General features: G+C 58.4%; 114 protein-coding genes, 1 tRNA gene and 1 pseudogene (1 of these 116 running past the window's edge). 79 read left to right on the forward strand and 37 right to left on the reverse strand.

From position 1 onward, the window contains the following. The 5 genes in view from ACR0J2_RS10245 to rnc are tightly spaced (at most 57 nt apart) and all read left to right on the forward strand, a layout consistent with a single transcriptional unit that may run on beyond the window. Window positions 1-326, forward strand: the 3' portion of a protein-coding gene (locus ACR0J2_RS10245; protein WP_480812506.1) for a LysE family translocator. The gene continues 298 nt to the left of window position 1, outside the view; the window shows 326 of its 624 coding nt (coding positions 299-624); the start codon falls outside the window, past its left edge; the stop codon is at window positions 324-326. After that, window positions 326-796 carry a hypothetical protein gene (locus tag ACR0J2_RS10250; protein WP_170805961.1) on the forward strand — a complete coding sequence of 157 codons (471 nt, stop codon included), beginning with the start codon at window positions 326-328 and terminating at the stop codon, window positions 794-796. The genes ACR0J2_RS10245 and ACR0J2_RS10250 overlap by 1 nt, the downstream gene beginning before the upstream one ends. Window positions 797-800: 4 nt before the next feature. Continuing rightward, on the forward strand, window positions 801-1,220 hold the full coding sequence (gene acpS / locus ACR0J2_RS10255) for a holo-ACP synthase (RefSeq protein WP_170805962.1): 420 nt from the start codon (window positions 801-803) through the stop codon (window positions 1,218-1,220). Window positions 1,221-1,277: 57 nt separating this feature from the next. Then, window positions 1,278-2,117 carry a signal peptidase I gene (lepB, locus tag ACR0J2_RS10260; RefSeq protein WP_170681526.1) on the forward strand — a complete coding sequence of 280 codons (840 nt, stop codon included), beginning with the start codon at window positions 1,278-1,280 and terminating at the stop codon, window positions 2,115-2,117. Continuing rightward, window positions 2,114-2,794: a ribonuclease III gene (gene rnc / locus ACR0J2_RS10265; RefSeq protein WP_480812507.1), complete on the forward strand. Its 681-nt coding sequence runs from the start codon at window positions 2,114-2,116 to the stop codon at window positions 2,792-2,794. Before lepB ends, rnc begins: the two co-directional genes overlap by 4 nt. Before the next feature lie 114 nt (window positions 2,795-2,908). On the opposite strand, the gene ACR0J2_RS10270 is transcribed toward rnc, so the two are convergent. Next, window positions 2,909-4,285 carry a multicopper oxidase family protein gene (locus tag ACR0J2_RS10270; protein WP_480812508.1) on the reverse strand — a complete coding sequence of 459 codons (1,377 nt, stop codon included), beginning with the start codon at window positions 4,283-4,285 and terminating at the stop codon, window positions 2,909-2,911. 158 nt (window positions 4,286-4,443) lie between these two features. Between ACR0J2_RS10270 and era the strand changes: the two genes are divergently transcribed. The 3 genes from era (at window position 4,444) to ACR0J2_RS10285 (ending at window position 6,115) form a co-directional block, all read left to right on the forward strand. Next, entirely contained in the window at window positions 4,444-5,352 is a 909-nt protein-coding gene (gene era / locus ACR0J2_RS10275) for a GTPase Era (protein ID WP_170825208.1), read from the forward strand. Further along, entirely contained in the window at window positions 5,349-5,678 is a 330-nt protein-coding gene (locus tag ACR0J2_RS10280; RefSeq protein ID WP_480812509.1) for a DUF1491 family protein, read from the forward strand. The genes era and ACR0J2_RS10280 overlap by 4 nt, the downstream gene beginning before the upstream one ends. A 113-nt stretch (window positions 5,679-5,791) precedes the next feature. Continuing rightward, window positions 5,792-6,115: a SemiSWEET transporter gene (locus tag ACR0J2_RS10285; RefSeq protein WP_170611911.1), complete on the forward strand. Its 324-nt coding sequence runs from the start codon at window positions 5,792-5,794 to the stop codon at window positions 6,113-6,115. Between the two features lie 28 nt (window positions 6,116-6,143). On the opposite strand, the gene ACR0J2_RS10290 is transcribed toward ACR0J2_RS10285, so the two are convergent. After that, window positions 6,144-6,449, reverse strand: coding sequence for a hypothetical protein (locus ACR0J2_RS10290; RefSeq protein WP_170825207.1), 306 nt, complete (start codon window positions 6,447-6,449; stop codon window positions 6,144-6,146). 126 nt (window positions 6,450-6,575) lie between these two features. Between ACR0J2_RS10290 and recO the strand changes: the two genes are divergently transcribed. Then, a complete protein-coding gene (gene recO / locus ACR0J2_RS10295; RefSeq protein WP_170681791.1) occupies window positions 6,576-7,301 on the forward strand; it encodes a DNA repair protein RecO in 726 nt (241 codons plus the stop codon). On the opposite strand, the gene ACR0J2_RS10300 is transcribed toward recO, so the two are convergent. The 3 genes from ACR0J2_RS10300 to ACR0J2_RS10310 form a co-directional block, all read right to left on the reverse strand. Beyond that, a complete protein-coding gene (locus tag ACR0J2_RS10300; RefSeq protein ID WP_480812510.1) occupies window positions 7,285-7,677 on the reverse strand; it encodes an META domain-containing protein in 393 nt (130 codons plus the stop codon). The genes recO and ACR0J2_RS10300 overlap by 17 nt on opposite strands. 50 nt (window positions 7,678-7,727) lie before the next feature. Next, window positions 7,728-8,282 carry a hypothetical protein gene (locus ACR0J2_RS10305; protein ID WP_480812511.1) on the reverse strand — a complete coding sequence of 185 codons (555 nt, stop codon included), beginning with the start codon at window positions 8,280-8,282 and terminating at the stop codon, window positions 7,728-7,730. Between the two features lie 254 nt (window positions 8,283-8,536). Further along, on the reverse strand, window positions 8,537-10,228 hold the full coding sequence (locus tag ACR0J2_RS10310; RefSeq protein WP_480812512.1) for an acyl-CoA dehydrogenase family protein: 1,692 nt from the start codon (window positions 10,226-10,228) through the stop codon (window positions 8,537-8,539). A gap of 144 nt (window positions 10,229-10,372) precedes the next feature. Between ACR0J2_RS10310 and ACR0J2_RS10315 the strand changes: the two genes are divergently transcribed. Continuing rightward, the gene (locus ACR0J2_RS10315) at window positions 10,373-11,137 is read left to right on the forward strand and encodes a sulfite exporter TauE/SafE family protein (RefSeq protein WP_170805971.1); all 765 of its coding nucleotides are present in this window, start codon (window positions 10,373-10,375) and stop codon (window positions 11,135-11,137) included. Between the two features lie 4 nt (window positions 11,138-11,141). Here ACR0J2_RS10315 and ACR0J2_RS10320 read toward each other — a convergent pair whose 3' ends face one another. The 3 genes from ACR0J2_RS10320 to ACR0J2_RS10330 all read right to left on the reverse strand — a co-directional run bounded on the left by ACR0J2_RS10320 (window position 11,142) and on the right by ACR0J2_RS10330 (window position 13,979). After that, on the reverse strand, window positions 11,142-11,684 hold the full coding sequence (locus tag ACR0J2_RS10320) for a hypothetical protein (RefSeq protein WP_480812513.1): 543 nt from the start codon (window positions 11,682-11,684) through the stop codon (window positions 11,142-11,144). Between the two features lie 33 nt (window positions 11,685-11,717). Next, window positions 11,718-12,008, reverse strand: a complete 291-nt coding sequence (locus ACR0J2_RS10325; protein WP_170681515.1) for a hypothetical protein — start codon at window positions 12,006-12,008, stop codon at window positions 11,718-11,720. Window positions 12,009-12,380: 372 nt separating this feature from the next. After that, the gene (locus tag ACR0J2_RS10330; protein ID WP_480812514.1) at window positions 12,381-13,979 is read right to left on the reverse strand and encodes a phosphoenolpyruvate carboxykinase; all 1,599 of its coding nucleotides are present in this window, start codon (window positions 13,977-13,979) and stop codon (window positions 12,381-12,383) included. A 49-nt stretch (window positions 13,980-14,028) separates the two neighbouring features. On the opposite strand from ACR0J2_RS10330, the gene ACR0J2_RS10335 reads away from it, so the two are divergent. The 8 genes from ACR0J2_RS10335 to ACR0J2_RS10370 are packed head-to-tail and all read left to right on the forward strand — an operon-like array spanning window position 14,029 to window position 19,751. After that, complete coding sequence (locus tag ACR0J2_RS10335; RefSeq protein ID WP_321251006.1) at window positions 14,029-14,304, forward strand: hypothetical protein; 276 nt, start codon at window positions 14,029-14,031, stop codon at window positions 14,302-14,304. 21 nt (window positions 14,305-14,325) lie between these two features. Beyond that, window positions 14,326-15,030: a response regulator gene (locus ACR0J2_RS10340; RefSeq protein WP_170611892.1), complete on the forward strand. Its 705-nt coding sequence runs from the start codon at window positions 14,326-14,328 to the stop codon at window positions 15,028-15,030. A 33-nt stretch (window positions 15,031-15,063) separates the two neighbouring features. Beyond that, window positions 15,064-16,782, forward strand: a complete 1,719-nt coding sequence (locus ACR0J2_RS10345) for a sensor histidine kinase (RefSeq protein WP_170611889.1) — start codon at window positions 15,064-15,066, stop codon at window positions 16,780-16,782. 4 nt (window positions 16,783-16,786) lie between these two features. After that, window positions 16,787-17,257 carry an HPr kinase/phosphorylase gene (locus ACR0J2_RS10350; RefSeq protein ID WP_480812515.1) on the forward strand — a complete coding sequence of 157 codons (471 nt, stop codon included), beginning with the start codon at window positions 16,787-16,789 and terminating at the stop codon, window positions 17,255-17,257. After that, a complete protein-coding gene (gene rapZ, locus ACR0J2_RS10355) occupies window positions 17,242-18,135 on the forward strand; it encodes an RNase adapter RapZ (protein WP_170805975.1) in 894 nt (297 codons plus the stop codon). Before ACR0J2_RS10350 ends, rapZ begins: the two co-directional genes overlap by 16 nt. Next, window positions 18,132-18,524: a PTS sugar transporter subunit IIA gene (locus ACR0J2_RS10360; protein ID WP_170611883.1), complete on the forward strand. Its 393-nt coding sequence runs from the start codon at window positions 18,132-18,134 to the stop codon at window positions 18,522-18,524. Before rapZ ends, ACR0J2_RS10360 begins: the two co-directional genes overlap by 4 nt. 17 nt (window positions 18,525-18,541) lie before the next feature. After that, window positions 18,542-18,811, forward strand: a complete 270-nt coding sequence (locus ACR0J2_RS10365; RefSeq protein WP_170611881.1) for an HPr family phosphocarrier protein — start codon at window positions 18,542-18,544, stop codon at window positions 18,809-18,811. 40 nt (window positions 18,812-18,851) lie between these two features. Beyond that, window positions 18,852-19,751, forward strand: coding sequence for a lysophospholipid acyltransferase family protein (locus tag ACR0J2_RS10370; protein ID WP_170681505.1), 900 nt, complete (start codon window positions 18,852-18,854; stop codon window positions 19,749-19,751). Between the two features lie 79 nt (window positions 19,752-19,830). Here the strand turns inward: ACR0J2_RS10370 and ACR0J2_RS10375 are convergent, their stop codons facing one another. Next, on the reverse strand, window positions 19,831-20,706 hold the full coding sequence (locus ACR0J2_RS10375) for a 3-hydroxybutyryl-CoA dehydrogenase (RefSeq protein WP_170611878.1): 876 nt from the start codon (window positions 20,704-20,706) through the stop codon (window positions 19,831-19,833). A 162-nt stretch (window positions 20,707-20,868) separates the two neighbouring features. Between ACR0J2_RS10375 and ACR0J2_RS10380 the strand changes: the two genes are divergently transcribed. Then, window positions 20,869-21,681, forward strand: a complete 813-nt coding sequence (locus ACR0J2_RS10380) for a DUF6473 family protein (RefSeq protein ID WP_480812516.1) — start codon at window positions 20,869-20,871, stop codon at window positions 21,679-21,681. Between the two features lie 59 nt (window positions 21,682-21,740). Here ACR0J2_RS10380 and ACR0J2_RS10385 read toward each other — a convergent pair whose 3' ends face one another. From ACR0J2_RS10385 to ACR0J2_RS10410, 6 genes are all read right to left on the reverse strand, one after another. Next, complete coding sequence (locus ACR0J2_RS10385) at window positions 21,741-22,670, reverse strand: electron transfer flavoprotein subunit alpha/FixB family protein (protein ID WP_170611876.1); 930 nt, start codon at window positions 22,668-22,670, stop codon at window positions 21,741-21,743. Then, entirely contained in the window at window positions 22,670-23,428 is a 759-nt protein-coding gene (locus tag ACR0J2_RS10390) for an electron transfer flavoprotein subunit beta/FixA family protein (protein WP_170611874.1), read from the reverse strand. The genes ACR0J2_RS10385 and ACR0J2_RS10390 overlap by 1 nt, the downstream gene beginning before the upstream one ends. 286 nt (window positions 23,429-23,714) lie before the next feature. Next, window positions 23,715-24,287: a cob(I)yrinic acid a,c-diamide adenosyltransferase gene (locus tag ACR0J2_RS10395; protein WP_480812517.1), complete on the reverse strand. Its 573-nt coding sequence runs from the start codon at window positions 24,285-24,287 to the stop codon at window positions 23,715-23,717. Further along, window positions 24,288-24,491 carry a twin transmembrane helix small protein gene (locus ACR0J2_RS10400; RefSeq protein ID WP_170611869.1) on the reverse strand — a complete coding sequence of 68 codons (204 nt, stop codon included), beginning with the start codon at window positions 24,489-24,491 and terminating at the stop codon, window positions 24,288-24,290. 75 nt (window positions 24,492-24,566) lie between these two features. After that, window positions 24,567-25,394 (reverse strand): SDR family NAD(P)-dependent oxidoreductase, encoded by an 828-nt coding sequence (locus tag ACR0J2_RS10405; protein ID WP_170611867.1) that lies wholly within the window; start codon window positions 25,392-25,394, stop codon window positions 24,567-24,569. Window positions 25,395-25,463: 69 nt separating this feature from the next. Further along, a complete protein-coding gene (locus ACR0J2_RS10410) occupies window positions 25,464-26,093 on the reverse strand; it encodes an SH3 domain-containing protein (RefSeq protein WP_480812518.1) in 630 nt (209 codons plus the stop codon). A gap of 198 nt (window positions 26,094-26,291) precedes the next feature. Between ACR0J2_RS10410 and ACR0J2_RS10415 the strand changes: the two genes are divergently transcribed. From ACR0J2_RS10415 to rpmD, 14 genes are all read left to right on the forward strand, one after another. After that, complete coding sequence (locus tag ACR0J2_RS10415) at window positions 26,292-28,640, forward strand: DNA topoisomerase IV subunit A (protein ID WP_480812519.1); 2,349 nt, start codon at window positions 26,292-26,294, stop codon at window positions 28,638-28,640. Between the two features lie 98 nt (window positions 28,641-28,738). Beyond that, window positions 28,739-29,329 (forward strand): hypothetical protein, encoded by a 591-nt coding sequence (locus tag ACR0J2_RS10420; RefSeq protein ID WP_170681495.1) that lies wholly within the window; start codon window positions 28,739-28,741, stop codon window positions 29,327-29,329. 116 nt (window positions 29,330-29,445) lie between these two features. Then, complete coding sequence (tuf, locus tag ACR0J2_RS10425; RefSeq protein ID WP_170805981.1) at window positions 29,446-30,621, forward strand: elongation factor Tu; 1,176 nt, start codon at window positions 29,446-29,448, stop codon at window positions 30,619-30,621. A 307-nt stretch (window positions 30,622-30,928) separates the two neighbouring features. Beyond that, complete coding sequence (gene rpmC / locus ACR0J2_RS10430; RefSeq protein ID WP_037311745.1) at window positions 30,929-31,135, forward strand: 50S ribosomal protein L29; 207 nt, start codon at window positions 30,929-30,931, stop codon at window positions 31,133-31,135. A 4-nt stretch (window positions 31,136-31,139) separates the two neighbouring features. Beyond that, entirely contained in the window at window positions 31,140-31,370 is a 231-nt protein-coding gene (gene rpsQ, locus ACR0J2_RS10435; RefSeq protein WP_170613768.1) for a 30S ribosomal protein S17, read from the forward strand. Between the two features lie 76 nt (window positions 31,371-31,446). Next, the gene (gene rplN / locus ACR0J2_RS10440) at window positions 31,447-31,815 is read left to right on the forward strand and encodes a 50S ribosomal protein L14 (RefSeq protein ID WP_005621870.1); all 369 of its coding nucleotides are present in this window, start codon (window positions 31,447-31,449) and stop codon (window positions 31,813-31,815) included. A 2-nt stretch (window positions 31,816-31,817) separates the two neighbouring features. Beyond that, window positions 31,818-32,129: a 50S ribosomal protein L24 gene (rplX, locus tag ACR0J2_RS10445; protein ID WP_039523375.1), complete on the forward strand. Its 312-nt coding sequence runs from the start codon at window positions 31,818-31,820 to the stop codon at window positions 32,127-32,129. Next, window positions 32,122-32,682, forward strand: coding sequence for a 50S ribosomal protein L5 (gene rplE, locus ACR0J2_RS10450; protein WP_170613766.1), 561 nt, complete (start codon window positions 32,122-32,124; stop codon window positions 32,680-32,682). The genes rplX and rplE overlap by 8 nt, the downstream gene beginning before the upstream one ends. A 19-nt stretch (window positions 32,683-32,701) precedes the next feature. Next, window positions 32,702-33,007 carry a 30S ribosomal protein S14 gene (gene rpsN, locus ACR0J2_RS10455; protein WP_068340744.1) on the forward strand — a complete coding sequence of 102 codons (306 nt, stop codon included), beginning with the start codon at window positions 32,702-32,704 and terminating at the stop codon, window positions 33,005-33,007. A 13-nt stretch (window positions 33,008-33,020) separates the two neighbouring features. Then, on the forward strand, window positions 33,021-33,413 hold the full coding sequence (gene rpsH / locus ACR0J2_RS10460; RefSeq protein ID WP_155148687.1) for a 30S ribosomal protein S8: 393 nt from the start codon (window positions 33,021-33,023) through the stop codon (window positions 33,411-33,413). An 11-nt stretch (window positions 33,414-33,424) separates the two neighbouring features. Further along, window positions 33,425-33,958 carry a 50S ribosomal protein L6 gene (gene rplF, locus ACR0J2_RS10465; RefSeq protein WP_170467582.1) on the forward strand — a complete coding sequence of 178 codons (534 nt, stop codon included), beginning with the start codon at window positions 33,425-33,427 and terminating at the stop codon, window positions 33,956-33,958. A gap of 11 nt (window positions 33,959-33,969) precedes the next feature. Next, window positions 33,970-34,329, forward strand: coding sequence for a 50S ribosomal protein L18 (rplR, locus tag ACR0J2_RS10470; protein WP_010437103.1), 360 nt, complete (start codon window positions 33,970-33,972; stop codon window positions 34,327-34,329). 116 nt (window positions 34,330-34,445) lie between these two features. Then, window positions 34,446-35,015 carry a 30S ribosomal protein S5 gene (rpsE, locus tag ACR0J2_RS10475; RefSeq protein ID WP_155148691.1) on the forward strand — a complete coding sequence of 190 codons (570 nt, stop codon included), beginning with the start codon at window positions 34,446-34,448 and terminating at the stop codon, window positions 35,013-35,015. Between the two features lie 12 nt (window positions 35,016-35,027). After that, on the forward strand, window positions 35,028-35,216 hold the full coding sequence (gene rpmD, locus ACR0J2_RS10480; RefSeq protein WP_170613764.1) for a 50S ribosomal protein L30: 189 nt from the start codon (window positions 35,028-35,030) through the stop codon (window positions 35,214-35,216). A 108-nt stretch (window positions 35,217-35,324) separates the two neighbouring features. Here rpmD and ACR0J2_RS10485 read toward each other — a convergent pair whose 3' ends face one another. Beyond that, a complete protein-coding gene (locus tag ACR0J2_RS10485; protein ID WP_480812520.1) occupies window positions 35,325-35,981 on the reverse strand; it encodes a class I SAM-dependent methyltransferase in 657 nt (218 codons plus the stop codon). 252 nt (window positions 35,982-36,233) lie between these two features. On the opposite strand from ACR0J2_RS10485, the gene ACR0J2_RS10490 reads away from it, so the two are divergent. The 9 genes from ACR0J2_RS10490 (at window position 36,234) to rplQ (ending at window position 42,918) form a co-directional block, all read left to right on the forward strand. After that, window positions 36,234-36,449, forward strand: a complete 216-nt coding sequence (locus tag ACR0J2_RS10490) for a DUF1127 domain-containing protein (protein WP_170613762.1) — start codon at window positions 36,234-36,236, stop codon at window positions 36,447-36,449. A 161-nt stretch (window positions 36,450-36,610) separates the two neighbouring features. Further along, window positions 36,611-37,474, forward strand: coding sequence for a hypothetical protein (locus tag ACR0J2_RS10495; protein ID WP_480812521.1), 864 nt, complete (start codon window positions 36,611-36,613; stop codon window positions 37,472-37,474). A 146-nt stretch (window positions 37,475-37,620) separates the two neighbouring features. After that, complete coding sequence (rplO, locus tag ACR0J2_RS10500; protein ID WP_170613758.1) at window positions 37,621-38,094, forward strand: 50S ribosomal protein L15; 474 nt, start codon at window positions 37,621-37,623, stop codon at window positions 38,092-38,094. 109 nt (window positions 38,095-38,203) lie between these two features. Next, a complete protein-coding gene (gene secY / locus ACR0J2_RS10505) occupies window positions 38,204-39,568 on the forward strand; it encodes a preprotein translocase subunit SecY (RefSeq protein ID WP_170613756.1) in 1,365 nt (454 codons plus the stop codon). Further along, complete coding sequence (locus ACR0J2_RS10510) at window positions 39,565-40,209, forward strand: adenylate kinase (RefSeq protein ID WP_480812522.1); 645 nt, start codon at window positions 39,565-39,567, stop codon at window positions 40,207-40,209. The genes secY and ACR0J2_RS10510 overlap by 4 nt, the downstream gene beginning before the upstream one ends. Before the next feature lie 201 nt (window positions 40,210-40,410). Beyond that, a complete protein-coding gene (rpsM, locus tag ACR0J2_RS10515; protein WP_170613752.1) occupies window positions 40,411-40,779 on the forward strand; it encodes a 30S ribosomal protein S13 in 369 nt (122 codons plus the stop codon). A gap of 15 nt (window positions 40,780-40,794) precedes the next feature. Further along, window positions 40,795-41,184: a 30S ribosomal protein S11 gene (rpsK, locus tag ACR0J2_RS10520; protein WP_008757289.1), complete on the forward strand. Its 390-nt coding sequence runs from the start codon at window positions 40,795-40,797 to the stop codon at window positions 41,182-41,184. A 114-nt stretch (window positions 41,185-41,298) separates the two neighbouring features. Then, window positions 41,299-42,315, forward strand: coding sequence for a DNA-directed RNA polymerase subunit alpha (locus ACR0J2_RS10525; protein WP_170678545.1), 1,017 nt, complete (start codon window positions 41,299-41,301; stop codon window positions 42,313-42,315). A 180-nt stretch (window positions 42,316-42,495) separates the two neighbouring features. Next, window positions 42,496-42,918 (forward strand): 50S ribosomal protein L17, encoded by a 423-nt coding sequence (rplQ, locus tag ACR0J2_RS10530; RefSeq protein WP_170613748.1) that lies wholly within the window; start codon window positions 42,496-42,498, stop codon window positions 42,916-42,918. A 68-nt stretch (window positions 42,919-42,986) separates the two neighbouring features. On the opposite strand, the gene ACR0J2_RS10535 is transcribed toward rplQ, so the two are convergent. Beyond that, window positions 42,987-43,118: a TAXI family TRAP transporter solute-binding subunit gene (locus ACR0J2_RS10535; RefSeq protein ID WP_480812523.1), complete on the reverse strand. Its 132-nt coding sequence runs from the start codon at window positions 43,116-43,118 to the stop codon at window positions 42,987-42,989. A 379-nt stretch (window positions 43,119-43,497) separates the two neighbouring features. Between ACR0J2_RS10535 and ACR0J2_RS10540 the strand changes: the two genes are divergently transcribed. The 9 genes from ACR0J2_RS10540 (at window position 43,498) to ACR0J2_RS10580 (ending at window position 53,514) form a co-directional block, all read left to right on the forward strand. Further along, window positions 43,498-44,883: a trypsin-like peptidase domain-containing protein gene (locus ACR0J2_RS10540; protein ID WP_480812524.1), complete on the forward strand. Its 1,386-nt coding sequence runs from the start codon at window positions 43,498-43,500 to the stop codon at window positions 44,881-44,883. A 3-nt stretch (window positions 44,884-44,886) separates the two neighbouring features. Next, window positions 44,887-46,200, forward strand: a complete 1,314-nt coding sequence (locus ACR0J2_RS10545) for a replication-associated recombination protein A (RefSeq protein WP_480812525.1) — start codon at window positions 44,887-44,889, stop codon at window positions 46,198-46,200. A gap of 109 nt (window positions 46,201-46,309) precedes the next feature. Then, a complete protein-coding gene (locus ACR0J2_RS10550; RefSeq protein ID WP_170805987.1) occupies window positions 46,310-47,353 on the forward strand; it encodes an RluA family pseudouridine synthase in 1,044 nt (347 codons plus the stop codon). Then, window positions 47,350-48,021 (forward strand): HAD-IA family hydrolase, encoded by a 672-nt coding sequence (locus tag ACR0J2_RS10555; protein ID WP_480812526.1) that lies wholly within the window; start codon window positions 47,350-47,352, stop codon window positions 48,019-48,021. Before ACR0J2_RS10550 ends, ACR0J2_RS10555 begins: the two co-directional genes overlap by 4 nt. Before the next feature lie 4 nt (window positions 48,022-48,025). Beyond that, on the forward strand, window positions 48,026-48,733 hold the full coding sequence (locus ACR0J2_RS10560; protein WP_480812527.1) for an ATP12 family chaperone protein: 708 nt from the start codon (window positions 48,026-48,028) through the stop codon (window positions 48,731-48,733). Window positions 48,734-48,939: 206 nt separating this feature from the next. Then, window positions 48,940-49,956 (forward strand): amino acid ABC transporter substrate-binding protein, encoded by a 1,017-nt coding sequence (locus ACR0J2_RS10565; RefSeq protein ID WP_170613734.1) that lies wholly within the window; start codon window positions 48,940-48,942, stop codon window positions 49,954-49,956. Window positions 49,957-50,084: 128 nt separating this feature from the next. Next, a complete protein-coding gene (locus ACR0J2_RS10570) occupies window positions 50,085-51,353 on the forward strand; it encodes an amino acid ABC transporter permease (RefSeq protein ID WP_170613732.1) in 1,269 nt (422 codons plus the stop codon). A gap of 1 nt (window position 51,354) precedes the next feature. Then, window positions 51,355-52,710, forward strand: coding sequence for an amino acid ABC transporter permease (locus ACR0J2_RS10575; RefSeq protein WP_480812528.1), 1,356 nt, complete (start codon window positions 51,355-51,357; stop codon window positions 52,708-52,710). 12 nt (window positions 52,711-52,722) lie between these two features. Next, window positions 52,723-53,514 (forward strand): amino acid ABC transporter ATP-binding protein, encoded by a 792-nt coding sequence (locus ACR0J2_RS10580; RefSeq protein WP_170613728.1) that lies wholly within the window; start codon window positions 52,723-52,725, stop codon window positions 53,512-53,514. 46 nt (window positions 53,515-53,560) lie between these two features. On the opposite strand, the gene ACR0J2_RS10585 is transcribed toward ACR0J2_RS10580, so the two are convergent. The 13 genes and pseudogenes from ACR0J2_RS10585 to rpmH form a co-directional block, all read right to left on the reverse strand. Further along, window positions 53,561-54,058 carry a SixA phosphatase family protein gene (locus ACR0J2_RS10585; RefSeq protein ID WP_480812529.1) on the reverse strand — a complete coding sequence of 166 codons (498 nt, stop codon included), beginning with the start codon at window positions 54,056-54,058 and terminating at the stop codon, window positions 53,561-53,563. After that, entirely contained in the window at window positions 54,055-54,738 is a 684-nt protein-coding gene (locus tag ACR0J2_RS10590) for a ferredoxin (protein WP_480812530.1), read from the reverse strand. The genes ACR0J2_RS10585 and ACR0J2_RS10590 overlap by 4 nt, the downstream gene beginning before the upstream one ends. Next, entirely contained in the window at window positions 54,705-55,499 is a 795-nt protein-coding gene (locus ACR0J2_RS10595) for a sterol desaturase family protein (protein WP_480812531.1), read from the reverse strand. Before ACR0J2_RS10595 ends, ACR0J2_RS10590 begins: the two co-directional genes overlap by 34 nt. Before the next feature lie 57 nt (window positions 55,500-55,556). After that, a complete protein-coding gene (gene argB / locus ACR0J2_RS10600) occupies window positions 55,557-56,420 on the reverse strand; it encodes an acetylglutamate kinase (protein ID WP_170613723.1) in 864 nt (287 codons plus the stop codon). A 60-nt stretch (window positions 56,421-56,480) separates the two neighbouring features. Beyond that, window positions 56,481-57,134, reverse strand: a complete 654-nt coding sequence (gene yihA / locus ACR0J2_RS10605; RefSeq protein WP_480812532.1) for a ribosome biogenesis GTP-binding protein YihA/YsxC — start codon at window positions 57,132-57,134, stop codon at window positions 56,481-56,483. Then, the gene (locus tag ACR0J2_RS10610) at window positions 57,131-57,868 is read right to left on the reverse strand and encodes an MOSC domain-containing protein (protein ID WP_170613719.1); all 738 of its coding nucleotides are present in this window, start codon (window positions 57,866-57,868) and stop codon (window positions 57,131-57,133) included. The genes yihA and ACR0J2_RS10610 overlap by 4 nt, the downstream gene beginning before the upstream one ends. Further along, window positions 57,865-59,694, reverse strand: a complete 1,830-nt coding sequence (gene yidC, locus ACR0J2_RS10615) for a membrane protein insertase YidC (RefSeq protein ID WP_480812533.1) — start codon at window positions 59,692-59,694, stop codon at window positions 57,865-57,867. Before yidC ends, ACR0J2_RS10610 begins: the two co-directional genes overlap by 4 nt. A 126-nt stretch (window positions 59,695-59,820) precedes the next feature. Beyond that, window positions 59,821-61,362, reverse strand: coding sequence for an EAL domain-containing protein (locus ACR0J2_RS10620; protein WP_480812534.1), 1,542 nt, complete (start codon window positions 61,360-61,362; stop codon window positions 59,821-59,823). Window positions 61,363-61,432: 70 nt separating this feature from the next. Beyond that, window positions 61,433-62,326: a tRNA 2-thiocytidine(32) synthetase TtcA gene (gene ttcA, locus ACR0J2_RS10625; RefSeq protein WP_170613714.1), complete on the reverse strand. Its 894-nt coding sequence runs from the start codon at window positions 62,324-62,326 to the stop codon at window positions 61,433-61,435. 44 nt (window positions 62,327-62,370) lie between these two features. Further along, window positions 62,371-63,987 (reverse strand): acyl-CoA dehydrogenase family protein, encoded by a 1,617-nt coding sequence (locus ACR0J2_RS10630; protein ID WP_480812535.1) that lies wholly within the window; start codon window positions 63,985-63,987, stop codon window positions 62,371-62,373. Window positions 63,988-64,057: 70 nt separating this feature from the next. After that, window positions 64,058-64,303, reverse strand: a complete 246-nt coding sequence (gene yidD, locus ACR0J2_RS10635) for a membrane protein insertion efficiency factor YidD (RefSeq protein ID WP_480812536.1) — start codon at window positions 64,301-64,303, stop codon at window positions 64,058-64,060. Continuing rightward, a pseudogene (gene rnpA, locus ACR0J2_RS10640) lies at window positions 64,300-64,726 on the reverse strand (ribonuclease P protein component). The gene yidD and the pseudogene rnpA overlap by 4 nt, the downstream one beginning before the upstream one ends. 26 nt (window positions 64,727-64,752) lie before the next feature. Continuing rightward, window positions 64,753-64,887, reverse strand: coding sequence for a 50S ribosomal protein L34 (gene rpmH / locus ACR0J2_RS10645; protein WP_005980833.1), 135 nt, complete (start codon window positions 64,885-64,887; stop codon window positions 64,753-64,755). Window positions 64,888-65,156: 269 nt separating this feature from the next. Between rpmH and ACR0J2_RS10650 the strand changes: the two genes are divergently transcribed. The 9 genes from ACR0J2_RS10650 (at window position 65,157) to ACR0J2_RS10690 (ending at window position 74,732) form a co-directional block, all read left to right on the forward strand. Continuing rightward, window positions 65,157-65,915 carry a TVP38/TMEM64 family protein gene (locus ACR0J2_RS10650; protein WP_321251097.1) on the forward strand — a complete coding sequence of 253 codons (759 nt, stop codon included), beginning with the start codon at window positions 65,157-65,159 and terminating at the stop codon, window positions 65,913-65,915. A 3-nt stretch (window positions 65,916-65,918) separates the two neighbouring features. After that, window positions 65,919-67,337 carry a dihydrolipoyl dehydrogenase family protein gene (locus tag ACR0J2_RS10655; RefSeq protein WP_480812537.1) on the forward strand — a complete coding sequence of 473 codons (1,419 nt, stop codon included), beginning with the start codon at window positions 65,919-65,921 and terminating at the stop codon, window positions 67,335-67,337. 15 nt (window positions 67,338-67,352) lie between these two features. Next, on the forward strand, window positions 67,353-68,738 hold the full coding sequence (locus ACR0J2_RS10660; RefSeq protein WP_170613802.1) for an ATP-binding protein: 1,386 nt from the start codon (window positions 67,353-67,355) through the stop codon (window positions 68,736-68,738). A gap of 64 nt (window positions 68,739-68,802) precedes the next feature. After that, window positions 68,803-68,879: transfer RNA gene (locus ACR0J2_RS10665), tRNA-Arg, on the forward strand. A 384-nt stretch (window positions 68,880-69,263) separates the two neighbouring features. Then, window positions 69,264-69,746 (forward strand): phage integrase central domain-containing protein, encoded by a 483-nt coding sequence (locus ACR0J2_RS10670; RefSeq protein WP_480812538.1) that lies wholly within the window; start codon window positions 69,264-69,266, stop codon window positions 69,744-69,746. Between the two features lie 301 nt (window positions 69,747-70,047). Continuing rightward, window positions 70,048-70,998: an ABC transporter substrate-binding protein gene (locus ACR0J2_RS10675; protein WP_170613702.1), complete on the forward strand. Its 951-nt coding sequence runs from the start codon at window positions 70,048-70,050 to the stop codon at window positions 70,996-70,998. A gap of 79 nt (window positions 70,999-71,077) precedes the next feature. Then, window positions 71,078-72,115, forward strand: a complete 1,038-nt coding sequence (locus ACR0J2_RS10680; protein ID WP_170678494.1) for a quaternary amine ABC transporter ATP-binding protein — start codon at window positions 71,078-71,080, stop codon at window positions 72,113-72,115. Further along, the gene (locus tag ACR0J2_RS10685) at window positions 72,108-73,697 is read left to right on the forward strand and encodes an ABC transporter permease (RefSeq protein WP_480812539.1); all 1,590 of its coding nucleotides are present in this window, start codon (window positions 72,108-72,110) and stop codon (window positions 73,695-73,697) included. The genes ACR0J2_RS10680 and ACR0J2_RS10685 overlap by 8 nt, the downstream gene beginning before the upstream one ends. Before the next feature lie 54 nt (window positions 73,698-73,751). Then, complete coding sequence (locus ACR0J2_RS10690; protein ID WP_480812540.1) at window positions 73,752-74,732, forward strand: arginase family protein; 981 nt, start codon at window positions 73,752-73,754, stop codon at window positions 74,730-74,732. On the opposite strand, the gene ACR0J2_RS10695 is transcribed toward ACR0J2_RS10690, so the two are convergent. Continuing rightward, window positions 74,729-75,700 carry an agmatinase gene (locus ACR0J2_RS10695; protein WP_480812541.1) on the reverse strand — a complete coding sequence of 324 codons (972 nt, stop codon included), beginning with the start codon at window positions 75,698-75,700 and terminating at the stop codon, window positions 74,729-74,731. The two genes, ACR0J2_RS10690 and ACR0J2_RS10695, sit on opposite strands and share 4 nt — an antisense overlap. A 73-nt stretch (window positions 75,701-75,773) precedes the next feature. Then, the gene (locus tag ACR0J2_RS10700; protein WP_480812542.1) at window positions 75,774-77,294 is read right to left on the reverse strand and encodes a trimethylamine methyltransferase family protein; all 1,521 of its coding nucleotides are present in this window, start codon (window positions 77,292-77,294) and stop codon (window positions 75,774-75,776) included. 183 nt (window positions 77,295-77,477) lie between these two features. Between ACR0J2_RS10700 and ACR0J2_RS10705 the strand changes: the two genes are divergently transcribed. Together ACR0J2_RS10705 and ACR0J2_RS10710 are read left to right on the forward strand one after the other, a co-directional pair. Next, window positions 77,478-79,913 (forward strand): GcvT family protein, encoded by a 2,436-nt coding sequence (locus ACR0J2_RS10705; protein ID WP_480812543.1) that lies wholly within the window; start codon window positions 77,478-77,480, stop codon window positions 79,911-79,913. A gap of 89 nt (window positions 79,914-80,002) precedes the next feature. Next, window positions 80,003-80,974, forward strand: coding sequence for a LysR family transcriptional regulator (locus tag ACR0J2_RS10710; RefSeq protein ID WP_480527743.1), 972 nt, complete (start codon window positions 80,003-80,005; stop codon window positions 80,972-80,974). An 839-nt stretch (window positions 80,975-81,813) separates the two neighbouring features. Here ACR0J2_RS10710 and ACR0J2_RS10715 read toward each other — a convergent pair. Beyond that, window positions 81,814-83,139, reverse strand: a complete 1,326-nt coding sequence (locus ACR0J2_RS10715; protein ID WP_480812544.1) for a GH1 family beta-glucosidase — start codon at window positions 83,137-83,139, stop codon at window positions 81,814-81,816. Between the two features lie 2 nt (window positions 83,140-83,141). Beyond that, complete coding sequence (locus tag ACR0J2_RS10720) at window positions 83,142-84,173, reverse strand: LacI family DNA-binding transcriptional regulator (protein ID WP_480812545.1); 1,032 nt, start codon at window positions 84,171-84,173, stop codon at window positions 83,142-83,144. A gap of 209 nt (window positions 84,174-84,382) precedes the next feature. On the opposite strand from ACR0J2_RS10720, the gene ACR0J2_RS10725 reads away from it, so the two are divergent. Genes ACR0J2_RS10725 through ACR0J2_RS10745 form a run of 5 tightly spaced genes read left to right on the forward strand, consistent with a single transcriptional unit; the run spans window position 84,383 to window position 90,707 of the window. Further along, window positions 84,383-85,741, forward strand: a complete 1,359-nt coding sequence (locus ACR0J2_RS10725) for an ABC transporter substrate-binding protein (RefSeq protein ID WP_480812546.1) — start codon at window positions 84,383-84,385, stop codon at window positions 85,739-85,741. 55 nt (window positions 85,742-85,796) lie between these two features. Continuing rightward, the gene (locus ACR0J2_RS10730) at window positions 85,797-86,804 is read left to right on the forward strand and encodes a carbohydrate ABC transporter permease (RefSeq protein ID WP_170613680.1); all 1,008 of its coding nucleotides are present in this window, start codon (window positions 85,797-85,799) and stop codon (window positions 86,802-86,804) included. Between the two features lie 3 nt (window positions 86,805-86,807). Continuing rightward, complete coding sequence (locus ACR0J2_RS10735; protein WP_480812547.1) at window positions 86,808-87,956, forward strand: carbohydrate ABC transporter permease; 1,149 nt, start codon at window positions 86,808-86,810, stop codon at window positions 87,954-87,956. A 9-nt stretch (window positions 87,957-87,965) separates the two neighbouring features. Next, window positions 87,966-89,621 carry an alpha-amylase family glycosyl hydrolase gene (locus ACR0J2_RS10740; RefSeq protein WP_480812548.1) on the forward strand — a complete coding sequence of 552 codons (1,656 nt, stop codon included), beginning with the start codon at window positions 87,966-87,968 and terminating at the stop codon, window positions 89,619-89,621. A 3-nt stretch (window positions 89,622-89,624) separates the two neighbouring features. After that, window positions 89,625-90,707, forward strand: a complete 1,083-nt coding sequence (locus ACR0J2_RS10745; protein ID WP_480812549.1) for an ABC transporter ATP-binding protein — start codon at window positions 89,625-89,627, stop codon at window positions 90,705-90,707. 119 nt (window positions 90,708-90,826) lie between these two features. Here the strand turns inward: ACR0J2_RS10745 and ACR0J2_RS10750 are convergent, their stop codons facing one another. Beyond that, window positions 90,827-91,420, reverse strand: a complete 594-nt coding sequence (locus ACR0J2_RS10750) for a TetR/AcrR family transcriptional regulator (RefSeq protein ID WP_480812550.1) — start codon at window positions 91,418-91,420, stop codon at window positions 90,827-90,829. A gap of 71 nt (window positions 91,421-91,491) precedes the next feature. Here ACR0J2_RS10750 and ACR0J2_RS10755 point away from each other — a divergent pair, with 71 nt between their 5' ends. After that, a complete protein-coding gene (locus tag ACR0J2_RS10755; protein WP_321251132.1) occupies window positions 91,492-91,965 on the forward strand; it encodes a cupin domain-containing protein in 474 nt (157 codons plus the stop codon). 280 nt (window positions 91,966-92,245) lie between these two features. Here the strand turns inward: ACR0J2_RS10755 and ACR0J2_RS10760 are convergent, their stop codons facing one another. Beyond that, window positions 92,246-92,887, reverse strand: a complete 642-nt coding sequence (locus ACR0J2_RS10760) for a TetR family transcriptional regulator C-terminal domain-containing protein (protein ID WP_170613667.1) — start codon at window positions 92,885-92,887, stop codon at window positions 92,246-92,248. Window positions 92,888-93,077: 190 nt separating this feature from the next. Between ACR0J2_RS10760 and ACR0J2_RS10765 the strand changes: the two genes are divergently transcribed. From ACR0J2_RS10765 to ACR0J2_RS10795, 7 genes are all read left to right on the forward strand, one after another. Beyond that, the gene (locus ACR0J2_RS10765; RefSeq protein ID WP_480812551.1) at window positions 93,078-93,941 is read left to right on the forward strand and encodes an ABC transporter permease; all 864 of its coding nucleotides are present in this window, start codon (window positions 93,078-93,080) and stop codon (window positions 93,939-93,941) included. Further along, entirely contained in the window at window positions 93,938-94,732 is a 795-nt protein-coding gene (locus ACR0J2_RS10770) for an ABC transporter permease (protein WP_480812552.1), read from the forward strand. The genes ACR0J2_RS10765 and ACR0J2_RS10770 overlap by 4 nt, the downstream gene beginning before the upstream one ends. Window positions 94,733-94,751: 19 nt before the next feature. Beyond that, a complete protein-coding gene (locus tag ACR0J2_RS10775; RefSeq protein ID WP_480812553.1) occupies window positions 94,752-95,867 on the forward strand; it encodes an ABC transporter ATP-binding protein in 1,116 nt (371 codons plus the stop codon). Beyond that, entirely contained in the window at window positions 95,864-96,919 is a 1,056-nt protein-coding gene (locus ACR0J2_RS10780; protein ID WP_480812554.1) for an extracellular solute-binding protein, read from the forward strand. Before ACR0J2_RS10775 ends, ACR0J2_RS10780 begins: the two co-directional genes overlap by 4 nt. Before the next feature lie 91 nt (window positions 96,920-97,010). Then, entirely contained in the window at window positions 97,011-99,077 is a 2,067-nt protein-coding gene (locus tag ACR0J2_RS10785) for an oxidoreductase (RefSeq protein ID WP_480812555.1), read from the forward strand. A gap of 8 nt (window positions 99,078-99,085) precedes the next feature. Then, complete coding sequence (locus ACR0J2_RS10790; RefSeq protein ID WP_480812556.1) at window positions 99,086-100,285, forward strand: aromatic ring-hydroxylating oxygenase subunit alpha; 1,200 nt, start codon at window positions 99,086-99,088, stop codon at window positions 100,283-100,285. Between the two features lie 25 nt (window positions 100,286-100,310). Beyond that, entirely contained in the window at window positions 100,311-101,879 is a 1,569-nt protein-coding gene (locus ACR0J2_RS10795; protein WP_480812557.1) for a trimethylamine methyltransferase family protein, read from the forward strand. A 213-nt stretch (window positions 101,880-102,092) separates the two neighbouring features. Here ACR0J2_RS10795 and ACR0J2_RS10800 read toward each other — a convergent pair whose 3' ends face one another. Next, window positions 102,093-103,166, reverse strand: a complete 1,074-nt coding sequence (locus tag ACR0J2_RS10800; RefSeq protein ID WP_480812558.1) for a BCCT family transporter — start codon at window positions 103,164-103,166, stop codon at window positions 102,093-102,095. Between the two features lie 95 nt (window positions 103,167-103,261). Here ACR0J2_RS10800 and ACR0J2_RS10805 point away from each other — a divergent pair, with 95 nt between their 5' ends. From ACR0J2_RS10805 to ACR0J2_RS10820, 4 genes are all read left to right on the forward strand, one after another. Further along, window positions 103,262-104,197 carry an adenylate/guanylate cyclase domain-containing protein gene (locus ACR0J2_RS10805; protein WP_480812559.1) on the forward strand — a complete coding sequence of 312 codons (936 nt, stop codon included), beginning with the start codon at window positions 103,262-103,264 and terminating at the stop codon, window positions 104,195-104,197. Between the two features lie 113 nt (window positions 104,198-104,310). Then, the gene (locus tag ACR0J2_RS10810) at window positions 104,311-104,775 is read left to right on the forward strand and encodes a hypothetical protein (protein ID WP_170619178.1); all 465 of its coding nucleotides are present in this window, start codon (window positions 104,311-104,313) and stop codon (window positions 104,773-104,775) included. 15 nt (window positions 104,776-104,790) lie between these two features. Then, entirely contained in the window at window positions 104,791-109,209 is a 4,419-nt protein-coding gene (locus ACR0J2_RS10815; RefSeq protein WP_480812560.1) for a WD40 repeat domain-containing serine/threonine protein kinase, read from the forward strand. Window positions 109,210-109,286: 77 nt separating this feature from the next. Further along, entirely contained in the window at window positions 109,287-110,933 is a 1,647-nt protein-coding gene (locus ACR0J2_RS10820) for a hypothetical protein (RefSeq protein WP_480812561.1), read from the forward strand. The last annotated feature ends 26 nt before the right edge of the window (window positions 110,934-110,959 follow it).

Consider the following 110,959-nt stretch of genomic DNA (forward strand, 5'->3'; position numbering starts at 1 on the left):
TCGCGCTGGGCAACCCGATCCGCGGCTCGCTGCAAGCAATATTCGCCAAAGGTGCCGCCATCCACCTGACCAACCCCAAGGCGATCCTCAGCTGGGGCTCGATCTACGCCATCGTCGCGCCCAACGACGCCAGCCTTGCCATGCTGCTGGGCTATTTCGGCATGCTTTACGCAGGCTCACTGCTGATCTTCATCGGCTACGCCTTCCTGTTCTCGTCCGAGCGCATGGTCCGCGCCTACCGCCGCGCCCGCCGCTGGTTCGATCTGGCCTTTGCCGGGTTCTTTGGCGTGGCGAGCTACAAGATTTTGACGGTAAGGGTGTCGTGATGAACCTATGGGCACCCGAGCAGAAAATCTTGTTGTTTAATCGAGTTGGATACATAGCGTTGTTCATACTTTTTCTTATGACGTATGTGAATGCAGGTGTTGGTACAGAAAAACTGGGTCTGGATGGTGTGTATTTCTTTCCGCTCGATGTCTTGGTACTCCCGGTTGTTATGGCGTCGTTGATCCAAACACATCCATGGTCCAAACGACTTACTGCAGCGACCCCAAACGCTACCTTATGGTACAACGCCACCTACATGGTTGGACTTTCGGTATCGGTTTTGTGGGCGGCGCAACTCTCAGCATTGGTTTACGGATTCAGGTATTGGCACAGAATTGATATCTGGGATTTTATCCTGAGAAACGTCATTCTTCTGTTCTGGGCACTGGTCGCCATAGCCATTTGTCGCGCTGTGTTAGGGCAAGCTATACAGGCAAAGAAAACTCTCTTCGGCGACAAAAGAAATTGAGAAAATGATCCTCGGCATCGGCACGGACCTCGCAAACATAGACCGCATCCAGGGCACACTCGACCGGTTCGGCGACCGGTTCCGCAACCGTGTCTTCACCGACACCGAACAGCGCAAGGCCGAACGTCGCGCCGATACTGCGGGCACCTATGCCAAGCGCTGGGCCGCAAAAGAGGCGTGTTCCAAGGCGCTGGGCACCGGTCTGCGCATGGGCATTGCGTGGAAAGACATGGCCGTGACCAATCTGCGCACCGGCCAGCCCATTATGCACGTCACCGGCTGGGCCGCTGAACGGCTGAAGGAAATAACGCCCGAAGGTTATGAGGCCATCATCCACGTCACCCTGACGGACGACCACCCCTGGGCGCAGGCCTTTGTTGTGATCGAGGCGCGCCCCGTTCAAGATCGCCCCGCACAGCCTTGACTTGCCCCCGGCCGACCCGCATGTAGCAACCCAATAAGCCAAGGACCGGAGAGCAGTATGGCCGAGGAAGCCAAATCAGGTAACGCCGTCTGGGAGACGATCAAAACCATCGTCTATGCCCTGCTGATCGCGGGCATTTTCCGTACCCTGTTCTTTCAGCCCTTCTGGATCCCGTCCGGCTCGATGAAGCCCACCTTGCTGATCGGCGACTTCCTGTTCGTGAACAAGATGGCCTACGGCTACTCCTACGCGTCCTGCCCCAGCGTGATCATCCCCAGCGTCGGTCTGAACATCGATGCCGAGGATATCTGCGGCTGGATGCAGGGGGATGACAATACACGCATCTGGGGAGGCGAGCCCGATCGCGGCGATGTCATCGTCTTCCGCCACCCCGTCACCGGGCGCGATTTCATCAAACGGCTGATCGGCCTGCCCGGCGACCGCATTCAGGTCCGCGACGGTGTAATCATCCTGAACGGCACACCCGTGCAGCAAACACCCGACGGCGTGTTCACCGAAATTGCCGAACCGCAAGGCCCGCAGGGTCTGCGCCCGCGCTGCGAAAACGGCCCTGTCGGCATTGGTGGCGCCTGTGAAAAAAGCCGCCTGATCGAAACTCTGCCGAACGGTGCTTCCTACGAGGTGCTGAACATCCGCAATCAGGGGTCCGACAACACCGGCATCTACACCGTGCCCGAAGGCCACTATTTCTTCATGGGCGACAACCGCGACAATTCCAGCGACAGCCGCGTGCCACAGTCCGCAGGCGGCGTCGGCTATGTTCCTTATGAAAACCTGATCGGCCGCGCCGACCGTATTATGTTCTCGTCCGCGGGCCGTTCGATGCTGTTCTTCTGGACCTGGCGGGGCGACCGCTTCTTCAAGGCGGTCAATTGAAGCTTTCAGCCGAAATAAAAGCCTTCCAGCGGCGTTTGGGGTACGAATTCAAAAGCCCCGAACTGCTGCTGCGCGCGCTGACCCACGGATCGGTGTCCTCGACGACCCGGCCCGACAATCAACGGCTCGAGTTTCTGGGCGACCGGGTCCTGGGCCTGGTGATGGCCACCGCCTTGCTTGAGGCGGACAAGAATGCCTCCGAAGGCCAACTGGCCCCGCGATTCAACGCACTTGTTCGCAAAGAGGCCTGCGCCGACGTGGCCCGCCAGATTGATCTGGGCGCGGTCCTGAAACTGGGCCGGTCCGAGATGCTGTCCGGCGGGCGCCGCAAACAGGCCTTGCTGGGGGACGCGATGGAGGCGGTGATCGCCGCCGTCTACCGCGATGCGGGGTTTGAGGCTGCCCGCGATGTCATCCTCGCGCTCTGGGGCGATCGTATTCACAAGGTCGAGGCGGACGCCCGCGACGCGAAAACCGCGCTGCAGGAATGGGCGCAGGCCCGCGGTCAAAAGCCGCCCGCTTACGTCGAAGTCAAGCGCAGCGGTCCGGATCACGCCCCGGTCTTCACCATTGCGGCCCGTCTGCAGGACGGAACCGAGGCGCAGGCCACCGCCGGATCGAAACGGCAGGCGGAACAGGCGGCAGCCAAGGCGCTGCTGGAAAATCTCGCGAAATAGCCCGACAGGGATCATTCTTCATCTGGCCGAAAGTATCCCGGGGGTGAGCCCGGATGACATCCGGGCGAGGGGGCTGGCCCCCTACCGGCTGGATTAGCGCGGCCGATCCGACGCTTAGACCACCCGGATATACGCGGTCAGCCCGGTTTTCTGATGCTCGATTACATGGCAATGAAACGCCCAGTCGCCGGGATTGTCCGCGACAAGCGCGATCTCGGCCACCTCGTCCTTCAGCAACAGCATCGTGTCCGTCATCAGAGGCGGCAGTTGGCGCAGGTTCGATTTCAGCGGCACAAAGGCCAGCCCATGCAGGTGGATCGGATGCAGATTGGGCGATTCATTGCGCAGCCGAAGTACGTAGGTTTTGCCCATGTCCAATGTGGCCAGCGGGCCGACACCCTGAGCCGCATCGCCGGGCCACGGGGTTCTGTTGACCGACCAGAAGTTGTAACCCAGCGAACCGCAGAACCCGTTATTGGGCGCGCCGCCCTCGGGTGTCCAGCCAAAGACGAATTCGTGCACCTCGGCCCGCACCAGATCCGGCCTGGCGACCGGGTTGATGGGCAGGGGGCGCAGGTCCCGCAAGTCCCGCGAAAGCGCGGCTCCGACAGACCGCAGTCGCGCCATGGCAACCGGTGCACTTCCCGGCAGTTTCGCCATCAGATCGACGGTTCGCCCTTCATCGGCAGGCATCGCAACGGCAAAGTCGACCCGTTGGCCGGGACCGACCAGCAAGGGGTCTGCCACGCTTGGCATCGGCAGCGCGATTTCGACCGGATGACCATCCCAGGCGATAATCCGCGCCTCGGCCCCGGCCAGATGCAGTTTGTAGATGCGGGTCGTATCCGAATTGAGAACCCGCAGCCGCACCAGGCTGCCCGCCGGATGATCATAGGCCGGCCCCGTCAGCCAGTTCGCCGTCTGAACATTTCCGAACGTACCCGCCCGCGCGGCCCCGCGCGCGGTAAAGGCAGGCAGAAACTGCCCGTCCTCGCCCAAGCGGAAATCCCGGAGGTTGACCACTTGCTCACTATCAAAGCCGGGGTCTTCGGTCTCGGCGATGACCATCACCCCGGTCAGCCCATGGGCCATCTGCTCCATCGTCATGCAATGCGGGTGATACCAATAGGTTCCGGCATCCGGTGGCGTGAATTCATAGGTAAAGACCTCATCCGTTCCGATCGGCATCTGGGTCAGATAAGGCACCCCGTCCATCTGGTTGGCAATCCGCATCCCGTGCCAGTGCATGGCGGTGTAATCGGGCAGAGTGTTGCGCACCGGCAGGCGCATCACCTCACCCTGCGTGCCATACAGAACCGGCGGCGGTGCGTCGGGTGACAGGCTGACCATGCCCGTGGTAACCTGATCCTTAAGCGCAAAGCTGGCCGGTTGAATGACCAGTTCCTGCGTACCTGCTGCCAGTCCCAATCCACCCAGACTCAATGCGCCTGCGGCAGCCCCACTGCCCAAAAGAAACTCACGGCGTTTCATATGTGCCTCATTTTCGGATTTGATCGCCTGGCTGGGTTCGGCTGAGCGCACGCTATTCGTGCCATCCCGGACGCATGGCGGCAATGCGACAAATCCCTCTGGCCCGCATGGCCAATCTGCTATAGGGATGCGCAGTTGCAAACAGGATCGCATTGAACATGACCACACGCGCCGGATTTATCGCCCTGATCGGAGAGCCCAACGCAGGCAAATCCACCCTGCTGAACCGCATGGTCGGGGCGAAGGTTTCCATCGTGACACACAAGGTGCAGACCACCCGTGCCCGAATTCGCGGCGTGGCGATGGAAGGCGACGCGCAACTGGTCTTTGTCGACACGCCGGGCCTGTTCAAGCCCCGCCGCCGCCTGGACCGCGCCATGGTCGCCGCCGCTTGGGGCGGGGCGGCGGATGCCGATGGCGTCGTGCTGATGGTCGAGGCCCATCGCGGCATCACCGAAGGGGTCGAGCGTATCCTCGAAGGTCTCGAGGAGATCGGTCAGGGCCGCATCGTTGCGCTGGCAATCAACAAGATCGACAAGGTGCCGTCCGAGAAACTTCTGACCCTGACAAGCGATCTGAACGCACGCTATCCGTTTGCCGAAACCTTCATGATTTCGGCGGAAAAGGGCCATGGCGTCGATGACCTGCGCAAATGGCTGGCTTCGGAATTGCCCGAAGGCCCGTGGCTTTACCCCGAGGACCAGATCGCCGATCTGCCCCTGCGCATGATCGCCGCCGAGATGACGCGCGAGAAACTGACCCTGCGCCTGCATCAGGAACTGCCGTACCAGCTGACCGTCGAGACCGAGAACTGGGAAGAACGCAAGGACGGTTCCGCCAAAATCGATCAGGTCATCTATGTCATGCGCGATGGCCACAAGGGCATCGTGCTGGGCAAGCGCGGCGAGACGATCAAGGCCGTCAGCCAGGCCGCGCGGGCAGAGTTGGAAGAGTTCCTCGACCGCAAAATCCACCTGTTCCTGCAGGTCAAAGTCCGACCCAACTGGCTGGAAGAATCCGAACGCTATTCGGAAATGGGTCTGGATTTCAAAGACGGCAACGCATGACCCGACTGACGGCGGAATTCTGGGTCCATGCCTATCTGGCGCGGCTTCGCTTTCAGGAAATTCCTGCCTACGTCGTGGCCCATGGCGACGACACGGCAGGCGCGGTGCTGATCAAGCTGAACACGCTTGACGGGCAGGCCACGGCCTTCCAGCGCAGCTTTGATCTGATGAGCGGCGAACGCAAATGGGTCGAACTGTCCGGCGGCCCCGAGCCGGACGTGGACGCCGCCATCCAGCGCCAACGCAGCTTTGACCCCGATCTCTGGGTGATCGAGGTCGAGGACCGGCAGGGCCGGCATTTGTTGGGGGAAGAGGGGTTGGAATGATCCCTGCTTCGAAGGGTCTTTGACGCACGGATCAAAGCGTCTATTTTGAACCTGCTCCTGGCCAGAACGGACTGGCCTATCCGTGGAACAACACAAGACGATGAGGTGTTTGCGTGGCTGAAACACTCGCTGAGAAACTGGAAAAATCCGAGCTTGGCCACTGGATGCAGCGGTTCGAGGGCTTCATGGTTTTCGTCGGGGTCTTTGGCCCGTTCGCCACCCTTCCGCAATTGATCAAGCTCTACTTTACTCACTCCCAGCACGCCACCGGTCAGTCGCTGCTTTCGTGGTCGCTCTATGCCGGTCTGTCGTTTCTGTGGTTCGCCTACGGGCTGGTGGTCGGCAAACTGCCGATTTACGTGGGCAACGGAATCTCGATGGTGCTGAATCTGCTCATGGTCATCGGCATCCTGATCCACGCGGGCGTGACGTTCTGACCCCGCATTCTGTGGAACCACTCTGGCCCTACCACCCGCCGCTTTTCTGCGTGATATCGTGCCCGGTGGCGTTGAGCGTATCACCGGCAAACATTTTCACCTTGGGCGCAAACGCCTGAAAATATGGCTGCGATTGCACATGGGCCAATGTCTCGGCACTGTCCCAGCGTCCCCAGTGAAACCGGGACACACCATCATCGGCCACCGCGACCTGATAGGTGAACTTCCCCGCAGCCTCGGGGTCGGCGTCGATCGCCGCGATGAACGTGTTTATGGCTTCCAGCCATTCAGTCTCGTCGCCATCGTAGCGATATGTGATTGTAATTCCGCGCATCGGATCGCATCCTTATTTAACTCTAGTGTTAATTAGAGAGTGATATCGCCTGCACGTCAAGCTTTCTTAGTTGCGGTCCTGACCCGCCACAGGTCAAATGGGCACAGCAAACGGCACGGGGCCCATTTGGACTGGCGCGATCACGGCATACTTCTGACCTCTCGCCGCCACGGCGAAACGGCGGCGATTATCGAGGTCTTTACCCAGACCCATGGACGTCATGCCGGTGTCGTACGTGGCGGGGCCAGCCGCAAGATTGCGCCGATCCTGCAGCCCGGCGCGCAGCTGGATGTGCTGTGGCGGGCGCGGCTTGAAGAACATATCGGAACCTTTCAGGTCGAACCCCTGCGATCGCGCGCGGCGGCGGCCTTTTCCGGACGTCTGGCGCTGGCCGGGCTGAACACGGTGTTGTCGCTTCTGTCCTTCTGCCTGCCCGAGCGGGAACCGCATCCGGGCATCTACAAGCAGACCGAACAACTGATGGATCTGCTGGGGCAGGATGACATCTGGCCACTGGCCTATCTGCGCTGGGAGCTGGCCCTGCTGGAAGAACTGGGTTTTGGCCTCGACCTGTCGGCCTGTGCGGCGACCGGCGCAACCGAAGGGTTGATCTATGTCTCGCCTAAATCGGGCCGGGCCGTCAGTGCCGCTGGCGCCGGAGAATGGGCCGACCGGTTGTTGCCGCTGCCCCCCTGCCTGCGAGGCGAAGGGCAGGCACCGGATGCCGAGATCGTCGAAGGGCTGAAAACAACGGGCTATTTTCTGGAACACCGCGTGGCGCCTGCACTGGGCCACCACCCTTTGCCAGCGGCCCGGGCGCGGTTTCTGGATCAGCTCACTCGACGGCTTTGAATACCATCTCGTGCCCGTCCTCATTGCGCAGGATCAGCACATCACCCGACACCTCGGACTGGGTCATCGCCAGCAGGGCCGCGAAAAAAAACCCTTCGGCCTCAAGCCCCGCACAGGCCGCGCGGGTTGCGTTCAGGTCCGTGACCTCGAACCACGGATAAGGCGCGTTCAAGGTGCCGCTGTAGCTGTTGCAAGGTGCGTTGCCTTCGATCCTGCCCTCTTCGGGGAACCGCAGCAGGGCGCTGGCTTCAAATGACTGCCCGTCGATTTCCTGCAAGGTCCATGTGCGGTCCGCCGCGCCATAGGCGGCCACGGATTCGTCCTTGTTGCATTGCAGCAACGCCAGCAGGGGCAGAGTCAGGATCAGGCGTGTCATGACGGTGTCTTATCCTTTTGCGCATGTTGGCGAAACCTGTGTGGTCCAGATCAATAAGGTATCTCGCCGCTCAGCAATTCAGCGCGCACCTCGCTTCGGGGCCGCCAGTTATACTTGGTATCCTCGCGCACCGGTGCCCAGTGCAAGGCGCCGCTGTTGCGCCACGGGTCGAGGATAATGCCGTCATACAACGACGCCCCAGTGGCGCTGATCGACGCCGAATGGTGGATGATCCGGAACGCCGTCGGCGGAGATGTGGCCCAGTTCAGGTCCAGCGTGCGGAAATCTTCCTGCCGCAGCCGCTGCGTCATGGCCTCGGCCCAGTCATTGCACAACCCATATTCGCGAAAGCCGTTGATGACCTTGGCGTTGTGGATGATGGCCGGATCCTCGACCTGCCATTCCCGCGCCAGACGCTGCGAATAGGTGTAAGCGATTGTGGCGGCCCTTTGCGCCTCGGCCGGGTCAACGTCGGGCCCGAGGTCTCCGATCGCTTGCGCCAGCGCGTCGATGTCGCTTTGGCCCGCTGTCGGCTGCGTGGTCGCGCAGCCGCTCAGGGCGATCGCGGTCAGGGTCACCCAAAGTGCAAAAAATATTCTGGTCATTCTTTGTTTACCAACTGCCCGTGTGGTTCCGTCTGTTGCACGGGATGCTCTACCCCAGTTTCGCGCGGAATCAGAGGGGGAAATTCTCATGCCCCTATTCAGTAGCAAATCCTGGTCCGCACCCGGCCAATGCCAGTTTGCGCATGTGAAATACGAACAGCCGGAAGGTCCAGGCGCGTACAAATCCGGCAGAACAAGAAAAGACCCGGCGCAAGACCGGGTCCAGTTGGGGAAACAGAGATGCCGAAAACCGGTCAGCCGAGCAGACGTCGCGCGATAACCTGAGCCTGAATTTCGGCAGCTCCTTCGAAAATGTTCAGAATGCGCGCATCGCACAGCACACGGCTGATCTTGTATTCCAGCGCAAAGCCGTTGCCGCCATGAATTTGCAGCCCGTTATCCGCTGCCGCCCATGCGACACGCGCGCCCAGCAGCTTGGCCATTCCGGCCTCAAGATCGCAGCGCTGGCCATGGTCTTTTTCCCAGGCGCTGAAGTAGGTCAGCTGCCGCGCGATCATGATCTCGACCGCCATCATGGCCAGCTTGCCCGACACACGCGGGAAGTTGATCAGAGATTTGCCAAACTGTTTGCGGTCCTGCGCGTATTGCATTGCAATATCCAGCGCGCTTTGGGCGACACCAATGGCGCGCGCAGCGGTTTGGATGCGTGCGCTTTCGAAGGTTTCCATCAGCTGTTTAAAGCCTTTGCCTTCTTCGCCGCCCAACAGGTTCTCACCTTTGACTTTGAACCCGTCAAAACCAAGTTCGTATTCTTTCATACCGCGATAGCCCAGCACCTCGATCTCACCGCCGGTCATGCCGGGGGTGGGGAAGGGGTTTTCATCCGTACCGGGCGTCTTTTCCGCCAGGAACATGGACAATCCGCGGTGATCGGTGGTGTCGGGATTGGTGCGCGCCAGCAGGGTCATCACATGGGTGCGCGCCGCATGCGTGATCCAGGTTTTGTTGCCGGTGATCTTGTAATCACCGTTCTCGTCCTTAACCGCACGGGTGCGCAGGCTGCCAAGGTCCGAGCCGGTGTTGGGTTCGGTGAACACGGCAGTCGGCAGGATCTCGGCGCTGGCGATCTTGGGCAACCATTGCGCCTTTTGCTCATCCGTGCCGCCCGCAATAATCAGTTCAGCCGCGATCTCGGACCGGGTCCCCAGTGAACCAACGCCGATATAGCCGCGTGACAGTTCCTCGGACACCACGCACATCGAGGCTTTGGATAGACCGAACCCACCGAATTCTTCGGGAATGGTCAGGCCAAATACGCCCATTTCCGCCAGTTCTTCAATGATCTCGATCGGGATCAGTTCATCCTTGAGGTGCCAGTCATGCGCGTTCGGTTCGACCTTTTCCTGCGCATAGCGGCGGAACTGGTCGCGGATCATTTCAAGCTCTTCGTCCAGACCCGAGGCGCCGAACATGGTGGCGCCAGACTGATCCTGCATCAGCGCGACCAGACGGCTGCGAGCGGCCTGTGAATTGGCCTGTGCCATCAGGGTTTGAACTTCGGAACACTGGAACCCGGACAACGCGTCCCAGCCCAGCCCCAGATCCTGCAGGCGCACAACCTCGCCCTGGTTCATCGGAATGCCGCCCGCGACCTGATGCAAGTATTCGCCAAAGGCGATCTGGTGTAGCAGCTGTTCGATTTCACCTAACTTGCCGTCGGCCTCCAGCGTTTCGGCCCAACGCTGCATCTGTTGCAGGGATTGATTATAGGTGGCCAGCCACGCAAGGCCGTGCGCGGCGGTCTGGTTGGCTTCGATCAGTGCGCCCGAAATCTTACCATCAGCGCTGACCATACCGCGGACGGATTCCCGCGCCCGTTCAAAAACCGTCTCGACCGCCGGAACGGCAGCTCGGGTCAGGGTCAGCAGATCGGGCAAAATCGCAGGTGTCGTCATCTGGGTCATATCCTGTCCGTCATGGGCCATGAATCACGTCCTTCTCTGGGTCGTCTGGTCATATCATGCTGCACGTGCAGCGCAACAAAAATACGAAATTTGCAGGTAAAAAGTTCAAAAATTACCCGATGAGTTTTGCAGTGCAGAGAAATCTGGGAATGGTATCAACGAGGCATGACATGGTTTTCAATACTCTCGACACAGGATCTGGCGCTGGCCGTTTCGATTGCCTTTCTTGCCGGTTGCATCAAGGGAATGGTCGGATTTGCCATGCCCATGGTTCTGGTTTCGGGGCTGAGCATCTTCCTGCCGCCCGAATGGGCCGTGGCCGGGCTGATCCTGCCAACTTTGGTCACAAACGGAGTTCAGGCGTTGCGCGAAGGTGTCCCCGCAGCGGTGTCGTCCATCCGACGGTTCCGTGTGTTTCTGATCGTGGGGCTGCTGTTTTTGTTGGCGGGTGCACAACTGGTCAGCCTGGTTCCGCCGCGAACGTTGTTGCTGATGATCGGCGCACCGGTGACCTTCTTTGCGCTGATTCAGGTCTTGGGATCAAAGCTGACATTGTCGAAACCCTCAGCCTGGATTGAGGCGGCGATGGGTTCGGTTGCCGGTTTCGTGGGCGGCATGTCAGGCATCTGGGGGCCGCCGACCGTGATGTACCTGACGGCCCTCAACACGCCGAAGGCAGATCAGATGCGGGTTCAGGGCGTCGTTTACGGGCTGGGTGCGGTGGCGCTGGTTTTTGCCCATCTGGGATCAGGCATCCTGCGCATGGAAACGGCCGCATTTTCCGGTTTTCTGATCGCACCGGCGGTCATTGGGTTGTGGGCAGGGCTGAAGCTCCAGGCACGGATTGATCAGGCTCGGTTCCGCAAGGTGACGTTGATCGTGTTGCTGATCGGCGGTCTGAATCTGCTTCGCCGGGGGCTGACGGGTTGAAGGGTCAGGCCCGGCTGTCCGCGCAGCGGAACGAGAAGTAGAGGATCAGCATCAGGAAAAACAAGCCGGAGATATCGCCAATCAAGAAGGCGATGTATTCCGCCGTGGCGCTGCCAAAGGCCATGTTGGTCAGGATCGACACCAGAAACGACGTGACAATCCCCACACCCATGACACAGGCCCAGCATGGCCGTTTGCCAGGCCGGGGAAACAGGTCCCAGCCAAGCCCTTTACACAGATAAAACACCGCAGGCGCGGTCGCGACGGCAATGACCATCGCCATCAGGCGGCTGGGCAGGAACACGTCCCATCCGCCGACATAAGCGAAGACGATGAAAACACCCGGCAGCAGTGCAAAAATGGCGCGCCATCCCAACAGCCAGGCGGCCAGAACCCGTACGCCATGCGGCAGAAACAACAGGCTGGCCCGGCTGGGGTATTCAGGAAAAAACACGTTCTGAAGGGGCATCAGAACCTCAAACGTGAGGAACGATACCACCACATAGGCCAAAGAGGCGTAGAAGGTTTCGGTAGCCCATTTTCGCACGACGATCAGCCGTCGTCACGAAACGCGGCGGCTTCATCTGGGTGCATGAACGATATACCGCCCCCGGTTGGCGCTGCCGCTTTGTGACAGATACCCTTTCTGGACCAGCGATTTCAGCGCGCGGAAGAATGTCGGGCGCGAAACGCTTTTGACAAGGGTGTGTTCGATCAAACCAAAAGTGCGCACTTCCTCGTCGGATTTGGACAGTTCCTCGGCGGCATAGTAGATATCGCGCTCAACCGGAGAGAGCTTCTCGAGGCCCAGCGTTTGTTCCATGCTCTGCATGAGTTTGCGCAATTCAGTGAGTTTCGAAATTTCCGTCATGATTTTCCGTTTTCCCCTTAGTCAGGTTTCAGTCACCCGTGGCGATGAGAAACATGCAGTGTGGTGCTGTATTTGGCATGTCTCATATTGACACTCATCCCTCTGGGACTAAACTGGTTTCCTGATTAGGCTGCTCAATTTCCAAGGTGAGTGAGTTCTTGAGAGCTGCCCAAAAGTTCTTTCAGTTGCGGCCCGGTGCGTTTCGTGCCGGGCATTTTTTTGACCTTAATGAAATCGTGGGTAGCGCAAATTGCCGCATCAGGCAATGCAATTGCCAACACATATGGGTGAATACATCTATATGGCGAGCAGTGCCGCGCCTTTCACCCGGGCCCTGATGAAATCAGGGGCGCTGCGGCCCCTGAAATTGCCTTATCCGATCGCGACGGCTTTGATGTCTTCGTCGATAAAGGGCAGATACTGTTCAAAGTTTTCGGCAAACATCTGCACCAGTTTTTCAGCCTGTCTGTCGAAGGCCGCCTGATCGTCCCATGTGCGGCGCGGGTCCAGCAGGACTTCGGGCACACCGGGAACCGAGACCGGAACGTCAAAGCCAAAGCTGGCATCCTTACGGAATTCCGCATCCGCCAGCGACCCTTCCAGCGCCGCAGTCAGCAGCGCGCGGGTTGCCTTGATGGGCATCCGGCTGCCAACGCCGTAAGCGCCGCCGGTCCAGCCGGTGTTCACCAGCCAGCAGGTCGCGCCGTGCTGGGCAATCTTGTCCCGCAGCAGGTTGCCGTAGGCCTCGGGGCGACGCGGCATGAAAGGTGCGCCAAAACAGGTCGAGAATGTGGGCTGAGGCTCGGTAATGCCACGCTCGGTACCGGCGACTTTCGACGTGAAGCCTGACAGGAAGTGATACATCGCCTGCGCCGGTGTCAGCCGCGCAATCGGGGGCAGAACACCAAATGCGTCGCAGGTCAGCATGATGATATTCTTTGGATGGCCGCCCAACGCCGATTTCGATGCGTTCGAGATATACTCCAGCGGATAAGCGCAACGCATGTTCGCTGTGAGGGAATCGTCGTCGAAATCCAGTTTTTTGGTCTCGGGATCGAAGACCATGTTCTCGATCACCGTGCCGAATTTCGTGGTGGTGGCGTAAATCTCGGGTTCTGCTTCGGCATTCAGGTTGATGGTCTTGGCATAGCAGCCACCTTCGAAATTGAAAGTGCCGCGGTCGGACCAACCGTGTTCATCATCGCCGATCAGCACGCGGGACGGGTCGGCGGACAAGGTGGTCTTGCCGGTGCCGGACAGGCCGAAGAACACGGCGGTATCAACCGGGTTGCCCACAGCATGGTTGGCCGAGCAGTGCATCGGCATCACGCCCTTTTCGGGCAACATGTAGTTCAGCAGGGTAAAGACCGACTTTTTGTTCTCACCTGCATATTCTGTGCCGCCGATCAGGATCAGCTTGCGGTCGAAGTTCAGCGCAATCACGGTCTCGCTGCGGCAGCCGTGCTTTTTCGGGTCCGCGCTGAAACTGGGGCAGTTGATGACGGTGAAATCCGCGGTGAACTCGTCCAGGTCGGCGCGGTCCGGCCGGCGCAGCAGGTGGCGGATAAACAGGTTGTGCCAGGCCAGTTCGGTGACCATGCGCACGTTGATCGAATAGGCCGGATCGGCCCCACCGACCAGGTCCTGCACGAAATAGTCGCGACCCTTCATGTGGGCCAGCATATCTTCATACAGCGCGTCAAAGCCCTGGGGGGTCATTGCGGCGTTGTTTTCCCACCAGATGGTGTCGGCGACGCTGTCGGTCTTGACGACATGCTTGTCTTTCGGAGACCGGCCTGTAAATTTGCCAGTCGTAACCAGAAACGCGCCGCCATTGCCCAGCGTGCCCTCGCCGCGCTTCAGCGCCTCTTCGATCAGCGCCGGTTCCATGAAGTTGTAATAGACATTGCCCAGACCCTCGATGCCCTGATCCTCGAGGCGGAATTGCGGGTTAACCCGTCCAGATGTCATGTGTGTCTTCTCCTGTGGCGGCGCGAAGGCTGTTTGGCCTTATGCGCTCTTGGGGCAGTATGCCGGGAAAAACCGGCGGATGGGCGGGTCTTATCACGGTCATTTAGGGCATGAACAGGACGGTTTGGCGCAGTTAGCGCAACCAAGTACAAGTTTAGCGCCACCAAGAATTTTCCGCCAAAAATCTGGGCGGCAATTTGCGGGCAGCAAGGCAAATTTGCCGCAAGCTTGCCCCAAGAAAGGCACGATTCGCAGTTACGGATTGATTCGGCGTCCTAAAAACGCCAACAATGCCTTACAAATAAGCCAATTATTGAAAGAGTGAGCAGGAATAGGGATGAACCCGATGTCAAAGATTGCACTGGTGGATGACGACAGGAACATTCTGACGTCGGTATCCATGACGCTCGAAGCCGAGGGTTTTGAGGTCGAAACATATAATGACGGGCAAGCTGCCCTGGATGCATTCAACAAGAAATTGCCGGACATGGCGGTGCTGGACATCAAGATGCCCCGCATGGACGGCATGGACCTGTTGCAAAGGCTGCGCCAGAAAACTCAGATGCCGGTGATCTTCCTGACATCCAAGGATGACGAGATCGACGAGGTTCTGGGCCTTCGCATGGGCGCGGATGACTATGTCAAAAAGCCTTTTTCACAGCGTCTTCTGGTCGAACGTATCCGCGCGTTGCTGCGCCGGCAGGAAGCGACCGAGGGCGATGTGTCCGCTGCCGCCTCTGGCGACGCCAAGGTCATGGAGCGTGGCGAGCTTCGGATGGATCCGCTGCGCCACGCCGTAAGCTGGAAGGGCACCGATGTTTCGCTGACAGTGACCGAGTTCCTGTTGTTGCAGGCGCTGGCGCAGAGACCGGGGTTCGTCAAAAGCCGCGATCAGTTGATGGATGTGGCCTATGACGATCAGGTTTATGTCGACGACCGCACCATCGACAGCCACATCAAGCGGCTGCGCAAGAAAATGCGCGCGGCAGATCCTGAGTTTTCGGCCATCGAAACCCTGTACGGCATCGGGTACAGATACAACGAAGAATAAGAATAGCCTTCTGATAAGGGGTAGCCGGGTCTCGTGCGCGATACCGAACAAGCTAATGCGCTGCGCGACGGAGATGTCGTTCTGGGGGATGACTGGGTCATCCCGCATGATCCCGAGTCCCATGAACTCAGGGCAACGCGGTCGCGACGCAATCTGTTTTCTCTGCGCGGCTCTCCTCTGGCGCGCAAGATCATCACGTTCAACCTGATCGCCCTGGTCATTCTTGTGACCGGGTTGCTGTATCTGGACGATTCACGCAAGGAGCGGGTCCAGCAGACGGCGCGCAACCTGGTGGGTGATGCCCAGCTGGTCAGCAACGTGTTCGAAACCCAGCTGCGTCAGGCGGATTCCGACGGCCCCCGGGACGCTGCTGATCTGGATGTCAGGGACACGCTGTCCGGACTTACACTGCCCGATGGCGGCGAGGTCTTCATTTATGATGCCCAAGGCACCCTGATTGGCTGGACCCGAGGCGCTTCGCTGCCGGCGCAAATGCCTCTCGGGTTGGAGTCAGGGGCCGATGCGCCAACCGGCAGTACAGTTATCAGTGACGGCCTCAATGCCGTCTGGATGGGTCTGACGACAGTATTCACGAAACCGCAGGAAACCGATCCACCGACGCTTGCACAACGCGTACAGGAAATCATCCCGCAGGCATTGCTGGGCAATGTTCAAATGCAGGCGGTTCAGGATGATGCAGGGGAAACCGCAATCGTGGCGGCTGCGCCCATTCTGTTTGACGGAAGCCCGGTCGGTGCCGTTGCCATGGCCGGTCCGGCCGGTGAGATTGATGCGCTTGCCCGGCAGGAGCAGGAGCGCATTCTGCAGATGTTCGTGGTGGCCCTGCTGGTGTCCGTCGGCCTGAGCCTTGTTCTTGCATCAACCATCGCCAACCCGCTTGCGGATCTGGCGGCGGCTGCCGAGATGGGCAGGGACAGGGGGGCTGGTGTCAATCCGGGCCGCATTCGAATTCCCGACCTCAGCGCCCGCCCCGATGAAATCGGGCAGCTCAGCGGAGCGCTGCGAGGGATGGTGACCGCGCTTTACAACCGGATCGATGCGAACGAGCAGTTTGCGGCGGACGTGGCGCATGAAATCAAGAACCCGCTTGCAAGTCTGCAATCGGCAGTCGGGACGCTTCGCATGGTCAAACGCGACGACCAGCGCGAGAAACTTTTGGGCGTGATCGAACATGACGTGCGGCGCCTGGACCGGTTGGTCAGTGATATTTCCAACGCATCCCGACTGGATGCCGAGCTGGTCAAGGAAGAGGAGCAGCCTTTTGATCTGCTCAAGCTGTTGGGCAATCTTGGGCAGTATCTGGGCGAAGACGCCCGGTCGAAAGGGATCGACTACATCACCGATCTGCCGCCCGATCCGATTGTGATCAACGGGCTTGAGGCGCGACTGGCACAGGTTTTTGTCAATCTGATCACCAATGCGATTTCCTTCTGTGAGGAAAGCGATGCCATTCGGGTCTGGGTACGACAGCGGGAGAACCGGGTTCTGGTGGTGGTGGAAGATACCGGTCCGGGCATACCCGATCAGGCGCTGACCAAAGTGTTCAAACGCTTCTACTCGCAGCGCCCGGTCGAGCATTTTGGGAACAACTCGGGCTTGGGACTTGCGATTTCAAAACAGATTGTCGAGGCCCACGGCGGTGTGATCTGGGCGGAGAACATCCGTCCGACCGAAGCGGACATAACTTCGGATCCTTTGGGCGCCCGGTTTGTTGTCGGGCTTCCTTTGTAGGCATATGTCCAGCCCGACCCTTTCTGCCATCGAACAACAGAACACAGCTTGTATCCATGCCGCTTGCGTCAGCATCGAAGGGCACGGCCTTCTGATCGTGGGGCGTTCTGGCGCGGGCAAGTCGTCACTGGCGCTGCAGATGATGGCGCTCGGGGCACGGCTTGTTGCGGACGACCGGGTCAATCTGCATGCACAGGATGGCCATGTAATCGCAGACGCCGTACCGGAGCTGCGGGGCGTGATCGAGGCGCGTGGTATCGGCCTGTTGCGCGCAGACTCTAAGGGTCCGGTTCCTGTCAGCCTCGTTGCGGATCTGGACCAGAGCGAACCCGCACGTCTGCCCGAGCCACGGATGGTGGTTCTGCTGAGGCATCCTGTTCCCTTGCTTTGGGGCGGCGAAGTCCCCAATTTGGCCGCAGCATTGGTACAATTTATGAAAATGGGACGAATGGATCCGGAATGGCCCGGGAACTGACAGCACAGCGGCGTATCGTTCTGGTCACCGGGCCTTCGGGTGCCGGACGTTCGACCGCAATCCATGTTCTCGAAGATCTGGGCTTTGAAGCCATCGACAACCTGCCCATGGGGCTGTTGACACGCCTTCTGGATGGCCCGGAAAGCGACCGGCCCATGGCGCTTGGGATCGACGCGCGCAACCGCGATTTTTCAACCATCGGATTCATTGAACTGGTGGCGAAACTCAGCCGGATGGAACAGGTCGATCTGACCACCCTTTATCTGGATTGCAGCGATGACGTGCTGCTGCGACGCTTTTCCGAAACCCGCCGGCGGCACCCGGTGGCAAGGGATTCCAGCCCCGAATCCGGCGTACGCCAGGAAAAGGAGCTGCTGGCCCCGATCCGCGAAATTGCCGATACGCTGATCGACTCGACAGCACTGAATGTCCATCAGTTGCGCGATGAGGTCGAGCGATGGTTCGCACCTCAGGGCGGCCGACATCTGGCGGTGTCGATTGAATCCTTTTCGTACAAGCGCGGCCTGCCAAGGGGACTGGACATGGTGTTTGACTGCCGGTTTCTGGCCAATCCGTACTGGCGCCCTGAATTGCGCGCGGCCGATGGTAGAAACCCGGATGTTGCAAGCTATGTTCAGTCGGATATGAACTACGGACCGTTCTTCGACAGGGTCGTCGATCTGCTCAGGCTTTTGCTGCCGGCCTTCCGGGCCGAGGGCAAGGCGCATCTTTCGGTTGCGTTTGGCTGCACAGGTGGGCAACATCGCTCGGTCGCGATGGCCGAAGCGGTCGCAAAAGCCCTTGCGGAAGAGGGCCAGCAGGTGGCAATCAGACACCGCGAAATGGAACGACGCTCGTTGAATGTGAGGCCGGATTGATCGGGATCGTAATTGTAGCGCATGGCAGGCTGGCCGAAGAATACCTGGCCGCGATGCAGCACGTGGTCGGGACACAGCCGGGTCTTGTCGCGATACCGATCGAGGCCGATCATGATCGCGACGCCAAACAAAGCGAAATATGCCGCGCTGCGGATCAGGTCGACGCTGGCGATGGTGTCGTTGTCGTGACTGACCTGTTTGGCGGCAGCCCGTCGAATCTGAGCATGCGGGCCTGCGCCCCGCAGGATCGTCGCATACTTTACGGCGCAAACCTTCCCATGTTGATCAAACTGGCCAAAAGCCGCCACTTGCCCGTCGGCGATGCCGTCCGGCAAGCGATTGAGGCTGGACGAAAATATATCAATGCGCAGAATGTCACGTTGGACTAAAATCGGATTAATAGACCATGACCACCCGAAGCTTGAAAATTATTAACGAAAAGGGCCTACACGCCCGTGCCTCAGCCAAGCTGGTCGAGGTGGTCGAGGGATTTGATGCCAGTGCCGAGGTTTCGCGGGACGGACTTTCTGCATCCGGTGACAGTATTATGGGCCTTTTGATGTTGGCAGCATCGCGCGGAACCACTATTGACGTCGAGACGTCCGGACCGGATGCTGAGGCGTTGGCGGAAGCCTTGGAAACTTTGGTGAACGACAAGTTCGGAGAGGGATTCTGAGCCGGTCCTGCCAGGACAGGAAGAACGGGAAAACCAGGAATTGGCGGAAACAACGCACGAGACCAAGACGAACCCGGTGGTAGATGGGGCCGGTGAACAGGGCGAAATCTATGATCGCAGAACGCTGACCTACGCCAACTCGTTTGACGATGCCTGGACTTCGGCTGCCATTCGGGTCATCGAATGGTGCACCGGAAAACTGACCATTTTGCGAATGGTCAATAAATTCGAGAAAAAGAACGAGTTGTATCGCGGCCAGCGTTTTTGGGGTGGCGCGCTCGAGGTGATGGGCATCAAACTGACCACGCCGCAGGAACAGATCAACCGCATTCCCAAGGAAGGCCCGGTCGTTGTGGTCGCCAACCACCCCCATGGCATGGTTGACGGCATGATTTTTGCCGAACTGATCGGCCGTGTGCGCAGCGATTATCGCATCCTGACCCGCTCGGTTCTGACCGGCCTGGACGAAGCTGCGACATCGTTCATGATCGCAGTTCCGTTTCCGCACGACCCTGAAGCCCAGGCCAAGATGCTGGAAATGCGCGGCAAGGCGATGGAACACCTCAAGAATGGCGGCGTGGTGGCCTTGTTCCCTTCGGGCGTGGTGATGTCTTCGGACAGTTGGTTCGGCCCCGCACAGGAACGGGAATGGAACGTCTTTACGGCGAAGATGATCCGCCGGTCCGGAGCTCAGGTCGTGCCGATCTTTTTTCCTGGTTGCAACTCGCGCTGGTATCAGATCGCAAACCGTGTTTCCCCGATCCTGCGTCAGGGGCTACTGCTGCATGAGATCGTAAGGTCCTGCAACAAACCGCAGTCTCCGGTCATCGGTGATCCGGTATCGCAGGACGACATGCAACTGCTCGAAAAAGACCCGCGCGGGTTCATGGCATGGCTTAGAAAGCACACCTTGGCTCTGGGCGGTGGGACCAGGGCCTGATCCGCGTCTTCATCTGGCTGAAAACATCCCGGGGGTGAGCCCGGATAAAATCCGGGCGAGGGGGCTGGCCCCCTGTGCGTCAGCGCGTTGGTATTGGGACTTCCCCACGATAATCATAGAACCCGCGCTCGGTCTTGCGCCCCAGCCAGCCGGCCTCGACGTACTTTGTCAGCAGTGGACACGGACGGTACTTGGTGTCGGCCAGACCCTCATGCAACACATTCATGATCGCCAGGCAGGTATCCAGGCCGATGAAATCCGCCAGCTCCAACGGCCCCATCGGATGATTGGCACCCAGCTTCATTGACTGGTCGATGGACTGAACGCTACCGACACCCTCATACAACGTATAAACCGCCTCGTTGATCATCGGCATCAGGATCCGGTTCACGATGAAGGCCGGAAAATCTTCGGCGCTGGCTGCGGTCTTGCCCAGCCGGTCCACAACAGCTTTGCAGGCTTTGTAGGTCGCTTCATCCGTTGCGATGCCGCGGATCAATTCGACCAGCTGCATGACTGGAACAGGGTTCATGAAGTGAAACCCCATGAACCGTTCCGGACGGTCGGTCCGGCTGGCAAGACGCGTGATCGAAATGGAAGAGGTGTTCGAAGTCAGGATCGTATGGGGCTGCAGATGCGGTTGAAGGTCCTCGAAAATGGCCTGCTTGATCGTTTCGCGTTCGGTCGCGGCCTCGATCACAAGATCGGTTTGACCCAGTTTAGGCAATTCAAGCGTGGTATCGATGCGCAAAAGGGCGGCCTGCATGGCCTCGTCGGTGATCTTTCCGCGGGACACCTGCCGGGCAAGATTCCCTTCGATCGTCGCCAAAGCATTGTCCAGCGCCTCCTGGCTGACGTCGGTCAGAAGGACGTCATATTCCGCCAGCGCCAAAACATGGGCGATGCCATTGCCCATCTGGCCCGCGCCGATCACTCCGACTGATTTTACATCCATGTTCAGGTGCCTTTGTCCCATAGGTTGATCCGACACTATCGGCAGATCGGGGCGGGCGGCAAGGGGTTGGATCAGGCTGAATTTGCTTCAAATGCGCACATTAGGGTTTTATCAATTCCTGCGGCCGCAAGATGGCACCCGGGTGAAAAACAGGTGGGTGTTATGAGCTATCTTCAGGTCGGCTCGGGCCGGGTCGATGTTGCCGTTTGCCAATATGAACAATCCAGGCTCTGGTTTCGCGGGCCTGAGAAGCGACCGGACAAGTCCTCAGTGGTTTGTGTTGGCGGCGACGAAACATTCGGGCGGTTCGTGGATCAGCCGTTCCCTTCAGTGCTGGAAGGGCGTGTGGGAAAGTGTTGTGTCAATCTGGGCAGCCTGTTTGCCGGGGCCGAGGCGTTGGTGCGCGATCAAGGGATACTGAACCTGGTGAATGGTTCCGGGCTGTGCGTGTTGCAGATCCCCGGACTTGCCGGTCAGTCGAACCCATTTTACCGGGTGCATCCCCGCCGAAATGACCGCTTTATTGAGCCGACGCGTAAACTCGTAGACCTTTATCCCGAAGTTGATTTCACAGAGTTTCACTTTGTGAAGCATCTTTTGACGCGGCTATTGGATCTTGGGGCCGCCCGGTTTGCGTTGTTAGCCCAGGATTTGCAGGATCAGTGGTGCAAAAACCTGCAGTCCTTTCTCGAGCGTGTTGGACCGCCAGTGATCTTGCTGTGGCTGCGCGTGCACAGGCAATCGCCATGCGATGTTGGCAGGCAATTGCAAATCGACAGGCCAATGGTCGAGCAATTCCGATCGCATTGCGCGGGCATTGTCGAGTTGTCTGTCAGCGTTGCCGGCGCTTCGGACGAACTTGAGGACATAGTGTTCGGAACATTGCAGCAGCCCATGGCAGAGCACATGATCGGCCCGGCCGCACACAGGACCATCGCGGATGCTCTGGTGCCGGTTGTTCAAGATCTGAACTGAAAAAGGCCCGCCTTGTGGCGGGCCTTGAAGATTTCTCGTCGAGAAAATTGTGTTCTTGATCAGCCAAGCTTTTCGGTCAGTTCCGGAACGGCCTGGAACAGGTCGGCAACCAGCCCGAAGTCGGCGACCTGGAAGATCGGCGCTTCTTCATCCTTGTTGATTGCTACGATGACCTTCGAGTCCTTCATGCCGGCCAGGTGCTGGATCGCGCCCGAGATGCCGACGGCAACGTACAGGTCCGGAGCCACGACCTTACCGGTCTGACCCACCTGCCAGTCGTTCGGAGCGTAACCCGAGTCGACCGCCGCGCGCGATGCGCCAACAGCAGCACCCAGCTTGTCAGCCAGAGCTTCGATCAGTTTGAAGTCTTCTTCGGAGCCAACACCGCGGCCACCTGAAACAACAACGCCAGCCGAGGTCAGCTCGGGGCGGTCGCTGGCCGCAACCTTGTCCTCGACCCAGGACGACAGGCCCGGGTTTTCGCCAACCGAGATGGTCTCGACCGGGGCCGAACCACCTTCACCCGCCGCGTCAAAGCTGGCTGTCCGCAGGGTAACTACCTTTTTGGCGTCGTTCGATTTCACGGTCTGGATCGCGTTGCCCGCATAGATCGGGCGTTCGAAGGTCGAGCCGTCAACCACGCCGGAGGCATCCGAGATCACCATCACGTCAAGCAGGGCTGCAACGCGCGGCATAACGTTCTTGGCGTCGGTGGTGGCAGGGGCAACGATGTGTTCGTACCCGTCGGCCAGACCCACGATCAGCGCTGCGGTCGATTCCGCCAGGCGGTGGCCCAGCGAAGCGTCTTCGGCAACCAGAACCTTGGATACGCCGTCGATCTTGGCAGCAGCTTCACCAGCGGCAGCGGCGGAACCGCCAGCGGCCAGAACGGTCACATCGCCCAGAACTTTCGCGGCATTGACGGCCTTGGCGGTGGCGTCCAGCGACAGCTCACCATTGTTGACTTCAGCGAGAAGAAGAACAGCCATTACACAGCCCCCGCTTCTTTGAGTTTCTCGACCAGCTCGTCGACCGAGCCCACGATGATGCCCGCAGCGCGTGCTGGCGGCTCTTCGGTCTTGACGATTTCCAGACGCGGAGTGACGTCGACGCCGTAATCGGCGGCGGTTTTCTCGTCCAGCGGCTTTTTCTTCGCCTTCATGATGTTGGGCAGCGACGCATAGCGCGGCTCGTTCAGACGCAGATCAACGGTCACGATGGTCGGCATCTTGACGCTGATGGTCTGCAGGCCGCCGTCCACCTCGCGGGTGATCTTGGCGGTGTCGCCTTCAATGTCCAGCTCGGACGCGAAGGTACCCTGGCTCCAGCCCAGCAGGGCCGACAGCATCTGGCCGGTGGCGTTCATGTCGTTGTCGATCGCCTGCTTACCCGCCAGAACGATGCCCGGCTGTTCTTCCTCGACCACTTTGGCCAGGATCTTGGCAACGGCCAGCGGTTCGATGTCCTGATGCACGTCATCGGCAGCAACGACCAGAATGGCGCGGTCCGCGCCCATGGCCAAAGCGGTCCGCAGCGTCTCCTGCGCCTGCTTCACGCCGATCGAGACGGCCACGACTTCCTCAGCCTTGCCAGCCTCTTTCAGGCGGATCGCCTCTTCCACTGCAATCTCGTCGAACGGGTTCATCGACATCTTTACATTGGCGAGATCAACACCGCTCCCGTCCGCCTTCACGCGAACCTTCACGTTGTAGTCAATCACGCGCTTGACAGGCACAAGTACCTTCATTTTTGCGTACGCTCCTTACAAAAACGGCAAGCCGCGTCGCGACTCCACCAATGCTCTCGGGGTGTAGATAGCGTCTCAATCCGTGCGACAACAGAGCAAAATCGTCACGTCGTAAGCTTGAGACGTCGCGTTTCATGATTTTTTTACGTAACGGTAGTGTCGCAGTGGGAACGGGTTGGTGCGCGACGGAACGAGTGGCGGACCGGAACAGACGCTTTACTGTGATTGTCGGGCCGAGGCCCAACCCTTCCGGTCGCCACCGTGTCTACAAGACGCCGTGCCGCTATCAGCGGTTCGCGCCCGGAACCCACAAAACGTCAGCCTGGCCGTCGTTGTTGGCGCAGCGGGCGGCGACGAAGAACCAATCGCTCAGCCGGTTCAAATATTTCACGGCGACTACGTTGACGGGCTCCATATTGGACAGTTCGACCACCAGACGCTCGGCACGCCGCGACACCGTGCGACATACATGCAATTGCGCCGCCAGCCGGGTGCCGCCCGGCAGGATGAAACTGCGCAGCGGCTCCAGCCGTTCGTTCATGGAGTCGATCTCGGCTTCCAGCCGGTCGATCTGTGCCGGAGCGATCCGCAATGGCGGGTAATCCGCCTCGGCATCCTTTTCCATATCGGGACGGCACAGATCAGCACCCAGATCGAACAGATCGTTCTGGATGCGCGCCAGCGCTGTTTCGACATCGCCATTAGCTTCCGCGCGGGCGACGCCGACAAAGGCGTTCAGTTCGTCCACCGTGCCATAGCCAGCCACACGGCCCGAGTATTTGGCGACCCGTTCGCCATTGCCAAGCGCGGTTTTGCCATCGTCGCCTGTGCGCGTGTAGATTTTGTTCAGAACAACCATTTATTGCCCTCCCTGTCCGCGCAGATAGACGTAGAGCACAATCAGCACCACGGCAATGAACTGAAACAGGATGCGCAGGCGCATCATTTTGTTGCTTTTGTGGGCCGCTTCGGTCCCACCTTTGCCAAAGTTTGCAATGCCCAAAGCCAAAACGACGACAACTGCCGCCATGGCCAAAAGCAAGACCAGCATGATCAGGTCCATGGAGCCCTCGTCCGCGTTTGTTTTCACGCCTCCATCTAGCGGGCGCAGCGGCAAAAGCGAATGGGTTTTTGTGTCTCAGCCCAATGACAGAATGCGATCTATGGTTTTTGTGGACAAAACCCGGCGCAGATACCCGGCGATGTAGGTGGGCGTGGTGACGTAATAGCGCGCGCGCGGCCTTTTCGCGCTTACCGCAATCGCGAGTTTGTCGGTCACGGCTGATGCGGGCAGTTCAAACCGGTCGGGGCCAGAAGATTCGTAGAGTCGCGTCAGCAGCGAAGTTTCGTATTTTTCGCGCAATGCCGAGTTTTCCCAGTCGATGAACCGTTCAAACACCGGGATCGAGTTTTCCCGAATTTTCGAAGTGATCGGCCCGGGTTCGATCAGGACGACCTTAATATCGGTATCCCTGAGCTCCAGCCGCAGGGTGTCGGTCAGACCCTCGATCGCGTATTTCGTCGCGACATACGCACCGCGCCAGGGGAACGCGACCAGTCCAAGCACCGATGAGCATTGTACTATACGACCGTGACCCTGACGCCGCATCACCGGGATGACCTGCCGGGTCAGTTCGTGCCAGCCAAATACATTGGATTCGAATATGACGCGCAACCCATCCGTCGGCACGTCTTCTATCGCACCGGGCAATCCATGTGCACCATTGTTGAACAGTGCATCCAGCGTGCCGCCGGTCGACTCAAGCACCTGTGCCAGGCCTGTTCGGATACTATCCGCATCTGCATAATCGATTCGCGGACTGTCAAAGCCCTGTGCCCTCAGCCTGTCGCAGTCGCGCTGTTGGCGGCAGGCCGCGAAGACTCGCCAGCCGCGGGCGCGCATCCCATGAGCCGCATCCAGGCCAATACCGGAAGAGCAGCCTGTGATCAGAATGGATTTCTGCATGTCATCCCCGAGATGTTCTTTTGCCAAAAGCTATGGCGCGGTCCCGGTCAGGACAATGACATCGCTGTGTCAGTTTTCTGTTTTTCGGATCAGTGAGGCGGAAATCCATCCGATCTGTTGCCCGGGCAACACGCGCAGCCGCAGCCAGCCGGTTCCCGAATCGCCAATCACTTCGACCTTCTGTCCGATCGAAACCTTGCCAACGACCGGATAGATCGTGCCGGGCCCATCGCGCATGTTGACGCGGGTGCCCGTAACTTCGCGGATGTCTTTTGCGGGCTCGGTGGGGGCAACGGTCTGCGAAACCCCGTCGGGCACCTCAGGTGTGATCTGACGCAGCGCTGCCGCACCCTGATCTAGAGACGCCAGAGAGAATGTCGCGGCCTGATCGCCAAACAGGGACAGGTCTGAATTCAGCCCAACAGCAACCTGCGTCAGCTGTGCCTGAGTATCGACCTGAACAGGCGCTGGTTCAGGTTCCAGCTTTGGCTTCTCGGGTTCGACCGGCCTAATAGCGGCTTTTTTCACAAGGTCTTCCGCCGGGGCCGGGGCAATCTGCTTTGGTGCAGGTTTGGGAACTGACGCCACTTGCACAGGTTTTTCCGTGCGCAGGCCGCGCGGCTCGAAATCGGGGCCGCCGCTCATCACGTAGAAGCTCCATCCGAGCAGAGCAAAGGTAACAAGTATAAGGCGCGTCATGACGCAATCCCCCGGGTAATCGCAACAACAAACAGGCAGCATTCAATTGATGAAAGTTTAGCATAGCTTGGGGATTGAGTCGAAAGATGGGGGAAATCCGGGGCTTGCCTCCCCGTGTTGCAAAAAGCGCGACTTGTCCCCAGTAAATTGTGCCCTGCTTGCTTTACCACGCCGCGCTTGCGTCGTATCACATCATATATGAACGACACGATCGACGACCCCAACATGGAGACCCCCGGCAACGGGGGTGAGGTAGCCGAACCGCTGCGCCGCGCGATTGGCGAACGCTATCTGACCTATGCGCTGTCCACCATCATGCACCGGGCGCTGCCCGACGCGCGGGATGGGTTGAAACCGGTGCATCGGCGAATCCTCTATGCGATGAGAGAGCTGCGACTCAGCGCAACCGGAGGATTCAGGAAGTCGGCCAAGATTTCCGGCGATGTGATGGGCAACTATCACCCGCACGGGGACGCCGCGATTTACGACGCGATGGCGCGTCTGGCGCAGGACTTCAACGTCCGTTACCCGCTGGTCGACGGTCAGGGGAACTTTGGCAATATCGACGGCGACAACCCGGCGGCCTCGCGATACACCGAGGCGCGGATGACCATCGTGGCCGAGGCGCTGTTGGAAGGTCTGAACGAGGACGCCGTCGATTTTCGCGACAACTATGACGGCACGCTGACCGAACCAGTCGTGCTGCCCGCACAGTTTCCGAACCTGCTGGCCAACGGCTCCAGCGGTATCGCGGTGGGGATGGCGACCAATATCCCGCCGCACAATATCTCGGAACTCTGTGATGCCTGTCTGCATCTGATCAAAACGCCGGACGCGCGTGACGACACGCTGCTGAACTATGTTCCCGGCCCGGACTTCCCGACCGGCGGCGTGATTGTCGAGCCGCCAGAGAATATCGCACAGGCCTATCGCACCGGGCGCGGTTCGTTCCGTCTGCGCTGCAAGTTCGAGGTCGAGGATCTGGGGCGAGGTCAGTGGCAGATCGTTGTTACCGAGATCCCCTATCAGGTTCAGAAATCGAAACTGATCGAAAAGATCGCCGAACTGATCCAGACCAAGAAAATCCCGATCCTCGCGGATGTCCGCGACGAATCTGCCGATGACATTCGCCTGATCCTGGAACCACGCTCCAAGAACGTGGACCCCGAGGTGCTGATGGGGATGCTCTATCGCAACTCGGACCTTGAGGTGCGGTTCAGTCTGAACATGAACGTTCTGATCGACGGGGTGACGCCCAAGGTTTGCTCGATGAAGGAGGTGCTGCGCGCTTTCCTCGATCACCGGCAAGAAGTGCTGATCCGCCGCTCGCGTCACCGTCTTGGCAAGATCGACCACCGGTTGGAGGTGTTGGAGGGCTTTATCGTCGCGTTCCTCAACCTCGACCGCGTAATCGACATCATCCGCTACGATGACGACCCCAAAGCCGCGCTGATGCGCGAGGATTGGGGCATCGATCACGTCCGCGCGACCAACGAGGCCGACTATGTCTCGCCCAAGCCAGGTGAGGGCGAGCTGTCCGAGGTGCAGGTCGACGCCATCCTCAACATGCGCCTGCGCAGTTTGCGCCGTCTGGAAGAGATGGAGCTGGTGCGTGAGCGTGATGAATTGATGCTGGAGCGCGCCAACCTCGAAGACCTGCTGGCCGATGAGGGCCTGCAATGGGCCAAGATCGCCGAGCAGTTGAAAGAGACCAAGAAGACATTCGGCAAAGACTACGAAGGCGGCGCGCGTCGTACGCGGTTCGCCGAAGCGGGTCAGGTCGAGGAAGTGCCGCTTGAGGCGATGATCGACCGCGAGCCGATTACGGTCGTCTGCTCTCAGATGGGGTGGATTCGCGCCATGACCGGCCATATCGACCTGAAGCGTGAACTGAAGTTCAAGGATGGCGACGGCCCACGGTTCATTTTCCACGCCGAAACGACTGATCGCCTGCTGGTGTTTGCCTCGAACGGGCGGTTCTACACGGTCAGCGCCGCCAACCTGCCCGGCGGGCGGGGCATGGGCGAGCCGCTGCGCCTGATGGTCGACCTGCCGAATGAGGCGCAGATCATCGACATTTTCATTCACAAGCCAGGCCGAAAGCTGCTTGTCGCATCGGATGCGGGCAACGGATTTATGGTGCCCGAGGATGATGTGCTGGCCCAGACCCGCAACGGCAAACAGGTGCTGAACGTCAAAGGCGACGAAACCGCGATGATCTGTAAACCAGTGGATGGGGATCACGTGGCCGTTGTGTCTCAGAACGGCAAGTTCCTTGTGTTCCCGACTGAAGACCTGCCCGAGATGACACGCGGCAAGGGCGTGCGCCTTCAGAAATATAACATGGCACGCGGCCGCCAGGGCACCCTGGAGCTGGATGGCGGGTTGTCCGACATCACCACTTTCAACTGGGAAGAGGGCCTGAAGTGGTCGATGGGTGGTGACAAGACCCGGCACGAGGCCGATATGTCCCAGTGGCTGGCTAAACGGGCCAGCGTTGGTAAAAAACCACCCTATGGCTTCCCGCGCGACTATAAATTCTCGTGATCAGGGCGCGCTTGCGGGTGGATTTCTGCCGATACGACTTGGCACAGGCCGTATCGGTGCGCTAGATCAAAGAAAAACAGGCCTATCGAGACGAGAACATGTTGCGCATTCTGACCCTGATCACCGGATTGGCCCTGATGGCCGCCTGCACCCAGACGCAGGTTTATGAAGAGCCAGAATCGCTGGGCGAATTCAAGCTGCGGGTCAACTATGCCTTTGCCGAAAAGGCGGTGCAGGGCCCGGTGTCGCGGGATGCGACGCCTGATGAATGGACCGCAGCCATTCAGAACGCGGTCGACATTCGCCTGGGTCGCTACTCCGGTGCACAGGAATATGACATCGGTATCAGTCTGGAAGGCTATATGCTGGCGCCTCCGGGCATTCCGGTAATCTACAATCCCAAAAGCACGGCGATTGTTCTGGTAAACGTCTACGACGTGAACAAGAAAGAGTTTCTGGCCAAGGGCAAACAGTTTCAGGTTCTTGAGGACACGACCGGCGGAAGTGCCCTGAAAGGTTCGGGACACGAGCGGACCAAAGAAGAGCAGATGAGCGGGCTTGCCCTGAAAGTCGCCGACCGGGTTGAGGAGTGGCTGGCCGAGGAACACAAGGACAATGGCTGGTTTGATCGGCGGCCCGATCTGATCCGGCCGCTCGAATCCGGGGATGTTACGCAAAATCCGGCATAAGGGGCCGCTTTTCCCTCAGGATGTGCTTGATTTTCCCCTTTGAACCAAATATCTCGCGCGCGCAGATGTAACCACGGGACCAAGGGTCCCCCAAATCGCAAAAGGGCGCCTGAGGAATGGCAAAGGAAAAGTTTGAGCGTACAAAACCGCACGTCAACATCGGCACGATTGGCCACGTTGACCATGGTAAGACGACGCTGACCGCAGCAATCACCAAGTATTTCGGTGACTTCAAAGCGTATGACCAGATTGACGGTGCGCCAGAAGAGAAAGCGCGCGGCATCACCATCTCGACCGCCCACGTGGAATACGAGACCGATGCGCGTCACTATGCGCACGTTGACTGCCCCGGCCACGCCGACTACGTCAAGAACATGATCACCGGTGCTGCCCAGATGGACGGCGCGATCCTGGTTGTGAACGCAGCTGACGGCCCGATGCCGCAGACCCGCGAGCACATCCTGCTGGGCCGCCAGGTTGGCATCCCGAAGATGGTCGTGTTCATGAACAAGGTTGACCAGGTCGACGACGAAGAGCTGCTGGAACTGGTTGAGATGGAAGTTCGCGAACTGCTGTCCAGCTACGACTACCCCGGCGACGACATTCCGATCATCGCAGGTTCAGCTCTGGCGGCGATGGAAGGCAACAACCCGGAAATCGGCGAAGCGAAGATCCGCGAACTGATGGCGGCTGTCGACGACTACATCGACACCCCCGAGCGCGCTGTTGATCAGCCGTTCCTGATGCCGATCGAAGACGTGTTCTCGATCTCGGGCCGTGGTACCGTTGTGACCGGTCGTGTTGAGCGTGGCGTGATCAACGTTGGCGACGAGATCGAAATCGTTGGTATCCGCGACACCGCGAAAACCACCTGCACCGGTGTGGAAATGTTCCGCAAGCTGCTGGACCGTGGTGAAGCCGGCGACAACATCGGCGCCCTGCTGCGCGGTGTTGACCGTGACGGTGTTGAGCGTGGCCAGGTTCTGTGTAAGCCGGGTTCGGTGACACCGCACACCAAGTTCGAAGCCGAAGCCTACATCCTGACCAAGGAAGAAGGCGGCCGTCACACCCCGTTCTTCGCGAACTACCGTCCGCAGTTCTACTTCCGTACGACGGACGTGACCGGCACCGTGACCCTGGCGGAAGGCACCGAGATGGTCATGCCCGGCGACAACGTGTCGTTCGGCGTTGAGCTGATCGCACCGATCGCGATGGAGAACGGTCTGCGTTTCGCCATCCGCGAAGGCGGCCGCACCGTCGGCGCCGGCGTTGTGTCGAAAATCATCGAGTAATTCGCATCTGCGAAAAGCTACGGAAAGGGCGTCCCACGGGACGCCCTTTTTGCTTGGTGCCCCACCGAGATTGTACAGGGAACAACCTCGGGAAGCATTGGTTTTGGCGCCAGGCTTGAAGCTTACGATTTGGCTGCACGCATTGGTCAAAACTTTCCCTTGCCACCCACCCCCCAAACCCTTATACGGCGGCATCCTGCAAGTCCCCCGGCTGAGTCGGGGGATTCGCATGTCTGTAATTCATCCACCAGGTCCAAGGTGACCCGTTTTCGGGGCCTTCTGGTGTTTTGAGCAAAGGAAAAAGGCGATGAACGCCCAAGAACTGCGTGACAAGACCCCGGACCAGCTCCGCGAGGAACTGGCCAACCTGAAGAAAGAAAGCTTTAACCTGCGCTTTCAACAGGCAACCGGTCAGCTGGAAAGCACCGCCGGCATCAAAGCGGCCCGCCGCAACGCTGCCCGCGTCAAAACCATTCTGAACGAAAAGGCCGCTGCCGCGGCATCCGAGGAGTAATCAGATGCCCAAGCGTATCCTGCAAGGCACCGTGACCAGCGACGCCAACGAACAGACCGTAACCGTATCGGTCGAGCGCCGCTTCAAGCACCCGCTGCTGCACAAAACCGTCCGTAAGTCCAAGAAGTACCGGGCTCATGACGAAAAGAACGCCTTCAAGGTCGGCGATACAGTCCGCATCATCGAATGCGCGCCGAAATCGAAGACGAAACGTTGGGAAGTTCTGGAAGCGTAAGCTTCCGGGATTTTTCCATTTGTCGAAACCCTGGGGGATTTAACAAGACCAGCCCCCACAGGTCGGGAGAAACCACATGATCCAGATGCAGACCAATCTGGATGTCGCTGACAACTCCGGCGCACGCCGAGTTCAGTGCATCAAGGTCCTGGGTGGTTCCAAGCGTAAATACGCCTCCGTCGGCGACATCATTGTCGTCTCGGTGAAGGAAGCCATCCCGCGCGGCCGCGTAAAGAAAGGTGACGTCCGCAAGGCCGTCGTCGTACGCACCGCCAAGGAAGTCCGTCGCGAAGACGGCACCGCGATCCGCTTTGATCGCAACGCCGCCGTCATCCTGAACAACAACAACGAGCCCGTAGGTACCCGTATCTTTGGCCCGGTTGTTCGTGAACTGCGCGCGAAGAACTTCATGAAAATCATCTCGCTCGCTCCGGAGGTGCTGTAATCATGGCTGCCAAACTCCGCAAAGGCGACAAGGTCGTCGTGCTGGCCGGCAAGGACAAGGGCAAAGAGGGAACCATTTCCTCGGTTGACCCCAAAGCCGGCAAAGCAGTTGTAGATGGCATCAACATCGCCATCCGCCACACCCGCCAGTCGCAAACCTCGCAAGGTGGTCGTCTGCCCCAGGCAAACCCGATCGACCTGTCGAACCTGGCTCTGCTGGACAAGAACGGTAAAGCAACCCGCGTTGGCTTCCGCATGGAAGGTGACAAGAAGGTGCGCTTCGCCAAGACCACGGGAGACGTGATCGATGCTTGATTCCGCAAAATACACCCCGCGTCTGAAAGCTCAGTACGCTGAAACCATCCGTGCCGCTCTGAAAGAAGAGTTCGGCTACAAGAACGACATGCAGCTGCCCAAGCTGGAAAAGATCGTTCTGAACATCGGTTGTGGTGCTGAGGCCGTCAAAGACTCGAAGAAAGCGAAAGCTGCTGTCGAGGATCTGACTGCAATTGCTGGTCAACAGGCCGTTGCAACCAAGGCGAAGAAGTCGATCGCGGGTTTCCGCGTCCGTGAAGACATGCCGCTGGGCGCGAAAGTGACCCTGCGCGGTGATCGGATGTACGAATTCCTGGATCGTCTGATCACCATCGCGATGCCTCGCGTTCGTGACTTCCGCGGTGTTAAGCCTTCTTTCGACGGTCGTGGCAACTTTGCCATGGGCATGAAAGAGCACATCGTGTTCCCGGAAATCGACTTCGACAAGGTCGACGAGGTCTGGGGCCTGGATATCGTAATTGCCACCACAGCGAAAACCGACGCTGAAGCGAAGAGCCTGTTGAAAGCATTCAACATGCCGTTCAACGCGTAAGCGCCGGGAGGATTGAGACATGGCTAAAAAAGCAATGATCGAGCGCGAGAAGAAGCGCGAACGCCTGGTGGCCAAATATGCCGCAAAGCGTGCCGAGCTGAAAGAAATCGCAAATGACGAGAGCCGCCCGATGGAAGAGCGCTTCAAAGCGCGTCTGAAACTGGCGAAACTGCCGCGCAACAGCTCGGCGACCCGTCTGCACAACCGCTGTCAGCTGACCGGCCGTCCCCACGCTTACTACCGTAAGCTGAAGGTCAGCCGTATCGCGCTGCGCGAGCTGGGTTCTGCTGGTCAGATCCCCGGCATGGTGAAATCGAGCTGGTAAGGGAGACATAGATATGAATGATCCTATCGGCGATATGCTCACCCGTATCCGCAACGCGCAAATGCGCGGCAAGTCCACCGTTTCCACCCCGGCTTCCAAGCTGCGCGGTTGGGTTCTGGACGTGCTGGCGGACGAAGGTTACATCCGTGGCTACGAAAACACGACCGGTGAAAACGGTCACCCGGCCATCGAAATCAGCCTGAAGTACTACGAAGGCACCCCTGTAATTCGCGAACTGAAGCGGGTCTCGAAGCCCGGCCGCCGCGTATACATGGGCGTCAATGACATTCCGCAGGTCCGTCAGGGTCTGGGCGTGTCGATTGTCAGCACTCCGAAAGGTGTGATGTCGGACGCAAACGCTCGCTCCAACAATGTTGGTGGCGAAGTGCTCTGCACCGTCTTCTAAGGAGGTCTGCAATGTCTCGTATTGGTAAAAAGCCGGTCGAGCTGCCCAGCGGCGTTACCGCCTCTGTGTCTGGCCAGACCATCGAAGTGAAAGGTCCGAAAGGCACCCGCAGCTTCACCGCCACCGACGACGTGACGCTGTCGGTTGAAGACAACGTGGTCAAGATCGACCCCCGTGGCATGTCCAAGCGTGCCCGTCAGCAGTGGGGCATGAGCCGCACAATGGTTGCCAACCTGGTAACCGGTGTGACGACTGGCTTCAAAAAAGAGCTGGAGATCCAGGGTGTTGGTTACCGGGCTCAGATGCAGGGCAACACCCTAAAGCTGAACCTGGGCTACAGCCACGATGTTGATTTCACTGCTCCGGAAGGTGTCACCATCACCGCGCCGAAGCAGACCGAGATCGTTGTGGAAGGTATCGACCAGCAGCTGGTGGGCGAAACCGCGGCCAAAATCCGCGAGTGGCGCCGTCCCGAGCCGTACAAAGGCAAGGGCATCCGCTACAAGGGCGAGTTCATCTTCCGCAAGGAAGGCAAGAAGAAGTAAGGACGCAGACAATGGCAAACAGCAAAAGAACCCTGTTTCTGAAGCGCCGCCTGCGCGTTCGGAACAAACTTCGCAAGGTCAACGCGGGTCGTCCGCGTCTGTCCGTACACCGTTCGAACAAGAACATCAGCGTTCAGCTGATCGACGACGTACGTGGCGTGACCCTGGCATCTGCCTCGACCCTGGAAAAAGACCTGGGTGTTGTTGGCAAGAACAACGTCGAAGCGGCCACCAAGGTGGGCGCGGCCATCGCCGAGCGTGCCAAGAAGGCAGGCGTCGAAGAAGCCTATTTCGATCGTGGCGGCTTCCTGTTCCACGGCAAGGTGAAGGCAGTTGCCGACGCTGCGCGTGAAGGTGGTCTGAAGATCTAAGACCTGCGGGCGGGTTTCGATCCGCCCCGATGATTCGGGGGCCTCGGCAACAGTCGGGGCTCACTTGGATTGAAGAAAACGGCGCCGTATGCGCCACATGAGAAAAGGGATGCCAAATGGCAGAACGTGAAAACCGTCGGGGCCGTGGCCGCGACCGTGAAGAAGCACCGGAATTTGCAGATCGTCTGGTCGCAATCAACCGCGTGTCGAAAACCGTAAAAGGTGGTAAGCGCTTTGGCTTCGCCGCTCTGGTGGTTGTCGGCGATCAGAAAGGCCGCGTTGGCTTTGGCAAAGGTAAAGCGAAAGAAGTACCTGAGGCCATCCGTAAGGCGACTGAACAAGCCAAGCGCCAGATGATCCGCGTGCAGCTGCGCGAAGGTCGTACCCTGCACCACGACATCGAAGGCCGTCACGGCGCTGGTAAAGTGGTTATGCGCACCGCACCTGAAGGTACTGGTATCATCGCCGGTGGTCCGATGCGTGCCGTGTTCGAAATGCTGGGCGTTAAGGACGTTGTGTCCAAGTCGCTGGGCTCGCAGAACCCGTACAACATGATCCGCGCCACCATCAACGGCCTGCAGAAAGAGCAGAGCCCGCGTTCGGTTGCCGCACGTCGTGGTAAAAAAGTCGCCGACATCCTGCCCAAGCGGGACGAAGCACCGGCTGCTGCTGAAGCAGAAGCGTAAGGAGAGCGAACCATGGCAAAAACCATCGTCGTCAAGCAGGTCGGTTCCCCGATCCGCCGCCCCGCTGAACAGCGCGCGACCCTGATCGGTCTGGGCCTGAACAAGATGCACAAGACCCGTGAGCTGGAAGATACCCCTTCGGTTCGCGGCATGATCCGCAAGATCCCGCATCTGGTAGAGATCGTCGAAGAGCGCGGCTAAGCGCGATAACTTCGAATGAATTGAAACGCCCCTGACTTCGGTTTTGGGGCGTTTTTTTCACCTTTGGTTTGCGGTTACATCCGCAAATAGACCTGGATCAGGCTCGCGTTACATCGACTGCGTAATGACTGCTTGCCGTCTGCCCTGTGGGCGGCGTTCAAAGACGACCACGCTGTCGTAGAAAGTAATACTGTCTGTAGTCCTGGTTATGTTGGTCACCTCAAAATCCTCTCGGACATGTTGAGCGTTCAATTCGTCAATTTTCGTTTTGGCAAACTCAATAAATGTGCCCTCGCGCCGAAGGCCTCCGCCAAATTTGGGCCAGTAAGAGGTGTGCATGTCCTCCACCAAATAGACACCATTGGAGGAAACACGCTCGTACAACGTGTCAAAGGTCTTGATGACGTGAGAGTTCACGTGACTTCCGTCGTCTATGACGATGTCAAAGCCCTCATATTGGTCAGCAACTTCAGCCAGGAAATTCTCGTCGTCCTGGCTGCCGATATGTACATTGATGTTTTCACCGGTGTGTTTTTCGCATTCGGGATTAATGTCTATCCCGACAATTTTCGAATTCCTGTGAAAATATTTACGCCACATACGCAGCGAGCCGCCTCCGTGAACCCCAATTTCCAGAATCTTAATAGGTCGATCGCGAAACCGGTCGAAATGGCGCTCGTAAATGTCAAAATAGTGCAGCCACTTGTGCAGGCGCTGTTCACCGTTGTTCAAAAAGTGCCGGTGTAGCAATCCCTTGCTGTTCATTCGGTCAAATTCCTTGATTAGAGTTTGCTGGACTTTGCCGTTCGCGGGGCTGATTTTCTACAGCAAATGCTTTGAACTTTGAGACCTTGCGCCTCGTACTTTGTGACCGTGGGGGTTATTCCAAAAACGCATACCGGCTAGACCGAAACTTGCGTTGTTAGCGTTATCCTCTGCGCCTATCTGAGCCTTGTCCCAAAAGGAACAAGACAAGCAACTCCGGGGAATACGCCCCGGTCAGAAAGGAACTCAGAAATGGCACATACCGCAACACTGACACATAACGGTTTCAACTTCTCCACCCGCTTCGCAAACTTCGTTGAACGCGTGAAGGCAGCCCGCGCGCAGGCGGCCGAGTACAACCGGACCTATGCCGAACTTCAGCGCCTGACCAACCGTGAGCTGGACGATATCGGCATTCGCCGTTGCGACATTGCGGACATCGCGCACAAGCACGCCTACTGCGTGTAAGACCACGCACCACCCGATCCAGAGGCGCCGTTATGGCGCCTCTTTTGTTTTGGGAGCCACGTATGCCACAGGAGCAGGTTATTTCCTGAACCCCGTTGCGAAAGCGCGCGGGATAGGTCAAGTGCTGAAAGGGTCGTTTCAGTTTGACGGAAAGGCCGGGCATGGCGCGGGAATTTCAGATCGGTATGCTGTGGGTCGATGGCCCGCTGAGCTTTCTGGAGCAGCTCTGCATCAAATCGTTTCTGGACGCTGGCCAGCACGTGCGCCTTTACACGTACGGCGATGTGCCCAACATTCCCGACGGAGCCGAACGGCGCGATGCGCGGGAGGTCATGCCCGACGAAAACATCATCACGCATAAGCGAACTGGCAGCCCCGCAGTACACGCGGACAGGTTTCGTTATCGCATGCTGGCACAGCATCATGATCTGATCTGGGCGGATACGGATGCGTATTGTGTCAAACCGTTCAACACGGAAAACGGCCATTTCCACGGCCGCCTCGCTGCGCATGAGATCAACAATGGTGTTCTCAGGCTGCCGCCGGACAGCCCGACACTCTATGATCTGATCGACTACACCGAAAACCCTTATCGTATCCCACCGTGGCTGCCGTCGAAGCTGCGGGCCGAGCTGATCCGCGATGCCCTGGACGGCAACCCCAAACATGCCGGTGAAATGCCCTGGGGCGTTTGGGGCCCCCGAGCGCTGACCTGGCTGTTGCAGCAGAATGGCGAGGATCGTTTCTCGTTTCCCACCCAAGTCCTTTACCCGGTATCTTATAAGGAACGGCGCGTCATGAGCCGGGCCAATGGTGGCGCCGAGCGATTCATTACGGACGAGACGATGTCGATCCATTTCTACGGCCGTCGCATGCGGTCATTCATCTTCAACAGGTTTTCCGGCATTCCGCACCCCGAAAGCCTGGTGGGTCAGCTTGTGAAAAAGCATGGTATCGATCCACATGCGGCACCGCTCAGGCCGAAGGGCGTTATTGAGGACGAAATGGCTGAGGGTGACGAATAACATCTGACCCTGCCCGCAGGCTTGCCAACTGGCATTATCGGGCCTATACGCCTGCGGTGGCCTTGCGCCATACGAATCAAAAACCAAGAAATGCCGTGTTTGGCCCATCACGCTTCGGGGGCCACATCCGGCTTAGGAGAAGCGAAATGAAACTGCACGAACTGCGCGACAATCCTGGCGCCACACCGAAACGCACCCGCGTTGGCCGTGGTCCCGGTTCCGGCAAAGGTAAAATGGGTGGCCGTGGTATCAAAGGCCAGAAATCCCGTTCGGGTGTGGCCATCAATGGCTACGAAGGCGGCCAGATGCCGCTGTACCAGCGCCTGCCCAAGCGCGGCTTCAGCAAGCCGAACCGCAAGGAATTCGCCGTTATCAACCTGGGCCTGATCCAGAAGTTCGTCGAAGCCGGCAAACTGGACGCCAAGGCTGCGATCACCGAGGACGCACTGGTTGCTTCCGGTCTGGTGCGCCGCAAGCTGGACGGCATCCGTGTTCTGGCCAAGGGCGAAATCAGCGCCAAAGTGAACCTGGAAGTCACCGGTGCTTCGAAAGCTGCCGTTGAGGCAGTTGAAAAAGCGGGCGGTTCACTGACGGTCACAAAAGCCGCTGCGGCAGAGTAAGCGCTTGTGAGCGGGCAAAGACCCGCTTACATAGACCTCAGAGTTTTCCAAGACGCCGCCCGAGCCGGAAAACGGTTCCGGGCGGTGTTTTCATAAGAGAGACCGATTTATGGTATCAGCAGCAGAACAAATGGCAGCCAACACAAGCTGGGCTGCCCTTGGCAAAGCCACCGATCTGCGCAACCGCATCCTGTTCACGCTGGGTTTGCTGATCGTCTATCGTCTGGGCACCTTCATTCCGGTGCCGGGGATCGACGGTCAGGCGCTGCGCGAGTTCATGGAGCAGGCGGGGCAGGGCATCGGCGGCATGGTTTCGATGTTCACCGGCGGGGCGCTTGGGCGGATGGGCATCTTTGCCCTCGGCATCATGCCCTATATCTCGGCCTCGATCATCGTACAGCTGCTGACCTCGATGGTTCCCGCGCTCGAACAGCTCAAGAAAGAGGGCGAGCAGGGGCGCAAGAAAATCAACCAGTATACCCGTTTCGGCACCGTGGCGCTGGCCACGGTTCAGGCCTATGGCCTGGCTGTTTCGCTGGAATCGGGGGATCTGGCGACCGATCCGGGGCTCTATTTCCGTATGTCGACCATGATCACGCTGGTTGGCGGCACCATGTTCCTGATGTGGCTGGGTGAACAGATCACCGCGCGCGGCATCGGCAACGGTATCTCACTGATCATCTTTGTCGGCATCATCGCCGAAGTTCCGGCCGCACTGGCGCAGTTCTTTGCCAGCGGACGCAGCGGTGCGATCAGCCCCGCCGTGATCATTGGTGTAATCGTAATGGTCATCGCCGTGATCACCTTTGTGGTGTTCATGGAGCGGGCCCTGCGCAAGATCCACATCCAGTATCCGCGCCGTCAGGCTGGCATGAAAATCTATGAAGGCGGTTCCAGCCATCTTCCGGTAAAGGTGAACCCGGCCGGCGTTATCCCGGCAATCTTCGCAAGTTCGCTGCTGCTTCTGCCGGTGACGATCTCGACCTTCTCGTCGGGTGCGGCCAGCGGTCCTGTGATGTCGTGGTTGCTGGCGAATTTTGGCCCCGGTCAGCCGCTCTACCTGCTGTTCTTTGCATCGATGATCGTGTTCTTCGCATATTTCTACACGTTCAACGTGTCGTTCAAACCGGACGATGTGGCGGACAACCTGAAAAAGCAGAACGGCTTTGTTCCTGGCATCCGTCCGGGCAAGAAAACGGCAGAGTATCTGGAATACGTGGTCAACCGCGTTCTGGTACTGGGTTCGGGCTATCTGGCGGCGGTCTGTCTGCTGCCTGAAATTCTGCGGGGCCAGTTCGCCATTCCGTTCTATTTTGGCGGCACCTCGGTTCTGATTATCGTCTCTGTGACCATGGACACGATCCAACAGGTCCAGAGCCACTTGCTGGCGCACCAATACGAAGGGCTTATCGAAAAGTCCCAACTGCGCGGCAAAGGCAAGAAACGCGGCAGGAAGGGACCATCTCGTCGATGAACATTATTCTTCTTGGCCCCCCCGGGGCAGGTAAAGGGACGCAGGCGCGTCACCTGGTCGAGACACGCGGCATGGTGCAGCTGAGCACCGGCGACATGCTGCGCGAAGCGAAAACCTCGGGCACCGAGATGGGTAAAAAAGTTGCCGCGATCATGGACGCGGGCAAACTTGTCACCGACGAGATCGTGATCGGTCTGATCGAAGAGAAACTGACCACCGAAACAGGGGCGGGCTTCATCTTTGACGGGTTCCCCCGCACCCTGGCGCAAGCCGATGCGCTGTCGGCATTGCTGGCCAAACTGGGCCAGTCGCTGCACACCGTAATTGAGATGCGCGTCGATGACGAAGCGTTGGTATCCCGGATCACGGCACGCTCGACCTGCGGTGGGTGTGGCGAAGTCTATAACGACATCACCAAACCAATCCCGGCGGATGGAAAGTGCACCAATTGCGGCAAGGAAAATGTTTTCCAGCGTCGCGCGGATGACAACGAAGACAGCCTTCGTACGCGTCTGATGGAATACTACAAAAAGACCTCGCCGCTGATTGGCTATTACTATGCCAAGGGTGATCTGCGGCCGGTCAATGGCCTGGCTGAAATCAAAGAAGTGACAGCCTCGATCGAGGCCATCCTGGGCTGATTTCAGGTTGGGGCTTGACGGCCCCTTCAAAAGCCCATATCGACCCCCATCCCTATAGGGAATCAAGACCGCAGGCGGGATTCGTTCCGTTTGCCCCGACCACCTCAAATAATGCTGGACCCTCTGGCGGCACTGCCACGGTCAAGCGTTGTGAAAAAAGGTTCTGGAGTTACGGAACCGCAACGAAAAGGAAAGTGACACGTGGCACGTATTGCCGGCGTAAACATCCCGACTGCAAAGCGGGTACCAATCGCCCTCACATATATCACCGGTATCGGAAACACCTCGGCGCAGGCCATCTGCGAAGCCGTGGGCATCGAAGCGCACCGTCGCGTCAATGAACTGTCCGACGCTGAAGTTCTGGCCATCCGTGAACACATCGACGCCAACTACACCGTCGAAGGTGACCTGCGTCGTGAAGTTCAGATGAACGTCAAGCGCCTGATGGACCTGGGCTGCTACCGCGGTCTGCGTCACCGCCGCAACCTGCCGGTTCGCGGTCAGCGTACCCACACCAATGCTCGTACCCGCAAAGGCCCCGCAAAGGCCATCGCTGGTAAGAAGAAATAAGGGAGGGTCTGACTGATGGCACGTGACAAGACTCGCGTTAAGCGCAAAGAGCGTAAGAACATCGCATCGGGCGTTGCCCATGTGAACTCGACCTTCAACAACACCAAGATCCTGATCTCGGACGTACAAGGCAACGCCATCTCGTGGTCGTCTGCCGGTACCATGGGCTTCAAGGGATCGCGGAAATCGACCCCCTACGCCGCTCAGATGGCTGCGGAAGACGCAGGCAAGAAGGCGCAGGAACATGGCGTCAAGACGCTCGAAGTCGAAGTTCAGGGCCCCGGTTCGGGTCGTGAATCGGCTCTGCGCGCACTGGCTGCAGTGGGCTTCAACATCACGTCGATCCGCGACGTGACACCGATCGCTCACAACGGTTGCCGCCCGCCGAAGCGCCGCCGCGTCTAAGCGATTTTGAATTTGTCTGGGGCTGTGTTTCTGCACGGCCCCAGCACGTCATTTTGAACCTCGGGCGTCTGCACCTTGTTGGTCATGGGGCGCGGACAGGAATGGAGGGATTACATGATCCACAAGAATTGGGCAGAATTGATCAAGCCGACCCAGCTGGAAGGCAAGCCGGGCAACGATCCCGCGCGTCAGGCGACCCTGGTTGCCGAACCGCTGGAGCGTGGCTTTGGTCTGACCCTGGGCAACGCACTGCGCCGCGTCCTGATGAGCTCGCTTCAAGGTGCGGCCATCACCAGCGTCCAGATCGACAACGTATTGCACGAGTTCTCGTCCGTGGCGGGCGTTCGTGAAGACGTCACCGACATCATCCTGAACCTCAAGCAGGTCGCCCTGCGCATGGAAGTCGAAGGCCCCAAGCGCCTGTCGATCAATGCCAAAGGCCCCGCTGTCGTCACCGCTGGCGACATCAGCGAAAGCGCCGGCATTGAGGTTCTGAACCGCGATCACGTCATCTGCCACCTGGACGATGGCGCCGACCTGTTCATGGAACTGACCGTCAACACCGGCAAGGGCTACGTCTCGGCTGAAAAGAACAAGCCGGAAGACGCACCCATCGGCCTGATCCCGATCGACGCGATCTATTCGCCGGTCAAAAAGGTTGCTTACGACGTTCAGCCGACTCGTGAAGGTCAGGTTCTGGACTACGACAAGCTGACCCTGAAGATTGAAACCGACGGATCGATCACTCCGGATGATGCGCTGGCCTTTGCCGCGCGTATCCTGCAGGACCAGCTGTCGATCTTCGTCAACTTCGACGAGCCGGAATCGGCTGGCCGCCAGGACGAAGACGACGGTCTGGAATTCAACCCGCTGCTGCTGAAGAAAGTGGACGAGCTGGAGCTGTCAGTCCGTTCGGCAAACTGCCTGAAGAACGACAACATCGTCTATATCGGCGACCTGATCCAGAAGACCGAAGCCGAGATGCTGCGCACCCCGAACTTCGGCCGCAAGTCGCTGAACGAGATCAAAGAAGTGCTGTCCGGCATGGGGCTGCACCTCGGCATGGATGTCGAGGACTGGCCGCCCGACAACATCGAAGATCTGGCGAAGAAATTCGAAGACGCCTTTTAAGGCGGTGCCGGGCTGAAGCCCGGCCTACTTCAGACTACATCGTAGGGCGGGCTTCAGCCCGCCACGCGAAAGACAAATGCCCGGACGACCGGGGACAACAAGGGCACTTCCGCTCCAAGGAGAGCCGGTGACACGCATCGCCGGCCAGACAAAGCAAAACGCGAAAGAAGGAACAAGAAAATGCGTCACGCACGTGGTTACCGCCGCCTGAACCGTACTCATGAGCACCGCAAGGCGCTGTTTGCGAACATGGCTGGCTCGCTCATCGAGCATGAGCAAATCAAAACGACTCTGCCGAAGGCAAAAGAACTGCGCCCGATCATCGAAAAGCTGGTCACGTTGGGCAAGCGCGGCGACCTGCACGCCCGCCGTCAGGCAGCTTCGCAGCTGAAAGAAGACAAAGACGTCGCAAAGCTGTTCGAAGTTCTGGGCCCCCGCTATGCCGAGCGTCAGGGCGGGTATGTCCGCATCCTGAAAGCTGGCTTCCGCTATGGCGACATGGCACCGATGGCGATCATCGAATTCGTTGATCGTGACGTCGACGCCAAAGGCGCGGCTGACAAAGCCCGCGTTGCCGCCGAAGAGGCTGCTGACGAAGAATAAGAAAGCCAAGCTTTCTGATCTGAACCCCCGTGTCCCGGACGCGGGGGTTTTTCGTTTTGAAGGCTGGGTTATTTGACCCACCCGCGCTCGCGGTAATACCGGGCGGCACCCGGATGCAGCGGGGCGGGCAGGCTGTCGCGGATCATATCCGACGGTTGCAATCCATTCAGCGCGGGATGTTTTCGCGCCAGCTGCGGCAAGTTTTCTGTTGGCCGATCTGTCGACCGGGCGCGGCATTTGTAGCCACCGGTTCCTTGCGCAAAGGAGCTGCAGAGCAGATCGCCGACATGGAAATAGTAACCCCTTTTCCGTCAGCCCGATCGTCATCCGGGTGTCCGCAGTCTGAGACACAGGCGCGATGAGTCCGAGGAACGCCGTCAGCATCATGGTGGAATGTTTGGGCAATACAGGCCTTTTCAGGCGGAAGGTCTTGAACACGATAAATCTGTTCCTGTTGGTGTGAACTGGCCGACCATTTCACCGGTTACAACCTTGGTTAATATATCGGAGGCCTTAACGCGCTTGCATTCCCGGCACGGGCCTCGCATATCCGAAGGGCAGTTAATCGACGGAAAGATCATGCGGAAAACTTTGTGTTCACTGCTGCTGGCAACTCTTGCCGTTACAGCTCATGCCGAAACGAAAGTACCGACTTCGCAGGCCGAAATAAGCCTGGGATTTGCCCCGGTGGTCAAACAGGCTGCTCCGGCCGTCGTTAACATCTACGCCAAGATCGTAACGCAAGGCCGTGCCAATCCGTTTTTCTCGGACCCGTTCTTTCAGGAGTTCTTCGGCAGAGGATTTGCCGAACCGCAGCCGCGGGTTCAGAACTCGCTGGGGTCCGGCGTCATTCTGTCTGCGGACGGCTATGTTGTGTCAAATTACCATGTTGTCGGCATGGCGACGGAAATCCGTGTGGTGACAACGGACCGGCGCGAGTATTCAGCGCAAGTGGTTCTGGGCGATCAGGAAAGCGACATTGCCATTCTTCGGCTGGAAGAGGCCGCTGAACTGCCGCATCTGAACTTTCGCAATTCCGATCAGGTCGAGGTGGGCGAACTGGCGCTGGCCATCGGCAATCCGTTTGGCGTGGGTCAAACCGTATCGTCCGGCATAATTTCCGGGCTGGCACGAACCGGAACAGCAACGGGAAATGCGCGCGGGTACTTCATCCAGACAGACGCTCCGATCAATCCGGGTAACTCCGGTGGGGCGCTGATTGACGTGAACGGTGATCTGATCGGGATCAACACGTCGATCCTGACCCGGTCGGGCGGGTCCAACGGCATTGGCTTTGCCATTCCAGCAAATCTGGTTGCCGAATTCCTGCGGCAGGCGAAGTCCGGCAACGAGAGCTTTGTCAGCCCTTGGGCCGGGATGGCGGGCCAGCATATGAGCGCCGATATCGCCGAATCGCTGGGTCTCGCCATTCCACTGGGCGTGGTGATCTCGGACCTGCATGACCTCAGCCCGCTGGCTGCGGCCGGATTGCGGGTTGGCGATGTTGTCACCCATGTTGACGGGGATGAGGTAAATTCGCCTGCCGAGATGAAATTCCGGATGTCGGTTGCCGGTGTCGGCGGAACCTCGGTCCTGACCCGTCTGCGCGGAGACAAAAGCGCGGATGTGAAAGTGGATTTGGTCCGCGCTCCGGACAGTCCGCCCGCCGATGAGACCACGTTGGATGACAAAACCGTTCTGCCCAACCTGACCGTCGCCCGGATCAATCCCGCACTGATCTCGCAGTTGGGATTGGTGCTGTCACAGACCGGCATTGTTGTGGTTGATCCGGGCTCATTGGGAGCACGCGCCGGTTTGAGGCCCGGAGACGTCCTGAGCAGCATCAATGACACTGAGATTGAGCAGCCCGGCGATGTCGTCGAGGCGCTGACTGACCCCGGGCGCCGGGTGCAAATGAACGTTCAGCGCGGTGGACGCGCGGTTTCGTTGCGGTTTCGGCTCTGATCCGTGAGTGATTTGTTCGATACTGGGGCACCCGAGCCCGCAACCGCGCCGCATCGCCCCTTGGCGGACCGGCTGCGTCCCAAGACGCTGGGTGAGGTGATCGGACAAGAGCAGGTGCTTGGCCCGGACGCGCCCCTGGGCGTCATGCTGGCCGCTGGCAGCCTGTCGAGTTTGGTGTTCTGGGGGCCACCGGGGGTAGGCAAGACCACGATTGCGCGGTTGCTGGCACAAGAGACTGATCTGCATTTTGTCCAGATCAGCGCGATTTTCACCGGTGTTCCGGACCTTAAAAAAGTGTTCGAGGCAGCAAAGATACGGCGTCAGAACGGGCAGGGCACCCTTTTGTTCGTTGATGAAATCCATCGGTTCAACAAGGCCCAGCAGGACGGGTTTCTTCCGCATATGGAGGATGGCACGATCCTTCTGGTCGGGGCGACCACGGAAAACCCTTCGTTTGAACTGAATGCGGCTGTTCTCAGCCGTGCACAGGTGCTGGTGCTCGAACGGCTGAGCCTTGCCGATCTGGAACGTCTGACGCAGCGGGCCGAAAAAGAGCTTGATCGCGCCTTACCCCTGACGCCTGCCGCCCGGGATGCATTGCAGGAAATGGCGGACGGAGACGGGCGCGCGTTGCTGAACCTTATTGAGCAGGTTGCGGCGTGGAAGGTCGACGGACCGCTTGACCCGGAGGCGCTGTCCACGCGGTTGATGCGGCGTGCCGCGAAATACGACAAATCGGGGGACGAGCATTACAACCTGATCTCGGCCCTGCACAAATCAGTTCGCGGTTCGGATCCGGATGCGGCGCTGTATTGGTTTGCACGTATGCTGACCGGGGGCGAGGATCCAAGGTATCTGGCCCGCCGGATTACCCGGATGGCGGTTGAGGATATCGGGCTGGCCGACCCGCAGGCGCAGTCGATTTGCCTGCATGCGTGGGAGGTGTACGAGCGGCTGGGCTCTCCGGAAGGAGAATTGGGCCTGGCGCAGGCGCTGGTCTATCTGGCGCTGGCGCCAAAATCGAACGGGGCCTATGTCGGCTACAAGGCGGCGATGCGTCTGGCCAAACAATCCGGCAGCGAGCCGCCGCCAAAGCACATCCTGAATGCGCCCACGACACTGATGAAGGACCAGGGCTACGGGGCTGGCTATGCCTATGACCATGATGCCGAGGATGGATTCTCGGGCCAGAACTACTTTCCGGAAACGATGAAGCGGCCGATGCTTTATCAGCCGGTCGAGCGGGGATTCGAGCGGGAACTGAAAAAGCGGCTGGACTATTTCGCAAAGCTGCGCGCGCAGCGGAACGAGAGCTAGGGCTGGCTTGACTCTTGCTGCTTTGCGCGCGACAGACGCGCATGTTTTCTAACACACTGACATCGGTGAAATCCGGCCGGGCCAGTCGCGCGGTGCAAGGGGCAATGGCATGAGTGGCGTACAGATGATCACCGTCGCAGAGGACGACAGCGACCAGCGGCTGGACCGTTGGTTGCGCCGCATGTTCCCGCATGTTGGGCAGGGCCGTATCGAAAAGATGTGCCGCAAGGGCGAGCTGCGGATTGATGGCGGTCGGGCCAAGGCCTCGACCCGGCTTGAAGCCGGGCAGGTCGTGCGGGTTCCGCCCTTGCCGGACGCTGATCACAAGCCGGTTGAGGTCAAACGCCGGATCTCGGATGCCGACGCAAAGATGATCCAATCCTGCGTGATCTACCGCGACGATCACGTTCTGGCCCTGAACAAACCCCATGGATTGCCGGTGCAGGGCGGCAGTGGTCAGACCCGCCATGTCGACAGCCTGTCCGAGGCGCTGCGGTTCGGCTATGAGGAAAACCCCCGTCTGGTACACCGTCTGGACAAGGACACCTCGGGCGTTTTGCTTTTGGCAAGAACGCGCGAAGCGGCCAAGGGTCTGACAGCCGCGTTCCGTCACCGCGACACGCGCAAGATTTACTGGGGCCTGGTCGCCGGGGTGCCGACTCCGTATCTGGGGGAGATCAAAACTGGTCTGGTAAAAGCCCCGGGCCACGGCAAGAAAGGTGAAGGCGAGAAGATGATCGCCGTTCACCTGAATGACCTTGACGGTACACCGGGCGCGAAGCGGGCGCATACCTTATACGCGACGCTGTACCGTGTTGCCGGGCGCGCTGCGTGGGTTGCCATGGAGCCCGTTACAGGCCGGACCCATCAGCTGCGCGCGCATATGGCCGCCATCGGGCATCCGATCATTGGCGATGGCAAATATGGCGGTTCGGGTCAGGAAAACCTTGGCGATGGCTGGGGCGCGCAATTGGGCGGGATTATCAGCAAAAAGCTGCACCTGCATGCCCGGCAGGCGTCGTTTGAACACCCGGTGACGCGCAAGACCATCACCGTCAAGGCCCCGTTGCCGGATCATATGAAACACAGCTGGGATACCTTCGGCTGGACCGAGGATCTGGCCTCGGACGATCCGTTTGAGGATTTGCAATGACCTCACCATTGCGGCTGGTCCTTTTCGATGTCGATGGTACGCTTGTCGACAGTCAGGGAAGTATCATCTCGGCCATGACCGCCAGTTTTGACGCTTTGGGCCTGACTGTGCCGGATCGTTCCGCGATCCTGTCGATTGTCGGGTTGTCGCTGCCGGTCGCTCTGTCCCGTCTGGCGCATGATCACCCGGTTTCGGTTCAGGAAAAACTGGTGGATGGATACAAGGAAGCCTATCACGACCAGCGCCTGAGGCAGGGTGCTGCAAACTCGCCCCTCTACCCCGGTGCCCGGGAGGTGCTGGAGGCGCTGCACGACATACCCGAGGTCTTGCTGGGGGTCGCCACCGGAAAGTCGCAACGCGGGCTGGATGCGTTGATCGAGGCGCACGGTTTGGAGCGGTTCTTTGTCACCCGTCAGGTGGCAGATCATCACCCTTCGAAACCGCATCCGTCGATGATCGATACAGCGCGCGCGGAAACCGGTGTCGACCGGCGAAATACGGCCATGATTGGCGATACCCGCTTTGACATGGATATGGCCAGCGCGGCTGGCGTGACAGGTATCGGTGTGGCCTGGGGATACCACGACACCGCAGCACTGGAACACGCTGCGCAGGTGATCGAAACCTTTGATCAGCTGCCTCCGGCGCTGCACAGTATTTGGGGATGACGGTATGAGCGACTGGAAACCAAAACGGTTCTGGACCGAAAGCGCGGTGGCTGAAACCGAAGAAGGCTTCACCGTCGAACTGGACGGGCGTCAGGTCAGAACCCCGGCCAAGGCGGCGCTGGTTCTGCCGACGCACGCAATGGCAACCGCTGTGGCTACGGAATGGGACGCGCAGGAAAAAGAGGTTGATCCGACCTCGATGCCGTTTACCCGATCGGCAAATGCGGCAATCGACAAGGTCCGCCATCAGCATGCCGAAGTGGCCGACATGCTGGCCGACTACGGCGATTCGGACTTGTTGTGTTACCGTGCCACGCACCCGCTGGAGTTGCAGCAGCGGCAGGCAGGGCAATGGGATCCGGCGCTGGACTGGGCGGAAAAGACCTTATCCGCGCGGCTTGTATCCTTCGAGGGAGTTCTGCATCAACCGCAATCCAACGATGCGCTGGCGACTCTGCGGCGGCAAGTTCATGAGCTTGGTGAGTTTCAGCTTGCCGCGTTTCACGACCTTGTGAGCCTGTCCGGGTCCTTGATTCTGGGTTTTGCCGCAGCGCGGAATTGGCGCAAACCGGACGAGATATGGCGCATTTCGCGATTGGACGAAATCTGGCAGATCGAGCAATGGGGTCAAGACGACGAGGCGCACGAAGCCTCGGAGGTCAAGAAATCCGCCTTTTTACACGCCAAACGCTTTTTCGATCTATCGGTTTGATCCTTCAAAGACAGTATTTTAGTGCGTCGCGCCCGGCCGCGCGGCGTCTGATATCGTTTTCGCTGATCCAACCCTTGACGTTTGTTTATGAATGCGACCAAACTCGTGGCCACTAAAGGGGAGACACCTTTGGGGTAACCTTTCCGGCAAAATGCTGCCGGACAGAACCGCCCCCGAGTGGGGCGGACAATCAGGAAGAGGTAAAAATGAAAAAATCCGTAATCTTGGGCGTGGCGACGATTGCTGGCCTGGCTGCTGGCGCCGCCGCGGCAGGAACCGCAGATGACGTCAAGGCACGCGGCAAACTGAACTGTGGCGTGGCCACCGGTGTACCCGGTTTCGCCAGCCCGGACGCCAATGGTGAATGGCAAGGCTTTGACGTGGCCGTGTGCCGCGCCGTAGCAGCCGCCGTTCTGAACGATCCGACTGCAGTTGAGTTCATTCCGACCACCGGCAAGACACGCTTTACCGCGCTGGCTTCGGGTGAGATCGACATGCTGGCCCGGAACACCACATGGACCTTCAGCCGTGACGTCGACCTGAAATTCGAATTCGTCGGCGTCAACTACTATGACGGTCAGGGTTTCATGGTTCCCAAGGCACTGGGCGTAAGCTCGGCCAAGGAACTGGACGGTGCGACCGTCTGCATTCAGACCGGCACCACAACCGAGCTCAACCTGGCGGATTTCTTCCGCATCAACAACATGAGCTACGAGCCGGTTCCGATCGAAACCAACGCCGAAGCGCAGCAACAGTATCTGGCTGGTGCCTGTGACGTCTACACCACCGACGCATCAGGTCTGGCTGCCACCCGCGCCACATTCGAGAATGCCGGTGATCACGTGATCCTGCCGGAAATCATCTCGAAAGAGCCGCTGGGTCCGCTGGTGCGTCACGGCGACCACGAGTGGGGCGATGTTGTCCGCTGGACTCTGAACGCGCTGATCGCAGCCGAGGAAATGGGCGTGACATCGGCCAATATCGATGAAATGTCCGCTGGAACCGACAATCCGGAAGTGAACCGTCTGCTGGGCAGCGAAGGCACTCTGGGTGAAATGCTGGGTCTGGACGCTGAATGGGCCCGTCGCGCCATCAAGGTCGGCGGCAACTACGGCGAAATCTTTGCCAAGAACATCGGTGAGGAAACCCCGATTGGCCTGGCACGCGGTCTGAACGCACAGTGGATCGAAGGTGGCCTGCTGTACGCACCGCCTTTCCGCTAAAATCCACGGAAAAGGGCGCAGGGCAACCTGCGCCCTTTTTCAATCAATAAGAAACACGCCCGGAAACGTCCGAGCAGAGATCAACTCTGCCGACAAAAGACCGGGATGCACGGGGATAAACATAGGTCATGACGACTCTCACTGACCCGCCGAAGGAGCAGTTCCGGCTGTCCATGCTCCTTTACGATACGCGGTACCGATCTGCGACCATTCAGGTCATTGCTATGATCGGTTTCATGCTTCTGGCAGCCTGGATTATTAACAACACCATTCAGAACCTCGAAACGCTGGGCAGAACAGTCGGGTTCGACTTTTTCGCCGAACCAGCCAGCTATGACATCAACCAGCGCCTGCTGGAATATGACTCGCAGGATACCCATCTGCGCGCGGCCTTTATCGGGCTGCTGAACACGCTGGTTGTTGCAGTTCTGGGCTGTATCACGGCAACAATCATCGGTGTCATGGTTGGTGTTCTGCGTCTGTCGAACAACTGGCTGATCGCGCGGATTATGACGGTTTATGTCGAAATGTTCCGCAACGTTCCGGTCCTGCTTTGGATCGTGTTCGCTATGGCGATCCTGATTGAAAGCCTGCCTGCGCCGCGCGCATTCCGGGGTGAAAATCCAGAAGCCACGATGGATCTATTCGGCACTGTTGCTGTGACCAACCGCGGGGTCTACATCCCCGAGTTTCTGTTCTCGCGCAGCCTGGGCGACATCCACCTGTTTGGGACATCAAGCCTGCGTTTTGACGTCTCGCTGGATCTGATCGCTTTCCTGATCGTGCTTGGCGGCAGCATCTTTGCCATGCGCAAAGTGTCGGCCTGGGCCAATGCCACGCAGGAAAAGACCGGTGACCGTCCGACCATCTGGTACATCCAACTGGGCCTGCTGTTTGTGCCATCGGCCATCCTGCTGGGCGCGCTGGGCTTCCATCTGGGCTATCCCGAGCTGAAGGGCTTTAACTTCACCGGCGGCACCCACCTACGGAACTCGCTGATCGCCCTGTGGCTGGCCCTGTCGCTGTACACTGCGGCTTTCATCGCCGAGATCGTTCGCGCCGGTATTCTGGCCATCTCGAAGGGTCAGACCGAGGCCGCATCCGCACTGGGTCTGCGCCCGGGCCGGACCATGCGTCTGGTGATCCTGCCGCAGGCGTTGCGGGTGATCATCCCGCCGATGATCTCGAACTATCTGAACCTGACCAAGAACTCGTCGCTGGCGATCGCGGTCGGATATATGGACATCACGGGGACGCTGGGCGGTATCACCATGAACCAGACCGGCCGCGAGCTGGAATGCGTTCTGCTGCTGATGCTGGTCTACCTGACCATCTCGCTGAGCATTTCGGCGGTGATGAACTGGTACAACAACCGTGTCAAACTGGTGGAGCGGTAATATGAGTGATGTTTCATTTGTCCGCACGGAAATGTTGCCGGAACAGGCACCACCCGCATCCGAGGTCGGTGTGCTGGGATGGATCAGGCACAACCTATTCTCAAGCTGGCTGAACGCCATCCTGACGCTCATCTCGCTGTTCTTCATCTACTATGTGCTCTCCAACATCCTGTCATGGACGTTCGAATCTGTTTGGAACGCCAATTCCCTGTCGGAATGTCGTGAGATCATGATGGCGACCTGGGGCGATACTCATGGTCATGCCTGCTGGGGCGTGATCAAGGACCGGTGGCTGCAGTTGCTGTACGGTTTTTATCCGCCTTATCCGGCGCACCCGGACGCGACATGGTCTAATCCGCCTGAATCGGGTGGCTGGCCGGCCTATTTCCGGCCGAACCTGACCTTCATCCTGTTGTTGGTTGCGATTGCGCCGGTGTTGTTCACCAAAGTGCCGCGCAAGCTGTTGATCGTGACGGCGGCTTATCCGTTCCTGCTGCCTTGGCTGATGTGGGGCGGGTCGATCTGGGGACCGCTGATGGTCGCTGCCGGGTTCGCAATCGGTTATTTCGCCTACAAGGTTGTGCTTCCAATGGCGGGGTCCCTGACGGCGTTAATCCTTGCAGTCGCGCTGCCCATTCTGTGGTGGTTGTTTGCTGCTGGCGCAGTTGCTGACGCGGTCGACTCTGTCATTCCAATTGGTATAGCGACTGTCGAAAGCCGCGACTTTGGTGGTTTCATGCTGGCGATCCTGCTGGGTGTTGTGGCCATTGGCGTCTCGCTTCCCATCGGCATCGTGCTGGCGCTCGGTCGTCAGTCTGATCTGATGATCGTCAAATATCTCTGCGTGGGCTTTATCGAGTTTATTCGGGGCGTGCCGCTGATCACCCTGCTGTTCGTGGCCTCGCTGCTGCTGAACCTGTTCCTGCCGCCGGGGACCAACTTTGACATCATCCTGAGGGTGATGATCATGATGACCCTGTTCTCGGCCGCTTATATGGCCGAGGTGATCCGGGGTGGTCTGGCGGCGCTTCCGCGGGGTCAGTACGAAGGGGCTGACAGTCTTGGACTGAACTACTGGCAGGCGCAGCGGCTGATCATTATGCCGCAGGCACTGAAAATCTCGATCCCGGGCATTGTGAGCACGTTCATCGGTATCTTCAAGGATACGACACTGGTTTCGATCATCGGTCTGTTCGACGTGATCGGTCTGACCAACGGCATCCGCGCCGATACCGCCTGGAACGGCGTCTACTGGGAACTGTTTGCCTTTATCGGCGTTCTGTTCTTCGTCGTCTGCTTCTCCATGTCCCGTTATTCCATGTATCTGGAGCGCAAGCTTCAGACTGGCCATCGTTAAGGAGTTCAACACATGTCTGAACTTGCAATTGACCGTGAAATCGATCGCTCGAAAATGCAGGTGAGCGACGAGGTCGCCATCGAAATCACCAACATGAACAAATGGTACGGGGCCTTCCACGTGCTGCGCGACATCAATCTGACCGTCAATCAGGGCGAGCGGATCGTGATCGCGGGGCCTTCGGGGTCGGGCAAATCCACCCTGATCCGCTGCCTGAACGCGCTGGAGGAACACCAGCAGGGCAAGATCGTTGTGGATGGAACCGTTCTGTCGAATGACCTCAAGAACATCGACAAGATCCGGTCCGAGGTTGGCATGGTGTTCCAGCACTTCAACCTGTTCCCGCACCTGACCATTCTGGAAAACTGCACGCTGGCCCCGATCTGGGTGCGCAAGACGCCCAAGAAAGAGGCCGAAGAGCGCGCGATGCATTTCCTGGAAAAGGTCAAGATTCCGGAACAGGCCGACAAGTATCCCGGCCAGCTGTCCGGTGGTCAGCAGCAGCGTGTGGCGATTGCCCGCTCGCTGTGCATGATGCCTCGGATCATGTTGTTCGATGAACCGACATCGGCGCTGGACCCCGAGATGATCAAAGAGGTGCTCGACACCATGATCGAGCTGGCCGAAGAAGGCATGACCATGCTGTGTGTGACCCACGAGATGGGCTTTGCCCGTCAGGTCGCCAACCGCGTGATCTTTATGGATGCCGGCCAGATCGTGGAACAGAACGAACCGGAAGAGTTCTTCAACAACCCCAAAAGCGAGCGGACCAAGCTGTTCCTCAGCCAGATTCTGGGGCACTGAACCTGCAAATAATTCCGGAAAAAGGCGGGGTCTGGCCCCGCCTTTTTCAGTTCAACAGTTCGCGCGGGATTGCGAAGCCCAGGACCTTGCCGCTGTGCCGCTGCAAGCCTCTCCAGGTGTTGATGTCAAATCGAATAACCGTCGTCGCGCAGGTGGGATAGTCGTAGAACCGCACATGGTCCGGTGGGTATTTAACAATCTGATCCGCAAAGGCGGCAATACCGGGATTATGACCCAGCAACAGTACGGTGCGTCCGGTCGCCTGTTGCAATACCTTCATCATTTCAGCGGGATCGGTCAGATACAGGTCGCGGGTGAAGGTGGTCCTGGCAGCAGTCAGCCCCATCCTGTCCCAGGTTTCGCGGGTCCGAGTGGCCGAAGAACTCAGAACTTCATCCGGAAGCCAGGCGTTTCGTGACAGCCATTTCCCGACGACCGGGGCTGATTTGCGCCCGCGCTTGTTCAGCGGGCGATCATGGTCGTTGCTCAGCGGATTGTCCCAACTGGACTTGGCGTGACGGGTCAGGATCAGGGTGCGGGTCATGATGGGTGAAAGGCCTTCATATGATGCGCAGATTGTTCTGCCAGCCGCCCGGCACCCGCACTTAGCGGGCAGGCAAGTCGCGCGAGACAACCGCCAGCCATGCAGGTCTGGCCTTCTGGCGTAGTCAGGTGTGCATGGCAGGTGTTGACGTCGTAGAAGCTGTGGGTGGACAAAGCGCCAACCGGGCAAGCCGACGTGCAGGGGGCATGGCAGGTGGCGCAGGGGCTTGGCCCTTCGGCGGCAGGTATCGGGAACTCATCGGCAAAATGCAGCGCACCGCGGAACGAGATCATCATGCCGACGGCGTCATGCACCAATGCGCCAACCGGACTTTGAAACGTGCGCCCGGACTTCAAGGCCCAGTCGATGAACGGTGTGTAGGGCGGCCCGCTGAACGGATAGTACGGCGTGGCACCCAGCGCGCCAGCCATCGCGCCGACAACCCGCAAGGACCATCTGTCGACCGGGTCCGCCTGCCCATCCGCCCATTCGGGCGACGCCTTCAAAACCGGCCAGAATGTCTGCGCCGCGCCCAGCAGGATCAGGGTGCCGCCATCCAGCTGCTTGGCGCCGCTATGCCGGGGGTGCTGCGCACCCATCACGACCAGGCCCGACCGATCAGCGGCTGCTCTCACGTCGGAGTATGTCACTTGCGCCGAAACGGCAGTGTCAAGCTCCATCCCAGCCGGGTTGGTTGTTCGTCCCGCCATTGCAGTCCCACCTTCATCCTGTCATGCCCGTCACCTGGCTGCGCCACATAGGTGCCCATCAATCGATCCCAGACCGACAGCGCAAAGCCGTAATTGCTGTCATGTTCTTCCCTGTGCACCGAATGGTGAACCCGGTGCATGTCAGGCGTCACAAGAACCCTACGCAACACCGCGTCCACGGCAAGGGGGAGTTTGATGTTGGAGTGATTGAACAGCGCGGTTCCGTTCAACAGAACCTCGAACAGAACAACGGCAAGTGCACTGGGACCCAATGCATAAACCAGCGCTATTTTCAGTATCATGGACAGTGCGATTTCGATGGGATGAAATCGCACGGCGGTTGTTACATCCATGTCCCTGTCCGCGTGATGCACCCTGTGCAGCCGCCAGAGGATCGGCACCTTGTGCGTCACCAGATGCTGCAGCCAGATTGCATAGTCCAGAATCAGCACGCTCAGAAGAATTTCCAGCCATCCGGGCCAGGCGGTCCTGTTGAAAAGCCCAATCCCGTGATGACTGGCGTCCACCGCCGCCCCAACGGCCAGCAACGGGACCCAGATTGCCATAACCCTCAGTGTCAGGGTGTTGAGAAGCGTTATGGCAAGATTGGTTTGCCAGCGCCGTCGTTTCGAGCAATCTAGCGAACGTCTGGGTGCAAATGTTTCGGCAATTGCGAAAACCGCAAAAAGCCCAAGGAAAATTCCCAGCCGAATAATGGATTCGTGCTCCATATATTCACATTCAGGCATATTAAAGCCCGAGACAAGACCGGGAAATTCACATAGGCGTCAGTCCGGCCGGATCAGAGAGCCCGCACCGTGTTCGGTGAACAATTCCAGCAATACGGCATTTGGGGCACGGCCATCCAGGATGACAACCGCCCGAACGCCACTGTGCAGCGCGTCCAGAGCGGTTTCCGTTTTTGGGATCATGCCGCCGGCAATCGTGCCTTCGCGGGTCATCTCGCGGATCTGTCCGGCTTTGAGTTCGGTTACCACCTCTCCGGCTGCATTCTTGACGCCGGATACATCGGTCAGCAGCAACAGTCGATCCGCCTTCAGGGCCGACGCGATGGCTCCGGCAGCGGTATCGCCGTTCACGTTGAAGGTTTCACCGTCTTTGCCTGCTCCGAGCGGCGCAATCACGGGGATTACATCATGCGAGAAAAGATCATGCAGCAGTTTGGGATTCATCTCGGATGGTGTGCCGACGAAGCCCAACGAGGAATCCGTCTGCTCGCAAACCATCAGATTGGCGTCCTTGCCGGACAGCCCGACCGCCGTTCCGCCCTGACGGTTGATGGCCTGCACGATCCGTTTGTTGACAAGGCCAGACAGCACCATCTCGACGACTTCGACCGTGGCCTTATCGGTGACCCGCTTGCCATTCACGAAATCCGACTGGATGTCCAACTGATCAAGCATCGCGTTGATCATGGGTCCGCCACCATGCACGATGACCGGGTTTACCCCGACCTGCCGCATTAGCACGACATCGCGGGCAAAGCTTTCCATCGCCTCGTCGCTGCCCATGGCGTGACCGCCCAGTTTGATCACGACGATCGCGCCGTCATACCGCTGCAGGTAGGGCAGTGCGCTATTCAGAGTGGCGGCGGTGGCAATCCAGTCCCGGTTCATGTCTCGTGTCTTCATGGCTTAGGTCCTTCTGGCGAACCGTGTTAGGGCCTTTGGACGGTGCTGCCAAGGGCGAGGCTACTCAAGATGTGCAATGATCGAGCGCAGGGTCGGTATTCCGTCCCCTTTCTCGGAGGAGGTCAGCACAATCTCGGGGTAGGCGGCAGGGTGTTTAGACAGGGCGGTGCGGACCTGATCCAGCACCTTCTCACGCTCCTTGGCCTTGACCTTGTCGGCCTTGGTCATGACGCATTGAAAGGTCACGGCGCTGGTATCCAGCAGCTTCATGATCTCGTCGTCCACAGGTTTTACTCCATGGCGCGAGTCGATCAATACAAAAGCGCGGCGCAGGGTTTGACGTCCGCTGAGGTACTGTTTCAGCAGTCGCTGCCATTTCTCGACTACTTTGACCGGCGCGTTGGCATAACCGTAACCGGGCAGGTCAACCAGATAGAGGTCGGGCCCTTGCGTGAAAAAGTTGATCTCCTGCGTGCGGCCGGGCGTGTTCGATGCGCGCGCCAATCCCTTGGTCCCGGTCAGCGCGTTGATCAGGCTGGATTTCCCCACGTTCGAGCGGCCCGCAAAACACACCTCAAGCCGGTCGGGGGCGGGCAGGCCGTCCATGGCAACCACGCCTTTGACGAATTCGGACGGGCCAGCAAACAGCTTGCGCCCGGTTTCCTGCGCAAACGCATCCGGCGCGTCCGCCATTGGAAAAGGAAGCGTGCTCATACCGGTTCTACCTTGTCGCCGACACGGATATCTCCGCCCTGGATAACTTCGGCGTAGACGCCAAAATCCTGATGATCCCAAGCGTTCAGGGCGCCCAGCGTGTCTGCATCCCGCGTGCCGGTTTCCGGGTTGGCGGTCGTGGCCAGACAGCGCGTGATACGTTCCCGAACGCGCAGAACGGCCTGACCGATGCGAATGTCGCGGTTCAGCCAGTCAAACTCTTCCCACAGGGGCAGCCCGTCGAACCAGATGTTGCCGCGCCAGCGGACAAGGGATAGATCCTGCCCCAGCTTCTGCTCGACCGCCCGGTGCGAGGCCATATTGCACAGGCTGATCGAGGGGAAGTCACTGTCGGTCATTCCCCGTCCCGGAACCCGGATAATCCGTGCCGACGCAGCCCTGTCGACGGGCATCAGCGGTTTGACCCAGTCCAGAAAATCATCCTGCTGCGTGTCGGGATCGAAGCTGATCTCGGGGCGCCGCGGGTGGTTGAGCGTCACGGTGCCGCCGTTCATCCGGGCCGATATGGCCGCCAGTTGCGGGGCTTTGGAGCAGCGGCTGAAATTGGCACAGGGCGCCCATTCCGAACCATCGGCTTTTGACGCCTCGTGTGCGACGGCCCAAACGCGATCCCCGGGCATTGTCTGCCCGGGGGTCACGGTTACATCACTCAGGCTTTCCCGCCCGTGACTTTTGATTGGATGCCGCCAGAGGCTGGTGACAGACCCGCTCATTTGTCATCCGTCTTCGGGGTCCGCTTGAACCCGGACTTGATGTTGCCGAACACGTCCGGCGTGTAGCCCTGGCTGCGCATGATCAGGTACTGCTGCGTGAACGTGATCGTGTTGTTCGCAATCCAGTAAACCACCAGGCCGCTGGCAAACCCGCCCAGCATGAACATGAAGACCCACGGCATCCAGGCAAAGATCATCGCCTGTGTCGCATCCGTTGGTGCCGGGTTCAGTTTCTGCTGCAGCCACATCGAGATACCCAGCAGCAATGGCAAGATACCGATGAAGATCAGCGCCATCAGCGTATCAGGCTGCGGTCCGGCCCAGGGCAGCCAGCCAAAGAAGTTGAAGATCGAGGTCGGGTCCGGCGCGCTGAGGTCCTGGAATGGGCCAAACCAGGGGGCCTGACGCAGTTCAATGGTGACAAAGATCACTTTATACAGCGAGAAGAAGATCGGGATCTGCATCAGGATCGGCAAACAGCCAGCGGCCGGGTTCACCTTTTCCTTTTTGTACAGCTCCATCATGCCCTGCTGCATCTTCTGACGATCGTCGCCGGCAGCCTCTTTCAGGGCCTCCATCTGCGGCTGAAGTTCCTTCATCTTGGCCATCGAGACGTAGGACTTGAACGCCAGCGGGAACAGGATCGCTTTGATGATCAGGGTCAGGCCGATGATCGACCAGCCCATATTGCCGATCAGCACATTGATATTGTGCAGCAGCCAGAAGATCGGCTTGGTCAGGAAGTAGAACCAGCCCCAATCGATGCTGTCCACGAACTTCTGCACACCTTCCGCCTGATATTCGCGGATGGTTTCCCATTCCTTGGCGCCTGCAAACAGGTGGGTGGTGACTTCCTCGGTCGCGCCGGGCGCAACGGACAGGGTCGGCAGTACGGTTTCGGTTTGATAAATCTTGCGGCGCGCGTCGTATTTTGCCGCCGCCTTGAAGGCCGAACCTTCAGCCGGGATCAGCGTGGTCATCCAGTAGTGATCGGTAAAGCCGACCCAGCCACCTTCCTTGATCTGAAAGACTTCGGCTTGCGCGCGTTCATTCGGATCAATGTCAAAATCGCGGACATCGCCATAATCGATCTCGTCCAGAACGCCGTCCGCCATGACCATGACGCCTTCGTGCAGGATAAAGAAGTTCTTCAGGCCCGGCAGGTCGCCATCCTCACCCATCCCGTGGCGCGCCAGAATGCCATAGGGGGCCATGCCCACTTCAGACTGCGTGGTATTCTCGACCGATTGCGTGACCGAGAACATGTAGTCTTCATCAACCGACACGGTGCGGCGGAAGATCAGGCCCTTACCGTTGTCCCAGACCAGCGTGACCGGGCTGTCGACGGTAAGCGTGTCGCCTTGCTCAGCCGACCAAAGCGTGTTCGGCCCAGGGACATCCGCACCGGCAACGCCCGCCCCGGGCGCCCAGCCATACAAGGCGTAATAGGCAGAATCGGACCCGACGGGCGAAAGCAACTCAACGATCGGGGCGCCTGCTTCGATCGAGACCTTGTAGTCTTTCAGAAACAGCTCATCGATGCGCCCGCCGGCCAGGGACATGCTGCCAGACAGGCGGGGCGTGTCGATCTGAATGCGCGGGGCCTCGGTATCGGCTTGTGCTTCTTCGGTGACAGCAGATGCATCGCCGACGGCTGTGTCACCCGCTGCGCTCGGAGTCTGAAGCTCACTGCCCTCGGAGGCGCTGACTTCCACCTGATCCGGTGTCGGCGCCTGTTCCGGGGGTGGGAAAAGGACGAACCAGATGAGGATCACCAGAAAGCTGAGCGCGGTTGCGAGGATGAGATTCTTGTTCTGATCGTCCATCTGGGACAGCCACCTTGAGCTGGGAAACACACCGGAGGTGTTCAACAGAGTGCAGCCCCAAAGGTCAAGTGGAATCGCCCGTCAATTTGCCACCGGAAGGGATTGCGCCTTGCAAAATCCCGGATTTCATCCGGTTTGCCGTCCTATCCCGGGAACCTTGTTCACTTTTGCGCGGTGCGAAGCGATCCAGTCGAGCGTCTGCTCGAATGGCATCGGTTTGCCAATTCCGAACCCCTGCACATGATTGCAGCCAAGCTGCGCCATCAGGGCATGCTCACCCGGGGTTTCCACCCCTTCGGCCAGGGTCTCCAGGTTCAGCCGTTCCGCCATCGTCACGATGGCACTGGCCAATTGTTGCTGACCGGGATCCCGATCGGATTTTGTCACAAAGGACCGGTCGATCTTGATCCGCGAAACATCAAAGCGCTTGATGGACGCGATCGAGGCATGACCGGTGCCGAAATCATCCAGATCGATACAGCACCCCAGCGCGGCCATTCCGGTCACATTGCGGGTGATGACGTCATCGGGGCGTTTGGCAAATACCGTTTCGAGGATTTCGACCGCAAGCCTGTCCGGTGTCAGGTCAAACTGGTCCAGTTCCCATTTCAGGCGATCCATGAGCCCCGGGTCGCGGAGTTCATCGGACGAGAAATTGATACCGATCCGTGGAATCACAACGCCAGCCCGGTCCCAGGCCTGCATGGCAGTGAACGCATGGTGGCGCATCGCATGGCCTAGCCGTTCCATCAGTTCCGCCTGCTGGGCAAAGGGTAGAAACACCTGCGGGCCCAACACACCTTTTTGCGGATGCTCCCACCGGGCCAGTGCCTCAAAACCGGTGACGCGCCCTGTGTCCGTCGAGATTTGAGGCTGAAACCAGGGGCGAATTTCACCATTGTCCAACGCTGCCTCGAAATCCTTGCGCAGGTTTGTGCGGATCCGGGACCGGCGGCGCGTTTCGGCGGAATAGGCCCGAATGGTCGAAGGGCCGTTTCTTTGTGCTTCGGCAAGTGCGGCGTTCGCCGCCTCGATCCCGTCGGTTGCGTCGCCGTCGAAGTCATGAGGCATCAGGCAAAACCCGATCGAGCACGAGACGTAAAGCCCGGCACCATTCAGCATGATCGGTTCTTCGATTGCAGTTTGGATGCGGCCGGACATCTGAATGCAGGATTCCAGGTCAAGATGCGGAGAGGTCCCAAGACCCAAAGCGATTTTGTCTCTGCCGTCTCGGGTCACGATGTCCTTGTTCCGGATCGTGGACAAGGTCCGGCTGCAGGCCAGTTCGGCGATATGAGCCGCCGCCGCCTGCCCGTGCAGGTCTAGCAGCGACCCATAGTCATCCAGTGAAATCACGAAACAGGCCGAGCTTTCCATATTTTTCCTCGCCCCATCCAGAAGGAGCCCCAACCTGGTACGAAACACCTGTTCCGGCATCATCCCGCCAGAGTTGTCGCGAAGTGAATTCCCGATCGCAGGCCAGATATTTGCGGCGCTTGCTCCGGCAAGGATCAGGGGCAAGCCCAATGCGACGATCAACAGCACTTGCTCTCCGCCGATCCAGAAGGCTGCAAGGCTGAGTGCCGGTATGAAGGCCAGTGCGGAAGGGCCGCTCAGGCCCGCGACAATCCTGTTGAGGACTCGTTTAAAGATCAATCGGTTCCGCATTGGTTCTAACGGCCTTCAGCTTGGACTCAGCGCGCAAGCCCAACCGTAGGAAACCAAACTGAGTCAGTCGTTAACGCAGGCGCGGAATTTCGTCCGATTTTTCGTTTTTTTGACCCGGATCAAGCGAAAGATTCGCGAAATCGAACAATTTCGGGTCCAGCAGATGCGAGGGTCGCGCGTTTGTCAGGGCTCGGAACATCACCTGACGCCGGCCGGGGCTGTTCTTTTCCCACTGATCGAGAATCTGTTTCACCTGTTGGCGCTGCAAGCCGTCCTGACTGCCGCAGAGGTCACAGGGGATGATGGGATAGTTCATGGCGGTTGCGAATTTCGCGCAATCGGCCTCGGCCACATGGGCGAGGGGGCGGAAAACGAACAGGTCGCCCTCTTCGTTGACCAGCTTAGGCGGCATGGTGGCCAGACGCCCGCCGTGGAAGAGGTTCATGAAGAAGGTTTCGAGGATGTCGTCACGGTGATGACCCAGTACCACGGCAGAGCAGCCCTCTTCGCGGGCGATGCGATATAGGTTTCCGCGGCGCAGGCGTGAACACAGCGCACAATAGGTGCGGCCCTGCGGAACCTTGTCCATCACGACGGAGTAGGTGTCCTGGTATTCGATGCGGTGAGGAACTCCCATGCGTTCCAGAAACTCGGGTAGAACAGTGGCGGGAAAACCCGGCTGACCCTGATCCAGATTGCAGGCCAGAAGGTCGACCGGCAGCAGTCCGCGCCATTTCAACTCGTGGAGAACCGCAAGAAGGGTATAGCTGTCCTTGCCGCCTGACAGGCAAATCAGCCAGCGGGGCGGTTTGCCATCCTTGTCATGGGCGGACGGGTCCACCATCCCGTAGTGCTCAATGGCCTCACGGGTCTGGCGCACGATGCGCTTGCGCAGCTTTTTGAACTCGGTGGTCGAGGGCGCACCAGCAAAAAGCGGGTGGATATCGTCAGCTTCGTCAAACATGGGCTGCCCCTACAGCAGTTGCGGCAACCGGGCAAGTGGGCGGGTCAGCCCAGACGCGCCAGCAGGGCGTCGGTGTCCAATCCTGTGACCGATCCCGGGATGCGACCGCTTTCACCTGACAGACGCGTGGCAATGAAGCCGTCGGCAACTGGGCCGGGGGCATGTCGCACCAACTGCGCCGCCGCCAACAAAAGTGCTGTACGCTCGGCGAACCACCGTGCCTCTGCCTCGGGTGGCAGGTCGGGCCAACGGTCGCGATGCGCCTTCAACGCTGCGTCATAGCCCCGGTCTGCACCTCTTGCGGCGTCCAACTCGGCTTGCAGTACCTCGGCGGCCAGCGGTTCTCTGATCAGGGTGCGCAGAATGTCGAGGCAGATCACGTTGCCTGACCCCTCCCAAATGCCGTTTAGCGGGGCTTCCCGATAGAGCAGGGGCAGAGGGGTATCCTCGACATAGCCCATGCCGCCCAGCACCTCCATCGCCTCGACCACGACAACCGGACAGCGCTTGTTGTTCAGGAATTTGGCCAGTGCGACGCTGATGCGGGCAAAGGACCTGTCTTCGGGCGACCTGCCTTCGAATGCCTTCGCAACCCGCATCCCCAAAGTTAGAGCGCTCTCCCAATCCAGTGCCAGGTCGGCCAGCACGGCGCGCATCAGGGGCTGGTCGATCAGACGGCGCTGAAACGCGGTTCGGTGGCTGACCCAATGATGTGCCTCGGACAGGGCGGCACGCATCAGTCCGGCCGGAGCCATGGCAGTGTCCAGCCGGGTGTGGTGCACCATTTCGATGATGGTCTGAACGCCAGCGCCTACGTCGCCCAGCTGATAGGCCAGCGCGTCGTGGTATTCGATTTCGGCAGAGGCGTTGGATCTGTTGCCCAGCTTATCCTTCAGACGCATCAGATGGATCGCGTTGCGCTCGCCCTCCAGCCAGCGGGGAACAAGGAAACAGGTCAGCCCACCCGGCGTCTGCGCCAGCGTCAGGAAGCCGTCCGACATCGGGGCCGAGCAGAACCATTTGTGACCGCGCAGACGCCAGTGACTGCCGTCGCGGGTGGCAATGGTGGTATTGGCGCGCACGTCCGAGCCACCCTGTTTCTCAGTCATCGCCATACCCAATGTGGCGCTGGCTTTTTGGTCGATCGGGCGCGTCGACGGATCATAGCTGTGCGCCATGAGATTTGGGCGCCAGACCGAGGCGATCTGCTGATCGACCTCAAGCGCCGGGATCGCCGCATAGGTCATGGTCATCGGGCAACAATGCCCCGGCTCGACCTGTCCCGCCAAGTAGACCATGGCTGCGTGGGTGGCGTGCCCACCCGGCTGACCGTCCCAGGCCATTGCGGCGTAACCGGCGGACTGGCTGACCTGCATCATCTGGTGGTAAGCGGGGTGAAACCGCACCTCGTCCCGACGCCGACCGCCCTGATCGAATACCCGGAGTTCGGGCGGCTGCCGGTTGGCTTCGCGCCCCAACTCTCGTGTTTCGGCACGTCCAAGTGTTTCGCCGAAAGCCGCCAAAGGCGCTGCGCGCGCGCCGGACATGTTCACCGTGTCTCGAAGCACCGGATCGCAGGCCCACAGGTCAAAGTCACCACGAACTTGCGGTTGGTTGTGGACGGTGTGCGTGGGCAGAGTGCGGCGTGCGTCTGGTGGCATCAGAACCTCGGGTTGGACTGATCCGAATGTTGAGCGCAGGTTCAACCGGGTCAAGTCTGACCGGGGGTCATTAAGTTCTGCTCTGCTCGTCAGGGCTTTCCGGCACGGGGTCGTAGCCGTCACCGCCCCAAGGGTGGCATCGGCCGATCCGTCGGGCGGCCAGCCACGCGCCCTTGATCGCACCGTGTTTTTCCAATGCTTCAAGCGCATAGGCCGAACACGTGGGCTGATAGCGGCAGTTGAACCCGACCCAGGGGCTGAAAACCAGCCGATAAGCCCTGACAGGCAGGGCAAGGACATGAGAGAACAGGGTCATTTCCGCGCACCGTGGATTTTGCGCAGCGCATAACGGAGGTCATCCAGAAGGGCGTCAAACGGGCGCGCGGCGGTCACTTCGGCGCGACCGACCAGTACATAGTCCCACCCATCAAGCCCACTGACGGGCAGCACAGCGCGGGCGGCCTCGCGCAAACGCCGCTTGGCGCGATTGCGGGCAACGGCATTGCCGACCTTCTTTGAACAGGTAAACCCGACGCGAATTCCGGTCGCCTCGTGAGGCGCGCGTTTGCGGCCCTGCACCATCATCGAGGATGTGCCCTGTCTGCGCGCGCGGGCGGCTTTCAGAAAATCGGATCGTTTCGTGAGAACGGTCAGAGTTTCAGGCGCGCAAACGGACGCCGCCGGGGGCGTTTCCCCGGGCTGGTTCTTACCATCCACGAGGGGCCTCCGGCGGCGTCATGTTCATAACCTGACAGGTCGAGCGGTTTACGCGCTCAGCGACTTGCGGCCACGAGCGCGGCGCGCGTTCAGGATCTTGCGGCCGGCCTTGGTGGCCATGCGCGCGCGGAAACCGTGGCGGCGTTTGCGAACCAGGTTCGAAGGCTGATAGGTGCGTTTCATCGCTCCGTCTCCAATCTATGCGGTCGGGTGCGGCGCGGATTCGCCTGCCCGTGGTGTTCGAAGCCCGTCCTCTACTGGGTAGCGGGGGGTAAGTCAAACCCCAAGGTGGGGGTTTTAGCGGCTTTTGCAACAATTCTGTAACCCAGCCCGTGAAAAGGTTTCAAAAAGACGGGTCAGCGGCGCCAAACCCTCACATTCCCGGACAAAAACATCAAGGCAGCGTGAGGCCCCTGTTGCCGAGGCGCCATGCGGCGCATGTTGTTTGCAGAATGAAACACACGAAACCGGACAGCCACATGAGTGATGCAACTCAGGCCCCGCGCAGAGGGCTTGCGCGACATATGCCGTTGCTGGTGATTCTTACCGTTGCAGCGGTGGGGTTTTTCACGCTGGGCGACTATCTGACGTTCGAAACTCTGCGCGACAACCGCGAGGCGCTTTTGGCGTGGCGTGATGCCAATTACTGGGCAATGGCCGGTGCTTTCGTGACGATTTATATCGTCATCGTGGCATTTTCGTTGCCGGGTGCGGCGGTGGCCTCGATGACCGGCGGGTTCCTGTTCGGACTGATCGCCGGAACCGTCTTCAACGTATTTGCGGCCACGGTCGGTGCATCGGTGATCTTTCTGGCCGCGCGCTGGGGGTTGGGCGAAGCCCTGACGGCTCGCCTCGAATCTTCGGAGGGCAGCATCAAAAAGCTCAAGGACAGTTTGCGCGAGAATGAAATTCCGGTGCTGTTTCTGCTGCGCCTTGTACCCGTCGTGCCGTTTTTCGTGGCCAACCTTGTGCCCGCTCTGGTGGGCGTGAAATTCCGCAATTTTCTGATCACCACGGCGCTGGGCATTATCCCCGGAGGGATTGTGTACACCTGGATCGGCGTGGGGCTGGGCGGTGTGTTCGACCGGGGCGAGACGCCTGACGTTTCGCTGCTGTGGGAACCCTTTGTCATAGGTCCCATCATCGGCTTGTGTGTGCTGGCCGCTTTGCCGATTGTCATCAAATCCGTTCGAGGCCGAAAGGACGCCTGATTCATGCAAGATCTGAAAGCCGATATCCTGGTGATCGGAGCCGGGTCAGGGGGGTTGTCCGTGGCCGCAGGGGCCAGCCAGATGGGGGCAAACGTCATCCTGCTGGAAGGCCACAAGATGGGCGGCGATTGCCTGAACTTCGGATGTGTTCCGTCTAAAGCCCTGATCGCCAGCGCCAACGCAGCCCATGCGCAGGCCCATGCCTCGGCGCTGGGCGTGGCGGACGTGGTTCCGCAGGTGGATTATGCGGCGGTCAAGGACCACGTGCGGGACGTAATCGCCCAGATCGAACCGATGGACAGCCAGGAGCGGTTCGAGGGTTTTGGCGTCAAAGTTATCCGAGAATATGGCAGCTTTGTTTCTCCGACCCATGTGCAGGCGGGTGGTCACCTGATCACTGCGCGGCGTGTGGTGATCGCGACGGGTTCGTCCCCTTTGGTGCCGCCGATCCCCGGGTTGGATCAGGTGCCGTATTTCACCAACGAGACCATCTTTGACCTGCGCGACAAGCCCGATCACCTTCTGATCATCGGCGGCGGGCCCATCGGCATGGAAATGGCGCAGGCCCATATTCGGCTGGGATGCAAAGTCACTGTGATCGAAGGGATGACAGCACTGGGCAAGGATGACCCCGAAGCGGCCGCGGTTGTTTTGGAGACTTTGCGCGCGGAAGGCGTGGTGATTCACGAAATGGCATTGGTCGCGCAGATCAGGGGCAACGCTGGTACGATTGAGGTAGTGACCGAGAATGGTGACGTCTTCTCGGGCTCGCATCTGTTGCTGGCGGCGGGGCGCAAGGCAAACACAGACCGCCTGAACCTTGAAGCCGCTGGGATCGAGCCGACCCCTGCCGGGATTAAGGTTGACGAGGCGTTGCGGACCACCAATCGCAAGGTCTATGCCATCGGTGACGTCGCTGGTGGGCTGCATTTCACCCATGTGGCCGGGTATCACGCCGGGATTGTCATCCGCTCGGCGCTGTTCGGCCTGCCGTCCAAGGCCAAGACGGCGCATATCCCGTGGGCCACCTATACTGATCCGGAACTGGCGCAGGTGGGCCTGACCGAAGCGCAGGCGCATGCACACCATGGCGACAAGGTCGAGGTCGCCCGTTTTGACTATCATCACAATGACAGGGCGATTTCCCAGCGGAAAACGAAAGGCTTCATTAAGGTCATGGTCGTAAAAGGCCGGCCTGTGGGTGTTACAATCGTGGGTCATCAGGCGGGCGAACTGATCAACTTGTGGTCGCTGGCCCTGGCCAATAATCTGAAGATGGGTCAGGTCGCCGCGATGGTGTCCCCCTATCCGACGATCGGAGAGCTTAACAAACGCGCGGCGGGCGCTTATTTCTCGCCAAGGCTGTTTGAGAATCAGACAGTTAAACGAGTGGTCAGGTTCGTCCAGCGCTGGATCCCCTGACCGGGAAAGGAGCGCATATTGAACTCGCTGTCGGGCCGATTTCTGATCCTGACGACGGTCTTCGTGATGTTGGCCGAGGTGCTGATCTTTGTGCCATCGATTGCGCGGTTCCGCGAAGATTTCCTGCTGAACCGGCTTGAACGGGCGCAGATCGCCTCGCTGGCGTTGCTGGCTGATGACATGCTGGCCGAAGATCTGGAGGCCGAACTTCTGGCCAATGCGGGCGTCTACAATGTGGTGTTGCGGCGTGACGAGGTGCGTCAGCTGATGCTGTCCTCACCGATCCCGGAGCCGATCACCAAGACGTACGATCTGCGCGACGCGAGCCCTTGGGTTCTGATCCGGGACGCGATGGCCCGGCTGTTCACTCCGGAAAACGAAGTCATCCGAGTGATAGGCGAGCCGGTCAAGGGTGCCGGGCTGCTGATCGAAGTGACGATCGACAGCGCGCCGCTGCGCATGGCGATGACGGACTACGGCCTGCGAATTCTGGGGCTATCCTTCGTGATTTCCATCATCACCGCCTTTTTCCTGTTTCTTGCGGTGCGTGTCGTTCTGGTGCGTCCGATCAAAAGCGTGGTCGGATACATGCAGCGTTATGCCAGCGCACCTGAGGATGCGCGCGGCATCATCTCGCCGGATTCCCGGGTGACGGAACTTAGGGAAGCCGAGGAGGCCCTGCAAATGTTGCAGAAGGAGCTGACGCAGGCCCTGAAACAGCGTGAACGCTTGGCTCAGTTGGGTGGGGCCGTGGCCAAGGTCAGTCACGATTTGCGCAACATCCTGACCTCGGCACAATTGTTCACGGACCGCATCGAAGCCAGTGACGATCCGGTGGTTCGGCGTCTGGCCCCCAAGCTGGTGAATTCGATCACCCGTGCGGTGTCCTTATGTGAAAGCACGCTGGCATTTGGCCGCGCCGAGGAACCGGCACCCACATTGACCATGGTCCGGTTGCGCGATGTCGGTGAAGATGTTGTGGCCAGTGAAAGGCTGGCGGTTGCCGATTCTTGCGTGGAAATTGTCAACAACCTGCCGCAGGACCTGATCGCCCGCGCCGACCCCGAGCAGATGTTCCGGGTCATGATGAATCTTGTTCGCAACGCGCGTCAGGCGCTTGTCGCCTCGGGCAAGCCCGGGAAGATCACGATAGAAGGCCGTGAAGACGACGACAGCTGGTGCGTTGAAATCCGCGACAACGGTCCGGGCCTGCCCCCCAAGGCGCGGGAAAACCTGTTTACCCCGTTTCAGGGCGGCGTCCGCAAAGGAGGTTCGGGCTTGGGCCTCGCGATATCGCAGGAACTGGTGCGCGGACATGGCGGGGATCTGGTGCTGAAGCACACAGGTCCTGACGGAACCACCTTTGAAATAAGCCTGCCACGCGGCGACCGGACTTTTTGAAAGTTTTTTTGAGAATCGACTTGCACGTCCCCGGACCTGGGTCTAAATACCGCCTCACCAACGCGGACCGATAGCTCAGCTGGATAGAGTACTTGACTACGAATCAAGGGGTCGGGGGTTCGAATCCTCCTCGGTCCGCCACTTGGTGATTTCCCTGAATTTTGTTGAACAACACTAGGTCGCTAAAACCTTTGCGTTATATGATTGTAGCCGCGCTAGCGGGTTTCATTGAATTTTCGCCAATGACACCAGTATACTTTCATTAAGTGGTATTTTTTGTCGTAGTTTCATGTCGGCGCTCAGCGGAATACTGGCAAAGAAGCTGGTAGATAATCTTGGTCCGGGACGACACGGTGACGGTTCTGGCTTGAATCTTGTTGTAGATCCATCGGGCGCACGGTGTTGGATCGTACGTGTTACGGTCAAAGGGCATAGAACCGCACGGGCGCGCCGCTTCGAACGGAATTCGGTTTAGGCGGCGCGGATGTCGTCGCACTGAAACAGGCTCGAGAACGAGCCATCGAATTGCGGCGAAGAGCGAAAGCGCGGTGGATCCCGCGCTTCAACGCCAAGCGCGAAATTCTAACTTTTGAAGAACTCAGCCGGCAGGTTCACATTGACCGCCTGCCAACATGGAAGAATGCCAAGCATCGCCATCAATGGCTCAACACTTTGCGCGATTATTCGTTCCCCAAGATCGGCCGTATGCCCGCAGATAGCATCGATCAGCCCGAAGTGCTGATGTGCCTGTCGCCCATCTGGACCGAGAAACACGAAACCGCAAAGCGACTGTCGTTGCGGATAAGGACGTTACTCGACGTGGCGAAGTCCAACGGCTTTCGCTCGGGCGAGAACTCGGTGACCGCAATCCGCGAAGGTAAGATGCTGCCCAACGTCAAAGCCAAGGTCCAGCACCATGACGCGATGCGTGGCGAGAGGTGCCCGCGTTCTAAACCGAGTTGCAGACCCGCTCTGCTGTGGCTGCCAAGGCGCTCATATTTGCCTTAAAACAGCGTTCGATGTGTTCTGTGTGACATACAAAAGCCGGCTTCGGGTTACTCGTGACATTACTTGCGAATCCTAAATAGTCGAAACTATTTTGCGATAATTTCCAATACGGGAAGTAGAATAACGTATCTCTTGATGGGCAGCGCGCTCGCGTGCTTCAATTTTGTGGCTATGTCAGCCTCAAGTTTCGCTGGCCAAAAAGGACCGGAAGGCACGACCTTCCCGAAAAAATTCCAAGCGCACCACCGTCCGAAAGGGTGAGAAAAACAAGCGCGGAAGTTTCCCAACATGGAGATACCAGATGAAAAGAATTGCAACGCTACTAGGAAGTGCTTCGGTCGCGATTGCCGGCCCGGCTATGGCCGCAGATATCGTGATCGGTGTGCCGAACTGGGCCTCGGTGAATGCCACGGCACATATTCTTGAGGTGGTGATCGAAGAAAACCTTGGTCTGGACGTGGAACTGCAAAACGGCACGAATCCGATTGTCTTCGAAGCCATGGACAGCGGCTCGATGCACGTCCACCCAGAAGTGTGGATGCCCAACCAGCAAAACCTGCATGACACATATGTCAAAGAAAATGGCACGGTTGTCATGAACCAAAACCCGGTTCAGGCCGAGCAGGGCATGTGTGTCCCGACCTACATCGCTGAACAGCATGACATCAAGTCAATTGACGACCTGAGTGACCCGGACAAGATGGCGATCTTCGATACAGACGGGAATGGTACGCCTGAGGTCTGGATCGGTGCTCCGGGCTGGGCTTCGACCGTTGTCGAGAAGATTCGGGCCAAATCTTATGGCTATGATCAGATATTCGACCTGACGGAATACGAGGAAACCATCGCCTATGCCAACCTGGCAAACGCGACCAAGGCGGGCGATCCGTGGATCGGGTTCTGCTACAGCCCCCACTATATCTTCGTGACCCAAGACCTGACGGTTCTTGAAGAGCCGGCTCATGACCCTGCCACCTGGACAATTGTTCAGCCAACCGATGACCCGGATTGGCTGTCGAAATCCGAAGCGTCCACGGCCTGGAACGGCGCAACTCTTCACCTGCACTACGCGAAAGAGCTGGAAGAGAGTTATCCTGAAGTGGCCGCTCTGTTCAGCAACTATCAGATGTCAGGAGATGATCTGAGCGCGATGGGCAAGGCTCTGGCTGTAGACAACGTCGAAGCCGCGGATTTTGCCAAGCAGTGGGTGGCAGAGAACGAAGATACCGTGATCGGCTGGCTAACCAACTAAACTACGACCTTGCAGGCCGTCGCGGAAAATCGCGGCGGCCTTTTTTCTGTTGGGCAGGGCTATGCCCTGTGGGGGATAAATGGACGAACCTGTCGTAAAACTGGAAAACGTTTGGAAGATCTTCGGCGCACGTGCTGAAGAGGCAATGCAAGCTGTCCGAGACGAAGGAATCGGCAAGCCGGAAGTTTTGGAACGGTTCAACTGCGTTGTCGGTGTTCAGGGTGCCACATTCGAAGTGCCGCGTGGCGAAATTTTCTGCATCATGGGGTTGTCCGGTTCGGGCAAGTCCACGTTGGTACGACACGTGAACAGATTGATCGAGCCGACGGCCGGCCGGATCGAAATCCTGGGTCACGATGTATCGAAACTATCGGAATCCGAATTGCGCCGCATTCGCGCCCAGCAAATCGGCATGGTCTTTCAACATATGGCGCTTATGCCTCATCGTTCCGTCCGCGATAACGTGGCTTACCCCCTGGAGATCAGAAAGGTCCCGAAATCCAAACGTTGGGCTGTATCGGATCACGCTTTGAGCCTGGTAAACCTAACGGGTTATGAGGACCGCCTGCCCAAGGAACTTTCCGGCGGTATGCAGCAACGTGTGGGGATCGCGCGGGCGCTGGCGTCGGACCCTGAAATCCTGTTGATGGATGAACCCTTTTCCGCCCTTGACCCTCTGATCCGCCTGCAGTTGCAGGACCAGTTCAAGGCGCTTGTGGCGCAGCTAAAAAAGACCACGCTGTTCATCACTCATGATCTGGATGAAGCCATTCGCATAGGTCACCGAATTGCGATCATGAAAGATGGGGTGATCGTACAGATCGGCACGCCGGAGGATATCGTCATGAACCCATCAGACGATTACGTGCGCGAATTTGTTCAGGGCATCTCCAAGCTCAAACTGGTCAAAGCGCATTCAATCATGGAACCAATGGACAGCTATTCAGGGCCACTCGACGGTGCGCCTAGGGCGGACGAAGGCGCGGATCTGGACCAACTGATCGATCTGGCCGTGAATTCCGAATTGCCGGTCGTCATTACGGATGCGGGCAGTGACGTGGGTGTCGTGACCAAGCCACGCCTGTTGCGTGGTATTCAGGGGGGCAAAAATGACTGACGCAACTTCTGAGCTTAAAGTAACGGCCGCTTCTGACATCGAGGTTGATCGCGAGGCTCTTGATATTTCAATCAAGAAGTTCGCTGGTCCGAACGGAGCCTACTACGTCAGCGCCTTTCACAAAATCCACGATGCCACCAGTGCAATTCCCAACACGTTCAACACGTGGGCGGCGGTGCTGGGGCCGTTCTGGTCCGCGTCACGGGCCATTTGGGGCATGTTCTGGACGTTTCTGATCCTCGAGATCATCGCTTGGGTCCAAATTGGCAGAGGTGCGTGGGGCAATCCGGGTGCGGATTTTGCAGAGCGTGCCGCACGCCAGCAAGAGCGCGCAGCCGAACTGCTGGCCCGAGCGGCGGACGCAACTGAAAAGGCGGATATCGACCGGTTCACCAAGCTGGCTGAGAACATTCAGAAAGCGGCTGATACCAGCTTGGAAAGGGCCGCTGCTGCCCAGTCCGAGGCCACGGGTATTCTTATCACCGGGTTGCTGATGTTGCTGGTTTTCAAGGTGGTTCAGGGTTTGTATGCCGACCGTGTCTACGAAAAACAGTATTCAAACTGGCGTATCGATCCGGGCAGCACGGAAAGCGGACGCTCGACCCGAAACACGGTTTTGGGCGCAATCCTTGTCGCCGCCATTGGTCCCTTGATCGTTTACAAGTTCACCGTAAACGCGTCGCTTCCTTTGCTGGATGCTTTCCCCGAGCAGCAGGTATCCGCGATGATATTGGGAGAGGGCAACGGCACGTTGTTCTCAAACCTGGCTGGCTGGATGGAAGAAAAGATAGACGCGGCCGCTGCAGCAGGGGGCGACGTCTTCGACGGGATAGTAGCCGGTGTGCGTTCTGTTCTTGATGCGTTGACAGTGGCACTTATCGGCTCACCTTGGCCAGTTGTCATGCTGGTCATCTGTGTGACCGCATGGCGCGCGGCGGGACCAAGGGTTGCCATCTTCACCGCAGCTTCGTTGGCCTATATCGCTTTGCTGGGATATTGGGACGTAGCGATGGAAACCGTTGCTCTGGTGGGTGCGGCGGTGTTGCTCTGCGTTGTCTTCGGCATTCCGCTGGGTATCTGGTTTGGCAAGTCTAAGCGCGCTTATCGCGCGGCGGAACCGGTGCTGGACTTGATGCAAACGCTTCCGGCCTTCGTTTACCTTATCCCGATCATTGCCTTCTTTGGCACCGGCAACCCGCCGGGCATTCTGGCCACGATCATCTTCGGAATGCCGCCGGTTATTCGACTGACGGCACTGGGAATGCGGGGCGTTCCGGAGAGCATCAAGGAAGCTGCCGTCGCCTTTGGGGCCTCGAAATGGCAGTTGCTGAAAGACGTGGAAATCCCGCTTGCCTTGCCATCGATCATGACAGGTGTGAACCAGACAATTCTGATGTGTCTGTCCATGGTCGTAATCATCTCGCTGATAGGTGGTGGCGGCTTGGGCAAAGAAATCCTGGAGGCACTGCAATATGCCGCCAAGGGGCCGGGCCTGCTGGGCGGATTTGCAATTCTGTTCCTCGCCATGGTCATGGACAGGATCGTTCAAGGCGCATTCCGGCGAGAAGACGAGAAAATCTAACCATTTGCGCCCCCGGTTCTTTCCGGGGGCGTTTTTCATTGACCGGAGAAGACAATGGCGGATCGTTACGAACAGTCCATGATGGACAATCTGTATTGGTGGGGCGTGCCAACTCTGTTTCGTTGCCCCAATGTCGGGCCCGAGGGGCAGGACATTGCGTTGGCAGGCGTGCCGCACTCAACTGGAAACGGCACGACCGAGAGGGACCAGCATTTGGGCCCACGCGCCTTGCGGCACGTCTCGGCCGTTCAGCGCAGGGTGCATTCAGTTTTTGAGATCGACCCATGGAACAGTGCGCGGATTGCCGACGTGGGGGATGTGCCGTTCCCGAAGGCGAACGACAATGAGGATTGCATCGAACGGATCACCGAATTCTACAAGGACATCGACGCGGCCGGTGCACGCCCGGTTTCTGTCGGCGGAGATCACTCCATCACTGGTGGGATAGTACAGGCGTTGGGATGTGGAAAATTGGCCGGCGGAGAACCTGTCAGTTTCCTGCATCTGGACGCCCATACGGATGTTTTTACCAAGGTTGACCACTTCCTGGGGGCCAAGAAATCAGCGGCACATTGGGGGGCTTATCTGGCCGATCAGGGGCAGGTGGATCCGACCCGTTCGATGCAGATCGGCTTGCGGGGCCATCCACGCAGTCTGGACTGGCTGCAGCCTTCTTACGACTATGGCTACAACATCGTCACAATGCGCGAATTTCGTCAGCGTGGGCTGGAGGACGTTGTGGCCCAAACCAAAGAGGTGCTGGGCGACCGGCCGGTTTACATCACCTTCGATCTGGATTGCCTTGATCCAACCGTTGCGCCCGCCGTCTCTAATCTTGAGCCGGGTGAAAAGGGGTTTGACATCGATGAGGCGGTCGGAATCCTGAGAGCGGCGCGCGGGTTGAATATCGTTGGCGGTGATGTGGTTTGCATGATGCCCACAAAAGACAGCCCCAACAACATCACTGCCCTGACCGCCGCAGCAGTGATGTTCGAGATGATTTCGATGATTGCCGAAAATGTCGCCGCGGATTAACTGCGGCGCGCCTCGACAGCTTGGGCCAGAACACAAAGTAATTCGAACATCAGCGAAATACCCAGCCACGCTGTCCCACCCTCAGGATCGAAGGGTGGCGACACTTCGACAAGATCGGCACCGACAAGGTTCAGGCCAGCCATCTTGCGAATGACCTGCTGGGCCTGAAAACTGTTGGGCCCGCCAATTTCGGGTGTTCCGGTGCCGGGCGCATAGGTCGGGTCCACGAAGTCGATGTCATAGGTGCAGTAGGTCGGTTCCGTTCCGACAATGCTGCGCACTTCATTCATCACATCGTCGATGCCCCGATCGAACAGTTCTTCGATTCGGATGATACGGATGCCCTGCGCTTCACCCCATTCGATGTCTTCGGTGTTGTATGCCGTGCCGCGGATTCCGACCTGAACAAAGCGTTTGGGGTCCACCAGCCCTTCCTCAACAGCGCGGCGGAACGGGGTGCCATGCGTGAATTTGTGGCCGCCGAAATAGGTGTCGAACAAGTCCGTGTGACTGTCGAACTGGATGAGACCAACCGGGCCCGAGGCGGCCAGGGCACGCAGGACGGGCAGGGTGGTCAAGTGATCCCCTCCGGCAGTCAATGGCGTGATATTGCGTGCTTTCAGCTTAGAATAGTAACTCGTGACCCGTTCCAGCGTGTCGTCTATGTCGACCGGATTGGGGGCGACATCTCCTAGGTCCGCGCAATTCACCTGCGAGAACGGCGCGACGCCCGTGACCGGGTTCATCGCCCTGATCATCGTGGAGTAATCGCGCAGTTGCCGCGGGCCATGCCGTGCGCCCGGCCGATTGGTGGTACCGCCGTCCCAAGGGATGCCGACAAGGCCCAATTCGACGTCCGAGATGCGTTCGTGGTCCATATCCAGAATGGGCAGGCGCATGAATGACGGTATGCCCGCAAACCGGGCAAGCTCCATGGCTGATACCGGTTGAAAAAATGAATCGGCCATGGTTTCCCACCCTCTGCAAGTTACTTCAGTGACCCTAACGGTTCAGCTTCGGGCTGGGAATGCCCGTCAGTCTTCAGGTCAGGATTCGAAAACGTCGGCGAATTTCGGCGTCCTGCTCGGGGGTGAGATACTCGGGGTGATGCGAGGTCAAAACCTCTCTGGCGACTTGCCGGGCGGATGACCATGCGTCCATCGCACCTTCAGTTTCCCATGTGCGCGGCTCCCGGCGATCAGCGAGCTGTGGATAAAAGTAGTCTCTCTCCATCGCTTCATATGTATGTGCGCTGCCCAGAAAGTGCCCGTCACCCAAAACCGATTTGCAAATGGCGTCAAAGCCGAGATTCGCTTCGGTGACCTCGATCCCGCGCAAGACCCGATAGGTGTGAGAGTGCATTTCGTTGTCCAGCACAAAGGCCTCGAAACTTGCACCCAACAGGGACGCAGTCATGCCTGAACTTTCATAAATCAGGTTGCCGCCCGCCAAGGCGGCTGCAAGCGACGTGATGCCTTTTTCAGCCCCGTACTGGGCATCAATGGCCTTGGCATCTGCCATCGAAGCGGCCACGCCCGAAGGCAACCCCAGCCAGTTCGTGATCTGCGCCGAGGCGGCATTCAAGATCGCTGTCTCGCCGCTGCCGCCTGCAAATGAGCCAGTTCTGAGGTCTACGATGAAGGGCCAATTGGAAAAAACCATCGGAAAGCCGGGTTTGATCGTGTTGACCATCACGAGACTGGCAAGCGTTTCGGCCAGTGACTGCGCCAGAAATCCGGCCAGGGTCGCCGGAGCGGTTGCGCCCGCTTGCGCAGCCGTGATGCAGGACATTGGTATGTTATGGGCGATGCACTCATAAACGACGTCCACTGCGTCTTCGCCATATCGCATCGGTGAAATGACCGGGCTGATGTGCGCTTTCAGGAAAGGGCGTTTGGCGAACTCACCGACCCCTCCGGCGACGATGTCCAGCATCTCGACAATGGGGCGGACATGTTCGGCCAGCGTGAAAGAGGTGGCGACCGGTTTGGTCGTATTCCGCACCAAGGCGTAAACCGTATTGACGTCCAGATCAAACACGTCCGGGACATCCGTTGCCACGCAGCACCGGGTGAACCAACTGACATTGGCCAGTGTGTCCTGTAGTCGGGTGAAGTCATGCAGATCAACCAATGTAGAGGGACGATAAAGCCCACTGTCAATGTCGAGCGTCTGAACAGCCGCGCCGCCAGTGCCAAAATACACACGATCCCCGCCCACCTTGATGGACCGGCGTTCATCGCGGCCATGGAAAACGAAACTCTTGGCAGCGGAATTAATGACTTGCTGGACCATTGAACGTGGGAATACCAGCCGCCCCGGTTCCCGGTCCCGTGCCCCTGCGGCCCTTAGGTCGGCGGCAAGCCTATCCGGTACATTGCCCATGCCCAGCTCTTCCAGGAGCCGCAGGGCGGTATCAAATACCTGTTCTATTTCCGAGTGATTTAAAGGCTTGTACGCACCACCTGTCTGACCGGGTGGACAGGGATCGAATGCGGGCTTGGCTGCACGCTGTGCGTGCCGCGCTTTCCGACCGCTGCGTTTGGAGCCCTCCGATGACATGTATCCCAATCCCTTTGCATCTTCGTTGCACCGTAAGGCGCAAAACACACGGGCATCAAAGGAGAATTGCCGTTTTCAGAATCCAAAATTGCGGTTTCGATTTTACAGTACCAACGTCTGCCCTGTTGTCTGCCCAACCCGTTATTCAGCAAGACTTGTGCCGAAACCGAGGGAGCAAAGACCATGAAGTCGCGTACCAGAGTCGTTGTGATCGGAGGCGGGATCGCTGGATGTTCGACACTGTACCACCTGACCCGAGAGGGTTGGACAGATGTGGTTTTGGTTGAACGGAACGAACTGACTTCGGGCACGACCTGGCATTCGGCAGCGCAGGTCACAAATTTCGGGATGAATCAGACCATGGTGGGTCTGAAATCTCATTCGATCCGCCTGTACAAGGAACTGGCCGACGATCCGGATTATCCGATCAATTACCATCACGGAGATGGCGGAATACGTCTGGCGAATACTGACGAACAAATGCAGGGCTACCGTCACTTCGCATCCATGGCGCGGGGCATGGATGTACATTTTGAGGTGATTGACGCGGATGAATGCGCCCGCCGCCACCCGTTGATTTCGACCGACAACCTTATCGGTGGGCTATGGGATCCGTTGGACGGTGACATCGACCCGGCCCAACTGTGTCAGGCCCTCGCGCGACGGGCGCGCAAAGCCGGTGCGGAAGTGTACAGAAACACGCCTGTAACAGCTTTGACGCAGCACAACGACGATACCTGGACCGTGCATACCGAGCACGGAGACATCGACTGCGACATAGTCGTTAACGCATGTGGCTACCGGGTCAACGAGGTTGGCGCCATGATGGGGGTTCATCATCCGGTGTCGTCCATGGAACACCAGTATTTTCTGACCGAAGAGATCGAGGCCATCCGGGATGCCGGGCACCGGATGCCGCTGCTGCGCTGCCCAATCAGCGACTACTATTGCCGACAGGAAAAGAACGGTCTCTTGCTCGGGTTCTACGAGCAGGGGTGCAAGACATGGGGTATGGACGGGATCGATCCAAACTTCGTGAACGCACTTTGTCCGGATGATCTGGACCGTGTAACTGATGTGCTCGAGGGTGCATTTGCGCGGATGCCGGCCTTGATGGAGGTGGGCATTCACACGGTCGTAAACGGGCCGATCACTTATACGATTGATGGCGCCCCGATGGTTGGGCCGATCCCGGGCAAGCGCAATGCGTACTGCATCATTGGTCTGCGAGCCGGGTTGGGCGAAGGCGGCGGGCACGGGTGGTTGCTGGCCCAGCAGATCGTGCATGGTGAGGCATGTTATGACACTTGGTGCCTCGACCCGAGGAGGTTTACAGGACATGCGAACGTAGAACTCACTGCTCTGAAGGCGATTGAAGATTATCAGAACGAATTCAGGTTCCACTTTCCACACGAGCATCGCCCAGCCGGCCGTCCCGCCAAAACGACGCCTCTGACGCCTGTTCTCGCATCCGAAGGGGCGGAGTTCACGGTAGTCAATGGGTGGGAAAGGGTGGATTACATCAAACCTCACCCCGATTTTGCGCCGTCACTCAGTTTCGATTTTGACGAAACCTTCGATCAGGTTGCTGCCGAAGTCGATAACGTTCGCACAGGTGTCGGGTTGGCGGAAGTAAACGGGTTCAACCGGATTGAGATCACCGGAGTGGACAGGCACGCGTTTCTGGATCGGATGTTTTGCGGAGTTGTGGGCAAGCGCGAAGGGCGTGTTGGGTTGGGCTATCTGCTGAACCAACACGGTATGGTCAAGGCGGAAGCAACTGTTGCCAATCTCCCTGCCAGTGATCGCGGTCCAGCACGGGTTTGGTATGGCTCTGCCGCAGCGAGCGAGTATCACGATATGGACTGGCTACAGAAGCATCTGCGCAACGATGAAGACGTTCAGATGCGCAGCTTGACGAATGAGCAAACCATTCTGGTTTTGGCTGGCCCCAAGTCGCGCACTGTGCTTTCTGACTGTGCCAGAGGTGATTGGTCTGCGGACGCATTCCCCTGGCTCAGCGTACGAGAGTGCTTTGTCGGCATCGCTCCTGCCACGGTCATGAACCTTAGTTTCTCGGGAGAGTTGGCCTATGAGATCCATGTCCCAAACGCCTCTCTCTATGCGGCCTATCTTGCGCTGCGGGAGGCGGGCGAAGGGTACGGGCTGAACCTGTTTGGTGCCAGAGCGGTTGACTCGATGCGCATGGAAAAAAGCTTCCTGCACTGGAAAGCCGATTTGATCACCGAATTTGATCCTTGGGAAACGGGGCTGGAGAGGTTTGTACGTCTGGACAAGGGCGAATTTATTGGGCGTGAGGCGCTGTTGAAGCGGCAGTCAGAAGGGCTTCGCCGCAAGCTGGTTCCCCTGCGCATTGATGCAACGCGTGGTCCGGCGCATCCCGGCGCGTCTGTCATGCTGGGCGATAAGGTCGTGGGGACTGTTACCTCTGGGGAATGGGGTCATCGTACAGGATTGAACCTGGCGCATGCATTTGTTGATCCGTTCATCTCTGAGGTTGGCAGCGAAATGGAGTTGGATAGTTGCGGGCAGCGTTTTGGCGCGACTGTCATAACGTCCAGCCCGTACGATCCGGATTTTGCCCGTATGAAAGCTTAGAAACGACATCTCAGCCAACTTCATTGTTGCCGCAAGGGCGAATCTTTGCTTCGCTAGTTTCGAACTAATCGAAACGATGGTCAGTTGCCGTGTCCAAATCGCTGAGCCTTAGGTGGCTGGAAGTTTTTCAGTTGATCGCCAAGTCCGGATCGATTCAGAAGGTTGCATCCGAAACGGACCTGTCGATCAGTACAGTATCCAACCATCTGCGCAGCCTTGAAAACGCGCTGGGCATCGAATTGGTCGACCATGGACGCCGTCCAATGGGGCTGACACCGGCAGGAGAAGTGTTTGCCCGCTACGTCCGTGAAGGCCTGACCGTATTGAAACGTGGCGAAGCCGAGATCCGTACGGGCAACTGGCAGCACGCGACGGACCTGCGATTGGCTTTGATTGACGATTTCGACAACCAGATCGCGCCCGATCTCGTTCGGTTTTTGGCTCAGGCTCTTCCGCGCTGCAATTTCAGGCACTTCACACGCCCCAGTCACGAGATCCTCGCCAAACTACAAGAGCATAAATTGGACGTAGGCGTTGCCACACGGCCGCCGGGACGCACTGAGGGGCTGATCGAATACCCTTTGATGCGCGATCCTTTCATCGTTGTACTTCCCAACAAGTTTGAAGGTTCGCCCGAAGAGCTGTTTACACCAGAGGCGGAATTGCCTTTGTTAAGGTATTCGCGGGACTACGTGATCGGCAAACAAATCGAAATTCAATTAGCCCGAAGCAAGTTCAGCCTGCCCAACCGGTTTGAACTTGAGTGCAATCAGTCCATCATCGGCCTGGTTGCACAGGGCAGCGGATGGGCCATCACAACAGCGGCGTGTTTTCACCGAACGCAGCGGTTTCACAACAGTGTCAAAGCCATGCCATTTCCCGGCAGGAACTTTGTGCGGACAGTGTCACTTTTTACGACCGAAGTGTACCCGGCGACAACATCACTGCTGATCCAGAAGGCTATGGGAAAACTGATCCGGCAGCATTTCACAAGACCGATGTGCGCCAGGCATACCTGGCTGAAAAATGAATTCCGCACCATGGAAATGGAGAGTGCCTAGCCACCATCAATGACTGGCAGTTCTGGCATTCCAAAAAAACAAAACGCGGTTCTTATACCGGCCCGTCGGCATCTTCTGTGGTTCCGTTTGAGAACCCAAAAACCTCCCATGGGTCCAAACCAGAACCCGTCAGACCGATTTCTCGTCGGTCCTTCGGTTCTGAAACGGAACACTAAAACTTACCACTCCCTGCTACGTTAGGCAGGCATCCTAGAATACCGCGCGCTGCTGCAGCCATCGGACAATTTGCAATTCAGCACAGGACCGGGACCAAGCTTGACTATGAATGTCCGCTCTGTTCGCGACTCGGTAGTTTCTGTGGAATTGTCGAACGTTTGCTGAATGATATCGAAGCTACAGTCGAGAATTGGGTTTGTTTCTGGGTGCTGATGCCAAGCCGATATAAAAGTTACTTGTGTCAATGGGCCGCCTAAGTCCAACATGACGTGGTACTTTTGGTAGTATGGCAAGAAAATTTTTCAGAATTTCATCCAATAGATATATGTATAGCGGAAAATTTAGGCTCCTCCTCGGTCCGCCACTTGGTATTCTGTAAGGCACACATGGTTCTGGCACCAGCGACAAAGCCTTGCCGTTTTCACCTCATTCCCTTCATCCAGCGTCCAAAAACCGATTTCATAGATCCTGACTTCCTATTAGCAAAATCAGGGCCGACATGCGGATCAGGCTGGCACCGATTCATCCTAAAAAAGAAATCCAGAACTTGGCTCGTCAGAAGTGCTCGGCGGCAATCAATGCACGGCAAGTTGACCTGTGCGAACGTCGCATTTGGTGGAGAGCTACCATCAACAAAATAGCCTCAAAGCACCAGAACACAGTCATCTGGCAGCGGTATTGTAAGTGGACAGCATCTTCTTCAAGGCGAAGTATGAGGCTTTCGGAGTACGTTTCATCGTATCGAAATCCACATCAACCAGACCAAAGCGTTTTTCGTACCCCAAGGCCCATTCGTAATTGTCCAGCAGAGACCAAACAAAGTACCCCTTGACCGGAACATCCTGATTTAGGGCCTCCTGAACGGCGGCAAAGTGCTGATCCAGATAGCTGATACGATCATCGTCTTGTTGGCGCTCGGGGCTGGCCATGCCGTTTTCGGTCACGTAGATCGGAAGGTCGCCAGTGTATTCTTGCGCTGTGCGGATCAGGAACCGGCTCAGCGCGGCTGGGTCGATTTCCCATCCCATTTGGGTCTTGGGCAAGGGCCCGGGGATTTCGGTCAGACCGGGCCAGGCGGTGTCCGCAGGGGCGATCAGTTTGCGGGTGTAGTAGTTCAATCCACACCAGTCGACAGGAGCGCCGATGATGTCGAAATCATCCTGCCAGCCGGTCGGAAGGTGGGGTTCCAGCCCTTCCAGCACATTCTGAGGATAGGCCTTGTTGAACACGCCACCCAGGAAGAACCGGTTATAGATCCCATCATAGAGATCAGCGGCCTGCTGCGCTTGCGGACTGTCATCGGCGGGTTCGGCCCATTCAAGATTGAACACACCGCCCAGATTGGACATGCCCAGACCGCGCATTGCCTGAATCGCGTGGCCATGGGCCAGCAGGACGTGATGCATGGCTCGAGCTGTGGCCCGAATGTCCCGCAATCCCGGGGCGTGATGTCCTTCGAAATGGCTCAGCCAACTGACGCACCAAGGTTCATTGATGGGGGCAACGCTGTACATTCGGTCGCCAATCCGGCCCATGATGACCTCGGTGAAATCGGCAAACCAACTGGCGATATCTCGGTTGCGCCAACCGCCCAGGTCAGCCAGAGCCGACGGCAGTTCCCAGTGATAAAGCGTCGCGCACGGGCGGATGCCACGCTCCAGCAGCGCATCAGTCAGCCGGTCGTAATAGTCCAAACCCTTTTGATTGATCGGTCCGCGCCCCTCGGGCATCACGCGTGCCCAGCTGGTCGAGAAGCGATAGCAATCAAAACCTGCGTTGCGCACAAGATCGAAATCCTGTTCAAACCGGTTCAGGTGATCGCAGGCCAGATTCCCATTTTCCCCCCGCACGACGTTGCCGGGCGTCGCGGCAAACGTATCCCAATGGGTGGACCCTGCACCGCCTTGGGCGTGACCTTCGATTTGATAGGCCGACGTGGCGACCCCAAACAGGAAATCAGACGGAAAATCGTTTCGCGTAAAGTTCATCTTCAGAACCTGTCGGGTGCAGGGCCGGTTGACTTGCCGACAACCAGCTCCGCCTCAAGCAATCTGGTTTTGACCGGGTCCTCAGGCGATTTGATCCGCTCGATAAGCATCTCGGCGGCCAGTTCTCCTGCGTGTCGCACTGAAGAGCGCGTGGCTGTGAAAATGGGGACGTCCTGCCCGTTCTTTAGGTAAGAAAGGTCATCGTCATGAGCGATGACCGAGACATCCCGACCGATCCGGAGGCCCGCCTCGTCCAGCGCCCGCCGTACTCCGATCGCTGAAATCATCGAGGACGCCAGAATGGCAGTCGGCGGTTCATTCAATTGCAGCATGTCGTGGGTTTCGCGGTGGCCGTAGACTTCGGTCATCTCGGCGCTTCGCATCAGTTGCGGGTCCGAGGTCAAGCCTGCCTGTTCCAGGGCCTGCTGGTACCCTGTACGGCGTCGTTGCGCGAAATCCATATCTTCAAGCCCGTTGATCAGGGCGATCCGGCGATGCCCTAAATCGATCAGGAACTGTGTGGCGCGCAGGAACGAGCTTTTGTTGTTTACGTCAATCCAGTCATATTGCACATCCGCCCCCGTCGAACGCCCATGCACGATGAACGGTACCGCCATCCGCGACAGCAGATCAATTCGGTGTTCGTTGACTTTGGGGCCCTGCAAAACGACGCCATCCACGGCACCGCGCTGAAACAAACTGCGATAGGCCCCTTCGATCGACGTATCATCGGCGGTGGTGAACATCATGTCATAGCCATGCGCCGCGTATGTCCGAGCGGCACCAGCAACAAAGTCACCGAAGATTGGGTTCACCATCTCGTGCTGGGACGAACTGGGGATGACATGCCCGATCACCATGGATTTGCCGGTCGCCAGCCCCTTGGCGCGGATGTTCGGGCGATAGCCATGTTTGGCAGCAGCAGCCTGAACGCGCATCCGGGTTTCCTCGCTCACTTCGGGGTAGCCGTTCAGAGCGCGGCTGACCGTCGTTTGCGAAAGGGCAAGAATTTCCGAGAGCTGCTTCAGGTTCATGATTGTTTCAAAGCGCCTTCAAGTTTTGGCTGTTACCTGTTGTGTGGTCAAATGCTCGTTCCGTCAACCCGTTTCAATCAGCCTTTTGATTATTAGCGTTTTGCAACGCGAATATTGACAGGCGGGAAATGTTAGCGGATAAACTGCATATCCAAAGCGCTTTGGATGCTGAGTCTCTGTGGCGCAAGGAACTGTTGGGAGGAAAATTCATGAGAAACGCGCTTTATGCAGGTGTGGCCACATTTGCTTTGCTGTCCGGAGGCGTCCAGGCGCAGGGCGAGATGATCCACGCCGTGGGCGAGGGCGGCTTTGACTGGGACGGCTTTCAGGCCTTTGCGGACGCCCATGACCTGGCCGGTCAGGACCTTACCATTTTCGGGCCGTGGCTTGCGGGCGAAGGGAAGTCATTCGAAAATCTGGTCGCCTATTTTGATGAGGCCACCGGAGCGAATTCCAGCTATGTCGGATCGGACTCGCTGGAGCAGCAGATCCTGATTGATGCGGCCGCTGGCTCCGCTCCGAACTTGACGGTTTTCCCGCAGCCGGGTCTCGCCGCGAACATGGCCAAGAACGGATACCTGACGCCGCTTGCCGAAGGGTCGGCGGACTGGATCAAGGACAATTTCGCTGCTGGCCAGTCCTGGGTTGATTTGGGAACCTTTGAAAACGCCGATGGCGCCAAAGATTTCTACGGCTTTTTCTTCAACGTCAACGTGAAGTCGCTGGTCTGGTACATCCCGGAAAACTTCGAAGACTTCGGTTACGACGTCCCGCAAACCATGGAAGAGTTCAAGGCGCTGATGGATCAGATGGTCGAGGATGGCGAGACGCCGCTTTGCGTGGGGCTTGCATCCGGCGGTGCGACCGGGTGGCCCGCGACCGACTGGGTCGAGGACCTGATGTTGCGTACACAACCGCCCGAAATCTACGACCAGTGGGTCTCGAATGAGATGAAGTTCGATGATCCGCGGGTGATCGCAGCGATTGAGGAATACGGCAGCTTTACCCGCAACGACGACTATGTCGTGGGCAACGCCGACGACACCGCCGCGATTGACTTCCGCGACAGCCCCAAGGGTCTGTTCGACAGCCCGCCTGCCTGCATGATGCACCGTCAGGCGTCGTTCATTCCCGCCTATTTCCCGGAAGGGACCGAATTGGGCGTAGATGCCGATTTCTTCTACTTCCCGGCCTATGCCGAGAAAGATCTGGGAACTCCGGTTCTGGGTGCGGGCACGTTGTTCACGATCACGAACCCGAACCCGGCGGCCGAGGTGTTCATGGAGTTCCTCAAAACGCCCTTCGCGCACGAGATCATGATGTCTCAGGACGGATTCCTGACGCCGCATCTGGGGGCAAATCCCGAGAATTACGCCAATGATACCCAGCGGGGACAGGGTGAAATCCTGACCAACGCAACCACGTTCCGCTTTGACGGGTCCGACCTGATGCCGGGCGCGGTCGGCGCGGGAACGTTCTGGACGGGTATGGTCGACTATTCCTCGGGTGCGAAGGACGCAGCCACAATTGCCGGAGAAATCCAGTCTTCGTGGGATGCTGCGAAGTAAGTGACGGCTGGGGCGGCCCTGACGTCGCCCCAATTTCCAAACCAACGAGGGCATCATGACACCGGCACTTCAGGGCCTGCTGACCATCGCCATCGGTGTGTCGGGTTGCGTGGGCTACTTCTACCTCTCCAACCAGTTTCTGGACAAAGTCCTGTTCCCGCCGCGCGGGCCCAACGCAGGGCGCAACATCAACCGGGCGAACATGATCCGGCCCTGGTTGTTCCTGTTCCCGGCACTTGCTGCTCTGGGCTTGTACCTGGCATACCCGGTGGTCGAGACGCTGCGCCTGTCGCTCACTGAACGCGTGCCCGGCGGTGGGTACAGATGGGTAGGCCTTGATAATTACACCCAGATGGCCAAAGAGCCGAAATTCTGGGAGGCCATGCGCAACAACATGTTCTGGCTGATCGTTGTGCCGGCCATGTCCACCGCTTTCGGCCTGCTGGTTGCACAACTGACCGACCGCATCCGATGGGGTAATTTTGCCAAATCGCTGATCTTTATGCCAATGGCGATTTCATTCGTCGGCGCCTCGGTGATCTGGAAACTCGTCTATGACGCGCGCCCGGCGGAACAGGACCAGATCGGCATCCTGAACGCGCTTTATATCTTCTTTGGCGGCACCGAACCGCAGACATGGCTGACGGTTCCGTTCTGGAACAGTTTCTTCCTGATGATTGTTCTGGTTTGGATTCAGACCGGGTTTGCCATGGTGATCCTGTCGGCCGCCCTTCGCGGCATCCCCGAAGAAACTGTCGAGGCCGCCATCCTGGATGGCGCGAACCCGTTTCAGATTTTTTTCAAGATCAAGGTGCCGCAGATCAAAACCACGATTCTGGTCGTCTGGACGACGATCACCATTACCGTGCTGAAAGTCTTCGACATCGTCTTTGCCATGACCAACGGCCAGTGGGAGACACAGGTTCTGGCCAACTACATGTATGACAAGCTGTTTCGCGCCAACGACTGGGGGGTGGGCTCGGCCTCGGCCATGGTGATCATGTTGCTGGTCACACCGATCCTGATCTGGAACGTGCGCAATGCGCGCAAGGAGATGGAGTAGGCCATGAACGATATTGCGGGAACCAGACCGGCGCTGCGCTGGGTCGTTCATGCCTCGGTCGTCTTTCTGGTGGTCCTGTGGATCATTCCGACGCTTGGTCTTTTGATCTCATCCTTCCGGACGGCGGACCAGATTTCCAGCAGCGGCTGGTGGCGGTCACTCTTCCCGTCCGAGCAGAATCTGACCCTGCGCAGCGCGGCACCCGAAACGCAGGTGTCGGAGAATGAGCTTTACGTAATCCAGGGGCAGCTGTTTGGCGATGAAGAGCAAATCAGGATTTCAGGCTGGGGCATCAGCGCGCGCGAAATTGACGCTTTTGCCCCCGGTGAAACCGCCGAGCTGCGCCGAGGCGGCACAATCACAGTCGATGCAGACGGCAACTATCGGATGGAGAATGCCGAAGAATTCAGCGGCAAGCGCGGCGCGCGTGTATTTGTGACGGCTGAATTGCCGCCTGAGTTTACATTGGACAACTACAAAAAAGTTCTGTTGGACCAAAGCAGTACGGACAGTATGGCAAAGGCGTTCTTCAACACGCTGACAGTCACAATCCCAGCGACGATCATTCCAATCCTTGTTGCAGCCTTTGCAGCTTATGCCCTGGCGTGGATGGAGTTTCCGGGCCGGGCCTTGCTGATCGCCGCGGTGGTTGGCCTGTTGGTGGTTCCGTTGCAACTGGCGTTGATTCCGCTGTTGAAATTCCACCTGAGTATCGGGGTTGGGAAAGGTTATCTGGGCGTTTGGTTGGCGCATACGGGCTTTGGCATGCCGCTGGCGATCTACCTTCTGCGCAACTACATGGCTGGATTGCCGCGTGATCTGATCGAGAATGCGCGGGTCGACGGGGCGACCGAGTTCCAGATCTTCACCAAGCTGATCCTGCCGCTCAGCTTCCCGGCGCTCGCGTCCTTCGCAATCTTCCAGTTCCTGTGGACGTGGAACGATCTTCTGGTGGCCAAGGTCTTCCTGATCGACGCAACCGGCCAGACCACGGTGATGACCAACCGCATTGTCGAGCTTTTGGGCACCCGTGGAGGCAACTGGGAAATTCTGGCGACTGCGGCCTTTGTGTCGATCTTCGTGCCTTTGGTCGTCTTCTTCGCAATGCAAAAATATCTGGTCCGGGGCCTGCTGGCCGGATCCGTCAAATAGAGGCGTCTGATGAACGTGCAGAACACTGTGGAACTTTCCAAATCAACAAAGGCCACGTCAGACTGGTGGCGCGGCGGAGTGATCTATCAGATCTATCCGCGCAGTTTTCAGGACAGCAATGGCGACGGCATCGGAGACCTGAAAGGTATCACCCGGCGTCTGGATTACATCGCTTCGCTAGGTGTTGACGCGATCTGGATTTCGCCCTTCTTCAAATCTCCGATGAAGGATTTCGGCTATGACATCAGCGATTACCGCGACGTTGATCCGATGTTCGGGTCATTGCAGGATTTTCGCGAACTGCTCGATCAGGCCCATGCCAAGGGGCTGAAAGTGATGATCGATCTGGTGCTTTCACACACATCAGACCAGCACCCGTGGTTCATCGAAAGCCGTGCCAGCCGGGAAAACCCGAAATCCGACTGGTATGTTTGGGCCGATCCGAAGCCAGATGGCACACCGCCCAACAACTGGCTGTCGATCTTTGGCGGATCAGCGTGGCAGTGGGACCCGCGCCGCCTGCAATACTATTTGCACAATTTCCTCACGTCGCAGCCGGACCTGAACTTCCACAATGCACACGTTCAGGACGCCTTGCTGGATGTTGCCCGGTTCTGGCTTGAGATGGGCGTGGACGGCTTTCGTCTGGACACGATCAATTTCTATTTCCACGACAAACAGTTGCGCGACAACCCGGCGCTTCCGATCGAAGAGCGCAACGCGTCAATCGCGCCAGCGGTGAACCCCTATAACCACCAAAACCACCTGTATTCCAAAAGTCGGCCTGAAAACATTGCCTTCCTTGAACGCTTGCGGGCGCTGACAGACGAATATGATGGTCGCGCCTGCCTGGGCGAGGTCGGCGACGCGCAGCGTGGGTTGGAAATCATGGGTGAGTACACGTCCGGCGACAAGCGGATGCACATGTGTTACGCCTTTGAGTTTCTCGAAAAACGTGCACTGTCGGCTGATTATGCGAAACAGGTTTTTGATCAGCTACAGGCCAAAGCCGGGGATGCGTGGCCGTGCTGGGCGTTCTCGAACCACGACGTGCCACGCCACGCCTCGCGCTGGGGCCTGGACGATGCGGCCATTCGACAGCACGCAGTCTTGATGATGTGCCTGCGCGGTTCCGCCTGTCTATATCAGGGTGAGGAGCTGGGCCTGCACGAGGCCGATGTTCCGTTTGAAAAACTGCAAGACCCTTACGGCATCGAGTTCTGGCCCGAATTCAAGGGCCGGGATGGCTGCCGTACGCCGATGGTCTGGACGGCGCAAGACGAACAGTCGGGCTTTAGTACGGGTGAGCCGTGGCTACCGGTCAGTACCATGCAATCCGAACGGGCCGTGGACCGGCTGGAGGTGGACGACCAATCGATGCTCCACCACTATCGCCGCGCAATTGCGTTGCGCCATGCTCATCCTGCGCTCACATCGGGTACGCAATCCGAGATGAAACAGGTCGGTCCGGCCCTGACGTTCTACCGCGAAGACGCTTCTGAAACGGTGTATTGCGCATTCAACCTTGGAACAGAAGCAAGACAGATCGACCTGCCTGAAGGCAACTGGCGGGTCATCGGGCAAGACCTGGGCGGTGTTGATGGCGAACGCGTCGTGACGCTGCAACCTTCGCAATTCTGCCTGATGGTTAAGGACAAGGGGTAAACCATGTCGGAACTCAAGCTTACAGATGTGGCGAAGTCCTATGGTCCCGTCGATGTACTGAAGCATATCGATCTGGACATCGAGAAAGGCGAGTTGATCGTCTTCGTCGGCCCTTCGGGGTGCGGCAAATCTACCTTGTTGCGGATGATTGCCGGGTTGGAAAAGATTACTGGAGGAACACTGGAAATCGAAGGGCAGGTCATGAACGATGTGCCGCCCGCCCAGCGAGGCATCGCGATGGTGTTTCAGTCCTACGCGCTCTATCCACATTTGACCGTGCGCGAGAACATGGCGTTTGCGCTCAAGATCGCCAAGATGCCCGCCGCCGAGATCGATGCCGCCGTCGAACGCGCCGCACAGACCCTTCAGCTGGATCCGCTTCTGGATCGACTGCCCAAGGCCCTGTCGGGAGGTCAGCGCCAACGTGTCGCCATCGGGCGGGCCATTGTACGGGACCCCAAGGTCTATCTGTTCGACGAGCCGCTCTCAAATCTTGACGCTGCTTTGCGCGTCGCAACCCGTATCGAGATCGCGCGACTGAAAGAGGCAATGCCCGACAGCACCATGATCTACGTGACCCATGATCAGGTCGAGGCGATGACCCTGGCCAGTCGGATCGTGGTTCTGGCCAACAAGGGCATTGCGCAGGTGGGCACACCGCTGGAACTGTACGAAACACCGGACAACGAATTCGTGGCGCAGTTTATCGGCTCGCCTTCCATGAACTTGATGCCCGGCAAAATATCCGGGACCGGGGCACAGACATCGGTCAAACTTGATGCGGGCGGCACGGCAGTTTCATCCATTCCAACCAATCCCGATCAAATGGGTCTGCCGGTAAACGTTGGCGTACGCCCCGAAGACTTTTTCGCCGACGATGCCTCTGGGTTTCTGGACGGCAAGGTCGATTTCATCGAAGCCTTGGGAGAAGTCACCCTTCTTTATTTCGCCAGCAGGGCAGGGGCCGAAGGCATAGTCGCCAAGTTTCCCGGTGTCGAACGAAATCTGCGTGGACAAAATGTTAAACTGAACGCCGATCCGGGCAAGGTGCATCTATTTCACAATGGCTTATCTTTGCGGAAATAATGATCGGCCACCCAATCAATGTTGTGAGAATGGGAGCGCAATTCATCTGGGCCTGACGTTGCCCACTTGGCTTGGCCAATGCATCCATCATCAAAGCACAGAGAAAAGTCGAGAATTTTCTAGTCTGGCAAATATCGTTCAAGCAGAGCATCTACCAGCCCTTCTTGAAGGCGGTAGCCTGTCGCCTGGTCAACACGCAGAATGTCTTCAATGATTATAAATTGCTCCATGCCAGTCGTCATGGACAACCGCATCGCCAAGTCTTTAATTTCCTTGGGTTTCATAGATTTTTGCACTGGTTCAAGTGCCTCAGCAAAAGCAGCAACCCGTCTCGCGCCCCGCATTTTGGTCGTACCCTGCTCAAGCGATGCTTTCAGAGACTCTGCAAGAAACTGCCGGAAATAAGCTTCATGTTCGCGTGAGAAATCCAGATAGTAACGCGCGACAGCGTGTACTCGATCCCGGACATCATGAACCCCCTGAAGCAGCTCAGACGTTGGTTTGACTTCAATGTCCAGAGTCGCATCCAAAGCCAATACGCCCGGATCGGAAAAGTATCGGTAGACCGTCGCACGACTGATTTTGGCATGTTCAGCCACTTTTGCCAGCGTCACTTCCTGTCCCTCCGACATCAGTTCACGAGCGGCCGAAAGAAGCGCATCACGAGTTCGTTTAATTTGGTTTGTTCGGCGCGCCAAGTTAACTCCTTTCATAATACACTTGTCTCATAAGTGGATTTATGTATCATAATGGTATTAATTTTCGAGTAAAGGGAGTAGCTGCAATGACTGAACCTCGCCCTCGGGTTTATCATCTTCTTGGAAATCTTCTGACATTCCATGCTTTTCCCAGCGAAACAGGAAATCGATGTACAATTGTCGAGATCAAAACGGCGCCGGGGGCCGGCGCACCGCCCAACCATCATGCCGGTGAAGATGAAAGCTTTTATGTGCTTGATGGGGAATTCGAGTTTCTTGTGAACGGCGAAACCCACAGTGTAGAGAGTGGTGATTTTGTAAAAGTGCCGGACGGTGCCGTTCACGCCTTTACATGTACCGGAGCGAGGCCCGGTCGATTGCTCTGCATTAATGCCCCTGGCGCTATGCATGACACGTTCTTCACTGAAGCTGGTGAAGCCATGCCCGACGGAACAACAGACATTCCTGCCCCGGATGGACCACCGGATATTCCCGCAATCATGGCCGTAGCCGACAGGGTTGGAATGACGATTCTGGTGCCCACCGAAGTCCCCAGCTAACAGAATTTCAGTTTGGGCCCGGAAGCAACTTATCAGATGCTTCCGGGTCCAAACTCGCGCATGCATTGGTCTCTAGTTGCTCGCTCGCCTCGCCATGCGTGAGCTTCTGCTACGCATTGCCTTGCGGAGGGTCTTTTCTCAAGGGGAAAGGTCGTCGTTAGATGAGCCAAAATTGAATCCAATTTTGCTTAGATTGACCTTCTGCACCCGGTTCACGCTCTGACTTGCCAGTCGGGGACTATTCCTATCGACTGCAAGCTGACACATTTGGTCGCAACAGTCATTTTGGCGACAATGCGCCGCCAAGGTCGAAGTGGTTTGGAAACATTGAGCTCAAGAAGCGGAAGATGATCCTTATTGCCTCGGTTCGGTCAAAAGAATCCGGGTGCAGCAGGTAATCGGTCCACATCCCTTCCAGCATAGCAAGCGTGCCATGAGTTGCGTCACGTGCAACCTGATTGGGGTGTTCGATTTCAGCTTCCTTCGCAATCCGGGCGAACGCGTTGAAAACAAGGTTCCGTAGCTTCGCGTCCCGCGTGTCGGAGAAGGCGGCTATCGCCGCTCGGTTTCTGGCCTCACCGCGAAACGCGTACCAAATTGAAACGCTTTTCTTGTTGAGGATGGTTTCACCCAAATCACCCCGAACAATCATCTCGATATGCTCCTGGCCAGTTTGCCCGGTCGTTTCCAGCAAGGCATAAATGCCATTGTAGTATTGCTCGGACGAATAGCGGGCAGCTTCGTTAACCAGGTTGTCCTTGCCGCCGAAATGAAGGTGAATCATGCCGCGGGACAGCTCGGCGCGCTGGATGATTTCGCTTACGGATGTCTCTGAAATACCCTTCTCTGCGACCGAGTCGAGCACCGCTTCGATCAGGGACAGGCGATTTCGTTCGCGTATTTCTTGTCGTCTTCCGGTCATATGGTCAGGCGGTTCTGTTTGTTTTCAGCCTATTGCGGTGCCTTCTAGCGGCCATTGTGACTTTGGCCAGCCCTAGTTGTGAAATTATCTGTTGACACAGCTGGCCTGAAAATTCCAGATTTAAATGGACGATTGTCCATTTTGTGATGTACGTCGTCGCACCACCGCAAGCAAAACTCAGCAGGGAAGCATGGCTGGAGTCATAAGAAGCGAAACGGGCAAGGGCCTGGCACTGAGCGCGCCTGCGACGCTCTATGTCGGCTTGCTTGTGGCCGTGCCTCTTTGCATTCTGGTGGCCTACAGCTTTTGGACCCAAACCTATGTCGAGATTGATCGCACCCTGACCTGGGCGAACTACCAAGAGGCGTTCACCGACCCCTTGGTGCGGCACCTGATGATCCGGTCGGTTGCAATAGCGGGGGCGGTGACACTGTCGACGGTGTGTTTGGCCTATCCCATCGCCTATTTCATTGCGTTTCGGACGCAGAAGAAGACCCTGTGGCTATTGCTGATCACCATCCCCTTTTGGAGCAGTTACCTGCTGCGGGTGTTCAGTTGGAAACTGATCCTTGGATTTAACGGCGTGATGAATTCGGCCCTGATTTCGCTGGGGCTGATTCAGGAACCGCTGACATTCCTGCTCTACAACGAGTTTGCCGTTGTGCTCACGCTTGCGCATGCCTGGGCGCCGTTTGCGATCCTGCCGATTTACGTGTCGCTCCAAAAGATCGACCGTAGCCTGTTGGAGGCCGCAACCGACCTTGGGTGCAGCAAACTTGAAAGGTTTGTTCGCGTGACGCTGCCCCTGACGGTGCCGGGGATCATCGCGGCTTGCCTGATCATTTTCATCCCGACTGTGGGCGACTATGTCACCCCGGCTCTGGTCGGTGGATCGCAGGGCAAAATGGTGGCGAACCTGATCCAGGTACAGTTTGGCGCCGCCAATAACTGGCCATTGGGCGCAACCCTGTCTCTGCTGGCAATGCTTTCGGTCGGCTGCGTCGCGATCCTGTTCGTGGTGGTCGTCACCGCCTTGGGGCGGAGGATTCGATGACCAAGGCATTTCGTATCCCGTGGTTGCTTGTCTATGCCATCGCCTACCTGGTGTTTCTCTACCTGCCGGTTCTGCTTTTGCCGCTGTTTTCGTTCAATGACGGAACCATCGTGGCCTTCCCGCTAAAGGGCTTCACGTTGAAGTGGTACGCGCAGTTGGGTCAGCAGGACACGCTGTTGCAGGCGATGGTGAACTCGCTGATCGTGGGCAGCGTGACCGCCCTGATGGCAACGTCGCTGGGCCTGTTCGCCGCGCGCGCTTATGTCCGCTATCGCTTCACAGGGCGGGAGTTGTCCGAGGGACTGGTCATGCTTCCTTTGGTCATCCCCGGCATCATCGTTGCCAGTTCGATGCTGGTTCTGTTCATCAGCATCGGGCTGAAACCATCGCTGACAACCGTAATTCTTGGCCATGTTTTCGTGGCTCTGCCCTTCGCAGTTTCGATCATGAAGTCCGCCTTTGACGATTTCGACCAGTCTTTGGAAGAGGCCGCCTTCGACCTCGGCGAAAGCGTTGTCGGGACGTTTCGGCGCGTCACTCTGCCGATTGTTGCTCCGGGCATCATCGCCAGCTTGCTGGTCACGTTCACCGTGTCCTTTGACGAATTCGTGCTGGCCTTCTTCCTGTCCGGCAACAGCCCGACACTGCCGGTCTATATCTGGAGCCAGATCCGGTTCCCCGCAAAGCTGCCCAACACGCTGGCCCTGGGATCGCTGCTTTTGCTCTCGTCGGTCCTGCTGCTGCTGATTGCCGAATACTTCCGCCGCCGCTCCACGCAATCTTCGGATTGAAGCCAAAGGAACAAACAAGATGAGCGAACAGAACATCATCGAGATTAAGGGCGTCGAAAAACGCTTTGGGTCCTTTGTGGCGGTGTCCGATCTGAACCTGACTTTGAAAGAGGGTGAGTTCTTTTCGCTGCTGGGGCCATCGGGTTGCGGAAAGACAACGGCTTTACGCATTATTGCGGGCTTTCAGGATCATGAAGAGGGTGAAGTCCGGATCGATGGACGCACCATGGGCGAGGTGCCTGCAAACAAGCGGCCTACCAACATGGTGTTCCAAAGCTATGCGATCTTTCCGCATCTGAATGTTGGCGACAATGTAGGGTTCGGTTTGCGCAAGACAAAGCTGTCGCGGAAGGAAATCAAGGAACGCGTTGCCGAAGCGCTTGAGATGGTGGAACTCGGCGGGTTGCAGGACCGCAAGGCCAACGAGTTGTCGGGCGGGCAGCGGCAACGTGTGGCGCTTGCACGGGCGCTGGTCATGCGGCCAAAGGTGTTGTTGCTGGATGAACCACTGTCCGCGCTGGACAAAAACCTGCGCGAAGCGATGCAGTTGGAAATGCGCCGCCTGCAGCAGAAGCTTGGCATTACCTTCGTGATGGTGACGCATGATCAATACGAAGCCATGACCATGTCCGACCGCATCGGTGTGATGTTCGCCGGTCAGCTCAAACAGGTCGACAGACCCGAGGTGCTGTACTCGCAGCCATGCAACCGGGAAGTGGCCGCTTTCATCGGCGGTATGAATTTCCTGAATGCTGACGTGACTGCTGAAAACGCCGACACGCTGGACGTGAATGTTCAAGGGTTTGGCTCGATGACAATTGGGGTGAACCCGAATGTTCAGGTGCGTGACAAAGATCTGCTGGTCGGCGTTCGGCCTGAGCAGTTGGAAATCAGCGCGGAAAAACCGGATGGATATGACGCGAATGTTCAGGGCAAGGTGTCGGACGTCGCCTTCTATGGCGAAAGCGTCCACTATTATGTGCGCGTCGACGGGTTGCCAGAAAGCATCGCCGTTGCAGTGCCAAACTACTTTCACACAGTCGATCACAACCGGGGCGATACTGTCTGGCTTGGCGTTCAAAGCGCCTCAGTGATCGACTTGGGCAAACGTGAATCTTTGGGAGGAGAGAAATGAATAAAGCAGCATCAATCGCCGCAGCAGTGGTTGCCACCTTTACCGCCAGCCAAGCGCTGGCCAACGCGGCGGACCTGACCGTCTTCGACTGGTCCGGATACGAGGATCAGGGGTTCTACGGCGACTATGTCGAAAAGTACGGCGGCGCGCCCAGCTATACTTATTTCGGCAGCGTGGAAGAAGCGTTCACCAAGCTTCAGTCCGGGTTTGAAGCAGATCTGGCCCATCCCTGCACGGATGCGCTGAGGAAATGGGTCGCGGCGGATATGCTAAAGCCGATCGACACCAGTAAGCTTGAAAACTGGGACAAGCTGATGCCCAAGATCAAGGAAGTCGATGGCATCACGATCGACGGGCAGACCTATATGGTGCCGTTCGAATGGGGCAACACCGGCCTGATCTATCGCACCGACATGATTTCGGCGGATGATGTGTCGCTGCAACTGCTCGCGGATCCTGCCTATCAGGGCAAGGTTGCCATTCCGGATGCCGCCTCCAGCGCATTTGCCATGGCCGCATTGGCGACAGGGGCCTCCAGCTATACCGATATGAGCGACGAGGAATTCCAGAAGGCGGCGGATTACCTGCGCGCGATTCATCCCAATGTGCGCTTCTACTGGTCCGATGCGGGACAATTGGACCAGGCGATTGCCAGCGGTGAAGTGACACTGGGTTGGGGCTGGAACCAGTCGGAACTGAACCTGATCTGGAACGAAACCCCGGCCGTCATGATGCGTGATGTGGACAAGGGTATCGCCACCTGGGTCTGCGGCTATGTGCATCTGAAATCCGCCAAGCAGTCGGATGAGCAGGTCTATGACATGCTGAACGCGCTCAGCTCTGCCGCCAGCGGCAAGTACATCATCGAAAGCTGGGGGTATGCCCATGCCAACGAAGACGCGTTTGCACAAGCAGACCCGGAGCTGATCGAAACCTATGGTTTCTCGGACGTGGACAGCTTCTTTGAGGGCAGCCTGTTCTTCGACGCGGTCAACCCCGAGCTGGAAGCCAAGATGCTGAAAGAGTTCGAGCGCATCAAAGCAGGCTTCTAAGCAGACCTTAACAACACAACCGGGAATGGCGAGCCAGACGGTCCCTCCATTCCCACGACAACATTTCCAATTTTCTGGAGGAAGCGCGGCAATGTCAGGCGCTGACGGATATTCTGTTCTTTTCGAACCGGTTCGGATCGGGCCAGTGACGGCCCGAAACCGGTTCTACCAGGTGCCCCACTGCAACGGCATGGGGCATCTCAGACCTCAGGCCGAGGCTGCCATGCGGGCGATGAAGGCCGAGGGTGGTTGGGCTGTCGTGTCCAATCAAGAGACGGAAATCCATCCGACGTCCGACCTGTCGCCTTTCGCCGAAAACCGGCTCTGGGATGAGCGGGATATTCCCGCCCTGCGCCTGATGACCGAGGCGGTGCACGAGAAGGGCTCGCTGGCGGCCATCGAACTGGCGCACAACGGCCACCATGCGCAAAACCACCTGAGCCGCGCGCCCTTGCTGGCCCCATCAGAGCTCGCCCTGCAAACCGCGTATCCCAAGCAGGCCCGCGCGATGGACAAGTCTGACATTCGCGAGTTTCGCAAGTGGCACCGTGCGGCGGCGCGACGCTCGCGTGAGGCGGGTTTCGATATTGTTTATATCTATGCCGGTCATCACATGACTCTGCCGCATCACTTTCTGTTGCCGCAGTTCAACGACCGGACCGATGAATATGGCGGTTCGTTGGAAAACCGGGTGCGCCTGACCCGGGAGCTTCTGGAAGAAACCAAAGAAGAGGTCGGTGATGATTGTGCCATCGCCCTTCGGTTCGCGGTCGACGAAATGCTGGGGCCCGACGGGATGCAGGCGCAGGAAGAAGGCCGTGCCGTTGTTGAACTGCTGGCAGAGCTGCCGGATCTCTGGGACGTCAACGTCGCGAATTGGAGCAATGATTCTGCGACAACCCGTTTTGAACCCCGCGACGGTTTTCAAACTTCGTATATCGAATTCGTCAAACAGGTCACGTCCAAGCCGGTTGTTGGTGTCGGGCGCTTTACGTCTCCGGACCTGATGGTGTCGCTGGTCAGGAAAGGTATCCTTGATTTCATCGGCGCGGCACGACCGTCCATTGCCGATCCTTTTCTGCCCAACAAAATCAAGGAAGGTCGCATCGAAGAAATCCGCGAGTGCATTGGATGCAATATCTGCGTTTCAGCGGATTCCTTGGGAGTGCCTATCCGGTGTACTCAGAACCCGACTATGGGCGAAGAGTGGCGGCGTGGTTGGCATCCTGAAATCATTGAGCGCCGGGGAAAAGAGGAAGCCGCGCTTGTTGTTGGCAGCGGGCCAGCCGGGCTGGAATGCGCCATGCAACTGGCGCGGCGTGGCTACGACGTAACTCTGGCCGAAGGAAAGCAAGAGCTTGGCGGCCGCGTGTTGCAGGAGTCCGGTCTGACCGGCCTGTCTGCCTGGAAACGCGTGGCAGACCACAGGATTTACGACCTGCAACAGCGCGGGAACGTTCAACTGTTCACCGACAGCCGCTTGTCGGCGAGTGAAGTTGTTGAACTGGGCATTTCCAACGTCTTTCTGGCAACCGGTTCAACATGGCGGCGGGATGGTCGCGGGAAATCCGCATTTCGCGGCATAGCTATAGAGGCTGGCACCCGGGTTTTCACTCCGGATGACATCATGTCAGGTCAGGTGCCGCAGGGCGGTCCTGTTCTGATCTATGACGATGATCAGGCATATCTTGGTGGCGTGCTGGCGGATCATCTGGCTCAGGCCGGGCATGAGGTTGTTTTTGTGACCCCGGCCTCGATGGTTTCGCCATTTACCGAATTGACGTTGGAACAGATCAAAGTTCAGCGCAGTCTGTTGGAAAAGGGCGTTCGATTGGTTCTGTCCAAGACCTTGGCCAGCATCGCGCCCGGTCAGGCAAAAGTAGAATGCGCCTATACCGGCCGAGAACAATCCATCGAATGCAGTTCTGTGGTTTTGATCACGCAGCGAACGCGAGAAACCGGCCTTTATGATGAACTTCGTGGTTTGACCGACAGCCGGCTGACAAAGCTGGAACTGATCGGCGACGCGGCAAACCCCGGTTTGATCGCGGACGCTGTATTTTCGGGTCACATGGCTGCCAGGAATTTCGAACGCGACGCGGGCGACATCGACCGCGAGTATTTCCGCCGGGAAATCGTTTCCCTTGAAGCTGAATGAGGTGCGCCATGCCAAAAGATGACTTGCAAGTTATGCGCGATTTGATGGAGGCGCAGCCGGAAGGGTTCGCCTTGCCGCGCCATTTCTATACCTCGCAGGCGGTTTACGACAACGACATCAGTACGTTCTGGAGCCGCAACTGGATCTGGGTCGGGCATGTCACCCAGATCGCTGAACCGGGTGACTATTTCCTGTTCGATTACGGCCCCGAGTCCGTAATCATCGTTCGGGATCGCGAGGGAGAGGTGCGCGCGCATCTGAATGTTTGCCGTCACCGGGGATCGCGGGTTTGCATTGAACAGAAAGGCAAGGCGCGCAGTTTCATTTGCCCCTATCACGCGTGGACCTTCGACCTGAACGGAAAACTAAGAAATGGGCGATCAATGGGCCCGGACTTTGATCCCGGCCAGTACGGGTTGTTCCCGGTTCAGGTTAAGATTTTCCAGGGCCTGATTTTTGTCTGTGTCGCTGAAGACGCCCCGCCTTTGGATGCTGCGCTGGAAAGGCTGGCCCCGCTTTCAAAGCCATTCGACCTAGAGAACCTGAAGGTCGCGCATGAAGCCTCATATCCGGTTCCGGCAAATTGGAAGCTGGCCTTGGAGAACTATCTGGAATGCTACCACTGCGCACCATCCCATCAGGATTATTCCCGCAGTCATTCCCTGAAAGACCCGGCGCAAGTTCTGGAATTCAGCGGGGCACTTCACGAGCGGATGGAAGAAGCCGGAATTCCAACTGAACAATTGGACCTCACCGGGGAAAATGCAGTTGCGCCCGGCGCAGATGTCTATTGGCGGCGCTACCCGCTGTTCCCCGGCTACATGACGGGCAGCAAGGATGGCGGACCTCTGGCGCCACCCTTGGGTGATCTGAAAACTCACGATGGGGGCGCCACCGATCTGGGGGTTGGGACGCTGAACTACTTCCTCATCTACGCGGACCACGTGGTAGGGTACCGGTTCGTCCCACGCGCCCTGCAGGAAACGGATATTCAGATCGTGTGGTACGTGCGCGGCGACGCTGAAGAAGGTCGCGACTATGACAAGGATGCGCTGACATGGCTCTGGCATGTCACGTCGCTCGATGACGAACGGATCATCCGGCACAATCAGGAAGGCGTGAATTCACACCATTTCGTCCCGGGGCCGCTGTCCGAGATGGAATGGAGCATTCCCGGCTTCTATCGCAACTACTTCAGCATGATCTGAGACGCGCAAAATTCGGAGAAGAACGATGACAGAAATTACGCAGCGCAGATCACGACGGCGCGGGGGCGGGCGTGAAGCACGCGCGGCCGTGCGGACCAGCAATACCGCCTCGCAGGCAATCTGGCCCGGCATCCCCGGTGGCCGGTACAAGCCGCTGTCAGACGCCGATATGGCACGCATCCACGAAGCCGCGCTCGGCATTCTGGAACGCACAGGCGTCGGCGATCCCACGCAGGAAGTCCTTGATCTTGTGATGCCCAAGGGGGCGACAGTGAACGAGCACGGCAGGCTGTGCTTTCCGCGCGCCCTGATGGAGGACCTGTTGGCCAAGGCGGCCAGTGAATTCTATGTTCACGCACGCGGATCGCGGGCCGGCAAGGACGACATGCATTGCACCAAGGACAAGGTGTACTACGCAAACTCCGGCACCGCTGTGACAACGTTCGACGCCGAAACGCGCAGTTACCGGCCATCAACCCTCAAGGATATTTATGATTTCACCCGTCTGGTGGATCGGCTCGACAATATTCACATGACCGGCGACACGGTTCTGGCAACGGATGTTCCGCAGGATTATGAGCATGACATGAGCATGCTCTATGCCATCCTGGCGGGTAGCGAAAAACCGTCCTGCCTGACCTTCCGCACGCGCGAGCATATTCAGGATGCGATCCATCTGTTCGATCTGGCCTCGGGCGGGGAGGGCAAGTTCCTTGAAAAGCCCTCGGTCATCTTTGGTGGCTGCCCAATCGTTTCTCCCCTTCGCTTTGGGCGGGATAATCTGGAAATCCTGATCGATACCGCGAAAATGGGTCTCGTCTGCGATCTTGCCGTTCCGCCGCAAGCTGGGGCCACGTCGCCTGCGCCGTTGGCTGGCACGCTGGCGCAGGCGGTGGCCGAGACCCTGTCATGCGTCGCCATTGCCAACCTGATCAACCCGGGCACACCGGTCGTCTTCGCGGCCTGGCCCTTCATCACCGACCTGCGTACCGGGTCGTTCACGGGCGGCAGCGGTGAACAGGCGCTGATTTCGGCCGCAGCCATTCAGATGGGCAATTTTTACAACCTGCCGACCAGCGTCGGATGTGGCATGACGGATTCCAAGATCCCCGACGCGCAATATGGTCTGGAAAAGGCGCTGACCTTCGCCTTGGCGGCCCATGCCGGGGCCAACCGGCTCTGCGAATTTGGCGGGATGGTCGGCAGCCTGATGGGGTGCAGCTTCGAGTCCATGGTCATCGACAATGAGGCCGCCGGAATGATCTCGCGAACGCTCCGTGGAATTGAAGTGAGCGACGACACGCTTTCTGTGGACGTCATCCATGAATGCGCGATTGATCCTGGCCACTTCCTCGGCAACGCACAGACCTTGCAATACATGGAGACCGAATATGTCTATCCGACCCTGTTGGACCGGGAATTGACCGATACCTGGGAAAAAGCCGGGCGTCAGGACATGTTTGAACGCAGCCGCTCGGTGGTGGATGACATTCTGTCCAATCACTACCCGAATTACTTTGGCAGCAAGGCCGATGCAGAAGTGCGTTCGAGGTTCCCGATCAAACTGCCGCCCGAGGCGATGCGGGCGGGGTGAACTCTGCGGTTAACAGCAAAGGCATCGCAACGTGCAGGATTGCGATGCCGCTCTGTGGTGGTGCCTAAGTCCAAAACGCGCCCTTGTGCGTCAGGTCTTCGATTGCCAGACGGTCTCCAATTTCAAGAAGGCCGAACGCCTGGTTCAACTCGCCTACTGACTTGCCAAATCCAACCACCCTTTTTCGGGTTCTGAAACCGCTAAGCAAGGCAATCATGAACCCGCCGGCCCCTCCGCTTGCGTCTCGTGGTTCAAGCGGCGCAGGTCGTCTATCATTGCTTTGGCCAGCGAGATGCACATGAACAGCAACACTACGCTGAACGGTAGCGCGCCTTTTATCATCGAATTGGTCAAAGCCTCTAACCCGCCGCCACCGGCAATCAGCAAGGTTCCAATGACAAGCGTCAGCAGCGCGCCCCAGATAACGCGATGAAGCAAACCGGTGTCTTCAGACCCACCGGACATGATCGTGTTCATCACGAGAATGCCGGAGTCGGCGGACGTGACGAGGAAGGTCATGGTCAACACCACACACATGACGCTTATGATGATGAGGAAGTCGCCCGAAATCATTTCGCCCAAGGTGACAAACAGTGTCGCTGTTGTTGATGCGGCAAGGATTGCCCCGTTGGCGTCCCCATTCAGTTCCATATCGATAGCGGCCCCACCCAGAATGGCCATCCAGGCGAAGCACACAAGGGATGGAGCAATAACCGCGCCAAGTATGAATTCGCGCACTGTGCGCCCCTTCGAGATACGCGCCAGAAAAAGACCCACGAAAGGCGAGAACGCGATCCACCACGCCCAGTAGAAGGTTGTCCATCCGGCCTGCCATTCAAACAAGCGCCCCTGTGTGCCCGCATCATTAGCCGCAGTCTTGGTCGCGTCGGAAATATTGGCGACATCGACCATTTGAGAAACGCCGGAACCGATTGTCACAGCCACGCCGAGTATCGTCGCCACGACGCCAAGTATATCGATCACATGGCCCGCGATTCCGTTGGAGTATTCTCTGAGCAACGGGGTTAGCGCCGCCCGAATTGTCAGGGGCATGCCTCGGGTATTGGCGTAGTAGGCAAGGCACAGGCCGGTGACGACGTATTTTGCCCAGGCGTGAAAACCGGTGTGCAAAGATGTGTAGCGGTAAGCGCCTTCAATTGTCTCTTCACTTTTTGCAGCAACTTGCCCGGAAACGGTCAGTGGATTTGTCTCCCACAAACCCACCGGTGCGTAGACCATAAGCCCCACGCCCAGACCCGCGGCCAAACTCCAATCTAAAACGACCATTGGGGATCAAATCAAACGCCATGGGAAGGCGGAACGTGTACGCCCCATAATCAAATCGATCGGGTGCGTAAGAAACCCGCTCGGTTCAGGCCGCCATGTGCCATATTATCTCGGACCACAGTCACTCAGATGCGATCGACACATTGGACACCAAGCTCGCCACCACGATTATTGCCGATATCTCGGACAGCACTCCGTTCTATGAGTCGATGGAGGATGATCAGGCGCGGAAGCTGATTCAATTCGAGATCGACAGGCTGCGCGAAGTGACAAGAAAATTTGGCGGAATTGACGTGGGGCAGAAAGGGGATGATGTCCTTTGCTATTTCTTCGATCACGACGCCGCCGTTCATGCGGCGCTTGAGATGGTCAGCAAGCCCCCGGGAACGGTGCTGTCCGTTCATGCAGGGGTCCACAAGGGCCCCATCGTCATTGCCGAGAATGATATATTCGGCGAAACCGTAAACCTGACGGCGCGGCTGGCGGCGGCGGCCAACCCGGGCGAGGCCTGTCTGAGCGAAACCATTGTGACCGGATTGCGATCGAACATCCGAAAGCAGTTGATCCCGATTGGAGCGCTGCGCCTGAAAGGCGTCAGCGATCCGGTCAGGGCTTATTCCCTGGTTGCAGCTACAGACGGTCTGAGTACGGTCATGCATGCGCCAACCCGATCCGGCGATGTTCCGCTGGGACAACAGGGCGAGAGTTTCACGCTTGTGCTGTATCACGACGACCAGTCCTGGAGGTGCAGGGAGGGCGAAGAGCTTAGCATCGGAAGGTCCAACCAGTGCGACGTGATATTGCCTCAGCCCTGGGTTTCGCGGCTGCATGCCGTATTCAGCGTCAAAAGCGGCAAGCTTACGCTGACCGACCGAAGTTCGTCCGGAACCTTTGTTCAGATCGAAAACGCAAGGGAAATCCAGCTGAAGCGAGAGACCGTCATGCTGGCTGACAGCGGGCTGATATCGCCGGCGCTACCTGTCCTGCACACCGATGCGCGCCCGTTGGAGTTTGAAATCGTCCGCCGCTGAATATGATCTGTGTACCGTATTCCCGCTTGTGTGGTGAAAGTCTCAGAAGGAAACCTGCATTTATGTTAGGATCGGCGCGAAAGGTTGTTCTCAGCAAACTTCAGGAGGGAAAGATGTATTTGAATTCTTCTGGAAACCAAGTGCGCCGGGGCTGTCTTATCTTTGGGGCGATCACCTTGTTCGGCAGCATGACCGCCTATGCGCAGTCCACGATGCCCAACGCCTGCCCGGTGGACGGGTGCGAGGTTCAGATTGTTTCGGTCGAAAAAAACGGTGAAGAACTGGTGGTTACCTACGAGGCGAATTTCACGCCTGATGTGTCAAAGAACCACTTTCACGCCTGGTGGGGTGACAGCTATTCGGTCGAACAGGTTGGCCGCAATGCCCAGAGCGATTTCAAAGTTGAACAGGGCCGCTGGCACCGGCATGACGAATACCCGAGCTATGTCACCAAAGAGGCGGCTTCCACGGCAGCGCGCGACGGAGGCACGATGATGTGCGTGACTGCCGCCGATCGGGACCACAATATCCTGGATGCGACCAAGTTCCATTGCGTTGACGTGAAAGAGCATCTCTAAGACGCAGACCGCAACATGAGTTTTCCTGCGTTCATTGGCCGATATGCCGTCGAAAGGGAAATAGCCAGCGGAGGTTTTGCGGCAGTTGTCCTGGCGCGGGACGAGGAGCTGGAGGTTCCTGTAACCCTCAAGATCCTCCATTCGAATCTGGCCGCCAATGAAAGCGTCATAGCGCATTTTCTTGAGGAGGCGCGCTTGCTGCGGCGCATCCGGTCACCGCGTGTCGTGTCGGTTCATGACGTAGGGCGGCTGGAAGACGGTCGTCCTTATTTTGTTATGGATTATGCGGACCGTGGGACTCTGGCCGAGCGGCTTAAGCAATTGGACCCCGCCGTGCTGGCAAGGCGCGAGGGTCTGGGCACTCTGATCGATGCACTGGCGGATGGCTTATCGGCGGTTCACGAGGCGAATGTCGTTCATCGTGATGTCAAACCCGCGAATGTTTTGTTGCAAAGGGTCAAACGCAGCAGGGACAACGGCAACTCAGCCTCGTTTGAAGCGCTGGTAGAGCCGGACGAACGCGTCTTTTTAGCCGATCTCGGCATCGCCAAGGATCTTGCGATCGATGTGACCGGCGCGACCATGATGGCCGGCACCCCGTTGTATCAGGCCCCGGAACAGGCTGAACATGGGCATCCTGTCACGCCGATGACGGATATCTATTCCGCCAGCGCATTGATGTGGCATGTCTTGACCGGCAGGCCGCCGCCGCCGTTCCATCGTGTTTCTGAACACATTTCCGGGCTGCCGGACATGTGGCGCGACTGCATTGAACACGGCATGGCGATGGACCCCGAAGCCCGGTTTCAGGAAATGTTATCCTGGCGCAGTGCAATGAACGATGCGCTGGATCGCGACCGGCGCGAGGCCGCATCCGAAGCTGTGACCCAGATTTCGGAAAGCCGGGTGGAATGCCCCTATAAAGGGCTTGCTGCCTTTCAGCCCGAAGATTCAGGTTACTTCTTCGGGCGAGAGGATCTGGTCGAGGACCTCGTCAGTCGGCTTCAAAAAAGTCGCATTCTGGTGTTGGGCGGTTCGTCGGGCAGTGGCAAATCCTCGGTCCTGCGGGCTGGTCTGCTGCCGGCGGTTGCTGCAAATGCGATGCCGGGCAGTGAAAACTGGCGGGTTTGCATCTTTACGCCAGGTCGGGATCCGATGACTGATCTGTATTTTCAGCTGATCGGGGACAATTCGCATCTGACGGCCCAGATTTCCCTGAACGATTTTGTCGCCTATCCCAGCGCCGCGCGCCGTCTGGCAACCGCCAACAAGGGCGAGCTACTGATTTGTATCGACCAGTTTGAAGAACTGTTCACGCTGGTCACGCAAGAGCGCAGAGGCAAGTTCATCGAAGCCCTGTCGGCGATGACCGATCCAGCCGACAGCCGCGTGCGCATCGTGCTGACAATCCGGGCGGACTTCTATGCGTCCTGCGCTGAAATCCCCTGGCTTGCTGATCGCATTTCCGACAACCAGTTGCTGGTCGGCCCCATGACGCGCCCCGAGTTGCGCAGGGCGATCAGCGAACCTGCGCGCGCGGCCGGGTTGCATATGGACAGATCTCTGATCGACGCCATTGTTGATGAGGCCGGGCGAGAGGCCGGTTCGCTGCCACTGGTGGCGCATTCCCTCTATGAAACGTGGAGCAGGCGCAAAGGCGCGGTTATGTCACTGGACGGCTATCGGCAGTCTGGCGGGGTCACGGGCGCGATCAGCCAGACGGCCGAGACGCTTTATTCGAACAGTTTTGACAAGAAACAGCAGGCGGCAACGCAACGGCTGTTTCTGCGTTTGGTCACTCCGGGCGAAGGCACACCCGATACGCGCCGGTTGCTGCCGATAGACGATGTCGAGCGTGACATTGATCCGGACACGACGCGGCGGGTTGTCGAGGCTTTGACGGATGCACGGCTTTTGACGGTGGATGAAAAGTCCGTGCAGATCGCGCATGAAGCGCTGCTTCGAACCTGGCCACGATTGGAGTCGTGGATCGAGGACAGCCGCGACGATCTGCGCATGCGCCAAAGGATTCAGCACGACGCGGCAGAGTGGCAGGCGGAAGACCGAGAACCGGATCTGCTGTATCGCGGAACCCGGTTGCTGGCTTCGCTGGAATGGTCCGAAAGCCATGAAAACGTGCTGGGCGGTCAGGAACGCGATTTTCTGGACGCGGCGCGGGAGGCGCGCGAACGGGCTCTGGCCGTCTCCAACCAGCGCAGGATGCGGCGGCGGCGTATCAACCAGATTGCGGTGGGCGCTCTTGCCTTGCTCGCCGCAGGCGCGACGGCAGCTTCTTTTCTGGCGCTTCGCGCCTCGCAGCTTGCAGAAAGCAATCGTGAGATGGCCGTTGCAGCCACCGCCGAAGCCAACGAGCGGTTTGCCCGCGCGTTGGGTGCGGCCGCGAACGGCTTGTCGCAAACCGATCCGCTGCTTGCCCTTTCCCTAAGCGCCGAGGCCATCGCCCGCGCCAAATCCGCCGGTTCCACGTCCGAGGCGCGGACCGCAATGCTGATGGCGCGGCAGCAACTTGAAAGACCCGGCCTGATCCCGTTGGGCAGCCCGCTGACAGTTGGCGATGCTCAGACCATGGCCTTTGACCCTTCGGGCCTGAGAGTTGCCGTGGGGCTGCGCGACGGGCGTATCGTTCTCCACAGTTCCAGCGCAGACGAGGGTGTTCTGGCGGAACTTGTGGGGCATTCGGGTGGAATCAGAGACCTCGCCTTTTCACCCGACGGAACGTTGCTTGTTTCTGCGGCGACCGATGGGGATGTCCGCCTGTGGAATGTCACCCCATCCCGGACCGGCCCGGTCACGACACTGTTTTCCGGCGATGACGTGGCATTTGGCGTGGCTTTCGATGCAAGCGGCCAACGGGTCGCCTCGGCCACCGGCGACGGCACTGTCCGGCTGTGGGATGTCTTGACGGGGATGCAGATCGGCGCACCGCTGGCAAAAATGCCGCTGGGGTTCAAAAGGGTGGCGTTTTCGCCTGTGTCCGACGGGTTGGTCGCAGGAAATGTGGATGGTGCCATTTTCGGCTGGGTTGACCAGAAAGGCGCCCGGGCGTTTCTGCCCATCCCGGGCGGCCCGCTTGGACCTGATCCGGATCATCTGTCCTTTGACAGCACCGGAAGTTCCTTCGCCGTATCACACACCAACGGCAAGGTTTCGACAATCGGGTTTCCGCAAGGCGCGCCGATCATCGAACGGTTCCCGGATGCAGGACCCATTGTTGCAGCCACTTTCTCGGGTCCTGAAAACGTTTTGATTGGCGCCAGTGCCGATGGAACACTGCGCATGGAAAGTGCAGCCCTGTCGCCATTGGGTGACGTGGTGCAGGCGCACAGTCAGAGTATCGTGGATATCGGAGTGGCGCGCGAAACGCCGGTGTTGGCGACATTGGGCCGGGATCAGCAGGTTCGTCTGTGGCGGGTCAACCCGGAACCGGGCGATGGCGAAATGCTGGCCTTGCCGGACGGGACGAAAGCGCTGGGGGTAGCGTACAGCCCGAATGGCACGTCGATTGCCGTGGGCGACGACAACGGCAATGTCTGGATCTGGGATGTCGGGTCGGCGATGAAACCCATGCTGCTAAGAGGGCACGGCAATCAGGTCTGGGCCGCGGCGTTTTCAGCTGATGGAAAGATGCTTGTGACTGGTGACAGAGACGGCGACATTCGTGTCTGGGATACTGCGACCATGCAGTCAAAGCAGCGTTTTAACCTGGGCCAAACACCGGTCTGGTCGGTAGCGGCTGCGGGACCTTCCGCGTTCTTCGCGGCAACTGGGTCCGGACTGTTTCGCTTGGATGTGTCTGAGAGCATCGCCGTCAACCCGGTTGAACCGGGCGAAATCGCCCTGAGCCGCGTCGCGGTTTCGCCCGACGAAACCCGCGTTGCTGCCGCGTCACCGGACGGAGAACTCTACATCTGGACGACGGCTAATAATCAGTTGGAACGGGTTATCGAAGCGGATGATAATACCGTGTGGAGCGTCGCTTTCAGTGCCGACAGCGCGCGGATCGCATCCGCCTCGAGCGACGAGGTGGTCAAGATCTGGGACGTGCAAACCGGCGCTGAACTGGCATCATTTGGTGGCCATAAGGGCGGCGCGACCGATCTTGCCTTTCTGGCGGATGGGGCAACATTGGTCGCCATCGACAGATCCGGTGAGCTTCATTGGTGGGATACGGTTGCCAATTTGCGGCTCATGCCTGTGCAAAGGGTGCATAAGGGACCAAGCTGGCGTATTGCTCTGGCGCCCGGCGGGCAGACCTTTGCGACATCGGGTGAAGAGGGAACCGTCCGTATCTGGGACAGGCTGAGCCTGGAGATTGCCTGTGCGCTGGGCGGCCCGACTTTCGACAAAAGGCGCAGAGGACAGTATCTGGGCAGCGCGGAACCATCGACAAGTTGCGATCGACCGGAGCGTTAGCGCGCGTCTGGCGGCTCACTTTCTTCAAAACGTCCGATGTAGTAGTCTGCGCCAATGGGAAGAAGGAGGCCGCTGCAATGGACTACTACGACCTTGGAAATTACTCCCGGCCGGTTTCGACCACGTCAAACGAGGCGCAACTTTGGTTCGACCGGGGCCTGGCCTGGACGTATGCCTACAATCACGAAGAAGCAATCGCGTGTTTTCGTAAAGCCGTGGGCGCTGATCCCGGTTGCGCCATGGCCCATTGGGGCATCGCCTATTGCATCGGCCCCAACTACAACAAACCCTGGGAGGCTTTCGAGGAAGAGGAAAAGCCTGACTGCATCGATGTGGCCGGTGCCTCGGTCAAAACCGCCATGGCGTTGCTGGATGATGTTACTCCGGCCGAACGAGCCCTGATCGAAGCGTTGTCGGCGCGCTATCCCGAGACGGCAGAGATTGCGGACTTTGCGCCTTGGAATGACGCCTTTGCCAATGCCATGCGCGAGGTCCATGCAAAACACCCAAACGATCCGGATATCTGCGCGATTTTTGCCGAGGCGATCATGAACCGCACACCCTGGCAGCTTTGGGATTTGCCGACAGGACAACCGGCCGAGGGCGCCGACACCGAAGAGGCCATCGCCGTTCTCGACAAGGCATTCGAAACGCTTCAGGGCGCCTGGTCGCATGCCGGGCTGTTGCACATGTATATTCACCTTATGGAGATGTCCCCGCACCCCGACCGGGCATTGCGCCATGGCGATGCGCTGAGCACTTTGGTGCCTGATGCGGGCCATCTGTTGCATATGCCGACCCACGTGGACGTGCTTTGCGGGGATTACATGAATGTGGTGCTGCGCAACGAAGCGGCAATTGTGGCGGACCGGAAGTTTCTGAAACGCGAGGGAGCGGACAATTTCTATTCGGTCTACCGGTGTCACAACTACCATTTTAAAATCTACGGCGCGATGTTTCTGGGTCAGCCCACTGCAGCGCTGGAAGCGGCCGATGAACTGATCGCGACCCTGCCGTCAGAAACGCTGCGCCCGATGGCAGACTGGTTCGAGGGTTTCATCCCGATGAAACAGCACGTGTTGATCCGGTTCGGGCGATGGCAGGATATTCTGGATCAGTCCTTGCCCGACGATGAAGAGCTGTACAGCGTCACGCGCGCTATGATGCGGTACGCGCGAACGGTGGCGCTGGCCAATACTCAGCGTCTGGACGAAGCAGAGACCGAACGAGACCTGTTCTATCAGGCGCTGGATCGGGTGCCGGACAGCCGGATGCTGTTCAATAACACCTGCCGCGATATCCTGAAGGTGGCCGAACAGATGATGCTGGGCGAGTTGGCCTATCATCAGGGTCAGTTTGAAACGGCCTTTGAACACCTGCGCAAATCGGTCGGGATCGACGATAACCTGCCATATGACGAGCCGTGGGGCTGGATGCAGCCGACCCGCCATGCGCTGGGCGCGCTGTTACTTGAACAGGGGCAGGTCGAAGAAGCCGAGGCGGTTTATCGTGCCGATCTGGGGCTTGATGCAACGCTCAGCCGGGCCTGTCAGCATCCGGGCAATGTTTGGAGCCTGCACGGTTTGCATGAATGTCTGACGCGGCGTGGTGAAACGGTGGAGGCAGCGCATATCAAGCTGCAACTCGACAAGGCGGTTGCGCGTGCGGACGTTCCGATCCGCGCGTCCTGCTACTGTCGTCAGAAAAACCTGGCCGCCGCGTAAGAACCTCGGTGTCGAAGGTGTGGGGC

The organism is Ruegeria sp. CG4, from assembly GCF_056537185.1.

What these genes read in the sequence shown, in the direction of transcription:
- yihA (WP_480812532.1), bottom strand. Translation starts at nt 57,134, where the DNA reads ATGAGCACGCTTCCTTTTCCAATGGCGGACGCGCCGGATGCGTTTGCG.
- ttcA (WP_170613714.1), bottom strand. Translation starts at nt 62,326, where the DNA reads ATGTTTGACGAAGCTGACGATATCCACCCGCTTTTTGCTGGTGCGCCC.
- ACR0J2_RS10585 (WP_480812529.1), bottom strand. Translation starts at nt 54,058, where the DNA reads ATGACCCGCACCCTGATCCTGACCCGTCACGCCAAGTCCAGTTGGGAC.
- ACR0J2_RS10315 (WP_170805971.1), top strand. Translation starts at nt 10,373, where the DNA reads ATGACATGGTTTTCAATACTCTCGACACAGGATCTGGCGCTGGCCGTT.
- ACR0J2_RS10525 (WP_170678545.1), top strand. Translation starts at nt 41,299, where the DNA reads ATGATCCACAAGAATTGGGCAGAATTGATCAAGCCGACCCAGCTGGAA.
- ACR0J2_RS10745 (WP_480812549.1), top strand. Translation starts at nt 89,625, where the DNA reads ATGTCGGAACTCAAGCTTACAGATGTGGCGAAGTCCTATGGTCCCGTC.
- ACR0J2_RS10565 (WP_170613734.1), top strand. Translation starts at nt 48,940, where the DNA reads ATGAAAAAATCCGTAATCTTGGGCGTGGCGACGATTGCTGGCCTGGCT.
- ACR0J2_RS10590 (WP_480812530.1), bottom strand. Translation starts at nt 54,738, where the DNA reads ATGGAGCTTGACACTGCCGTTTCGGCGCAAGTGACATACTCCGACGTG.
- ACR0J2_RS10810 (WP_170619178.1), top strand. Translation starts at nt 104,311, where the DNA reads ATGTATTTGAATTCTTCTGGAAACCAAGTGCGCCGGGGCTGTCTTATC.
- rplX (WP_039523375.1), top strand. Translation starts at nt 31,818, where the DNA reads ATGGCTGCCAAACTCCGCAAAGGCGACAAGGTCGTCGTGCTGGCCGGC.
- ACR0J2_RS10785 (WP_480812555.1), top strand. Translation starts at nt 97,011, where the DNA reads ATGTCAGGCGCTGACGGATATTCTGTTCTTTTCGAACCGGTTCGGATC.
- secY (WP_170613756.1), top strand. Translation starts at nt 38,204, where the DNA reads ATGGTATCAGCAGCAGAACAAATGGCAGCCAACACAAGCTGGGCTGCC.
- ACR0J2_RS10290 (WP_170825207.1), bottom strand. Translation starts at nt 6,449, where the DNA reads ATGCGCGGAATTACAATCACATATCGCTACGATGGCGACGAGACTGAA.
- rpsK (WP_008757289.1), top strand. Translation starts at nt 40,795, where the DNA reads ATGGCACGTGACAAGACTCGCGTTAAGCGCAAAGAGCGTAAGAACATC.
- rpsH (WP_155148687.1), top strand. Translation starts at nt 33,021, where the DNA reads ATGAATGATCCTATCGGCGATATGCTCACCCGTATCCGCAACGCGCAA.
- ACR0J2_RS10815 (WP_480812560.1), top strand. Translation starts at nt 104,791, where the DNA reads ATGAGTTTTCCTGCGTTCATTGGCCGATATGCCGTCGAAAGGGAAATA.
- rplN (WP_005621870.1), top strand. Translation starts at nt 31,447, where the DNA reads ATGATCCAGATGCAGACCAATCTGGATGTCGCTGACAACTCCGGCGCA.
- ACR0J2_RS10410 (WP_480812518.1), bottom strand. Translation starts at nt 26,093, where the DNA reads ATGACGCGCCTTATACTTGTTACCTTTGCTCTGCTCGGATGGAGCTTC.
- ACR0J2_RS10760 (WP_170613667.1), bottom strand. Translation starts at nt 92,887, where the DNA reads ATGACCGGAAGACGACAAGAAATACGCGAACGAAATCGCCTGTCCCTG.
- ACR0J2_RS10395 (WP_480812517.1), bottom strand. Translation starts at nt 24,287, where the DNA reads ATGGTTGTTCTGAACAAAATCTACACGCGCACAGGCGACGATGGCAAA.
- ACR0J2_RS10485 (WP_480812520.1), bottom strand. Translation starts at nt 35,981, where the DNA reads ATGAACAGCAAGGGATTGCTACACCGGCACTTTTTGAACAACGGTGAA.
- rpsQ (WP_170613768.1), top strand. Translation starts at nt 31,140, where the DNA reads ATGCCCAAGCGTATCCTGCAAGGCACCGTGACCAGCGACGCCAACGAA.
- ACR0J2_RS10780 (WP_480812554.1), top strand. Translation starts at nt 95,864, where the DNA reads ATGAATAAAGCAGCATCAATCGCCGCAGCAGTGGTTGCCACCTTTACC.
- ACR0J2_RS10630 (WP_480812535.1), bottom strand. Translation starts at nt 63,987, where the DNA reads ATGCCACCAGACGCACGCCGCACTCTGCCCACGCACACCGTCCACAAC.
- ACR0J2_RS10490 (WP_170613762.1), top strand. Translation starts at nt 36,234, where the DNA reads ATGGCACATACCGCAACACTGACACATAACGGTTTCAACTTCTCCACC.
- ACR0J2_RS10580 (WP_170613728.1), top strand. Translation starts at nt 52,723, where the DNA reads ATGTCTGAACTTGCAATTGACCGTGAAATCGATCGCTCGAAAATGCAG.
- acpS (WP_170805962.1), top strand. Translation starts at nt 801, where the DNA reads ATGATCCTCGGCATCGGCACGGACCTCGCAAACATAGACCGCATCCAG.
- rpsN (WP_068340744.1), top strand. Translation starts at nt 32,702, where the DNA reads ATGGCTAAAAAAGCAATGATCGAGCGCGAGAAGAAGCGCGAACGCCTG.
- lepB (WP_170681526.1), top strand. Translation starts at nt 1,278, where the DNA reads ATGGCCGAGGAAGCCAAATCAGGTAACGCCGTCTGGGAGACGATCAAA.
- ACR0J2_RS10550 (WP_170805987.1), top strand. Translation starts at nt 46,310, where the DNA reads ATGAGTGGCGTACAGATGATCACCGTCGCAGAGGACGACAGCGACCAG.
- ACR0J2_RS10340 (WP_170611892.1), top strand. Translation starts at nt 14,326, where the DNA reads ATGTCAAAGATTGCACTGGTGGATGACGACAGGAACATTCTGACGTCG.
- yidD (WP_480812536.1), bottom strand. Translation starts at nt 64,303, where the DNA reads ATGACCCTGTTCTCTCATGTCCTTGCCCTGCCTGTCAGGGCTTATCGG.
- tuf (WP_170805981.1), top strand. Translation starts at nt 29,446, where the DNA reads ATGGCAAAGGAAAAGTTTGAGCGTACAAAACCGCACGTCAACATCGGC.
- ACR0J2_RS10740 (WP_480812548.1), top strand. Translation starts at nt 87,966, where the DNA reads ATGAACGTGCAGAACACTGTGGAACTTTCCAAATCAACAAAGGCCACG.
- ACR0J2_RS10675 (WP_170613702.1), top strand. Translation starts at nt 70,048, where the DNA reads ATGAAAAGAATTGCAACGCTACTAGGAAGTGCTTCGGTCGCGATTGCC.
- ACR0J2_RS10795 (WP_480812557.1), top strand. Translation starts at nt 100,311, where the DNA reads ATGACAGAAATTACGCAGCGCAGATCACGACGGCGCGGGGGCGGGCGT.
- ACR0J2_RS10540 (WP_480812524.1), top strand. Translation starts at nt 43,498, where the DNA reads ATGCGGAAAACTTTGTGTTCACTGCTGCTGGCAACTCTTGCCGTTACA.
- ACR0J2_RS10570 (WP_170613732.1), top strand. Translation starts at nt 50,085, where the DNA reads ATGACGACTCTCACTGACCCGCCGAAGGAGCAGTTCCGGCTGTCCATG.
- ACR0J2_RS10705 (WP_480812543.1), top strand. Translation starts at nt 77,478, where the DNA reads ATGAAGTCGCGTACCAGAGTCGTTGTGATCGGAGGCGGGATCGCTGGA.
- ACR0J2_RS10730 (WP_170613680.1), top strand. Translation starts at nt 85,797, where the DNA reads ATGACACCGGCACTTCAGGGCCTGCTGACCATCGCCATCGGTGTGTCG.
- ACR0J2_RS10510 (WP_480812522.1), top strand. Translation starts at nt 39,565, where the DNA reads ATGAACATTATTCTTCTTGGCCCCCCCGGGGCAGGTAAAGGGACGCAG.
- ACR0J2_RS10735 (WP_480812547.1), top strand. Translation starts at nt 86,808, where the DNA reads ATGAACGATATTGCGGGAACCAGACCGGCGCTGCGCTGGGTCGTTCAT.
- rplR (WP_010437103.1), top strand. Translation starts at nt 33,970, where the DNA reads ATGGCAAACAGCAAAAGAACCCTGTTTCTGAAGCGCCGCCTGCGCGTT.
- ACR0J2_RS10405 (WP_170611867.1), bottom strand. Translation starts at nt 25,394, where the DNA reads ATGCAGAAATCCATTCTGATCACAGGCTGCTCTTCCGGTATTGGCCTG.
- ACR0J2_RS10350 (WP_480812515.1), top strand. Translation starts at nt 16,787, where the DNA reads ATGTCCAGCCCGACCCTTTCTGCCATCGAACAACAGAACACAGCTTGT.
- ACR0J2_RS10690 (WP_480812540.1), top strand. Translation starts at nt 73,752, where the DNA reads ATGGCGGATCGTTACGAACAGTCCATGATGGACAATCTGTATTGGTGG.
- ACR0J2_RS10720 (WP_480812545.1), bottom strand. Translation starts at nt 84,173, where the DNA reads ATGAACCTGAAGCAGCTCTCGGAAATTCTTGCCCTTTCGCAAACGACG.
- ACR0J2_RS10680 (WP_170678494.1), top strand. Translation starts at nt 71,078, where the DNA reads ATGGACGAACCTGTCGTAAAACTGGAAAACGTTTGGAAGATCTTCGGC.
- rpmC (WP_037311745.1), top strand. Translation starts at nt 30,929, where the DNA reads ATGAACGCCCAAGAACTGCGTGACAAGACCCCGGACCAGCTCCGCGAG.
- ACR0J2_RS10310 (WP_480812512.1), bottom strand. Translation starts at nt 10,228, where the DNA reads ATGGCCCATGACGGACAGGATATGACCCAGATGACGACACCTGCGATT.
- ACR0J2_RS10300 (WP_480812510.1), bottom strand. Translation starts at nt 7,677, where the DNA reads ATGACACGCCTGATCCTGACTCTGCCCCTGCTGGCGTTGCTGCAATGC.
- ACR0J2_RS10560 (WP_480812527.1), top strand. Translation starts at nt 48,026, where the DNA reads ATGAGCGACTGGAAACCAAAACGGTTCTGGACCGAAAGCGCGGTGGCT.
- ACR0J2_RS10555 (WP_480812526.1), top strand. Translation starts at nt 47,350, where the DNA reads ATGACCTCACCATTGCGGCTGGTCCTTTTCGATGTCGATGGTACGCTT.
- ACR0J2_RS10770 (WP_480812552.1), top strand. Translation starts at nt 93,938, where the DNA reads ATGACCAAGGCATTTCGTATCCCGTGGTTGCTTGTCTATGCCATCGCC.
- ACR0J2_RS10750 (WP_480812550.1), bottom strand. Translation starts at nt 91,420, where the DNA reads ATGAAAGGAGTTAACTTGGCGCGCCGAACAAACCAAATTAAACGAACT.
- ACR0J2_RS10695 (WP_480812541.1), bottom strand. Translation starts at nt 75,700, where the DNA reads ATGGCCGATTCATTTTTTCAACCGGTATCAGCCATGGAGCTTGCCCGG.
- rpmH (WP_005980833.1), bottom strand. Translation starts at nt 64,887, where the DNA reads ATGAAACGCACCTATCAGCCTTCGAACCTGGTTCGCAAACGCCGCCAC.
- ACR0J2_RS10790 (WP_480812556.1), top strand. Translation starts at nt 99,086, where the DNA reads ATGCCAAAAGATGACTTGCAAGTTATGCGCGATTTGATGGAGGCGCAG.
- ACR0J2_RS10250 (WP_170805961.1), top strand. Translation starts at nt 326, where the DNA reads ATGAACCTATGGGCACCCGAGCAGAAAATCTTGTTGTTTAATCGAGTT.
- ACR0J2_RS10820 (WP_480812561.1), top strand. Translation starts at nt 109,287, where the DNA reads ATGGACTACTACGACCTTGGAAATTACTCCCGGCCGGTTTCGACCACG.
- ACR0J2_RS10700 (WP_480812542.1), bottom strand. Translation starts at nt 77,294, where the DNA reads ATGTCATCGGAGGGCTCCAAACGCAGCGGTCGGAAAGCGCGGCACGCA.
- ACR0J2_RS10385 (WP_170611876.1), bottom strand. Translation starts at nt 22,670, where the DNA reads ATGGCTGTTCTTCTTCTCGCTGAAGTCAACAATGGTGAGCTGTCGCTG.
- ACR0J2_RS10725 (WP_480812546.1), top strand. Translation starts at nt 84,383, where the DNA reads ATGAGAAACGCGCTTTATGCAGGTGTGGCCACATTTGCTTTGCTGTCC.
- ACR0J2_RS10270 (WP_480812508.1), bottom strand. Translation starts at nt 4,285, where the DNA reads ATGAAACGCCGTGAGTTTCTTTTGGGCAGTGGGGCTGCCGCAGGCGCA.
- rpsE (WP_155148691.1), top strand. Translation starts at nt 34,446, where the DNA reads ATGGCAGAACGTGAAAACCGTCGGGGCCGTGGCCGCGACCGTGAAGAA.
- ACR0J2_RS10365 (WP_170611881.1), top strand. Translation starts at nt 18,542, where the DNA reads ATGACCACCCGAAGCTTGAAAATTATTAACGAAAAGGGCCTACACGCC.
- ACR0J2_RS10620 (WP_480812534.1), bottom strand. Translation starts at nt 61,362, where the DNA reads ATGCGGAACCGATTGATCTTTAAACGAGTCCTCAACAGGATTGTCGCG.
- ACR0J2_RS10805 (WP_480812559.1), top strand. Translation starts at nt 103,262, where the DNA reads ATGTGCCATATTATCTCGGACCACAGTCACTCAGATGCGATCGACACA.
- rplQ (WP_170613748.1), top strand. Translation starts at nt 42,496, where the DNA reads ATGCGTCACGCACGTGGTTACCGCCGCCTGAACCGTACTCATGAGCAC.
- rapZ (WP_170805975.1), top strand. Translation starts at nt 17,242, where the DNA reads ATGGCCCGGGAACTGACAGCACAGCGGCGTATCGTTCTGGTCACCGGG.
- rplO (WP_170613758.1), top strand. Translation starts at nt 37,621, where the DNA reads ATGAAACTGCACGAACTGCGCGACAATCCTGGCGCCACACCGAAACGC.
- ACR0J2_RS10650 (WP_321251097.1), top strand. Translation starts at nt 65,157, where the DNA reads ATGAAACACACGAAACCGGACAGCCACATGAGTGATGCAACTCAGGCC.
- ACR0J2_RS10400 (WP_170611869.1), bottom strand. Translation starts at nt 24,491, where the DNA reads ATGGACCTGATCATGCTGGTCTTGCTTTTGGCCATGGCGGCAGTTGTC.
- rplF (WP_170467582.1), top strand. Translation starts at nt 33,425, where the DNA reads ATGTCTCGTATTGGTAAAAAGCCGGTCGAGCTGCCCAGCGGCGTTACC.
- ACR0J2_RS10755 (WP_321251132.1), top strand. Translation starts at nt 91,492, where the DNA reads ATGACTGAACCTCGCCCTCGGGTTTATCATCTTCTTGGAAATCTTCTG.
- rplE (WP_170613766.1), top strand. Translation starts at nt 32,122, where the DNA reads ATGCTTGATTCCGCAAAATACACCCCGCGTCTGAAAGCTCAGTACGCT.
- ACR0J2_RS10575 (WP_480812528.1), top strand. Translation starts at nt 51,355, where the DNA reads ATGAGTGATGTTTCATTTGTCCGCACGGAAATGTTGCCGGAACAGGCA.
- ACR0J2_RS10655 (WP_480812537.1), top strand. Translation starts at nt 65,919, where the DNA reads ATGCAAGATCTGAAAGCCGATATCCTGGTGATCGGAGCCGGGTCAGGG.
- ACR0J2_RS10420 (WP_170681495.1), top strand. Translation starts at nt 28,739, where the DNA reads ATGTTGCGCATTCTGACCCTGATCACCGGATTGGCCCTGATGGCCGCC.
- ACR0J2_RS10415 (WP_480812519.1), top strand. Translation starts at nt 26,292, where the DNA reads ATGAACGACACGATCGACGACCCCAACATGGAGACCCCCGGCAACGGG.
- argB (WP_170613723.1), bottom strand. Translation starts at nt 56,420, where the DNA reads ATGAAGACACGAGACATGAACCGGGACTGGATTGCCACCGCCGCCACT.
- ACR0J2_RS10280 (WP_480812509.1), top strand. Translation starts at nt 5,349, where the DNA reads ATGACCCGACTGACGGCGGAATTCTGGGTCCATGCCTATCTGGCGCGG.
- era (WP_170825208.1), top strand. Translation starts at nt 4,444, where the DNA reads ATGACCACACGCGCCGGATTTATCGCCCTGATCGGAGAGCCCAACGCA.
- ACR0J2_RS10595 (WP_480812531.1), bottom strand. Translation starts at nt 55,499, where the DNA reads ATGGAGCACGAATCCATTATTCGGCTGGGAATTTTCCTTGGGCTTTTT.
- ACR0J2_RS10495 (WP_480812521.1), top strand. Translation starts at nt 36,611, where the DNA reads ATGGCGCGGGAATTTCAGATCGGTATGCTGTGGGTCGATGGCCCGCTG.
- ACR0J2_RS10610 (WP_170613719.1), bottom strand. Translation starts at nt 57,868, where the DNA reads ATGAGCGGGTCTGTCACCAGCCTCTGGCGGCATCCAATCAAAAGTCAC.
- ACR0J2_RS10330 (WP_480812514.1), bottom strand. Translation starts at nt 13,979, where the DNA reads ATGACATCTGGACGGGTTAACCCGCAATTCCGCCTCGAGGATCAGGGC.
- ACR0J2_RS10380 (WP_480812516.1), top strand. Translation starts at nt 20,869, where the DNA reads ATGAGCTATCTTCAGGTCGGCTCGGGCCGGGTCGATGTTGCCGTTTGC.
- ACR0J2_RS10325 (WP_170681515.1), bottom strand. Translation starts at nt 12,008, where the DNA reads ATGACGGAAATTTCGAAACTCACTGAATTGCGCAAACTCATGCAGAGC.
- yidC (WP_480812533.1), bottom strand. Translation starts at nt 59,694, where the DNA reads ATGGACGATCAGAACAAGAATCTCATCCTCGCAACCGCGCTCAGCTTT.
- ACR0J2_RS10775 (WP_480812553.1), top strand. Translation starts at nt 94,752, where the DNA reads ATGAGCGAACAGAACATCATCGAGATTAAGGGCGTCGAAAAACGCTTT.
- ACR0J2_RS10715 (WP_480812544.1), bottom strand. Translation starts at nt 83,139, where the DNA reads ATGAACTTTACGCGAAACGATTTTCCGTCTGATTTCCTGTTTGGGGTC.
- ACR0J2_RS10685 (WP_480812539.1), top strand. Translation starts at nt 72,108, where the DNA reads ATGACTGACGCAACTTCTGAGCTTAAAGTAACGGCCGCTTCTGACATC.
- ACR0J2_RS10800 (WP_480812558.1), bottom strand. Translation starts at nt 103,166, where the DNA reads ATGGTCGTTTTAGATTGGAGTTTGGCCGCGGGTCTGGGCGTGGGGCTT.
- rpmD (WP_170613764.1), top strand. Translation starts at nt 35,028, where the DNA reads ATGGCAAAAACCATCGTCGTCAAGCAGGTCGGTTCCCCGATCCGCCGC.
- ACR0J2_RS10375 (WP_170611878.1), bottom strand. Translation starts at nt 20,706, where the DNA reads ATGGATGTAAAATCAGTCGGAGTGATCGGCGCGGGCCAGATGGGCAAT.
- ACR0J2_RS10390 (WP_170611874.1), bottom strand. Translation starts at nt 23,428, where the DNA reads ATGAAGGTACTTGTGCCTGTCAAGCGCGTGATTGACTACAACGTGAAG.
- ACR0J2_RS10765 (WP_480812551.1), top strand. Translation starts at nt 93,078, where the DNA reads ATGGCTGGAGTCATAAGAAGCGAAACGGGCAAGGGCCTGGCACTGAGC.
- ACR0J2_RS10305 (WP_480812511.1), bottom strand. Translation starts at nt 8,282, where the DNA reads ATGACCAGAATATTTTTTGCACTTTGGGTGACCCTGACCGCGATCGCC.